This window comes from Salinicola rhizosphaerae (assembly GCF_014652715.1).
Taxonomy (GTDB): domain Bacteria; phylum Pseudomonadota; class Gammaproteobacteria; order Pseudomonadales; family Halomonadaceae; genus Salinicola; species Salinicola rhizosphaerae.
Genome location: NZ_BMZI01000001.1, coordinates 397,623 through 503,917, shown reverse-complemented (window position 1 = coordinate 503,917; position 106,295 = coordinate 397,623). Strand labels below are relative to the sequence as shown.

98 protein-coding genes, 1 tRNA gene and 2 pseudogenes are annotated in these 106,295 nt (G+C 62.1%); 66 read left to right on the top strand and 35 right to left on the bottom strand.

The window, feature by feature from the left end:
• The 15 genes and pseudogenes from IE125_RS02230 to IE125_RS02160 all read left to right on the top strand — a co-directional run.
• A pseudogene (locus IE125_RS02230) lies at nucleotides 1-309 on the top strand (sulfate adenylyltransferase subunit CysD); the annotation flags it as partial.
• A 127-nt stretch (nucleotides 310-436) separates the two neighbouring features.
• Nucleotides 437-781, top strand: a complete 345-nt coding sequence (locus tag IE125_RS02225; RefSeq protein ID WP_110717955.1) for a four helix bundle protein — start codon at nucleotides 437-439, stop codon at nucleotides 779-781.
• 78 nt (nucleotides 782-859) lie between these two features.
• A complete protein-coding gene (cysN, locus tag IE125_RS02220) occupies nucleotides 860-2,314 on the top strand; it encodes a sulfate adenylyltransferase subunit CysN (protein ID WP_189442944.1) in 1,455 nt (484 codons plus the stop codon).
• Between the two features lie 152 nt (nucleotides 2,315-2,466).
• On the top strand, nucleotides 2,467-3,198 hold the full coding sequence (locus tag IE125_RS02215) for a sulfotransferase family 2 domain-containing protein (protein WP_189442943.1): 732 nt from the start codon (nucleotides 2,467-2,469) through the stop codon (nucleotides 3,196-3,198).
• Nucleotides 3,199-3,388: 190 nt separating this feature from the next.
• Nucleotides 3,389-4,549 (top strand): hypothetical protein, encoded by a 1,161-nt coding sequence (locus tag IE125_RS02210; protein WP_189442942.1) that lies wholly within the window; start codon nucleotides 3,389-3,391, stop codon nucleotides 4,547-4,549.
• A 5-nt stretch (nucleotides 4,550-4,554) separates the two neighbouring features.
• Nucleotides 4,555-5,640, top strand: a complete 1,086-nt coding sequence (locus IE125_RS02205; RefSeq protein WP_189442941.1) for a glycosyltransferase family 4 protein — start codon at nucleotides 4,555-4,557, stop codon at nucleotides 5,638-5,640.
• Nucleotides 5,633-6,871: a capsular polysaccharide export protein, LipB/KpsS family gene (locus IE125_RS02200; protein WP_189442940.1), complete on the top strand. Its 1,239-nt coding sequence runs from the start codon at nucleotides 5,633-5,635 to the stop codon at nucleotides 6,869-6,871. The genes IE125_RS02205 and IE125_RS02200 overlap by 8 nt, the downstream gene beginning before the upstream one ends.
• Nucleotides 6,871-7,716, top strand: a complete 846-nt coding sequence (gene kdsA, locus IE125_RS02195) for a 3-deoxy-8-phosphooctulonate synthase (protein ID WP_189442939.1) — start codon at nucleotides 6,871-6,873, stop codon at nucleotides 7,714-7,716. Before IE125_RS02200 ends, kdsA begins: the two co-directional genes overlap by 1 nt.
• Nucleotides 7,716-8,285: a KdsC family phosphatase gene (locus IE125_RS02190; protein WP_189442938.1), complete on the top strand. Its 570-nt coding sequence runs from the start codon at nucleotides 7,716-7,718 to the stop codon at nucleotides 8,283-8,285. Before kdsA ends, IE125_RS02190 begins: the two co-directional genes overlap by 1 nt.
• A 266-nt stretch (nucleotides 8,286-8,551) precedes the next feature.
• Nucleotides 8,552-9,484, top strand: coding sequence for a KpsF/GutQ family sugar-phosphate isomerase (locus IE125_RS02185; protein ID WP_229808873.1), 933 nt, complete (start codon nucleotides 8,552-8,554; stop codon nucleotides 9,482-9,484).
• 37 nt (nucleotides 9,485-9,521) lie between these two features.
• Nucleotides 9,522-10,136 (top strand): adenylyl-sulfate kinase, encoded by a 615-nt coding sequence (cysC, locus tag IE125_RS02180; protein ID WP_229808872.1) that lies wholly within the window; start codon nucleotides 9,522-9,524, stop codon nucleotides 10,134-10,136.
• 63 nt (nucleotides 10,137-10,199) lie between these two features.
• A complete protein-coding gene (locus tag IE125_RS02175; RefSeq protein WP_189442937.1) occupies nucleotides 10,200-11,561 on the top strand; it encodes an undecaprenyl-phosphate glucose phosphotransferase in 1,362 nt (453 codons plus the stop codon).
• A gap of 56 nt (nucleotides 11,562-11,617) precedes the next feature.
• On the top strand, nucleotides 11,618-13,639 hold the full coding sequence (locus IE125_RS02170; RefSeq protein WP_189442936.1) for an acyltransferase family protein: 2,022 nt from the start codon (nucleotides 11,618-11,620) through the stop codon (nucleotides 13,637-13,639).
• A 161-nt stretch (nucleotides 13,640-13,800) separates the two neighbouring features.
• Nucleotides 13,801-14,868 (top strand): acyltransferase family protein, encoded by a 1,068-nt coding sequence (locus tag IE125_RS02165; RefSeq protein ID WP_268249085.1) that lies wholly within the window; start codon nucleotides 13,801-13,803, stop codon nucleotides 14,866-14,868.
• Nucleotides 14,865-15,140, top strand: coding sequence for a hypothetical protein (locus IE125_RS02160; RefSeq protein WP_189442934.1), 276 nt, complete (start codon nucleotides 14,865-14,867; stop codon nucleotides 15,138-15,140). The genes IE125_RS02165 and IE125_RS02160 overlap by 4 nt, the downstream gene beginning before the upstream one ends.
• A 217-nt stretch (nucleotides 15,141-15,357) precedes the next feature.
• Here IE125_RS02160 and IE125_RS02155 read toward each other — a convergent pair whose 3' ends face one another.
• The 3 genes from IE125_RS02155 to IE125_RS02145 form a co-directional block, all read right to left on the bottom strand.
• On the bottom strand, nucleotides 15,358-17,706 hold the full coding sequence (locus IE125_RS02155) for a hypothetical protein (protein WP_189442933.1): 2,349 nt from the start codon (nucleotides 17,704-17,706) through the stop codon (nucleotides 15,358-15,360).
• Nucleotides 17,707-17,893: 187 nt separating this feature from the next.
• On the bottom strand, nucleotides 17,894-18,622 hold the full coding sequence (locus IE125_RS02150) for an LrgB family protein (protein ID WP_189442932.1): 729 nt from the start codon (nucleotides 18,620-18,622) through the stop codon (nucleotides 17,894-17,896).
• Nucleotides 18,619-18,987 carry a CidA/LrgA family protein gene (locus IE125_RS02145; RefSeq protein ID WP_189442931.1) on the bottom strand — a complete coding sequence of 123 codons (369 nt, stop codon included), beginning with the start codon at nucleotides 18,985-18,987 and terminating at the stop codon, nucleotides 18,619-18,621. The genes IE125_RS02150 and IE125_RS02145 overlap by 4 nt, the downstream gene beginning before the upstream one ends.
• 415 nt (nucleotides 18,988-19,402) lie before the next feature.
• Here IE125_RS02145 and IE125_RS02140 point away from each other — a divergent pair.
• Nucleotides 19,403-19,479: transfer RNA gene (locus tag IE125_RS02140), tRNA-Pro, on the top strand.
• Nucleotides 19,480-19,621: 142 nt separating this feature from the next.
• Here IE125_RS02140 and IE125_RS02135 read toward each other — a convergent pair.
• Together IE125_RS02135 and IE125_RS02130 are read right to left on the bottom strand one after the other, a co-directional pair.
• Nucleotides 19,622-19,978, bottom strand: a complete 357-nt coding sequence (locus tag IE125_RS02135) for a hypothetical protein (RefSeq protein ID WP_189442930.1) — start codon at nucleotides 19,976-19,978, stop codon at nucleotides 19,622-19,624.
• Nucleotides 19,979-20,108: 130 nt separating this feature from the next.
• Complete coding sequence (locus tag IE125_RS02130; RefSeq protein ID WP_189442929.1) at nucleotides 20,109-21,563, bottom strand: SLC13 family permease; 1,455 nt, start codon at nucleotides 21,561-21,563, stop codon at nucleotides 20,109-20,111.
• A 170-nt stretch (nucleotides 21,564-21,733) separates the two neighbouring features.
• Between IE125_RS02130 and cysQ the strand changes: the two genes are divergently transcribed.
• The 12 genes from cysQ (at nucleotide 21,734) to IE125_RS02070 (ending at nucleotide 32,935) form a co-directional block, all read left to right on the top strand.
• Nucleotides 21,734-22,552 (top strand): 3'(2'),5'-bisphosphate nucleotidase CysQ, encoded by an 819-nt coding sequence (cysQ, locus tag IE125_RS02125; RefSeq protein WP_189442928.1) that lies wholly within the window; start codon nucleotides 21,734-21,736, stop codon nucleotides 22,550-22,552.
• 125 nt (nucleotides 22,553-22,677) lie between these two features.
• Entirely contained in the window at nucleotides 22,678-23,133 is a 456-nt protein-coding gene (locus IE125_RS02120; RefSeq protein WP_189442927.1) for a DUF2489 domain-containing protein, read from the top strand.
• 403 nt (nucleotides 23,134-23,536) lie between these two features.
• Nucleotides 23,537-24,424 carry an OmpA family protein gene (locus tag IE125_RS02115; RefSeq protein ID WP_189442926.1) on the top strand — a complete coding sequence of 296 codons (888 nt, stop codon included), beginning with the start codon at nucleotides 23,537-23,539 and terminating at the stop codon, nucleotides 24,422-24,424.
• A 362-nt stretch (nucleotides 24,425-24,786) separates the two neighbouring features.
• A complete protein-coding gene (thrS, locus tag IE125_RS02110) occupies nucleotides 24,787-26,697 on the top strand; it encodes a threonine--tRNA ligase (RefSeq protein WP_189442925.1) in 1,911 nt (636 codons plus the stop codon).
• Between the two features lie 34 nt (nucleotides 26,698-26,731).
• Nucleotides 26,732-27,271, top strand: coding sequence for a translation initiation factor IF-3 (infC, locus tag IE125_RS02105; RefSeq protein WP_189443186.1), 540 nt, complete (start codon nucleotides 26,732-26,734; stop codon nucleotides 27,269-27,271).
• 92 nt (nucleotides 27,272-27,363) lie between these two features.
• The gene (gene rpmI, locus IE125_RS02100; protein ID WP_189442924.1) at nucleotides 27,364-27,558 is read left to right on the top strand and encodes a 50S ribosomal protein L35; all 195 of its coding nucleotides are present in this window, start codon (nucleotides 27,364-27,366) and stop codon (nucleotides 27,556-27,558) included.
• A gap of 38 nt (nucleotides 27,559-27,596) precedes the next feature.
• Nucleotides 27,597-27,947 (top strand): 50S ribosomal protein L20, encoded by a 351-nt coding sequence (gene rplT / locus IE125_RS02095; RefSeq protein ID WP_189442923.1) that lies wholly within the window; start codon nucleotides 27,597-27,599, stop codon nucleotides 27,945-27,947.
• 141 nt (nucleotides 27,948-28,088) lie between these two features.
• Nucleotides 28,089-29,108 carry a phenylalanine--tRNA ligase subunit alpha gene (gene pheS, locus IE125_RS02090; RefSeq protein ID WP_189442922.1) on the top strand — a complete coding sequence of 340 codons (1,020 nt, stop codon included), beginning with the start codon at nucleotides 28,089-28,091 and terminating at the stop codon, nucleotides 29,106-29,108.
• Between the two features lie 28 nt (nucleotides 29,109-29,136).
• Nucleotides 29,137-31,518, top strand: a complete 2,382-nt coding sequence (gene pheT / locus IE125_RS02085; RefSeq protein ID WP_189442921.1) for a phenylalanine--tRNA ligase subunit beta — start codon at nucleotides 29,137-29,139, stop codon at nucleotides 31,516-31,518.
• A 102-nt stretch (nucleotides 31,519-31,620) separates the two neighbouring features.
• Complete coding sequence (gene ihfA, locus IE125_RS02080) at nucleotides 31,621-31,950, top strand: integration host factor subunit alpha (RefSeq protein WP_189442920.1); 330 nt, start codon at nucleotides 31,621-31,623, stop codon at nucleotides 31,948-31,950.
• 146 nt (nucleotides 31,951-32,096) lie between these two features.
• Nucleotides 32,097-32,558, top strand: coding sequence for a flavodoxin domain-containing protein (locus IE125_RS02075; RefSeq protein ID WP_189442919.1), 462 nt, complete (start codon nucleotides 32,097-32,099; stop codon nucleotides 32,556-32,558).
• Entirely contained in the window at nucleotides 32,555-32,935 is a 381-nt protein-coding gene (locus IE125_RS02070; RefSeq protein WP_189442918.1) for a hypothetical protein, read from the top strand. Before IE125_RS02075 ends, IE125_RS02070 begins: the two co-directional genes overlap by 4 nt.
• 139 nt (nucleotides 32,936-33,074) lie before the next feature.
• Here the strand turns inward: IE125_RS02070 and ppnN are convergent, their stop codons facing one another.
• Complete coding sequence (gene ppnN, locus IE125_RS02065; RefSeq protein WP_189442917.1) at nucleotides 33,075-34,439, bottom strand: nucleotide 5'-monophosphate nucleosidase PpnN; 1,365 nt, start codon at nucleotides 34,437-34,439, stop codon at nucleotides 33,075-33,077.
• Nucleotides 34,440-34,485: 46 nt separating this feature from the next.
• Nucleotides 34,486-34,767, bottom strand: a complete 282-nt coding sequence (locus IE125_RS02060; RefSeq protein WP_189442916.1) for a YfcL family protein — start codon at nucleotides 34,765-34,767, stop codon at nucleotides 34,486-34,488.
• A gap of 206 nt (nucleotides 34,768-34,973) precedes the next feature.
• Here IE125_RS02060 and IE125_RS02055 point away from each other — a divergent pair, with 206 nt between their 5' ends.
• Nucleotides 34,974-35,894 carry a LysR family transcriptional regulator gene (locus IE125_RS02055; protein WP_189442915.1) on the top strand — a complete coding sequence of 307 codons (921 nt, stop codon included), beginning with the start codon at nucleotides 34,974-34,976 and terminating at the stop codon, nucleotides 35,892-35,894.
• Nucleotides 35,895-36,095: 201 nt separating this feature from the next.
• On the opposite strand, the gene gcvP is transcribed toward IE125_RS02055, so the two are convergent.
• Both gcvP and gcvH read right to left on the bottom strand, forming a co-directional pair.
• Nucleotides 36,096-38,993, bottom strand: coding sequence for an aminomethyl-transferring glycine dehydrogenase (gcvP, locus tag IE125_RS02050; RefSeq protein WP_189442914.1), 2,898 nt, complete (start codon nucleotides 38,991-38,993; stop codon nucleotides 36,096-36,098).
• Between the two features lie 89 nt (nucleotides 38,994-39,082).
• Nucleotides 39,083-39,484 carry a glycine cleavage system protein GcvH gene (gene gcvH / locus IE125_RS02045; RefSeq protein WP_189442913.1) on the bottom strand — a complete coding sequence of 134 codons (402 nt, stop codon included), beginning with the start codon at nucleotides 39,482-39,484 and terminating at the stop codon, nucleotides 39,083-39,085.
• 364 nt (nucleotides 39,485-39,848) lie between these two features.
• Between gcvH and IE125_RS19185 the strand changes: the two are divergent.
• Together IE125_RS19185 and gcvT are read left to right on the top strand one after the other, a co-directional pair.
• Nucleotides 39,849-40,019 (top strand): annotated as a pseudogene (locus tag IE125_RS19185) (sodium:alanine symporter family protein); the annotation flags it as partial.
• Between the two features lie 33 nt (nucleotides 40,020-40,052).
• Nucleotides 40,053-41,165 carry a glycine cleavage system aminomethyltransferase GcvT gene (gene gcvT, locus IE125_RS02040; RefSeq protein ID WP_189442912.1) on the top strand — a complete coding sequence of 371 codons (1,113 nt, stop codon included), beginning with the start codon at nucleotides 40,053-40,055 and terminating at the stop codon, nucleotides 41,163-41,165.
• 146 nt (nucleotides 41,166-41,311) lie between these two features.
• Here the strand turns inward: gcvT and IE125_RS02035 are convergent, their stop codons facing one another.
• The 5 genes from IE125_RS02035 to yihG all read right to left on the bottom strand — a co-directional run bounded on the left by IE125_RS02035 (nucleotide 41,312) and on the right by yihG (nucleotide 45,527).
• On the bottom strand, nucleotides 41,312-41,974 hold the full coding sequence (locus IE125_RS02035; RefSeq protein ID WP_189442911.1) for an alpha-ketoglutarate-dependent dioxygenase AlkB family protein: 663 nt from the start codon (nucleotides 41,972-41,974) through the stop codon (nucleotides 41,312-41,314).
• 43 nt (nucleotides 41,975-42,017) lie between these two features.
• Nucleotides 42,018-42,509, bottom strand: coding sequence for a phosphatase PAP2 family protein (locus IE125_RS02030; RefSeq protein WP_308430109.1), 492 nt, complete (start codon nucleotides 42,507-42,509; stop codon nucleotides 42,018-42,020).
• Between the two features lie 25 nt (nucleotides 42,510-42,534).
• The gene (locus IE125_RS02025; RefSeq protein WP_189442909.1) at nucleotides 42,535-43,692 is read right to left on the bottom strand and encodes a glycosyltransferase family 4 protein; all 1,158 of its coding nucleotides are present in this window, start codon (nucleotides 43,690-43,692) and stop codon (nucleotides 42,535-42,537) included.
• Between the two features lie 132 nt (nucleotides 43,693-43,824).
• Nucleotides 43,825-44,697, bottom strand: a complete 873-nt coding sequence (locus IE125_RS02020; RefSeq protein WP_373297351.1) for a LysM peptidoglycan-binding domain-containing protein — start codon at nucleotides 44,695-44,697, stop codon at nucleotides 43,825-43,827.
• On the bottom strand, nucleotides 44,640-45,527 hold the full coding sequence (gene yihG, locus IE125_RS02015; RefSeq protein ID WP_189442907.1) for a 1-acylglycerol-3-phosphate O-acyltransferase, YihG family: 888 nt from the start codon (nucleotides 45,525-45,527) through the stop codon (nucleotides 44,640-44,642). The genes IE125_RS02020 and yihG overlap by 58 nt, the downstream gene beginning before the upstream one ends.
• Nucleotides 45,528-45,911: 384 nt before the next feature.
• Here yihG and IE125_RS02010 point away from each other — a divergent pair, with 384 nt between their 5' ends.
• A complete protein-coding gene (locus IE125_RS02010) occupies nucleotides 45,912-47,228 on the top strand; it encodes an MFS transporter (RefSeq protein ID WP_189442906.1) in 1,317 nt (438 codons plus the stop codon).
• Between the two features lie 177 nt (nucleotides 47,229-47,405).
• On the opposite strand, the gene IE125_RS02005 is transcribed toward IE125_RS02010, so the two are convergent.
• The 5 genes from IE125_RS02005 to IE125_RS01985 all read right to left on the bottom strand — a co-directional run bounded on the left by IE125_RS02005 (nucleotide 47,406) and on the right by IE125_RS01985 (nucleotide 51,080).
• Nucleotides 47,406-47,675 (bottom strand): GrxA family glutaredoxin, encoded by a 270-nt coding sequence (locus IE125_RS02005; protein WP_189442905.1) that lies wholly within the window; start codon nucleotides 47,673-47,675, stop codon nucleotides 47,406-47,408.
• A 180-nt stretch (nucleotides 47,676-47,855) separates the two neighbouring features.
• Nucleotides 47,856-48,725, bottom strand: coding sequence for an inositol monophosphatase family protein (locus IE125_RS02000; protein WP_189442904.1), 870 nt, complete (start codon nucleotides 48,723-48,725; stop codon nucleotides 47,856-47,858).
• A gap of 64 nt (nucleotides 48,726-48,789) precedes the next feature.
• A complete protein-coding gene (locus IE125_RS01995; RefSeq protein ID WP_373297350.1) occupies nucleotides 48,790-49,326 on the bottom strand; it encodes a response regulator transcription factor in 537 nt (178 codons plus the stop codon).
• 33 nt (nucleotides 49,327-49,359) lie between these two features.
• A complete protein-coding gene (locus IE125_RS01990; RefSeq protein WP_189442903.1) occupies nucleotides 49,360-50,631 on the bottom strand; it encodes an ATP-binding protein in 1,272 nt (423 codons plus the stop codon).
• 179 nt (nucleotides 50,632-50,810) lie between these two features.
• A complete protein-coding gene (locus IE125_RS01985; RefSeq protein WP_189442902.1) occupies nucleotides 50,811-51,080 on the bottom strand; it encodes a hypothetical protein in 270 nt (89 codons plus the stop codon).
• 285 nt (nucleotides 51,081-51,365) lie between these two features.
• Between IE125_RS01985 and IE125_RS01980 the strand changes: the two genes are divergently transcribed.
• The 3 genes from IE125_RS01980 (at nucleotide 51,366) to IE125_RS01970 (ending at nucleotide 54,539) form a co-directional block, all read left to right on the top strand.
• Nucleotides 51,366-52,955, top strand: coding sequence for a peptide chain release factor 3 (locus IE125_RS01980; protein ID WP_189442901.1), 1,590 nt, complete (start codon nucleotides 51,366-51,368; stop codon nucleotides 52,953-52,955).
• A gap of 274 nt (nucleotides 52,956-53,229) precedes the next feature.
• Nucleotides 53,230-53,715, top strand: coding sequence for a large conductance mechanosensitive channel protein MscL (mscL, locus tag IE125_RS01975; protein ID WP_189442900.1), 486 nt, complete (start codon nucleotides 53,230-53,232; stop codon nucleotides 53,713-53,715).
• 17 nt (nucleotides 53,716-53,732) lie between these two features.
• Nucleotides 53,733-54,539, top strand: a complete 807-nt coding sequence (locus tag IE125_RS01970) for a TatD family hydrolase (protein ID WP_189442899.1) — start codon at nucleotides 53,733-53,735, stop codon at nucleotides 54,537-54,539.
• Between the two features lie 44 nt (nucleotides 54,540-54,583).
• Here IE125_RS01970 and ygfZ read toward each other — a convergent pair whose 3' ends face one another.
• Nucleotides 54,584-55,624, bottom strand: coding sequence for a CAF17-like 4Fe-4S cluster assembly/insertion protein YgfZ (ygfZ, locus tag IE125_RS01965; RefSeq protein WP_189442898.1), 1,041 nt, complete (start codon nucleotides 55,622-55,624; stop codon nucleotides 54,584-54,586).
• Nucleotides 55,625-55,654: 30 nt separating this feature from the next.
• On the opposite strand from ygfZ, the gene IE125_RS19340 reads away from it, so the two are divergent.
• From IE125_RS19340 to IE125_RS01925, 8 genes are all read left to right on the top strand, one after another.
• A complete protein-coding gene (locus IE125_RS19340) occupies nucleotides 55,655-56,029 on the top strand; it encodes a hypothetical protein (protein WP_308430108.1) in 375 nt (124 codons plus the stop codon).
• Between the two features lie 187 nt (nucleotides 56,030-56,216).
• On the top strand, nucleotides 56,217-58,247 hold the full coding sequence (uvrB, locus tag IE125_RS01955) for an excinuclease ABC subunit UvrB (protein ID WP_189442897.1): 2,031 nt from the start codon (nucleotides 56,217-56,219) through the stop codon (nucleotides 58,245-58,247).
• A gap of 60 nt (nucleotides 58,248-58,307) precedes the next feature.
• The gene (gene nei / locus IE125_RS01950) at nucleotides 58,308-59,141 is read left to right on the top strand and encodes an endonuclease VIII (RefSeq protein ID WP_189442896.1); all 834 of its coding nucleotides are present in this window, start codon (nucleotides 58,308-58,310) and stop codon (nucleotides 59,139-59,141) included.
• Nucleotides 59,142-59,296: 155 nt separating this feature from the next.
• The gene (locus IE125_RS01945; RefSeq protein ID WP_189442895.1) at nucleotides 59,297-60,802 is read left to right on the top strand and encodes a fumarate hydratase; all 1,506 of its coding nucleotides are present in this window, start codon (nucleotides 59,297-59,299) and stop codon (nucleotides 60,800-60,802) included.
• A 216-nt stretch (nucleotides 60,803-61,018) separates the two neighbouring features.
• Nucleotides 61,019-62,440, top strand: coding sequence for a cardiolipin synthase (cls, locus tag IE125_RS01940; protein ID WP_189442894.1), 1,422 nt, complete (start codon nucleotides 61,019-61,021; stop codon nucleotides 62,438-62,440).
• 105 nt (nucleotides 62,441-62,545) lie between these two features.
• Complete coding sequence (locus IE125_RS01935) at nucleotides 62,546-63,463, top strand: LysR family transcriptional regulator (protein ID WP_189442893.1); 918 nt, start codon at nucleotides 62,546-62,548, stop codon at nucleotides 63,461-63,463.
• Between the two features lie 115 nt (nucleotides 63,464-63,578).
• Nucleotides 63,579-64,553, top strand: a complete 975-nt coding sequence (locus IE125_RS01930) for a YihY/virulence factor BrkB family protein (protein ID WP_189442892.1) — start codon at nucleotides 63,579-63,581, stop codon at nucleotides 64,551-64,553.
• Nucleotides 64,492-64,764, top strand: a complete 273-nt coding sequence (locus tag IE125_RS01925; RefSeq protein ID WP_189442891.1) for an acylphosphatase — start codon at nucleotides 64,492-64,494, stop codon at nucleotides 64,762-64,764. Before IE125_RS01930 ends, IE125_RS01925 begins: the two co-directional genes overlap by 62 nt.
• Before the next feature lie 60 nt (nucleotides 64,765-64,824).
• Here the strand turns inward: IE125_RS01925 and IE125_RS01920 are convergent, their stop codons facing one another.
• The 3 genes from IE125_RS01920 to IE125_RS01910 all read right to left on the bottom strand — a co-directional run bounded on the left by IE125_RS01920 (nucleotide 64,825) and on the right by IE125_RS01910 (nucleotide 67,796).
• Entirely contained in the window at nucleotides 64,825-65,781 is a 957-nt protein-coding gene (locus IE125_RS01920; RefSeq protein ID WP_189442890.1) for a nucleoside hydrolase, read from the bottom strand.
• Nucleotides 65,782-65,871: 90 nt separating this feature from the next.
• Complete coding sequence (locus IE125_RS01915) at nucleotides 65,872-66,792, bottom strand: ribokinase (RefSeq protein WP_189442889.1); 921 nt, start codon at nucleotides 66,790-66,792, stop codon at nucleotides 65,872-65,874.
• A 68-nt stretch (nucleotides 66,793-66,860) separates the two neighbouring features.
• The gene (locus IE125_RS01910; protein ID WP_189442888.1) at nucleotides 66,861-67,796 is read right to left on the bottom strand and encodes a D-2-hydroxyacid dehydrogenase; all 936 of its coding nucleotides are present in this window, start codon (nucleotides 67,794-67,796) and stop codon (nucleotides 66,861-66,863) included.
• Between the two features lie 361 nt (nucleotides 67,797-68,157).
• Between IE125_RS01910 and IE125_RS01905 the strand changes: the two genes are divergently transcribed.
• The 13 genes from IE125_RS01905 (at nucleotide 68,158) to IE125_RS01845 (ending at nucleotide 79,007) form a co-directional block, all read left to right on the top strand.
• Entirely contained in the window at nucleotides 68,158-68,439 is a 282-nt protein-coding gene (locus IE125_RS01905; protein WP_189442887.1) for an FmdB family zinc ribbon protein, read from the top strand.
• Between the two features lie 38 nt (nucleotides 68,440-68,477).
• Nucleotides 68,478-70,259: an aspartate--tRNA ligase gene (aspS, locus tag IE125_RS01900; protein ID WP_189442886.1), complete on the top strand. Its 1,782-nt coding sequence runs from the start codon at nucleotides 68,478-68,480 to the stop codon at nucleotides 70,257-70,259.
• 186 nt (nucleotides 70,260-70,445) lie between these two features.
• Entirely contained in the window at nucleotides 70,446-70,982 is a 537-nt protein-coding gene (gene ruvC / locus IE125_RS01895) for a crossover junction endodeoxyribonuclease RuvC (RefSeq protein ID WP_189442885.1), read from the top strand.
• Nucleotides 70,983-71,055: 73 nt separating this feature from the next.
• Nucleotides 71,056-71,661, top strand: coding sequence for a Holliday junction branch migration protein RuvA (gene ruvA / locus IE125_RS01890; protein ID WP_189442884.1), 606 nt, complete (start codon nucleotides 71,056-71,058; stop codon nucleotides 71,659-71,661).
• Between the two features lie 6 nt (nucleotides 71,662-71,667).
• Nucleotides 71,668-72,699 carry a Holliday junction branch migration DNA helicase RuvB gene (ruvB, locus tag IE125_RS01885; protein WP_189442883.1) on the top strand — a complete coding sequence of 344 codons (1,032 nt, stop codon included), beginning with the start codon at nucleotides 71,668-71,670 and terminating at the stop codon, nucleotides 72,697-72,699.
• Nucleotides 72,696-73,106 carry a tol-pal system-associated acyl-CoA thioesterase gene (gene ybgC / locus IE125_RS01880; protein ID WP_189442882.1) on the top strand — a complete coding sequence of 137 codons (411 nt, stop codon included), beginning with the start codon at nucleotides 72,696-72,698 and terminating at the stop codon, nucleotides 73,104-73,106. Before ruvB ends, ybgC begins: the two co-directional genes overlap by 4 nt.
• Nucleotides 73,107-73,131: 25 nt before the next feature.
• Nucleotides 73,132-73,809: a protein TolQ gene (gene tolQ, locus IE125_RS01875; protein WP_189442881.1), complete on the top strand. Its 678-nt coding sequence runs from the start codon at nucleotides 73,132-73,134 to the stop codon at nucleotides 73,807-73,809.
• A 12-nt stretch (nucleotides 73,810-73,821) separates the two neighbouring features.
• Entirely contained in the window at nucleotides 73,822-74,262 is a 441-nt protein-coding gene (gene tolR / locus IE125_RS01870; protein WP_189442880.1) for a protein TolR, read from the top strand.
• A 9-nt stretch (nucleotides 74,263-74,271) separates the two neighbouring features.
• Nucleotides 74,272-75,435, top strand: a complete 1,164-nt coding sequence (tolA, locus tag IE125_RS01865) for a cell envelope integrity protein TolA (protein ID WP_189442879.1) — start codon at nucleotides 74,272-74,274, stop codon at nucleotides 75,433-75,435.
• A complete protein-coding gene (gene tolB / locus IE125_RS01860) occupies nucleotides 75,435-76,751 on the top strand; it encodes a Tol-Pal system beta propeller repeat protein TolB (RefSeq protein ID WP_189442878.1) in 1,317 nt (438 codons plus the stop codon). The genes tolA and tolB overlap by 1 nt, the downstream gene beginning before the upstream one ends.
• Nucleotides 76,752-76,799: 48 nt before the next feature.
• Complete coding sequence (gene pal / locus IE125_RS01855) at nucleotides 76,800-77,312, top strand: peptidoglycan-associated lipoprotein Pal (RefSeq protein ID WP_189442877.1); 513 nt, start codon at nucleotides 76,800-76,802, stop codon at nucleotides 77,310-77,312.
• An 18-nt stretch (nucleotides 77,313-77,330) separates the two neighbouring features.
• Entirely contained in the window at nucleotides 77,331-78,185 is an 855-nt protein-coding gene (gene ybgF, locus IE125_RS01850) for a tol-pal system protein YbgF (protein ID WP_189442876.1), read from the top strand.
• 63 nt (nucleotides 78,186-78,248) lie between these two features.
• Entirely contained in the window at nucleotides 78,249-79,007 is a 759-nt protein-coding gene (locus IE125_RS01845; RefSeq protein WP_189443183.1) for a YciK family oxidoreductase, read from the top strand.
• Nucleotides 79,008-79,023: 16 nt separating this feature from the next.
• Here IE125_RS01845 and IE125_RS01840 read toward each other — a convergent pair whose 3' ends face one another.
• Both IE125_RS01840 and ubiG read right to left on the bottom strand, forming a co-directional pair.
• Nucleotides 79,024-79,704 carry an HAD family hydrolase gene (locus IE125_RS01840; RefSeq protein WP_189442875.1) on the bottom strand — a complete coding sequence of 227 codons (681 nt, stop codon included), beginning with the start codon at nucleotides 79,702-79,704 and terminating at the stop codon, nucleotides 79,024-79,026.
• Entirely contained in the window at nucleotides 79,701-80,465 is a 765-nt protein-coding gene (ubiG, locus tag IE125_RS01835; protein ID WP_189442874.1) for a bifunctional 2-polyprenyl-6-hydroxyphenol methylase/3-demethylubiquinol 3-O-methyltransferase UbiG, read from the bottom strand. The genes IE125_RS01840 and ubiG overlap by 4 nt, the downstream gene beginning before the upstream one ends.
• A 400-nt stretch (nucleotides 80,466-80,865) precedes the next feature.
• On the opposite strand from ubiG, the gene galU reads away from it, so the two are divergent.
• Entirely contained in the window at nucleotides 80,866-81,753 is an 888-nt protein-coding gene (gene galU / locus IE125_RS01830; protein WP_189442873.1) for a UTP--glucose-1-phosphate uridylyltransferase GalU, read from the top strand.
• Nucleotides 81,754-81,757: 4 nt separating this feature from the next.
• Nucleotides 81,758-83,047 carry a nucleotide sugar dehydrogenase gene (locus IE125_RS01825; RefSeq protein WP_189442872.1) on the top strand — a complete coding sequence of 430 codons (1,290 nt, stop codon included), beginning with the start codon at nucleotides 81,758-81,760 and terminating at the stop codon, nucleotides 83,045-83,047.
• 97 nt (nucleotides 83,048-83,144) lie between these two features.
• Here the strand turns inward: IE125_RS01825 and IE125_RS01820 are convergent, their stop codons facing one another.
• Complete coding sequence (locus IE125_RS01820; RefSeq protein ID WP_189442871.1) at nucleotides 83,145-83,786, bottom strand: Fe-Mn family superoxide dismutase; 642 nt, start codon at nucleotides 83,784-83,786, stop codon at nucleotides 83,145-83,147.
• A 338-nt stretch (nucleotides 83,787-84,124) separates the two neighbouring features.
• On the opposite strand from IE125_RS01820, the gene IE125_RS01815 reads away from it, so the two are divergent.
• Genes IE125_RS01815 through msrA form a run of 4 tightly spaced genes read left to right on the top strand, consistent with a single transcriptional unit; the run spans nucleotide 84,125 to nucleotide 91,839 of the window.
• A complete protein-coding gene (locus tag IE125_RS01815) occupies nucleotides 84,125-85,132 on the top strand; it encodes a coiled-coil domain-containing protein (protein ID WP_189442870.1) in 1,008 nt (335 codons plus the stop codon).
• 4 nt (nucleotides 85,133-85,136) lie between these two features.
• A complete protein-coding gene (tamA, locus tag IE125_RS01810) occupies nucleotides 85,137-86,990 on the top strand; it encodes an autotransporter assembly complex protein TamA (protein WP_189442869.1) in 1,854 nt (617 codons plus the stop codon).
• Complete coding sequence (tamB, locus tag IE125_RS01805) at nucleotides 86,954-91,144, top strand: autotransporter assembly complex protein TamB (RefSeq protein WP_229808870.1); 4,191 nt, start codon at nucleotides 86,954-86,956, stop codon at nucleotides 91,142-91,144. The genes tamA and tamB overlap by 37 nt, the downstream gene beginning before the upstream one ends.
• 56 nt (nucleotides 91,145-91,200) lie before the next feature.
• Nucleotides 91,201-91,839, top strand: coding sequence for a peptide-methionine (S)-S-oxide reductase MsrA (gene msrA / locus IE125_RS01800; protein WP_189442868.1), 639 nt, complete (start codon nucleotides 91,201-91,203; stop codon nucleotides 91,837-91,839).
• 9 nt (nucleotides 91,840-91,848) lie between these two features.
• Here the strand turns inward: msrA and IE125_RS01795 are convergent, their stop codons facing one another.
• The 9 genes from IE125_RS01795 to can all read right to left on the bottom strand — a co-directional run bounded on the left by IE125_RS01795 (nucleotide 91,849) and on the right by can (nucleotide 101,900).
• The gene (locus tag IE125_RS01795; RefSeq protein WP_189442867.1) at nucleotides 91,849-92,868 is read right to left on the bottom strand and encodes a hydrolase; all 1,020 of its coding nucleotides are present in this window, start codon (nucleotides 92,866-92,868) and stop codon (nucleotides 91,849-91,851) included.
• A gap of 8 nt (nucleotides 92,869-92,876) precedes the next feature.
• Nucleotides 92,877-94,229, bottom strand: a complete 1,353-nt coding sequence (pepQ, locus tag IE125_RS01790; protein WP_189442866.1) for a Xaa-Pro dipeptidase — start codon at nucleotides 94,227-94,229, stop codon at nucleotides 92,877-92,879.
• Nucleotides 94,216-95,136, bottom strand: a complete 921-nt coding sequence (locus IE125_RS01785) for a LysR family transcriptional regulator (protein ID WP_189442865.1) — start codon at nucleotides 95,134-95,136, stop codon at nucleotides 94,216-94,218. The genes pepQ and IE125_RS01785 overlap by 14 nt, the downstream gene beginning before the upstream one ends.
• Nucleotides 95,137-95,263: 127 nt before the next feature.
• Nucleotides 95,264-96,292, bottom strand: coding sequence for an oligopeptide/dipeptide ABC transporter ATP-binding protein (locus IE125_RS01780; RefSeq protein ID WP_189442864.1), 1,029 nt, complete (start codon nucleotides 96,290-96,292; stop codon nucleotides 95,264-95,266).
• Complete coding sequence (locus tag IE125_RS01775) at nucleotides 96,289-97,317, bottom strand: ABC transporter ATP-binding protein (RefSeq protein ID WP_189442863.1); 1,029 nt, start codon at nucleotides 97,315-97,317, stop codon at nucleotides 96,289-96,291. Before IE125_RS01775 ends, IE125_RS01780 begins: the two co-directional genes overlap by 4 nt.
• A gap of 4 nt (nucleotides 97,318-97,321) precedes the next feature.
• Nucleotides 97,322-98,296, bottom strand: coding sequence for an ABC transporter permease (locus tag IE125_RS01770; RefSeq protein ID WP_229808869.1), 975 nt, complete (start codon nucleotides 98,294-98,296; stop codon nucleotides 97,322-97,324).
• Nucleotides 98,293-99,339 (bottom strand): ABC transporter permease, encoded by a 1,047-nt coding sequence (locus tag IE125_RS01765; protein WP_189442862.1) that lies wholly within the window; start codon nucleotides 99,337-99,339, stop codon nucleotides 98,293-98,295. Before IE125_RS01765 ends, IE125_RS01770 begins: the two co-directional genes overlap by 4 nt.
• 75 nt (nucleotides 99,340-99,414) lie before the next feature.
• Nucleotides 99,415-101,001, bottom strand: coding sequence for an ABC transporter substrate-binding protein (locus IE125_RS01760; RefSeq protein ID WP_189442861.1), 1,587 nt, complete (start codon nucleotides 100,999-101,001; stop codon nucleotides 99,415-99,417).
• A 254-nt stretch (nucleotides 101,002-101,255) separates the two neighbouring features.
• Entirely contained in the window at nucleotides 101,256-101,900 is a 645-nt protein-coding gene (gene can, locus IE125_RS01755; RefSeq protein WP_189442860.1) for a carbonate dehydratase, read from the bottom strand.
• Nucleotides 101,901-102,161: 261 nt separating this feature from the next.
• On the opposite strand from can, the gene gorA reads away from it, so the two are divergent.
• The 4 genes from gorA to IE125_RS01735 form a co-directional block, all read left to right on the top strand.
• Nucleotides 102,162-103,523: a glutathione-disulfide reductase gene (gene gorA, locus IE125_RS01750; protein ID WP_189442859.1), complete on the top strand. Its 1,362-nt coding sequence runs from the start codon at nucleotides 102,162-102,164 to the stop codon at nucleotides 103,521-103,523.
• Nucleotides 103,524-103,780: 257 nt separating this feature from the next.
• A complete protein-coding gene (gene ectA / locus IE125_RS01745; RefSeq protein WP_189442858.1) occupies nucleotides 103,781-104,359 on the top strand; it encodes a diaminobutyrate acetyltransferase in 579 nt (192 codons plus the stop codon).
• A gap of 159 nt (nucleotides 104,360-104,518) precedes the next feature.
• On the top strand, nucleotides 104,519-105,784 hold the full coding sequence (gene ectB / locus IE125_RS01740) for a diaminobutyrate--2-oxoglutarate transaminase (RefSeq protein WP_189442857.1): 1,266 nt from the start codon (nucleotides 104,519-104,521) through the stop codon (nucleotides 105,782-105,784).
• Nucleotides 105,785-105,958: 174 nt separating this feature from the next.
• Nucleotides 105,959-106,295, top strand: a 337-nt coding sequence (locus IE125_RS01735) for an ectoine synthase (RefSeq protein ID WP_189442856.1), incomplete at its 3' end; no start/stop codon positions are given.

Genomic DNA, 106,295 nt, shown 5'->3' with positions numbered 1-106,295 from the left:
GAATCGATCCCCATCGTGCCGCTCTACTACTCCGCGCCGCGCCCGGTGGTCGAGCGCGACGGCATGCTGGTGATGGTCGACGACGAGCGTCTGCCGCTCGAACCCGGCGAAGTGCCCGAAGAGAAGTGGGTGCGCTTCCGCACGCTCGGCTGCTACCCGCTGACCGGCGCCGTGGAATCCAAAGCCGCCACGTTGCCCGAGATCATCCAGGAGATGCTGCTGACCCGCACCTCCGAGCGCTCCGGCCGCGCCATCGACAAGGATCAGGTGGGCTCGATGGAGAAGAAAAAGCGCGAAGGGTACTTCTAACGCGCCAGAGGCGCGTTAGAGAGCTGGAAGCCATAAGCTTTAAGCTGTAAGAAAGATCAAAAGCCAGAACCTTTTGATTTTGCAGGTAAAAGCGCTTTTTTATTGGCTTGCGGCTTGGAGTGAATTCATGAATTTTGAAAGATTGCAGGTTTGGAAACGCTCGGCACGCTTGTCAGCTGAGCTCTACAAGACCTTTTCCGCCCTGCGTGATTTTGGCTTTCGAGACCAGGTCACGCGTTCAGGACTTTCCATTCCTAGCAACATTGCCGAGGGTATGAGCCGGTATACGAGTAAGGACAAACGCCACTTCCTGGTCGTTGCCAGAGGCTCTTGTGCCGAGTTGCGTACTCAGGTCTATATCGGCATGGAAATCGGCTATATCGAACATCAGCAAGGCCAGCGGTGGTTGCAGGAAACCCGAGAGATATCTTCGATGCTCAACGGGTTGATAGTCACTCTGGATAACGAATGAATCGAGAGCTGGAAGCGATGGGCTGTGGGGTGACTTACAGCTTGCGGCTTACAGCTTACAGCTAGCGGGGTTTGCCCAATGTCTCACCAGTCCGGATTGATCGCGGAAAACATCGAAGCCTATTTGAAGGAGCACGAGAACAAGGATCTCTTGCGTTTCATCACCTGCGGCAGCGTCGATGACGGCAAGTCGACCCTGATCGGGCGGCTGCTGCACGACTCCAAGATGATCTATGAAGACCAGCTCGCCGCGATCACCCAGGCCTCGAAAACCAGCGGGACGACCGGCGACAAGGTCGATCTGGCGCTGCTGGTCGACGGCCTGCAATCGGAGCGGGAGCAGGGCATCACTATCGATGTCGCCTACCGTTTCTTCTCCACCGACAAGCGCAAGTTCATCATCGCCGACACCCCGGGCCACGAGCAGTACACCCGCAACATGGCGACCGGCGCCTCGACCGCGAGCCTGGCGATCATTCTGATCGATGCCCGCCACGGCGTGCAGACCCAGACCCGCCGCCACAGCTTCATCGCCGACCTGCTGGGTATCCAGCATCTGGTGATTGCGGTCAACAAGATGGACCTGGTCGACTACGCCGAGTCGCGCTTTGACGAGATCGTCGCCGAGTATCGCGCGTTCGCCGAGAAGCTCGACGCCACCGACATCCGCTTCGTGCCGATGTCCGCGCTCGAAGGCGACAACGTCGTCAACCGCAGCGAGCAGATGGACTGGTACCGGGTCGATGGACAGCCGGGGCCGGCGCTGCTCGAACTGCTCGAGACGGTCGAAGTGGCCCACGACGCCAATCTCTCCGACCTGCGCTTCCCCGTGCAGTACGTCAACCGGCCCAACCTCGATTTCCGCGGCTACTGCGGCACGCTCGAGGCCGGCATCCTGCGTCCCGGCCAGTCGGTCAAGGCGCTGCCTTCAGGCAAGCTCTCCACCGTCGAGCGCCTCGTCACCTACGACGGCGATCTCGAAGAAGCCTATCCCGGCCAGGCGATCACCGTGACGCTGACGGACGAGATCGACATCTCTCGCGGTGACTGGCTGGTCGCGGCGGATGCCGACGTCGCCCAGTCGAGCGCGCTGGAAGCCGACATCGTCTGGATGCACGACACCGCGCTCGAGCCCGGGCGTCTTTACGACTTCAAGATCGGCACCCAGGAGATCGCCGGCAAGATCGCCGCGATCGACTATCAGATCGACGTCAACACGCTCGAACATCAGGCATCGGAGAGTCTGCCGCTCAATGCCATCGGCCGCTGCCGGGTGGCGCTGACCGCGAGCGTGCCGCTGGATGACTACCGCAAGAGCCCGGGCACGGGCAGCTTCGTGGTGATCGACCGCCTGACGAACATCACCGTCGGGGCGGGGCTGGTGCGCGGGGCGCTCGCTGACGTCGGGGATGCCGGCGAGCACGAAGTCGACTGGCAGGCATTCGAGGTCGAGTTCAACGCGCTGATCCGCAAGCACTTCCCGCACTGGGAGGCGAAAGATCTGCGCGCGCTCATTCAACGCTCGCGCGACTGAAAGCAAGAAGTGAGATCGCAAGATCGGTGCCGTTCCCAGGCATCGATCCATCTCCTCGGAATGCTGAATGAAACTCGTTGGCCAGTCATTGGCCAACGGTTTCCCGTGCTTGTCTACGACAGAACTTGCCAACGTCCTTGAAGGGCACCTCCATGAGCCTACTGATCCAGACACGTTATTACTTGAAAAAGAGTCGTGTTGCGAAGTCTTTCATTCTAAAAGCCAATGACTGTCTGCCATTGGAATGGAAAGATAAACTGTATCGAAACATGGTGAATCCCTATTCCGAGCATGAAGAGAAAAATGGCGTCGTTTTCGTCCATGTTCCAAAAACGGCCGGTAATAGTATCTTTCAGGCACTCTTCGGCGTCTCGGCTCACGGTCATGACGAAGCTGCTACCTATCGGCGCTATGATGCGAACCGCTTCGATCGATACTACAAGTTCGGTTTCGTTCGTCATCCTCTCGATCGTCTGGTGTCCGCGTATGTCTACCTGAACAAGGGCGGCATCGGGCGATATGATCAGGCCTTCCGAGACAAGTACCTTGCCAAGACTTCCGACTTTGGCGAGTTCCTAAGAAAACTGGATACACAGCCGAAGTATCGTCGTCAGGTTCTCAGCTGGGTGCATTTTCGACCTCAAACCCGTTTTCTCTGCGATGCCAATGAAAGTGTGCTGGTCGACTATATCGGTCGTTACGAAAATATCGAAAGAGATTACGAACGGATCGCCGGTGATCTCAAACTCGCTGATGTCTCTCCGTTGCAGGTCGTCAACCGAACCGAGCGGCAGGGGTATCGGGACTACTATGATCCCGAGTTGATCGATATCGCCTGTCGCCTCTACGACCGGGACATGAAGGTATTCGGCTATACCGCTTGAGACCCGCCTCGAGGAAACGAGGTGATCGCGGCGTAAGACCGTATGCCGGAACGGCCGATCATTCGATAAATCGTGAGGCGGGTATCCACACTCTGCCGTGCGATTTTCGTTTTCACGTTCTCCATTGCGTTATCCAGGTTGAGACCCGGCGATGGAATCAATGACTGTTACCAGGGACTGGTCAAGTAGCATGCTGGTTATCAACGCCAAACGTCTGTTTGTGGCTTTAGTGGCAACATTTGCGGTCGCGCTGCCTAAATCCGGAGTCGCGATAGGCGGTATCCCGCTCAATACGATCTATCTGCTCATTGCTCTGTCTTTCCCGATCCTGTTGTTGAAGGCCATGTTGAGCCAGGGCAAGTTGGTCAGACAAGATCGTTACTCTATCTATGTCTGGATGCTGGTGCCGTTCTGGCTGCTTTTTTTGACGATCACGTTAATCAACGGGCCGGGCAGCGTCGGCGTCTATTTCGGCTACATCATGGCGCTGATCATGGTGCCGATCTTCTTTTATCTGTGGTCCAAGCGATTGGGGCCGCAGGAAATTCAGTATTTGCTGCGGTGTCTGAAAAACGCGATCCGTTTTGCCGTGGGGTTCGGGCTCTTTCTCTTCGTCTTCAAGATCGGTACCGGGCAGTATTTCTCGATTCCGATGTTGACCACGACCTTCGGCGCCGAACTGACACTCGAAGCGAAGATGAACGATCGTGGTGGGCTCTACAAACTTTTCTCGACCTATAACAACGGCAATATCTACGCGGTGTGCATGATCATGCTGCTGCCGGTCTACACGGTTATCGAGAAGCGCAGGTATTGGGTCATTCTGGCGATGCTGTCGATCATGCTGACCCTGTCCCGAACGGCGTGGGCCTTGCTGATGGTCTACTGCGTATTCGAGTACCTGATCTTCAATCGCGCGATTTCGGTCAAGCGCCTGATACTGATCTGCGCGGCGCTCTGCCTCGTCGTGCCGGGGATCATCGGCTTGCTCGGCATCATGGGCCAGGACGTCACCTTCCTGTTCGACAGCAATCTGGGAGGACGAGCCGCGTATCTCTCCTATTTCTTCGACGCGGGGCTGATCTCGACGTCACCGCTGACCTGGTCTTACGAAATTCCTTATGTGTCGTTTGCCGAATTCGTCGGGCTGATCTCGCTGATCCCGTTTCTGATGTTCTTCTCCAATGTCATCAGTGCGCGCAGTCTGTTCGACGTGTCCCGGCCGGTCAGTCGCAGTGCCAGCATCGGCTGCGTGATGTACTGGGTGGCGACGTTTTCCGACGCGGCTCTGGTGCTGGTGCCGACCTTCGTCATCTATTCCCTGTTGGTCATGCTCTCCTTTAGCGAGTGATCCCCATGAAAATCCTGCATGTCTGTGAAACGGTCACCGGTGGCATCGCGACCTATCTGAACAATGTCGTGGCGGAGCAGGCTCGGCGCGAGGAGGTCACCGGCGTGTCGGTACTGCTCCCCGAGGCGCAGCGCGAAGAGATCAATCTGGGGGAAACGGCGGGTTTCGGCGACAAGATCGAGCTGATCGGTTTCCAGGGCGGGGGACGGCTTCAGCGCTTGCGCCATCTGGCGACGCGTCTACCCGGCGCCATCGGAGAACAGCGCCCGGATGTCGTCCATGTCCATAGCACTTTCGCGGGATTTCTGTGCCGAGCGCTGCCGATCTCGCTGAAAGGTGCGCGGTTAATCTATCAGCCACATGGCGTGGCGTTCGATCCGCATCGTATCTCCGGATTGAAGCAGCAGGGCATCCAGTGGGTTGAGCGCGCGCTCTATCAGCGCACTGACGGCATCGTGGCCATCTCCGAGTACGAGCAGTCGCTGCTGGCTGATGCCGGCATGGGTGACAAGACGATGCTGATCAAGAACTGCGTGCGCGATACCGGAGAGGCGGTCGCGGCGACCGAGAAGGAAGATTTCTACCTGTTCATCGGTCGCTTCGACCGTCAGAAAGGTTTCGATCAGCTCTATGACTTCTGGGGCGAAGATCTGCCGACGCTGAAAATCGTCGGCGGCAACGTCGTCGATGCGGATAGCGAATTCGAACCGCGATCCAACATGGAGTTTCTCGGGTGGATGGACAACGCCACGCTGGACGGACTGATCGCCCGCGCGAAAGCGCTGATCGTCCCCAGCCGATGGGAGGGTTTCGGGCTGGTGGTACTGGAAGCCTACCGCAACGCCACGCCGGTGATCTGCTCGAACCGTGGTGCACTGCCGGAGCTGGTCGCTAACGGCGAGACCGGTTTCGTGTTCGATTTCGATGATTTTAGCGCCTCGCTAGGCGAGGCCGTGGCGGCCTTCGAGGCTAGCGATCAGCCAGCGATGCGCCAGCGCTGTCGCGACTGTTACGAGCGCGACTTCTCGCCCGCCAGCATGAACAGCGAACTTCTCAAACTCTACCAGGACAACGGACAGGTCTATGTATAGCCAGGTGCTCATCAATATCTCGAACCCGGAAGACTATCGCTTCTTCAAGCGAGTCTTCGCGGCGCCGAATGCCAAGGCCTGCCGTGTCGATTTCGTTGCCAACAACGCGATCATGTTCGTCTATTTGAAGCTGAAGGGCGAGACGGTGTTCATGCCACGTCGCGGGCAGGGCAGGAGCTGCCGTGAGGACAACTTCAGCATTCTCACCGGCCGGCTGACCTATGCGCAGGCTTGTCGTGTCTACTCGGGCTTTTTCGACTTCATCGAACGCGAGCAGCCAAAGCACGGCTGGGATCTCTATATTTTGCCAAGCGGTCGGCTGGCCTCGCAGTCGGCCCTGGCCGATTACGCTCGCGCCAATGGCATCGATCTGCTTTACACCGGCTATGGCAACATCGGCAACAAGACGTTTGCCGATCCACAGGGGACCGATATGCAGTCCTACCTCTACCAGCATGTCGAGGTGTTGGACGAGTTCTCGGTCGACCTGGAAGCGTTTCGTGCCTGGAAGCGTGACTACACGGCCGCTCGCATGAAAAAGCATGTCATCGGGCAGGCCCGCAAACTCGATTTAAAGACGGTATTTCAGAAATTCGTTCAGGTCATGAGCTGTCGCGTCGAAGCAATTCTCGGTTACGCCGGTGAAAACGCCTACGGCTTCGACGAGCTGAATAAGCTGAAGAAAGCCGACGACGTGGCGCTCGATGCCATGGACTGGGAAACTCCTTATCTCTTTTTCCCCATGCAGGTCAGCACGGACGCGCAGATCATCCTGAACTATCACAAGGAGAGCGTGATCGACGGACTCAAGGACGCCATCGCCATGGCCAGGGAGAAAGGGCTAAAGCTGGTGATCAAGCCACATCCGGCAGAAATCAATCAGGCGATACCCTCGATTCTGTCCAAGCTTCGCCAGGAGCACGGATTTCTGATCGTCAATGAAAATACCTTCCAGCTGCTGGATCGGGCGGTCGAGGCGGTCACGATCAACTCCACGGTCGGTCTCGAAGCCAAGCTGCTCGACAAGCCGGTGACGTTCCTCGGCAATACCTTCTATGCGCAGTTCAGCGAGCGACGACTGGCGGCCTACATTGGCCATTACCTGGTGGATGAAGACTATTTCCAGGATACTCCGTTCAGCGAGGCGAACTTCGCCAAGCTGATGGATCGCGCAAGATTGCACGTCACGGACCGCAGTGAAGTGGCCCGAAAGAAAAGCGAGGTAGCTTAATGAAATCCGTACCGATTGCCGGCTTGACGGTCGCGAACGATGCGCCCTTTACGCTGTTTGGTGGCATCAACGTTCTGGAAGATCTCGACAGTACGCTCAAAGCCTGCGAAGCGTATGTCGAGGTGACCCGCAAGCTTGGAATTCCCTATGTCTTCAAGGCCTCGTTCGACAAGGCCAATCGGTCGTCGATCCACTCCTTCCGAGGCGTCGGCCTGGAAGAAGGTGTGCGTATTTTCGAGACCGTCAAACGCGAATTCGAAGTGCCGGTCATTACCGATGTGCATGAAATCGAGCAGGCGGCGCCGGTCGCCGAGGTTGCCGATGTTCTTCAACTGCCGGCGTTTCTCGCGCGTCAAACCGATCTGGTCGTGGCCATGGCGAAGACCGGCAAGCCGATCAACGTCAAGAAACCGCAGTTCCTGAGCCCAGGTCAGGTCAAGAATATCGTCTCCAAGTGCGCCGAAGCCGGTAATGAGCAGGTCATCCTGTGCGAGCGCGGTAGCTGCTTCGGTTATGACAATCTGGTCGTCGATATGCTCGGCTTCCGCGAGATGATGGATGTCAGCGGCGATGCCCCGGTGATCTTCGATGTCACGCACAGCCTGCAACGGCGTGATCCAACGGCCGAGGCCTCCGGCGGTCGCCGTCGCCAGGTGCTCGAGCTCGCGCGCTCCGGGATGGCCGTCGGTCTTGCGGGACTGTTTCTGGAAGCGCATCCCGACCCGGATCGCGCGCGCTGCGACGGCCCGAGCGCCTTGCCGCTCGATAAGCTCGAGCCATTTCTCGCCCAGATCAAGGCGGTCGATGATCTGGTCAAGAGCCTGCCGCACGTCGAGATCGACTGATGAGCGGCGCGAGCTCAAATCACATTGATCCGCGCGCCGATATCGAGCTGGTGCTTTTCGATGTCGATGGTGTTCTGACTGACGGCACGCTGCTGATCGGCCCGGAAGGCGAGGCGCTCAAACCGTTCAACGTGCGCGACGGTGTCGCTTCGGGGCTCCTGCGCCAGCACGGTATCAAAAGTGGCGTGCTGTCGGCCAAGTCCAGCCAGCCGCTCAAGACGCGTGCCACACAGCTCGGCATGGAGGTCATCAAGATCGGCTTCAGCCAGAAGCTCGACGCGATCCGCGAGATCGCCGAAGAGCATGGGATCTCGCCGGCGCGCATCGCCTTCGTGGGCGACGACATCATCGACATTCCGGTGATGAAGATCATCGGTGCCAGCTATGCGCCCGCGGATGCCCACCCGCTGGTGCTGGCCACCGCCCGTCATGTGACCCAGGCGCGCGGCGGCCGAGGTGTAGCGCGCGAAGTCGCGGAAGACCTGCTCGCGGCCAAAGGGCTGTCGCTAGCCGATATGTACGCCCACATGCTTGGCGACGACGAGGCACTGCGCACCCTGGTGCAGTAGCCGATTGCGTTTGCGGTAAGGGCCGAGATGCCGATGGCGTCTCGACCCTCAAGCGCCACCCCGGCGCTTTGGGCAGCGGATCGAACCCGCTGCCACTGCCGTCATCTGCCTGGATGGCGGCGCTTCGATTTTTACGACTCCACGACATCGACCGTCTTCCGACTCGACGACTTCCGCTCGACAGCGGCGTTTCGCTGCGTCCGTCGTCGTCTCGAATACGGCGCTGCCTTCACTTCGATCTCGCAGGTCAGAGCCAGGAGAGAATCATGAACCTCGAATATCTCGAAAGCGCCAGACAGGTCTTCGTCAAGGAAGCGGAGTCGTTGCTGGATGTGTCCAGAAAGCTCGACAACGATCTCTGCGAAGCCGTCGACGCCATTCTGCAGACGCCGGGCAGGGTCATCATCTGCGGCATGGGCAAATCCGGCATCGTCGGCCGCAAGATTGCAGCGACGCTTGCCAGTACCGGCACGCCGAGTTTCTTCATGCACCCTGGCGAGGCCTATCACGGCGATCTCGGCATGGTGACCCAGCACGATGTCTTTCTGGCGATCTCCAACTCCGGCGAAACGGAGGAGGTGATCAAGCTGATTCCCTACCTCAAGGACAACGGCAACTATCTGGTCGGTATGACCGGCAATCGCGACTCGACGCTGGCGCGTGCCTCTCATAGCCATCTCGATATCGGCGTGGTGGAAGAGGCATGCCCCCTGCAGCTGGCGCCCACCTCTTCCACGACCGCTACGCTGGCCATGGGCGATGCGCTGGCCGTGACGCTGATGAAGGCGCGCGATTTTCAGCCGGAGAACTTTGCTCGCTTCCACCCCGGCGGTTCGCTCGGCCGGCGATTGTTGAGCCGTGTCGAGAACGAGATGCGCAGCGAAAACCTGCCGCTGGTCAAGGCCGAGGCGGAAGTGCTGGACGTGATCCAGGCGATGTCTCGCGGCCAGTTGGGCATGGCCGTCGTCCAGCACAACGATAGCTGGGGGGTGATCACCGACGGTGACCTGCGCCGCGCGATCGAGAAGTACGGCGAGTATGTCTTCTCGCGCAAGGCCTACGACTTCATGACGCCTCAGGCCTCGCGGATTTCGCCCAAGGCCCGCGTCGAAGACGCGCTGACGCTGATGGAGTCGAAGAAGATCAACGCGCTACTGGTGTTCGAAAAGGAGCAGCTGGTTGGCGTGTTCAAGAAATGACCCGCGAATCGACTATCACATGGACGAGAACACGCGCATGAGCGACAAGTCTGGCACGACCGCCAATACCGTTTGGCACGCCCACAAGATCTGTCGGCATCACCGGGAATTCCTTAATGGTCAGCGCGCCTGTCTGCTCTGGTTTACCGGCCTGTCCGGCTCCGGAAAATCGACCATTGCGGGGCTGGTCGAAGAGCGTCTGCACGAACAGCGCAAGCTGACCTATCTGCTCGACGGCGACAACGTGCGCAAGGGCATGAACGGCGACCTGGGTTTCACCGATGCCGATCGTATCGAAAACATTCGCCGAATTGGCGAGATGTCGAAGCTGTTCGTCGATGCCGGCGTGATCACGCTGTCGGCGTTCATTTCGCCTTTTCGTTCGGAACGCGCGGCGGTTCGAGACCTCATGCGAGAGGGCGATTTCATCGAGGTCTTCGTCGATGCGCCGCTCGACACCTGCGAAGGTCGCGACCCCAAGGGTCTCTATCAGCGCGCTCGCAGTGGCGAAATCAAGAATTTCACGGGTATCGACTCACCTTACGAAAGACCGGACGCCCCGGAGATCCATGTCGTCAACGACGGCAGTCTCTCGCCGCGCGAGGTGGCCGACCAGGTCGTCGGTTATCTCCGGCAGCGTCAGTTCATCTGAATAACGCAGGTTTCATCGCAAGACGTTTCAGGGATCACCCCTCGAGGTAACGGGAGAACGAATATGAAAAGTCTGAACCCTGTCAGAAGGATCGCGCCGTTGATCGACGTGCTCGCCATTCTGGCGGCGGGCATGCTGGCCAGCGAAATTCGCTTCCAGACGCCCCGGCTGGATAGCGTCAACGGACTGGTGCTGATCGTCATGGCGCTCTCCGTGGTGCTGATCAACCTCTGCGGCGGCGGCTACAGCAAGTGGCGGTCGACGCGATTGCGCAGCCGGATCTATCGCCTCCTGTGGGTCTGGGCGGCCGTCTTCGCCGCAGTCAGCATTCTGATGTATCTGCTCAAGCTATCCGAGCTGGTATCGCGTCAGTGGCTGGTATTCACCTTCATGCTGTCGTTCTGCCTGGTAGCGGCATCCCGTGCGCTGCTGATGATGCTGGCGATGGTTCATAACGGCAACGTGCGCAATCGCCGCAAGGTGTTTCTGGTCGGCCCGGAAGAGCATCTGCTGGAGGTCGCGCGCTCGCTGCGGCAGAACCAGGAGCAGGGCTACGCCATTGCCGGCGTCTGCCGAGGCCGGGTGCTGCGTGCGGAAAAAGCGCCGCGCAATCTCGCTCGGCGTGTGGAGCACTCCGGTGCCGACGAGGTGTGGATCTGCCTGCCGGTCTCCGAAGGCGAGCACGTTCGCTCGATCATGTACAACCTGCGTCACCTGCCGCTCGAAATTCGCTTCATCCCTCACTTCGCCGATATCCCGCTGCTCAATCACCGCGTCAGCCACATCGCCGGTAATCATGCCATCGATCTGAGCGTCAGCCCGATCTCCGGCAGCGCGCTGTGGGTCAAGCGCCTCGAGGACATCGTGATCGGCGGACTGATTCTGCTGCTGATCGCGCCGGTCTGCCTGGCGTGCGCCGTTGCGGTCAAGATTTCCTCACCGGGGCCGGTACTGTTCAAGCAGCTACGCACCGGGGCCAGCGGGCACGACGTACAGGTCTACAAATTCCGCTCGATGAAGGTTCATCAGGAGGCGGAAGGCCACGTGTCTCAGGCGACGCGTCGCGACCCGCGTATCACACGCGTCGGGGCCTTTCTACGTCGAACGTCGCTCGATGAGCTGCCGCAGTTCATCAACGTGCTGCAGGGGCGGATGTCGATCGTCGGCCCGCGTCCGCACGCGCTGGCGCACAACGAGTATTACAAGGATCTGGTCGAGTCCTACATGCAGCGCCATATGGTCAAGCCGGGGATTACCGGATGGGCGCAGGTGCGGGGTTTTCGCGGCGAGACCGACACGCTGGACAAGATGAAGGCGCGTGTGGAGCACGATCTCTGGTACATCAACAACTGGTCGCTGTTGCTCGATCTCAAGATCATTTTCTTCACCGTTTTCAAAGGCTTTACCGGCAATAACGCCTACTGAAGTCGTGTCTTTCCAGCGTTTCCATTCACTACCCAGCTTTTCAAAGGAGTTGAAGGTTGGCTCAGAAGCCTAGCTATCTGTACGAGATACAGGGGTTGCGTGCGGTCGCAGCACTGATGGTGGCCGTCTATCACATCTGGATTCAGAAGGTATCCGGCGGGGTGGATGTCTTCTTCGTGATTGCCGCGTTTTTCATTTTCGGGTCGTTTCTGCGCAAGGCACCGCCGAATCTCGGCGAACTGCTCGATTATTACAGCAAGACGCTACGGCGGGTGGTGCCGAGCGCCGCGCTGGTGATCATGACGACCATTGTCGTATCGCTGTTTCTGATGCCGGATTCGATGTGGCGCAATCAGATCAAGCACGCGCTGGCCTCGACCCTGTTTCTCGAGAACTGGGCCCTGGCGATGACGGCAACGGACTATCTCAGCAAGGGTTCGCCGCCGTCACCGTTCCAGCAACTCTGGGCGCTTGCCGTGCAGGTACAGTTCTACTTCCTGTTCCCGCTGATGATCTGGCTGACCGGCTTGATCGACCGCCGACTCGATCCGCAGCGCCGCCGTGTCTGTATCGGTGTGCTGGTCGGCATCGTGGTCGTCTCGCTCGCCTACAGTCTTTACATCACCGCGCGTAACCAGCCGTGGGCGTACTTCGACACCTTCGCGCGGGCCTGGGAGTTTGCGATCGGCGGTCTGCTGGCGTTTGCCGTGTCGCGGATATCGCTTTCGCAGACGGTCGCCAGAGTGCTCGGCTGGGTGTCGCTGATCGTGCTGCTGACCTTTGCACTCTTCCTCAATGTCTCGACCCTGTTTCCGGGGGCCGTCGCGCTGGTGCCGGTCCTGGCAGCGTGCGGGATCGTCATCGCGGCGAGAAATCGCTGTGACATGGCGATTCTCAACAATCGCTTCGTCGTCTGGTTCGGCGACATGTCGTTCTCTTTCTATCTCTGGCACTGGCCGCTGCTCTCTTTCTATCGCTACGCGACCGGGAGTTTCGATGTCAGCGCCCTGGCGGGTTCGGGAATCATTCTTGGCGCTGGCGTTCTCGCCTATCTGACGACCTGGTGCTTCGAGACGCCGGTACGCCGTTCGGCACTGCTGTCTCGGCACAATATCTATTCGCTGGCAGCGTGCGTGGCGCTGCTGGCACTACCGACGGTGGCGCTATCGGCCTGGTATCAGGATTATCAGGCGCGTCGGTCCGATGCGCATGAGGCACTGTCGCGCTTTCTCGACGAACGCGCCCCGGCGCCGGGTCAGGTCTATCCGCCGACGCTGATCGCGAGCATGGATCTTCCGATCTCCTCGAAAGATGGCTGTCATCAGACGACCACCAATCCGAATCTCGTCGAGTGCGAATATGGCGATACCCGCGCTGAGCGGATCGTGGTACTGGCGGGCGGCTCGCATGCGCAACAGTGGCTCGGGCCGCTCAAGGCGGCGGCCGAGAACGCGCATTTCCGATTGGTCACGCTGACAAAAGGCGCCTGCACGCTCTCGCTGGACGCGAACGCCGACTACATGAACTATCCGTCCTGTCATGAGTGGAACGAGCGGGTCGTCAAGCGAATCGGCGAGATCCGCCCGGACCTCGTGTTCACCAACGCGACGCGAGGGCAGGGCACGGACGAGACCGTGCCCACGGGTTATCTCGCTTCGTGGCGAGCGCTCGAGCGGGCCGGCGTCGACGTGCTGGCGGTGCGGGACAATCCCTGGTTCGGTTACGACGTGCCTGAATGCGTCGATCTGCATCCAGATTCCGCCAGCGCCTGCGCCAAACCCCGGAGCCAGCTGCTGGCCCGGCGCTCGCCGACTCAGGCCTATCATCTCGAGAACGTGCGATTTGCCGACTTGAGCGACCTGTTCTGCGATGACGACTACTGCCATCCCCGCCAGGGAAACGTGCTGGTCTACCGCGACGATCATCACCTCACCAACACTTTCGCACTGCTGCAGACGACGCGGATCGAACGGATCGTCGAGCAGGCGCTCGCTGACTTCGATCAGGTGCGTCTGAGCGCTACCAGTCTGCGCGTTGCACACAGGCTGGCACAGCTTGAGGTCACCGAGCGGAGCTGAGCCAGCTGCGGCCCGAGCGGGGGCAAGCGCGAGAGTGACATCGGCGTCAGTCCACCGATGAAATCCGATGAACGCTGAACGGCGAGGGGGCGTTCAGCCGTCATGAGTCCATCGTCCGCCGGCGGGCGATCTTGTTCCATTTCAACACACGGGGTGACTCCATGGGGGGTGGTGCGAAAGCCCGATACGGGTGGATCGATCTAATGCGGGGAACGGCAGTGATCCTGGTGATCATGATGCATTCCCAGTTCGCGATCTCCATTCGTTACGAGGGATTGTGGATGTGGATTTCGATCCTCTCCGAGTACCTGGCGCCGTTCAGGATGCCGGTCCTGATGTTTCTGTCCGGTTTGATGCTGGTTCGCTCGATGAACAAGGGCGGGAGACGGTTCTTCGTCGGTAAACTGAAGAATATCGTCCATCCCTATATCGTGTGGACGTTCGTGGCGCTTCTGCTCTATTACGCACGCTTCGTCCTGCTAGGGGAGCCAATGCCGGAGGAGCTGTTTCCGCTATTGATTCATCCCTACAACTATCTGTGGTTTCTCTACTGCCTGATCATCTACTACGTCGTCGCCTACTTTCTGTTCCGCCTGCGCGGCGCCTGGCCGCCGATCATTGCCGCGGCCTGCTACCTGCTCTACTACGCCGTGACTTCCCGTTATGCGCCGCAACTGTTGCTGATCCCCCACGAGGACAAACTGGTGGGTTTCGCGCCGGCGCTACCCGCGAAGATCGTCGCCTACGCGTTGTTCTTCATGCTAGGCGGATGGCTGGGGGAGAATCTGGATCGTTTTGTCTCGCGGCTGGCCGGGGTCCATCCGCTGATCGTGTGGGCGCTGGCGGGACTCTGCCTGCTCGGCTTCATGCTGCCGTTCACGCCGCTGTCACCAGTCTATATCTTGATCTCGCTGCTTTCGCTCATACCACTGATGCGTCTGGCCATGGTGGGCTGGCTGCAGCGCTGCACCGGCGCGCTGCAGTGGTGCGGACGTCAGTCGATTGTACTCTACGTGGGCCATATTCCGGTCCTGTTGGTGGCGATCAATGTCGTTTATCGGGCGCTGCCCGAAGCCGATGCCAATCTCGCCTTTCTAATCCTGTTCTGTATCGCTCTGTCGAGCTGCTGCGTGCTGGCGTGGCTGTCGCAACGCCTCTCGATCGTGCGGTTTCTGTTTGCCTGGAACGTCGACCGTGGCGCGACTGGTGCTCAAAGGGTGGCGGGATGACGCGCGGATTCGAAGAGATCGGGCCAGGGCCGGTCGAGACAGGGCCGGTCGAGACAGTCATGGGCGAGAAACCGCTCTCCCGTCGGCGTTTTCTGCTGGTAACACTCTGCGGTGGTGCGATGATGACGCTACCCGTGCGTGCCGCGGTCGCGATATCGACAGGTGGCGGCGAGACGACGCGCTCTGCCGGAGCGCTCGACGAGGAAGGAGGCTTCTCGCCGGACCTTCGCATTGTCGCGGCCGAGAACCTTATCGTGTTGCCGGTATCGTGAACGTCGCGACGGCCGAGACGACTGCCTGATTTCGGTTCAGGTTCTGCCCATCAGCGATTCAGCGCCCATCCTCGGATGGGCGCTTTGCGTTTCGTCACGGTGACCGTGTCTGGAGAGAACCTGCGCTGCGATGCGGCCCGCCTGGCAAGAGTCTCGCTGCCCGGTGATAGCCTGAGCGCTTGGCAACGGCCTGACCTGCGGTAGAACTTGTCGATCGTCAGCGGCTGGCTTTAATGCCAAAAGCCAGCGAGGCGAACTGACGGTCGCTCTCTTCGGCGATGTGCATTTTCTCGACGGGCGAGAAGTCCAGGTGGCGATTGTTGACGAGTTCGACCTGCAGCGGCGCGCCACCGGAAAGCTCGTTGACGTTGGCGTTGAGCAGACGTGAGCCAGCCGGGATGAGGTTGCCATGGAGCCTGAAGGCGTGAGCGGGGCTGCGTCCTGACTGTCTGGCATCGGCCAGTACCATGGCGGTATCCGCACCGGGGACGTCGATACGCAGATTCTCGATATCGTAGATGGCGGTGCCAGCGTACGCGCGAAGCTGCGCCAGCAGGGGAACGACGCCGGTCGGCTGCGTCACCGTCGAAACGATGGAACCGCCGCGCCAGCTTCCGTAAAGCTCGCGGTTGGTGCCGATGGCCACCAGCACATCGTCCTCGTTGGCGGGACGCGTAAACAGAAAATGGCAGTCGGTGATCGACTGGGACTGTGCATTGCTGTGCCCGCGCAGGTCCATCATCACGTTTTCGTGCCGGACGTCGCGGTAGGTCACGTCGGCCCAGGTATCGACGATGACGGCGCCGAATCCGTCGCCTTCGTAGACGAACGAGCCCGTCTCGAGCCGCACATCCTGATCGAAATCCGGATCCTCGAATCCCGCCAGGCGCCGAAACATCGTTTTACCGAGCCCGGGGCTGAATCGCTTGGTGCCGTAGCGCTGCCGCAGGCGAGCCGCGGTCCCGGTCTGTGTCGCGTGAAAGTTCCTGAAGACATTGCCTCGCGTGGCGTAGAACACCGACATGGCGAAGTTGCCGGCATCGACGCAGTAGATGCCGTCGAACAGGCAGTAGGTACAGCCCTCGAGATCGAAGGCGGTATCGCTGACCTCTCGGGCACTGCAGCCAAAGACTTTCACGTTGTGCGCATTGTTGAAGTAGATGGCGCCATTGGAGCGATTGCAGTGCACATCGCTGATATAGCCGTCGCGTAGACGTCGCATCCAGCGTAGCTCTCCGCCCTTGCCAGCCCTGGCGGAGCCGCCCCAGCCCGAGAGATTGCAGTAGGCCATCTGCACGTGCGTGATACTGAAGTCGCGAACGAAATTCAGCCGCACGGCCGATGCGAGACTCCCTTCGCCGCGCCTCACGCTGTAACGCGGCGCGCCGCCAGTCAACTCGCTGATGAACAGGTTTTGATTGAGGTCATCCGGCGTCTCCGGATTGAAGCCCGCCATGACGGCGTTGTCTGTCTCGGGGTCATCCTCATGCTCCAGTGAGTAGCGATCATTGAGTTCGAGCTCATGGAAGAACTTGATCCCACCGCAGCGGTGGTGATGGTTGCGCTGATAAAAGACGTCTCGGACACACACCATCGCCACGGCTGCGCTGGCGAAATCGCTGGCCTCGAACGTCAACCCGCTGATCTCGATGTCGCGGCTGAATGCGGCGTTCACGTCGCCTTCCGGTCTGCCGTTCTTCCACGCCTCGATGACATGGTCTTCCCTCAGCCAGAGCAGACCGTCGCGAAATGACGTGGCCGCGTAGTCGCTGATCAACCGGCTGTTGGCCTGTGGGCCATCGCCGATCAGCCGCGTTCCGGACCGCAGGGAAACGCGGTGGTCGCCGACGTACAGACCTTCTCCGTTAGGCAGATCCGGCAAATACTTCGTGCGGTAGGGGGTCTTGTCGAGCGTTTCCTGAAGCCTCGCCGACTCATCCGTGCCGCGTCCATCGCGGTAGTCGGCGCGAAAGCCGACCTTGAGCAGATTGACCTCGTGATTGGGATGCACGTAGGCCGCGCCGTCATCGCCCCAGAGCGTGAAGTGATGAAAATGCGGGTCCAACGGATTGTGAGCCGGTAGCCACGCCATCGTTCCGGCACGCTGCTGGTCATCGAGTGCGATGGTGCGCTGCAGCTCTACGTTCAACTCGAAAGGACGGTCCCGATAGAAACGTCGGCAGATCAGAAAGCTGCCATCGGGCACCTGATCGCCATCCCAACCTCTGAGCGTGTCGACCGAGTCGACGACGATCAGCCGCTGGTCTAGTGCTCGCGTCAGAGACTGGGTGCCTGACGCGGACGATACGGCGGCCTGGTCGAAAAACTGTGTATCCAGGCGCTGACGCGAATGGGCGCTGGCAACCTCCAGCCAGTAGTGGCCGTTGGGTGCCGCAAACTGGATCTGGCCCTGCGCACCGGCCTGAAAGGGGTTGGGCATCGGCTTGCCGGCGGCGTCCGCCAGATCGTCGGCCGGGGTCTCCTCGCCGTGACGAAAGACGCTGACGTCGGCATGCGGAATCACGCTGCCATCGCCGCTCTGCGCGAAGAACGTCTTGACTTCCATGTGGCCCACTCCTCGGATCGTGAAACGATGGTCCGATTATCGGGGCTAGTGCTGACCGACTCTTTAGCAACTTGTTGTTGTTTTGTAGGCAAATCGGCACGGCGCGTAAGACGAAAGTGGGATGCCGGTCCGAATTGGCGCGCCGAGGACGCAGCTCTATCCGAAACGCGCAGAGTGCCGGTGCCGCTCAGAGGCCAAGCAGGTGCACGATTGGCGGTAGCAGAAAGGCGGTGACGAGCCCCGAAAGCCCCATGGCAAGCCCCGAGAACGCCCCCGCGACGGCACCGATCGAGGAAAAGCAGTAGGCCGTCCCGAAGCCATGCGCGGAAAGCCCCATGCTGTAACCCTTGATGGTGGGATCGGTAATACGGGTCAGCCGGAAGATCCACGGGCCGAGGATGCAGCCGGTTACGCCGGTCAGCAGCACGAGGCCCGCCGTCAGCGAGGGGATGCCGCCGATCTTGTCGGCGATGCCCATCGCGATGGGGGATGTGACCGATTTGGGGGCCAGCGAGAGTACCGTCTGCGCATCGGCGCCGAGCATGAGCGATATCCCGGCGGCGGAAACGACAGCCGTCGTCACACCGACCAGCGTGCCGATGGTGATGGGCACCAGCATTCGGCGTACGCGTTCTCGATGATCGTAAAGCGGAATCGCCAGAGCGACGGTGGCAGGCCCCAAAAGGAAATGAAGAAACTGCGCGCCGGCAAAATAGGTGGCGTAGTCCGTGCCCGTTATCAGGAGGAAGCCGATCAGCAGGGCGATGGCGACGATTACGGGGTGCAGCAGCGGCGTGCCGCCGGCCAGACGATTGATCCGCGTGGCGATCACGAACGCGATCAACGTGGCAAAGAGGTGCAGCAGGGGGCTGGCGGCAAGATAGACCCAGACCTGGTCGAGACCGAACGCGCTCATGATTCGGACTCTTCTGCCGAGACGCGACGGCGTGCCAGGCGTTGCAGCGTCTGGCTCGTGACCAGCAGCGTGACCGCGGTCGATAGCACGAGCGTGATGGTCAGAATCCAGATTTCGCGGCCGATCAACCCAAAGTGCTCGATCAGGCCGACGCCGGCGGGCACGAAGAGCAGCGTCAAGTACTTCAACAGCCCTTCGCCCATGGTCCGCAGGCTGCTCGGGACACTGCCTCGAATCATGAGCCCGATCAGCAAGATCAACATGCCGAGGACGGGGCCGGGAACCGGTAGTGCCAGCCAGCGACTGATGACTTCACCCAGAAATTGACAGCCGAGCAGGATGCTCATGCCCACGATCAGTCCCATCTTGCTCCCCTGGTTGGCGGCGCTTTGAACCTGGTTGGTGGTGCCTTGAAAACGTCGACGGGCGCTTCTGATGGCTGGGCGCCTGAATGACGTCTGCTTTCAGACGACCGCGCAAGATGTCATCCAGGAACGCGAGCGCTACTTGCCGTGAGCGGCTGGAGACATCAGATGTACGTCGAATGGGACATTGTACGCGCGATCGCTCGAATTCGGGCGTCGATCTCGGATTGCGAGTCGAACGTCCTTAGGTCCATAGGAATGAAGCCTTCTGTCGCAGCGGGCGCCGGGCCGCTAACCGTATCGCAAGCATTTGATAAAAAAGCCCAATGAAGCGCTTTTCATTTTCAAGAACGCACGGTAGTATACGCTGCGTTTTGCGGGGTAGCGCTTCTTACGAAGGGTGACCGGCAGACAGCGGAGCGTGGCGCAGCTTGGTAGCGCGCTGCAATGGGGTTGCAGAGGTCGCAGGTTCGAATCCTGTCGCTCCGACCAAAGTTTGAAGAGAAACCGCCACTTACGGGTCATGCCGAGTGGCGGTTTTTCGTTGGTCCGATTTCTCGTTGGCCCGGTTTTTCGTTGGATCGGTATTCCGGAGCCAATTTCTCGAAGCTCGCCGGCGCGGGCGAGCGAGAAATCAGTTGGGATGCTGCTCCATGTAAGTCTGCACGGCATCCATGGTCGTGTGCAGGTCGTCGCAGAAGGCCTGCGAGGGCTCGAACGACTCGCCGCTGGCGAGCTTCTGCATCTCCTGGCTGTGGTCGGAAACCTGGCCTGATTCACGAAGCCCGCGCGCCATGCTCGCCATTTCCTGCTGTGTCTTCTGTGGGTTACTGCTCTGTGACAGATAGCTGTCGATCTGCTGGGTCTGCTGGGTCACGGCCTGCTTGAGTGCGTCGGCGGAACAGGTCGGCTCTGCGGCGCTGGCCATCGCGGAGGTAGCTGCGATGGCGCCGGCCACCGTGAAGAGAAGCGTTTTCTTGAAGTCGATCAATGCGTTGCCCCGGTGAGTGAGAGGGCGTCACTATGACAGCTTCCCGGTGCGGCCTCCAGGATATCGGTCGCCGCGGCGCGGCGACCGATATCCTGGATGAAGGCTCGAATGTCAGGCCTCAACGCCGGAATCAAAGCCAGAACAGTTCGATCAGGCCAAGACAGATCAGCGTGACCAGAACCGTGCCGACCACGTTGAGAAAGAAGCCTGCACGAATCATCGACTGGATTTTCATGTGACCGGTGGCGAAGACGATGGCATTCGGTGGCGTCGCGACCGGCATCATGAACGCACAGCTGGCGGCGATGGCGGCAGGAACCGTGATCAGCAGCGGGTCGACGTCCAGAGACATGGCCAGGGCACCGAGCAGCGGCAGGAACGCCGCGGCGGTCGCGGTATTCGACGTCAGCTCCGTAAGGAAAATGATGACCAGCACGATGGCGCCGATCAACAGCAGTAGTGGTAGCGCGCCGAACACGCTGAGCTGATTGGCGATCCAGTCGGCAAGCCCCGAACCGCTGATGGCGCCGGCGAGTGCGAGGCCACCACCGAAGAGCAGCAGGATTCCCCAAGGCAGATCGGAGGCATCTTCCCACTTCAGCAGGGGCCGATAGCGCTCGTTGCCACTGGGGATGAGAAACAGGGCGACACCGGCAAGCAGGGCCACTGAAGTATCCGATAACCATTCGATGCCCCAGTCGTTGAGCAGCGGGCGAGTCACCCAGGCCAGTGCCGCCAGCAGGAAGACGACGCCGACCCGCTTCTCGGCCGGGCTGATGGCGCCGAGCTTGTCGAGCTCCTGCCCGATGACGTCACCGCCGCTCTGATCGAGCTTGAGATCGAACCCGCCACGAGTCAGCCACCACCACGCCACGACCATCATGGCGATGCTCACCGGCAAACCGATGATCATCCACTGGGCGAAGCCCAGCTCGATATTCTGCTCGCTGGAGAGATAGCCGGCGAGAATGGCGTTGGGCGGTGTGCCGATCAGCGTGGCGATGCCGCCGATACTGGCGGCGTAGGCGATGGCGAGAAGTAGCGCCGTCGCATAGCGCTTGACCTCGTCACTGCCGGTATCGGCGAACAGCGACACGACCGACATGCCAATCGGTAGCATCATGATCGCGGTCGCGGTGTTGGAGACCCACATGCTGATAAAGCCGGTCGCCAGCATGAAGCCGGCGATCTGCTGTTTGGGTTTTTGTCCGACCACGTTCAGAATGCGCAGCGCGATCCGGCGGTGCAGGTTCCAGCGCTGCATGGCGATACCCAACAGAAAGCCGCCCAGGAAAAGAAAGATGGTGGGGTTGGCGTAGCTCGCTGCGGTGCCTTTGAGATCGGCGATACCCAGCGCGGGTGCCAGAGGAATGGGCAATAGTGAGGTCGCGGGGATGGGAATGGCTTCCGTGGCCCACCAGGTCGCCAGCAGCAGGGCGAGCCCAACGCAGTGCCATGCGGCCGGTTCCATGCCAGCGGGGGCGGGTAATATCTGGGTCAGCACAACCCAGACCGGGCCGAGTATCAGGCCTACTCGTGCCGCCGTTGGCGGTCGACTCGATGCCGTTTCCTGGCTGGCTGTCATGGTGCATTCCTTATGCGGGTCGTCGAGGGAGTCGTCTGCCGTCAGTCTACGCAAGACGAAGGTCTGACTTTAGCCAGCAGCGGTTAGTCTTTGGTCTAATATCGTTGCAGTCATTGCCTCCCTTTTCTTGCTCATCGATGACCTGTCGAGCCAAGGAGTGCCAAAAATACATGTCCTTTTCTCTGGATTCCCTCTGCGAGCCCTTGACGATATTGGCGCGTGATGCCGGCGACGAGATCGAGTCGATCAGTCGCCAGGCGTTGGAGACGCGACAGAAATCCGATGACAGCCCGGTAACTGCCGCGGATCTAGCGGCACATCGCTGCCTGGTGGAAGGCCTGCCGGGGATCGGAAAGGCGGAGTGGCCGGTGCTCTCCGAAGAGTCGGCATCCGTGCCTTGGGCAATTCGGTCCGGTTGGGAGACCTACTGGCTGGTCGATCCGCTGGATGGCACCAAGGAGTTTCTACGCGGCTCCGATCAATACACCGTCAATATCGCACTGATCCACCGCCATCGTGCTGTGGTTGGCGTGATCGGCAAGCCACGGACCGGCGAGATCTGGTACGGACAGTCAGGTCTCGGCAGCTGGTATCAGCGCGGCCCACAGACGCCCTGGCAGCGGCTTCAAGTTGCCGATCGTCGGCCACCGCGCCTGGTCGTGAGCCGCTTTCACCGTGGCGAGAAGACGCGGCAACTGATTGCCGCAATACCTGATGTCGAGGTCGAAGAGCTCGGTAGTTCGCTGAAATGCTGTCGCATCGCCGAGGGGCTGGCGGATCTCTATCCGCGTTTCGGTCCCACCTGTGAGTGGGACACGGCAGCCGCACAGGCGATCGTCGAGGGGGCGGGCGGTGCGCTGGTGCGCGGGGATGACTGGAAGCCGCTGGAGTACAACCGTGGCGAGAGTCTGCTGAACCCGCCGTTCGTCGCCTGTGCCTCGCTCGACGGCGCATGGCGGGCCGGCTGGGATGCGCTGGATTCCGCATAGGCCTGTCGGCCGACGAATGATAGGCTCGCGGGATTCCTTTGATCGCATCCGGCTGGGGGCAATGCCTCCCGACAAGCGTTTCCCTCGCCGTGTGTGGCCACTCCTCTCATGTCGAGATAGGTAACATGTCGCTCCTCTTTGCTGTGATTCTGGCGGTCGTGGCGGTAATCGCTATTGCCGTCCTGTCTGTCGTCGCCCTACGCCTGTGGAGAGAGGTGCGCCGCCGTGAAGGACTGCGCGCGGCGGAAATCGAACGGGCCAATCGAAACTGCATCGAAAGCCTCGAAGCCATTTCACAGGCGATGATCGCCCGCCAGGTCGACCTGGTAGAGGGGGCACTGCGTTGCAAGGTGCTGCTGGACATCATCGACCATCGTCTAGTCGAACGGGAGTCGTGGCGGGTTCTCCAGACAGTGAGCGCAGAAGCCGAGCCATTGCACACGCATCAGGCACGAAAGGCGCTTTCGTCGCGTGAGCGACACCGCGAGGATCGCCAGCGCGAGGCGATTGCCGAGCGCCACGAACGGGATCTGGTTCGTGCCGCGAGCGCCCTGCAAGTATTCTGCCGCGATTGGTCGTGAAATCGGCTGGATAATGAATCCTACCAGCCGTGACTTGTGCCTGGCTTTTGTCGGCCGCCGGCGGTGCCATGCGGGAAAGGTGAGGGGTATATCTTCCGTGGCGAATCGAAGGCAATCTTCACGACAAGCTTTGCCAATTCGCCAAATAATGCTAAAAGTGAACAGTGTTTCCCGACACGGGTTTGCATCCCGAGCTGGAATCGACAATGCTGTTACGGAGCTGCAAAGAAAAGGGACAATGGGAACATTGACCACTGCTCGAATCGACAAGAGAGACCGTCGCCGAGAGATTTCTTTGACGTGGAGAGAGATAACATCTTTCTCTCGACGAATTCGGCTTCTATACTCGAAGCCGCTGGGTAACGCCCGTTACGACTAGCGCTGTGTTAAGAAGGAGTCTTACATGAAAAAATCAACGACTGGCTTGCTACTGGGTTCCGCTCTGGTAGTCGGCCTCTCTGGCTGTGCCAGTTCCGGCATGGAATCCACTAGCAGCTCTTCCGACCAGGCTTGGTACCAGTCGCCGTTCGTCTGCGGCATTGCTGGCGGTCTGATCGGCGGTGGTCTCGGTTACGCGACCAGCGGCGATTCCGACGAAGACACCGGCGCAGCCGTTGGTGGTGTTGCTGGCGCGACTGCCGGTGCGCTGCTGTGTGCCGACTACTCTTCGGACGTCGTCGATAGCGATGGCGACGGTGTGCCGGACGATCGTGACCAGTGCCCGAACACGCCGGCTGGCGTTGCAGTCGACGCAGTAGGCTGCCCGCTGGACACCGACGGTGACGGCGTGCCGGACTACATGGATCAGTGCCCGGGTACTCCGGCCGGCGTTGAAGTCAACGCGCAAGGCTGCCCGCTGGACTCCGACGGTGACGGCGTGCCGGACTACCAGGACCAGTGCCCGAACACGCCGGCTGGTGCCGAAGTCAACTCTCTGGGCTGTGAAGAGAGCCTCGTGCTGCGCGACGTCAACTTCGAGTTCGACTCCGCCACGCTGACCTCGACTGCCGAGACGATTCTCGACGGTATCTCCCAGAAGCTGATGGCTAGCGACACCAACTCGCTGCGCATCCGTCTTGATGGCTACACCGACTCCGTCGGTCCGGACGCCTACAACATGGATCTGTCGCAGCGCCGTGCCGAATCCGTGAAGTCCTACCTCGTGAATAAGGGCTTCCCGGCAGCGAACATCCACGCTGAAGGGCATGGTGAGAACGACCCGGTTGCTTCCAACCAGACTTCCGAAGGTCGTGCTCAGAACCGTCGCGTTGAACTGGACGAGTGGAACTAAGATAGACTCCACCGTGAACAGTTTGTCGTGATAGCAAGGGCGCCTTCGGGCGCCCTTGCTGTTTCTACCTTTCTGCTATCTTCCTGCTTTCGTTTCTCCCCGGTTCGCTAGACCTGTCGACGAAGGGGTGCTTACGTCAGTTCCTCGCCAGGCAGCGCGGCTCAGTGGAAATGGCTCTCTGCGCCTGCTACGCTGCCCAGCCTGCGTTTCGCCGCGTTCCCGCTGGCAACGCAATCTCGTAGCCGTGACTCTCTCAGGCTGGTGCGCCCGTATGCGCGCTACTACCCGGCGTCGCGGACTCCGCTATTTCATCGTTCATGTGATCCTTGGTGTGGACCACCACTGAACGTAAGGATGCTTTCATGCCTAACGTAACGCTGCCGGATGGCAGCAAGAGATCTTTCGATAATCCCCTGACGATCATGGAACTGGCCGAGTCCATCGGGCCCGGTCTTGCCAAGGCGTGTATCGCCGGCAAGATTGACGGTGTCGAGGTAGACGCCGCGGACGTCATCGACCGAGACGCGGAAGTTGCGATTCTGACGGCGCGAGACGACGAAGGTGTCGACATCATTCGTCACTCCTGCGCTCACTTGCTGGGGCACGCCGTCAAACAGCTCTATCCCTCGGCAAAGATGGCTATCGGTCCGGTCATTACCGACGGGTTCTACTACGATATCGATTTCGGGGAATCCATCTCCTCGGAGGACCTCGACAAGATCGAGGCGCGGATGAAAGCGCTGATCGATCAGGATTACGATGTCGTTCGCGAGTACGTCCAGAAGGACAAGGCGCTCGCGACTTTCACGGGTCGAGACGAGCCTTACAAGCAGGAGATCGTGGAAGGCATCCCCGATGGTGAGGCGATTCGCCTTTATCATCATCAGGAATACGTCGACATGTGCCGCGGCCCTCATGTGCCCAATACGCGACACTTGAAAGCATTCAAGCTTACCAAGCTCGCTGGGGCATATTGGCGCGGTGATGCGACGAAGCCGATGCTGACCCGCATTTACGGCACTGCCTGGGGCGACAAGAAGGCGCTCAAGGCGTATCTTCTGCGCCTCGAAGAGGCAGAGAAGCGCGATCATCGCAAACTGGCACGGCGCTTCGACTTCTTCCATATGCAGGAAGAAGCGCCGGGCATGGTGTTCTGGCACCCACGCGGCTGGACGCTCTGGCAGATTCTCGAGCAGTACATGCGCGGCGTCTACAAGAGTGGCGGCTACCAGGAAATCAAGTGCCCCCAGGTCATGGACGTCTCGCTGTGGAAGAAGTCCGGCCATTGGGACAATTACGCCGAGAACATGTTCTTCACGGAGTCGGAAAAGCGCGAGTACGCGCTCAAGCCGATGAATTGTCCGGGACACGTCCAAGTCTTCAACTCCGGGCTTCGCAGCTATCGTGAATTGCCGATACGCTACGGTGAGTTCGGCGGCTGTCATCGCAACGAGCCCTCCGGCGCCTTGCATGGCATCATGCGCGTGCGCGCCTTCACGCAGGACGATGGCCACGTTTTCTGTACGGAAGAGCAGATCGAACCGGAGGTCACGGCGTTTCACCGCCAGGCGCTGAAGGTCTACACTGATTTCGGTTTCGACGAGATTGCCGTTAAGATCGCGCTTCGCCCCGAAAAACGTCTCGGCAGTGACGAGACCTGGGACAGGGCGGAGCAGGCGCTGCGTGCCGCACTCGGCAACTGTGACGTCGAGTGGCAGGAGCTGCCCGGTGAAGGGGCATTCTATGGCCCCAAGATCGAGTACCACATGAAAGACTGCCTGGGTCGCGAGTGGCAGGTCGGCACCATGCAGGTCGATTTCATGATGCCCAGCCGTCTCGGCGCGCAGTATGTTGCCGAAGATGGCTCGCGCCAGGTGCCCGTGATGCTCCACCGCGCGATTGTCGGCTCCATGGAGCGCTTCATCGGCATTCTGATCGAGCATTATGCGGGGGCGTTGCCGCTATGGCTCTCTCCCATCCAGGCCGTGGTCCTCAATATCACCGATTCGCAGCGCGATTATGCGGAAAATGTCGTAAAACGCTTGCGTGAAGCGGGTTTCCGCGTCGAGTCGGACTTGAGGAATGAGAAAATCGGCTTTAAAATCCGCGAGCATACGCTGCAGAAGATCCCTTATCTGCTGGTTGTGGGTGATAAGGAGGTCGAATCGGGTGCCGTTGCCGTGCGCACTCGATCCGGTGAGGATCTAGGGTCACTGTCTGTCGATACGCTGCTGACGCAGCTGTCACAAACCAGTCGGCCGGATTCCCAATGAGCAGCAACGTTAATCGCCAAACGGAGATCTAACGATCAAGCGTAATAATCAGCGCGGGCGCCCTCAGGAAAAACGCGCGCCCATCAATGACCGTATTCGCGCAGACGAAGTTCGTCTCATCGATGCAGAAGGCGAGCAGGTGGGGGTTGTCCCCATGAACGAGGCGCTGGAGCGCGCCGAGGAAGCCGGCATGGATCTCGTCCAGATTTCCAACGCCGATCCGATCGTCTGCAAGATCATGGATTACGGTAAGTTCCTCTTCGAGCAGAAGAAGCAGAAATCTGCTCAGAAGAAGAAGACCAAACAGATCCAGGTCAAGGAAGTGAAATTCCGGCCTGGCACGGACGAGGGCGACTATCAGGTCAAGCTGAAAAACCTGATTCGCTTTCTCGAAGGTGGCGACAAGGGTAAAGTCACGCTCCGCTTTCGCGGTCGCGAGATGGCGCACCAGGATATCGGCCGCAAGCTGATGGAACGGATCGCCGGCGATCTCGAGGAGCTGGCCGCTGTCGAGTCCTTCCCGAAAATGGAAGGCCGACAGATGATCATGATCCTTGCGCCCAAGAAGAAGTGATCCGCGGGCAAGTCGAACGGAAAACGGTGGACGCTGCGTCCGCCGTTTTCGGCCTCGGGTTTTCTTAAAAAAACGGAGTGGAGTGATTCCTCATGCCGAAAATCAAGAGCAACAGTGGCGCCGCCAAGCGCTTCAAGAAGACCGGTAATGGCTTCAAGCACAAGCAGTCTTTCCGTAGTCACATCCTGACCAAGAAGTCCACCAAGCGTAAGCGTCAGCTGCGTGGCATGAAGCAGGTTCACGCTGCCGACAAGCAGCTCGTCAACCGCATGCTGCCCAACCTGTAAGCCCCTTGGTTATCATTCTTTAACGTCAGGAGAGAACTATGTCTCGCGTCAAGCGTGGTGTCGTCGCCCGTCGCCGTCACAAGAAAGTCATGAAGCAGGCCAAGGGTTACTACGGAGCGCGTTCGCGCGTCTTCCGCGTTGCCAAGCAGGCCGTCATCAAAGCCGGTCAGTATGCCTATCGCGACCGTCGTCAGCGTAAGCGTCAGTTCCGCGCTCTGTGGATTACGCGTATCAACGCTGCCGCGCGCAACAACGGCATGTCCTACAGCCGTTTCGTCGCGGGTCTGAAAAAGGCCGGCATCGAGATCGACCGCAAAGTGCTGGCGGATCTGGCTGTTCACGAGAAGGGAGCATTTACGGCTCTCGTCGAGAAAGCCAAGGCTGCATAAGCGAGTCTGTCGTTTGTCGACCGAGTGTCGGCAGATGTCTTGACCGATCCAGGGGAAGAGCAGCCGCTCTTCCCCTGTTTTTTTATCGCCTGCCCGCGTTGGTCGCGGGAGGCACCACGAATGACAAGCGGAGCTCGACGGATGGATCATCTTCCCGCCCTGGTCAACGAGGCAAGAGCGGCTATCGCCGCGGCCGAGGATGCCCAGACCCTCGATCAGGTGCGTGTTCGCTTCCTGGGCAAGAAAGGCGAGATCACGGCATTGCTGAAAGGGCTCGGCCAGCTGGCGCCGGAAGAGCGACCGGCGGCGGGTGAGCGCATCAACGAAGCCAAGCAGGTACTGCTGACCGAGCTCGAAACACGCAAGCAGACGCTCGAGCAGGCCGGGCTGCAGGCGCAACTGGAGAGCGAGCGTGTCGATGTCACGCTCCCTGGGCGGGGCGAGATCAACGGAGGGCTTCATCCGGTGACGCGAACGCTCGAACGCATCGAGTCGCTGTTCCAGCGTATCGGTTTCGATGTGGCGGTGGGTCCGGAAATCGAGGACGACTTCCATAATTTCGAGGCGCTCAACATCCCCGCGCATCATCCGGCGCGCGGGATGGCGGACACCTTCTATTTCGACGCCCAGCGTCTGCTTCGAACGCACACCTCGCCAGTTCAGGTCCGTGCCATGCAGTCGCAGGAGCCGCCGATTCGCATCGTCTGTCCCGGGCGCGTCTACCGCAGCGACTCGGATCTGACCCACACGCCGATGTTTCATCAGGTCGAGGGGCTGCTGGTCGACGAGCATGTCAGTTTTGCCGATCTCAAGGGAACGATCGAAGACTTTCTGCAGGCCTTTTTCGAGCGTGATGACCTGAAAGTGCGCTTCCGTCCCTCGTATTTCCCGTTCACGGAACCCTCCGCCGAGGTCGATATCCAGTGTGTCATGTGTCAGGGCGAGGGGTGTCGCGTCTGTTCGCATAGCGGCTGGCTGGAAGTGCTGGGCTGCGGAATGGTGCATCCCGAGGTATTTCGCCACTCCGGCATCGACAGCGAACGCTACACCGGCTTCGCGTTCGGTATGGGCGCGGAGCGACTGGCGATGCTGCGCTACGGCGTCAACGATCTGCGCTTGTTCTTCGAAAACGACCTACGTTTCTTACGCCAGTTCAATTGAGCCCTTCGCCCGGTCAAGGAGTAGCGAGATGAAGTTTTCTGAAGCGTGGCTGCGCGAGTGGGTTTCCCCGGCACTGGAAACGCAGGCATTGGCCGATGCGATCACCATGGCGGGTCTGGAAGTCGACGCCATCGGCAGTGTTGCGGAGTCGTTCAGCGGTGTCGTGGTGGCCGAGGTCATCGCCAAGGCGCCACATCCCGACGCTGACAAGCTCAACGTCTGCCAGGTCGAAGACGGTAGCGGTGAGCCCGTGCAGGTCGTCTGCGGGGCCCCTAACGTGGACGTGGGTCAGAAGGTGCCGTTTGCGCGTGTCGGTGCCGTTCTGCCCGAGAATTTCAAGATCAAGAAGGCGAAGCTGCGTGGCGTCGAGTCTCGCGGCATGATCTGCTCTGCCTCGGAGCTGGGGCTCGAGGAAGGGCGCTCGGCGGGCATTTTCGTGTTGCCCGCCGACGCGCCGACGGGGCAGGATTTCCGCGACTGGATGGCACTGGACGACGCCACCATCGAAGTCGACTTGACACCCAATCGTGGCGACTGCCTGAGTATTCGCGGCATGGCTCGCGAGGTCGGCTGCGTGACGGGTAACAAGGTCATCGAGCCCTCGATTGCGCCCGTCGTGGCCCGCAACAACGCGCAGTTCCCGGTAACGGTGAGCGATGGCGAGGGCTGCCCGCGCTATCTGGGTCGCGTGATCAAGGACGTCGATATCAGCGCGCAGACGCCGCTGTGGATGCAGGAGCGCCTGCGCCGCAGCGGCATTCGCAGTATCGACCCGGCGGTCGATGTCACCAACTACGTCATGCTCGAGCTGGGTCAGCCGATGCATGCGTTCGATCTCGATGTGCTGGAGGGAGGCATCGAGGTGCGCCGAGCACACGCCGCCGAACGCTTGACACTGCTGGATGGCCAGGAGGTCGAGCTCGACGAGCGCACGCTGGTGATCGCCGATCGTCAGCGTGCACTTGCCATTGCCGGCGTCATGGGCGGCGAGGCCAGTGGCGTCAGTGCCAAGACACGTCATCTGTTCCTGGAGGCGGCCTTCTTCTCGCCGCTGACGGTCGCGGGCAAGGCACGCGAGTTCGGTCTCCATACCGACGCCTCTCACCGCTTCGAGCGTGGCGTCGATCCAGAGATCACCCGGAACGCGATGGAGCGGGCGACCGAGCTGTTGATGGCAATTGTCGGCGGTAGCCCGGGGCCGATCTCCGAGGCGCGCCAGCCGGAATGTCTACCCCAGCGCAAGGATGTCGTGCTGCGTCGCGAGCGGCTCAGCGCATGCCTCGGCGTGCGCCTTGCCGACGAGGACGTTCAGCGCATCTTCCGCTCGCTGGGCATGACCAGTTCGGCGCCTGGCGACAGCTGGCACGTCAAGGTGCCCAGCTGGCGTTTCGACGTGGCGATCGAGGAGGACCTGATCGAGGAGGTCGCTCGCATCCACGGCTACAACCTTCTGCCGGTCCGTCGCCCGGCGGCGCGCCTGGCTTTGAGCGCCGATCACGAGGCGACACAGCCGCTCAGTCGTCTGCGTCGTCATCTGGTGTCGCGCGGTTATCAGGAGGCGATCACTTACAGCTTCGTGTCGCCTGAGCTGCAGGCGCTGCTGCAGCCGCAGGCAGTTTCGCCGACGCTGGCCAATCCGATCTCGTCGGATATGTCGGTGATGCGTCACAGCCTGTTTCCGGGGTTGCTCAAGGCGCTGATGCACAATCTCAATCGTCAGCAGACTCGCGTTCGGCTGTTCGAGTCCGGGTTGGTCTTCCAGGGCGGGCTCGACGAGTTGGTGCAGACCTCGATGGTGGGAGGACTGATCTGCGGTCCACGCCAGATCGAGGGATGGTCGGCGATGCGGGATACGGTCGATTTCTTCGATCTGAAAGGCGATCTCGAGAGTCTCATGGCGCTGGGGGGGCAGAGCGACGCCTGGCGATTCGCGGCCGAGACGCATCCTTCGCTGCACCCGGGACGCTCGGCCCGCGTCTACCGTGAAGGCAAGCCCGTCGGCTGGCTGGGGGCGCTCCATCCGAGCGTGCGCGCCGAGCTCGGCCTCAAGCCGGAGGTCTATCTGTTCGAGGTCGAGCAGGCTGCGCTTGCCGAGGGCAGCGTGCCCAGCTTCAAGCCGCTGTCACGGTATCCGGAAGTTCGCCGTGACCTGGCCTTCGTGGTCGAGGACTCGGTTGCCGTTGCCGACCTCATGGAGCGGATTCGTGCGGAGGCCGGAGCGTGGTTGACCCAGTGGCAACTCTTCGATGTCTATCAGGGCAAGGGCGTGCCGGACGGACACAAGAGCATCGCCCTGGGCTTGACCTGGCAGCATCCTTCGCGCACTCTCAATGACGAAGAAATCAATCAGTTAATCGATGCAGTGATAGGGCGGGCACAATCGGATTACGGTGCCGTGCTGCGAGGTTGACCGGATTGACCGAGAGGATCGGTCGAGATGCCGGCGTCATTGATGTCGATAGGCATCCGGCCGATCGTCGATCTGTCATCCTGTGCGAGGGGAGCGACCAACATGGGTGCGCTGACGAAAGCTGAACTGGCGGAGCATCTTCACACGGAACTGGGATTCTCCAAGCGAGAAGCCAAGACCATGGTGGAGACGTTCTTCGAGGAGATCCGGGGCTGCCTGCGCGAGAACGAACAGGTGAAGCTATCCGGGTTCGGCAATTTCGATCTGAGAGACAAGCGTGAGCGCCCTGGCCGCAACCCGAAGACCGGCGAGGAGATTCCCATTTCGGCACGGCGAGTCGTGACGTTTCGGCCGGGGCAGAAGCTCAAGGCTCGGGTGGAGAACTTCGACGGTGAGCTTCAGGAAGGCGATCTTCACGACGACGATTTCTAGGTTTCTCTGCGTGGTGCCGTGCACCCATGACCGGGGTTCGCCTGGTTGATACGTTCCGCCCGTCGGCCACGCCGGCGGGCGGTTTCGTTTCGACACCATCGACGGTGTGCTAAGCTCGCGCGCACATGAACTGCTGACCGAGCGTTATGCCCACACTCAAGATTTTCGTCGGCACCGTCTATGGCGGCGCCCTGGACGTGGCCGAGCAGGTAGCACCGCTGTTCGAGCAGGCTGGCTACCGTGTCACGGTGCTGGAACAGCCGACCCTGACCGATCTCGTCGATGACATGCCGGACCTGGCGCTATTCTGTCTATCGACGACCGGAAGCGGCGACTTCCCGGGGGATCTCGTTCCCTTCGTTCGTGATCTGAAAGCCCGGACACCAAGCCTTGCCGCGCTTCGCTATGGTTTGATCGCCCTGGGTGACAGCTCCTACGGTGACACCTTCTGCGGTTCCGGCCGCGCGCTGGATGCCATTCTCGAGGATCTCGGCGCGCAGCGTCTTGGAGAGCGGCTCGAGGTCGACGCCATGGAGACCTTCATGGCCGATGATGCGGCGTTGCCCTGGGCCGAGGCCTGGATTGCCGATCAGAACTTGACGGTATGAGCGGGCCCCCATCGGCGCGAGCGCTGACGGCAACGCGTTTCAGCACTTTGGCCGGGCTGTGGCTCGTGATGCTGCTGTCGCTGCCGCGCTATTGGCTGATCCATGACGAGTCGCGGCTGACGCTGCTGGCGGTTCTGCTCGTCGCGGTGGCAGTCGCATTGGGTGGTTTCTGGCGCGTGATGGCAGGAGCCGAGCGAGCGCTATGCCCCAAGGCCCTTCGCGGTTTGATCATCTCTCTGGTGGCTGGGGTATTGGCCATGTTCGCCTGGCAATGGTCACGCGGCGCGCCACCGCCAGGGATCATCACACTGTCCCAGGGGGCGGCATTCGGTCTGCTGATCCATGTGGTGGCCAGACTCTGGAAGAGGCGGCGGTGATCCGGGCCTGACTTGACTGATCGGGCAGGGCGGACTGGCACCGTGAATCGAGACGACAGCGGCGAGCTCATGACTCGCCGCTGTCTTTACTTCATACCCTTGGGCTTCACTCCCTCTGGTTTCACTCCCGGCGGATAGGTCAGGCCAGGGTGTAGCATGGCACATAGTCGCTGCCCGGAAGTTTCATTCGACCTTGAGCCACGAAAGAGGTCAGCAGCGCATCCAGGCGCGCCATCAGTTCGGGTTCGGCGTTGAGCCGAAACGGTCCCTTGGCGGCAATCGCGCGAACGCCCGGCTCCTTGACGTTGCCGGCGACGATGCCGGAGAACGCGCGGCGCAGATTGGCGGCGAGTTCGTGGTTCGGCTGGTCATGGTGAAGCGCGAGCGCGGCCATGGCCTCGTGGGTAGGCTCGAACGGTTGCTGGAAGCCTCGCTCGATGTTGAGACGCCAGTTGAAGTAGAAAGCGTCGTTCTGCTCCCGGCGGAACGCTGCGACTTCGCCAATGCCGTCCCGCATCAGTCGCGCCACGCTGACCGGATCGTCGATCACGATGCGGTAGTGGCGGCGTACCGCTTCACCGAGCGTGTAGCAAAGAAACTCGTCGATGCGCTGGAAGTAGTCTCGAGCGCTCTCCGGGCCGGTGAAGATGACCGGGAACGGCACGTCGCAGTTGTCCGGATGCATCAGAATGCCGAGCAGATACAGGATCTCTTCGGCGGTACCGACGCCACCGGGGAAGACCACGATGCCATGACCGACACGAACGAACGCCTCGAGGCGCTTCTCGATGTCCGGCATGATCACCAGTTCGTTGACGATTGGATTGGGCGATTCGGCGGCGATGATCCCTGGCTCGGAAATGCCGAGGTAACGATTGCCGCGGCGGCGCTGCTTGGCGTGTGCCAGGTTGGCGCCCTTCATCGGCCCCTTCATGGCGCCCGGGCCGCACCCGGTACAGATGTCCAGTCCGCGCAGCCCCATGTGATAGCCGACGCCCTTGGTGTAGTCGTACTCTTCCCGGCTGATCGAGTGACCACCCCAGCACACGACCATGCTGGGCTCGTGCGCGGTCCGCAGCGCGCTGGCATTGCGCAGAATATGGAAGACGGCGTTGGTCGCGCCTTCGTTGGTGTCGAGATCGAACTTGGGATTGTTCTGGATTTCGTTGTAGACGTAGACGATATCCCGCAGCACGGCGGAGAGCTGCTCGCGCACCCCGCGAATCATGCGGCCGTCGACGAAGGCGCAGGCGGGTGCGTGAGTCAGCTTGAGCCGGATGCCGCGATCCTGTTGAAGGACCTCGATATCGAAGTCTCGGTACGTCTCCATTACCGCCAGGCCATCATCGGTCGGGGTGTCGCAGTTGAGAATCGCGAGTGCACAGCGGCGCACGAGATCGTGCAGACCGCTGACCGAAGTATCGCGCAGGCGATTCACCTCGGACTGCGAGAGGACTTCGAGACTCCCCTCGGGGGAGACGATGGTGGATAACGTCTCGGGCATTGACGGCTTCCTCATGCAGACGGATAAAAATCGAAGAGGGGGCAGGTCACGCGGCTGCGGTCGCTCGCCGCCATAGCGCGGCGATCTGTTCACGATCGCCCTCGCTCATGCTGTCCTGGGCGAAGGTGCCTTCGAGCCATTCCCAGTAGGTGGCGTCGAAGTCCTCGGCGTCGACCTCGGCGGGGTCGTAATCGGCCATCTCCTGCACGAGGCCGATCTGCGGGATCATGTAGCCGAGCGCGAAGAGCTCGTCTTCCTCGGCGTTCTGTTCCATCGTGAGAAGCGTTTCCTGGACCGCCTGGGCACGCTGGGCGAAAAGGTCTGTCATAACGCGTTTCAATCCTGGTGAAGAGCGCCGTCATCCTAACACGGGCCGGATACCCACCGCAGGCGGCGTAACGCCGTGCGCGCGGGAACATAAATTGTTATGATTCGAGATCCCTAAGGCCACAATGAGGCGTTATCGTGCAGCCCGTTCCCGGCGCTGGCGTGATCCGTCTTGATTGCCGTAAAGCGTGAGTGACCCGCGTTTCCATGTTCAACGCCCAGTATTTCAGAACCTACATGATGCTCGTCGAGACGGGCAGCTTCACGCAGACGGCGCGTAAGCTGGACATGACCCAGCCCGGCGTCAGTCAGCACGTGCGCAAGCTCGAGGAGTATCTCGGGCGCTCGCTGCTCAATCGTCACGGGCGACGTTTCTCGCTGACCGACGCGGGCCGGCGCGCCTACGACTACGCCGTCAAGCTTTTCGCCGAGCATGAGCACTTTCGACACTCCCTCGATGACGACTCCCCGGACAGCGGGGAGTGCCGGATCGCGTCGCCCGGCAGCGTCGGCTTGATGTTTTACCCCTTTCTGCTGGGCTACCAGCAGATGCATCCTGGCCTGACGGTCAACTACAGTTTTGCGTTCAACCAGGAGATTGCCCAGGACGTAGTCGCCGGGCGCTACGACGTCGGGATCGTCACCGACGTCAGCAAGCACCCGGATCTCAGCTACGAAGCGTGGCATCAGGAGCCGCTCGTTCTAGTCGTGCCCGCTGATTTTACCGGTACCACGTTCGGGGAGCTGGTCGCGCTCGGTTTCGTCAATTACACCGATGGCAATACCAATGCCAGTCTGGTGCTGAGAAGCAATTTCGGGAGTGAGTTCCGCAGCATGAGCCACTTCCCGAGACAGGGATTCACCAACGAAGTGGGGCAGGTGCTCGACGCCGTGGCGCGCGGACTGGGCTTCACCGTGGTCTCGCGTCCGGTGCTCGAGACATCGCCGTGGCAACGTCAGGTCAAGGAGTTGCCGCTGACCCAACCCGTTCACGAGACGCTTCACCTGGTCTCGCGAACCGACGTCGAGCTTCCCAAGCGTTACCGACAGTTGCTGGAGTCCTTTCGACAGCAGCGACTCAACGCCCTTTACGGCTACAGCGAACTGCCTTCGATGGATTCGGCCTGACGCCTCGCGCGCGTGGTCGGCGTTCGAAGCCGGCTAAGCGTTCGAAACTGGCGAGGTGTTCGAACAAGCGAGGTGCTCGAAACCCGAAAGAGGCTGGAGCCATGTTTCGTCCCTACCGTGAATGACAACGGCCGCTCCAGGAGCGGCCGTTGTCGTCTCGGCAGGGATGAACCCTTCAAGCGTCTCTGCAGGGATAAGCCTTCAAGCGTCTCGGTAGGCGTCGATCGGCGGGCAGCTGCAGATCAGGTTGCGGTCGCCGAAGACGTTATCCACCCGGTTGACCGCCGGCCACACCTTGGCGTCTCGCACGGCCTCCGAGGGGAAGGCGCCAAGCTCGCGTGAGTAGGGGCGGCTCCACTCGGCATCCATCAGGTCGGACATGGTATGCGGAGCCATTACCAAGGGGTTCGCTGTCTTGTCCCACTCACCGGATTCGACGCGGCCGATTTCCCGGCGAATGGCAATCATTGCCTCGCAGAATCGGTCCAGCTCATAGAGAGATTCGGACTCGGTGGGTTCGACCATCAAGGTGCCAGCGACCGGGAAGGACATTGTCGGCGCATGGAAGCCATAGTCCATCAGTCGCTTGGCGATATCCTCCTCGCTGATGCCGGAGGCCGCCTTGAGCGGGCGCATATCCAGGATGCACTCGTGCGCGACGGTGCCATTGGCCCCGCGATAGAGCACGTCGAAATGACCCTCGAGGCGTTTGGCGACGTAGTTCGCGTTCAGGATCGCAAGCTCGGTCGCCTCGCGCAGGCCGCGCGCGCCCATCATCTTGATGTAGGCCCAGGAGATCGGCAGGATCGAGGCGCTGCCGTAAGCGGCGGCCGAGACCGCGCCTGAGTCGGGCTCGATACCGTCCTGCGGTGTCATCACGTGATTGGGCAGATGGGGTGCCAGATGCGCCTTCACACCAATCGGGCCCATACCCGGGCCGCCGCCGCCGTGTGGGATGCAGAACGTCTTGTGCAGATTGAGGTGGGAGACATCGCCACCGTAGTCACCGGGGCGGCACAGGCCAACCTGCGCGTTCATGTTGGCGCCGTCGATATAGACCTGGCCGCCGTTGTCGTGAACGATCTGGCACGCCTGGCGAATATTGGCCTCGAAGACGCCGTGCGTCGACGGATAGGTCAACATGATGGCCGACAACGTATCGCGGTGCTGACTGGCCTTCGCCTGGAGGTCTGCAATATCGATATTGCCTTCGCGGTCGCACTCGACCACGACGACCTTCATCTGCGCCATCGCTGCCGAGGCCGGGTTGGTGCCGTGTGCAGAGCTCGGGATCAGGCAGATGTCGCGCTCGTCCTGACCCACGGCTGCCTGATAGCGACGAATGGCCACCAGGCCGGCGTATTCGCCCTGAGCACCGGAGTTCGGCTGCATGGAGATCGAGTCATAGCCCGTGATCTCGGTCAGGAAATCGCTGAGCTCGGTGATCATCTGGCGGTAGCCGGTCACCTGATCGTTCGGGGCAAACGGGTGAATGCTGGCGAACTCGGGCCAGGTGATCGGAATCATCTCGCTGGTCGCGTTGAGCTTCATGGTGCAGGAGCCCAGCGGAATCATGGCGTGTGTCAGCGAAAGGTCGCGGTTCTCCAGCCGCTTGAGATAGCGCAGCATTTCGGTCTCGCTGCGAAAGCGCTGGAAGTTGGGGTGCGTCAGGAATTCGCTGGCCCGACGGTAGGCGGTGGGAATACCGCTGCTGTCACCCGCCAGTGCCTCGCGGTCCAGTTCGCTGACCGAGAGGCCATGCTCTTCGCCGATCAGCACATCGAAGAGTTCGCCCAGATCCGCCGCCGTGGTCGTCTCGCTCAGACTGACGCCGACCTCGCCGTCGGCCGGGTAGCGTAGATTGATCTCGCGGGTCAGGGCGCGGCCCTGAATGCGATGGGTATCGACCCCGACTAGCGTCAGCGTATCGAACCAGGTGTCGTGTTTCAGCGCGATACCCTGTCGTGTCAGGCCGTCCGCCAGCAGGGTCGTCAGACGATGCACGCGCGCCGCGATCGTCCTGAGCCCTTCGGCGCCATGATAGACCGCGTAGAAGCCGGCGATATTGGCGAGCAGCGCCTGGGCGGTGCAGATGTTGGATGTCGCTTTCTCGCGGCGTATGTGCTGCTCCCGGGTTTGCATTGCCATGCGCAGGGCCGGCCGACCGCGACTGTCCTTGGAAACGCCGATGACGCGCCCCGGGAGCGAGCGCTTCAGAGCGTCGCTGGTCGCGAAATAGGCGGCGTGAGGGCCGCCATAACCCATCGGTACGCCGAAACGCTGAGAGTTGCCGAAGACGATATCGGCACCCATCGCACCGGGTTCCTTGAGCAGGACCAGGCCGAGAAGGTCGGCAGCGACACAAGTCATTACGCCGTTGCCCTTGGCGGTAGCGATGGCGGTTTCGAGCGGATGAATCTCGCCGCTGACGCCGGGATATTGCAGCAGAGCGCCGAAGACATCTGCCTCGGCAAGCGCTTCCAGCGGTCCGACGATCAGCTCGAAGCCCAGATAGGCGGCGCGCGTGCGCAGCACGTCGAGTGTCTGCGGCAGTACGTCGTCGGCCACGAAGAAGCGCTCGCTCTTGTGCTTCTTATTGGCGCGGCGACACAGCGCCATCGCTTCCGCCGCGGCGGTCGCCTCGTCGAGCAGAGAGGCGTTGGCGATGGGCATGCCGGTGAGATCCATGACCATCTGCTGGAAATTCAGCAGGCCTTCCAGACGTCCCTGCGCGATCTCGGGCTGGTAAGGCGTATAGGCGGTGTACCAGCCGGGGTTCTCGAGCACGTTGCGCTGGATGACCGCGGGAAGATGTGTCGGATGATAGCCTTGCCCGATGTAGCTCTTGAATACCTTGTTCTGACGGGCCAGCCCGCGCAGATAGTCGAGCGACTCGGATTCGCCCCGCGGGCCATCCAGGTTCAGCTCGCCTCGCAGACGAATATCATCGGGGATCGTCTTGTCGACGAGAGCGCCGATTGACGGTGCGTCGAGCGCCTCGAGCATCCTGGCGACATCCTGGCGGCTGGGGCCGTTGTGACGCTGCAGGAAGTCGTCGTGATTGGCGAGTTCAGTCAATGGACGCGTGTCGATAGACATAAGGTATCCAGCGGGGTTGGCAAAAAAGGGAGCGGGCCACCGAGCGCTTCGTGCCCGGCGGCCGAGTCGATCATTCGACGAGCGTCGTGTCAGTCGTCCGACGTTTCCGCGGCAACCAGCTCCTTGTAGGCGTCGGCCGACATCAGCGATTCCAGGTCACCCTGATCGGCAAGCTGGAGCTTCAGAATCCAGCCATCACCGTACGGCGAGTCGTTGACGGTTTCGGGACTGTCTTCCAGAGCCTCATTGACTTCGACGATCTCGCCCGCCAAAGGCGCATAGAGATCCGATGCCGCCTTGACGGATTCGATCACGCCGAACTCGTCGCCGGCGTCCAGCTCGCGTCCGGCTTCGGGCAGTTCCACGAAGACGACGTCGCCAAGCGCTTCCTGGGCGTGGTCGGTAATGCCGACGGTCACCGTACCGTCGCCATTATCCTGGACCCATTCATGGCTATCGGTGTAGAGCAGATTGCTGGGGATGTCGCTCATGCTGTTTCCTATACGAAACGGGTTTCTGTATGGGGATTTTGGTGCGCATTATGCACGAATGCGTCGCTGATTGGCATAGCTGACGCGAGTCAGGTTCGCGTAGCGTGCGTTCACCGCTTCTAGGTTGATCCGATATCTTGCGGGCGTCCAGTGTCCAGGCCAATCTCGTTGCGATTAAGGGCTCCGCGAGCGATGGGTAGCGGTACTCGGCAGTGGACATGGCCGTTCTGACGGCTTGGACGAGCATCACCGCCAATCACCGCGAGGGTCTTGGTGGCGAGGGACTGCGTATCTGGAAACGAGTTTCTTATCGGAAACTAGTTCCTATTGGAAACACGGTGACCGTGGGCTAAGGTGGCGTTCGCTGGACTTCATCGGGCGGGTAGCGGATACCTTCAATGCGATGATGACGACCCCCGACCTGATCACGCTGGCGCTGCTCTCGCCGGGAGTATTCAAACTGATGCGAGATCATTTGGCCGGCAGCGCGGTCTTGCCAGGTGAAGCGCTGGAAGGCGACGGCAGAGGCGCGTAATTTTCAAATCAACCATCGACCCGGAGACCCACCATGTCCGAGCTCTATCAGACCCCGCTGTTCGCGCTTCATCACTCTCTTGGCGGCAAGATGGTGCCTTTCGCTGGTTACAGCATGCCGGTGCAGTATCCACTCGGTGTCAAGAAAGAGCACGAACACACGCGGCAAGCCTGCGGACTTTTCGATGTCTCTCACATGGGCCAGGTGAGAGTGACCGGGCCCTCGCCAGCCGCCGCGATGGAGACCCTGGTAACGGCCGATGTCGTCGGCCTGCCGGAAGGGGGGCAACGCTATGCGCTTTTCACCAATAGCGAGGGCGGTATTCTCGACGATCTGATGATCGTCAACCACGGCGACTCGCTTTATGTCGTCGTCAATGCCGCTTGCAAGGATCAGGATGTCGCGCTGATGCGCACCGGGTTAGGGTTCGAGCATGAGGTCGAGATTCTCGATCGGGGGCTGCTCGCGCTGCAAGGGCCCCAGGCGAGTGAGGTCATGCGGCGGCTCTGCCCGGCAGCCTGCGAACTTCGGTTCATGCAGCATGCCCGTTTCGACGCGCTCGATGGGGAGATCTGGGTCAGCCGCAGTGGCTACACCGGCGAAGATGGTTTCGAGATATCCGTTCCCGCGGCGGACACCGAACGCCTGGCGCGCTGGTTTCTCGATCAGCCCGAGGTCGAGCCGATCGGTCTCGGTGCTCGCGACTCGTTGCGGTTGGAGGCGGGGCTTTGCCTGTATGGCCACGATCTCGACGAGACGACGACACCGGTCGAAGCCAGTCTCTCCTGGGCAGTGGGCAAATCACGCCGTCTCGGTGGCGAGCGAGAAGCGGGATTTCCGGGCGCCGACATTGTCCTGCATCAAATGCAGGCCAAGGACCATCGTCGTCGCCGGGTCGGGCTGATAAGCGAGGGGCGCGCACCGGTCCGCGAGGGCGCCAGACTGTTCGGCGCGGATGATCGCGAGATTGGCGTGGTGACCTCCGGCAGTTTCGGCCCCAGCCTCGGCGCGCCGATCGCCATGGCATACGTATCGGTCGAGCATGCCGAAAAGGGTACGACGCTCTACGCCGACGTTCGTGGCAAGAAACTACCGATGACGGTCAGTGCGATGCCGTTCGTCGAGGCGCGCTACTACCGCGGCTAACGAGGCTCATGACTCGGGCGAGACGGGCGTTAATTTATACCGTTATCTTGTGACCGCTCGCTGAAGTAAAAACACTTCTTTGACCGTTAATAGGGAAGTGGCGCCAGCAGCTGCCGAACTCGGGCGCCGTCCGGCGCTTCAGGCTGTCAGGCGGCGTCAGAGACGATACGGCGAAACGTCAGGCTAATCCGAGTCCCGGCGATCTTGCGCGGCGCCAGCGCGTGCTGCCAGCAGGATTGAGCGCCGGGGCCCATCAACAGCAGACTGCCATGCGGTAACCAGACGTTGAATGCCTGTCGTTGCCGGTCTCGAAACCTCAAGGGTCTTTCGCTGCCGAGCGACAGGGCGGCGACGATCGGAGCATGACCGAGCTCGACTTCGTCGTCGCTGTGCCAGCCCATCCGCTCTTCGCCGCCGCGATAACGATTCAGCAATACGCTGTTGAACCGGCTGAACGGCAGGTTGGCATGATCGAGCGCGTGAATGACCCGGTCGCGCAATGCCTCGACGCCGGGGTGCCATGGCGTGGCGTACATCGAGTGGCCTGAATAGCGGTAGGCCAGGCCGTCATCCCCCATCCAGCACTGAGCGCGAGGAATCTTGTGCTGACGACCGTAGATCTGGATCGTCGGCGAGTGCCAGTCGATCTCCTGATCGAGACGATGCAGGACGCTGTCCGCCTCGGCAGCGGTGAGGAAGTCGGGCTGCAGCGCCAACAGGGGCGCGGGGTGGATGACCTGCCACGGCGTAGCGCTTTCCGCCGGGATCGTAGCGCGCCTGGCCTTATCTGCCGGTCCTTGCTGACTCATTCGTTACGGCGTCCTCATGTCCAACGCTTTATCGTGGCCGCCATCAGATGAAAGCCGTCAGTGCCAGGCTTGTCCAGGCAAGCAGTGCACCGATCAGCGCCCCGACCACGACATCGCTCAAGTAGTGGAGTCCCAGAATCACTCGGGAGGCTGCTATCAGGCAAGCCAGCGGGAAGACGATGATCAACAGCACCGGAGTCATCGCTGCTGTCAGTAGCGTGAACATCACCGCGTGCAGGGTGTGCCCGCTAGGAAAGCTGTAACGATCGACGGGCGGCATGCTGCAGCGGATCGTCGAAAAGGTGATGTACGGGCGCTCGCGGCAGAGCCGCGTCTTGAGCAAGCGATAGAGTATCGCCGCGACGCTGGCGGTGAGCCCCCAGACGATGGCGATCAGCCAGCCGCGCGCGCCGTGAAACAGCGGCTGCAGCAGCGAAAGGCCAACCCAGGCTGGCCAGTCGCCGAGGCGGCTGACGCAGCGGAAGAGTCGTTGCGTAGGAAGATGATGAGCTGCCGAAGCGAGTCTGTGGCTCAACCGGCTTTCGAGCCGATCGAGGCGTTCAAACGTGAGACGTGGTGTGCGTGGCTGCATGGGATAGGCTCTGGACGCGGATCAGGTGGGCGAGGAACTGGTCTCCGATGCGATCCCAGCGCAGGCTGGCAGCGCGCGTACGCGCCTGACGCCCCAGACGAGCGATCTGCGCCGGATGACGGCAAAGATCGCTTGCCGTCTGCACGAACCCTTCGCTTTGGTCGAGTGCGACGAGGCGCCCATCGAGACCGTCAGTGATCAGCTCCTTGGCGGCGGCGTGCTCGAAAGCGACGACGGCCAGACCGCTGGCCATGGCTTCAGGCACCACATTGCCGAAGGTTTCCGACAGCGACGGAAAGATGAACAGGTCCGCGCTGGCGTAATGTCGCGCCAACGCTTCGCCGGTCAGAAAACCCGTAAAGACGGCGTCCGGCAGGCGCTGTTGCAGCCGTTTTCTTGCCGGTCCATCACCGACCATGACTTGAATCAGCGCCGGATTGGCGCGCTGCATGGCGGCCATGGTCTCTGCCAGCAGTTCGATGTTTTTCTCGGCGGCGAGGCGACCGGCATAGAGCGCCACCGGCTGATGCTCGCCAGCGCCCCAGCGGGCACGCAGCGCCTTGTCGCGGCGCGCTGGCGTGTAACGCTCGGCATCGACGCCTCGGGCCAGTACGGCCACGTTGTCGTACCCTTGGGCTGCCAGCGCATCGCGTTGGGTGGCGGTGGGCACGAGCGTGGCGTCACACCGATTATGGAAAAGGCGCAGACCCGCGCGCGCCATCGGAATGCTCCAGGCGAGGTGATAGTTGTGCGCGTACTGATCGAAGTTGGTGTGAAATCCACTGACGACGGGGAGGGCCATCTGCCGCGCGGCGTTGAGTGCCGACCAGCCCAGCGGGCCTTCCGTGGCGATATAGATGGCGTCGGGACGCTCGCGTTCCCACAGTGACCGCAGCCGGCGGCGACAGGGGACGCCGACATGAACATCGGCGTAGATGGGAAGCGCAAGGCTGCGAACATGAACATCGCGCTCGACCAGCGTTTCTCGCTCGCCGCCGCGTGGTCGGGGCCTGATCAACTGCAGTGTCACGCCCTTGGCGACAAGATGACTGGCAAGGTGGTGCAGGGTATGGGCGACGCCGTTGACCTCCGGTGCCCAGGTTTCGCTGACCAGTGCTATCCGCATCGTTGTACTCCCATCCGCATCGCCCGATCTTGCCAACGGGTCCGTCGGTCGATGCTTGTGATCCTGGCGCCGAGAGTGAACCGGAGCCGTGACGCGAAAATGTCGTTTCCATGACGGATCGATGACACGGCATTAGCGTAGCACGCGGGCGGGATCGACAGGCTTGCCTCCATGACGAAGGTCGAACAGCAGATGATACCGGTTGGTATTGTCGGCATGACTGATCTGACAGACTGGCGCCCCTTCTGCGACGCTGTCTCCCTCGGAGACCAGCAATTGGCCGCAAAATGCGTAAACGCTCTGCATGTTGTCGGCGTGGTGAATGATCACCACGTGACCGAGCTGGCGCATGCCATTGGCAAAGCGGACGGTGCCGGCCGACGCTGCCTTGGCCGTCGCCGGTGACTGGGTGGCGAGCAGCATCGGTTGCAGCGTGCCGTTGGCGTCCTTGCCGAAGCGCCGAGCCACGCTGTAATTGTCGAGCGGCCAGCGCCAGTGACTGGCCGAGCTAGGCAGCGGGCCGGGGTCGGGTAGCTCGCGACTCGCTGCAGGCGCCGAACTGGAGGCGGTCCGGCTGCCGCTGCCGCCGCTGCCCATCGGTACCTGGATCAGCTGGCCGATCGCCAGATCGGAGGGGTCGAGGCCGGCATTGGCGGAGACGACGCCTGTCGGGCTGGTCCCGAAGTAGCGCGCAATGGAGTAGAGCGTGTCGCCGCGGCGAATCTGATAGCGGTAGGGGCCGCCGCCGGGCGCGCGCTCTTGTGTGGTCGGCAGCAGCAGGCGCTGACCGACGGCAAGCCGGCGAGAGTCTACGCCCGGGTTGAAACGCTGCAGCCTGAGTAGCGGAATATCCGCCTGACTGGCGATCTCGCCCAAGGTGTCACCGCGCTGGACCGTAATCCAGCCGTCGCTCGACCGGCCACTGATGCCGCTACTGGCGCAGCCAGTCAGGAAAAGTGCGAATCCCAGCAATAAGAGGAGAGCGAGGCGTCTTTTGCCTGCCATAGTCCATTCAACCATGTATAGAAACGTTCCTTGTATTGAGCCTCGTCATGGCGGCCCTCCAGCATCCATTCAGGGATATCGAACGGTCTGGCGATGACGGCGATATCCGACTCCTTGCCGCAGAGGAAATGCCAGAAGCTCGGCTTTTCCTGACGATAGTGGAGCGTGATGTCGAGGATGCCGTCCAGACCCGGACCGAGCAAACCGATGACCTGCGCGATGCCCCCGGCCTTGGGCCGTAGCAGATGACGATAGGGGCTCTGCTGTTGTTGCCGCTTGGCTTCGCTGAAGCGGGTGCCCTCGACGAAGTTGTAGATCGTCATCGGCATCTCTCGGGCGTGCGCGCACATCCGCTCGGTAGCGCGGCGGTCCTTTGCTGCCAGGGCGGGATTGCGCGCAAGCTGTTCGCGTCGATAGCGGCGCATGAACGGGAACTCCAGCGCCCACCAGGCAAGCCCGACGATGGGCACGAAGATCAGCTCGCGTTTGAGAAAGAACTTCGGCATGGCCAGACGGCCGGTCAGCACGTAGAGCATGACCAGGATGTCTGTCCAGCTCTGATGGTTGGCCAGTACCAGCCACCACTGGCGTGGAGAGAGCGACGGTGGCAGGTCGCTGCGAACCTGTGGACGAATCCAGTGACGGATCCAGAGATTATTGGTGCGGATCCACGCCAGCGCGACGGCGTGCAGCCCGGCGAGAACCCGGAGGCGCCAGCGACGAGTCGGCGTCAATAGCTTGATGACGGTGAGGGCGATCAACGGGACGCCCCAGAATAGGGTATTGGCAACCAGCAGCAGGACGCTGACCGCCCCTTTGAGGGCTGACATGCCATTCTCCATCAATGACTTGAGTCGATGTTACTGGATTGTGCGCAAGGTGCACAGCGCGAGGGCGATCGGAAGGATTGTCAATACCGAGGTACCGACCTGCCGCGACGCATGACGGCCTCGTAAGGCATGAGAAAAGTCGTTGTCGAAAAACTGACCAATCTAAAGCCGGTAGCGGAAATGTCGGCCACGACTGCTGACCATCACCGGAAATGCACAGCGTTATCCACAGAAGATGTGAATAATTGATGTCCGTGCGGTCTCCCCGATTTTTTGCCGTTTTTCAGAAATAGTCTCCGTGACTTGTTAGACTGCGCGCGCTTTTGGCCCGTATCTGACGCGGCCTACCTGCTTATCCACTCTTTGGCGCTCCGGAGGACCTGTTTGCGTTCACTGCCCGCTACCTTGCCGATTCTTTTTCTGTGTGAGATCAGTTTTCTCCTCGGCCACGGGCTGATCATGACGCTGCTTGGCGTGCGCATGTCGCTCGAGGCGTTTCCGTCGCAGATGGCCGGTCTGCTGATGTCGAGTTTCTCGCTGGGATTCGTGGCAGGTAGTTACTGGCTGGAGAAGCGTATCCGCAGCGTGGGGCATATTCGTGTCTTCTCTGCCTGCGCGGCGCTGCTGGCGGTCACGGCAATCCTGCACGGTCTTTGGGTCGACCCCTGGGCCTGGCTCGTCTGGCGACTCTTCGGCGGTGCCGCCACCGCCGGGCTGCTGATGGTGATGGAGTCTTGGGTGTCCGGGGAGTCGACCAACGAGAACCGTGGGCGTGTGCTCGGCTGGTATCTGATCATTTCGACGCTGTCGCTGGCGGGCGGGCAGTGGATGCTGAACATGGCCGATCCGGGTACTTTCGTGCTGTTCTCGATCGCCGGCATCCTGTTCGCGCTCTCGCTGGTGCCGCTGTCGATACATCGTATCCATGGGCCGCAGCGCAGCAGCCATGACGTGTCGGCCAAGGTTTCGCTGAAGACGCTGTTCTCGCGCGCGCCGGTCGGGCTGGTCGGTGCTTTCGTGGCCGGGCTGATGGTCCAGGCATTCTTCGCCATGACGCCATACTACGGGCAGGAGATCGGCCTGAGCACCGCGCAGACCGCCCAGTTCATGTCGATCACCACCCTCGTCGCGCTCATCGCGCAGTGGACGCTGGGCCGGGTCTCGGATCGTTTCGACCGCCGCAAGGTGATCCTGTGCATGGCGGTCGTGATGACGATCTCGGGCGCCTTGATCGTTGTCGCGGCGCGCTCGAGCTACTGGATGCTGGTGTTCGTCGCAAGCTTCCACACCGCCATGCTGCACACGCTTTACTCGCTCAGCCTTGCGCATACACACGACTGGCTCGAGCCGGAAGAGACCATCCAGGCGAACGCCAAGATTCTGATGTGCTACGGGGTCGGGTCGGTCGTCGGGCCTTTCAGCGCCTCTCTGTTGATGGAGCAGCTGGGGCCGGACGGTCTATGGCTTTTTCTCGGCGGCGCGGCACTGGCGCTGGCGCTATTCATTGCCTATCGACTCACGCGCCAGGCACCGGTCAAGGCGCCGGAAGAGCAGGAGCCTTATATCCCCCTGGTGCCGATGGTCGAATCCACCTATTACATCAACGAGCTCGATCCGCACCATGGGCCGGTACAGTTCGAACTGAATCTGGAGACGGATTACGACTGGGAGGCTGAAGATGCCAGCGGTGCCGTCAGTTAGGTCTCGACCCTCGGCATCATCAACAGCGCGGCCATGACGACGGAAGATCGATCACCGAGGACTGATGACCAGGGTTCGACACCCCCGGATTCGAGGAACCCGGACTGGGTGAATGCAAGAAATGGTCATCCATGAAAAAGCCGGCGATCGCCGGCTTTTTCCATCCATCGAAAGAGATCAGGCACTCTCGGGCATCAGTGCCTGATCGCGCACGTACTGATCAAACTCGGTAAAGCCGCCGATGTGAGTCTGGTCGACGAAGATCTGCGGTACGGTCTCGACCGGCTTGCCAATGGTTTTTTCCATGTCGGCCTTGGTAATGCCTTCTTCATGGATATCGATATAGCGGAAGTCGAAATCGTCTCGCGCCTCCTTGAGTTTCTCCGAGAGCTCCTTGGCGCGGACGCAGAACGGGCAGCCAGGGCGGCCGAAAATGACGGTCAGCATCGATGAATCTCCTTCGGGAAGCGAATGGGTTGAACGGTACGGTGGATAATCAGGTTGGGGTTATTCTTTCGTATTAAACCCCGGGCCGACCAATAGAGTCTCTCTACGCCGGCCATTGCACTCTGCTATAGCGCGAGCCGCCGTCGATGCCGGCAGCGCGTCTGCGTCGTGCGAGGCTGGTCAGTCGAGCTCCAGGCGTTTGCCGGCATCGGCAGCTCGAACGACATCGCCGAGCGCCTGATGGATAGCCGGCGCGGCGACCAGGAGATTCTCGCCATACAGCTCTTCGGGAATTCCGTCGGGGCAGGCATACAGATGGCCAGTGCGGGCGCCGGCTTCGCGGGCAATCAGCAGGCCGGCAGCGAAATCCCATGGCGAGACGCTTTCGTAATAGGCATCCAGGCGGCCGCAGCCGACGTGACAGAGATCCAGCGCGGCAGAGCCGTTGCGGCGGATGTCACGGCAGTGATGGACGACGTGATTGAGACGTCGGATCAGCGGTGCGCGCTTGTCGCGGGCGTAGGGAAAGCCAGTCGCGACCAGGCTGCGTTCGAGGCTGTCGGCAGTGCTGCAGGTGATCGACTGGCCGTTGAGCTCGGCACCTTCACCGCGAACGGCCGTGAATAATTCGTCGAGGAACGGCGCGTAGACGATGCCGATCTGCACTTCGCCCTCGATGGCCCAAGCGATGGATACGGCAACGTGCGCATGGCCGTAGGCGAAGTTGACCGTGCCATCGATGGGGTCGACGATCCAGAGCGGCCCCTTCTCCGTGAGCTGGCTGCGGTCTGGCGCCAGCTCTTCGGTCAGCTTCGCTTCGCCCGGAAAGTGGTGATCGATCGCGGCTGCGATATGGCGGTCGACCGCCACATCCACTTCGGTCACGAGCTCGTCGCCACCTTTGTATTGGTGCGAGAAGTCCTGCGCCTCTCGCGCCTGGCGGATCATGTCGCCTGCCTCGCGGGCGATCTGGATCATCTGTTCGAGTCGCTGTCGGCGCTCCACATCGAACTCCTTTGGCGGAATCTGTCGGTTTGACACCGGTGTCATGGCGGGTGCCGTTGAAGGGTATGGGGCTTGCGTGAGTCAGACGGCCCGCTCGCGGCGAGGAACCTCAGCGTCGGACGGGGCGTTTCTGAAGCTTGCGCTGCAGCGTGCGCCGATGCATTCCCAGCGCACGGGCAGTGGCCGAGATGTTGCCGTCATGCTCCTGCAGCACTTTCTGAATGTGCTCCCAGGTGACGCGATTGACCGACGGCGGATTGTCGGCGATCTCGACATCGACATCACCGCTGTCACGCTCGAGAGAACTGAGAATCTCGTCGGCATCGGCGGGTTTGCACAGATAGTTGACGGCACCGAGCTTGATGGCTTCGACGGCAGTGGCGATGCTCGAATAACCGGTGAGCACGACCACGCGACAATCCGGCACGATGTCGAGCAGCGCCGGCAGCGCCTTGAGGCCTGAATCGGACTCGAGCTTGAGATCGAGCGTGGCGAGATCCGGCGGCGTCTCTCGAGCGATGGCCAGTGCGTCCTCCTGGGTGTGCGCGACCAGCACTTCATAGCCGCGACGGCGCATGGCTCGCTCCATGACGAAACAGAATTGCTCGTCGTCGTCGACGATCAGTAAACGCTCCTGGTCACTCATCAGCGAATCCTCAGTACAGTAGATGGGGCGTCCTCAGACGCTTTCGCCTGCCGGGACGCGCGGCAGTTTGACTTCCGTCAGGGTGCCGCCTTCCTCGTGATTGTAAAGGCTCACGCCGCCACCGAAACGATTGACCGTGGCATGGGTCAGGAAGAGGCCGATTCCCATGCCTTTGCTCTTGGTCGAAATAAAGGTGTCGCCGAGCTGATCGGCAATCGACATCGGTATGCCGGGGCCGTGATCCTGAATGTCGATGACGATCTCCTCGGCGTCCCAGTCGAGACGCGTGACGATCGACTCCGGGCTGGCATCGGCGGCGTTGTTGAGCAGATTGATCATGGCCTGCTCAAGAGTGGTATCGACGGCGATCCAGGGTTGGCCGCGTTTGTCCTGGATCTCCAGGCGGTGCTGCACATCGGGGCGCAGCACCAGCCAGCGCTGGATCAGCGATTCCAGCCAGGGAATCGCGCGCAGCGTCTCCGGTTTCTCGAGTCGGCGACGGTCAGCGCTGGCGACCAGTGCCTGCAGGCGCTGTTTGCAGGTATCGACCTGCTGGCGCAGCAGATCGATATCTTCCTGGAGCGCTGGCTGATCCTGGGCTTCGTTGCGCATCTCCTTGAGCAGCACCGCCATCGTCGACAGCGGCGTGCCGAGCTCGTGGGCGGTGCCGGCCGCCTGGGTGGCCACGGCGAGAATCTGCTCGTTGCGAAGCGCCGCCTCCCGCGTGCGGGAAAGGGTCATGTCACGGCGGCGCAGCGTCTGCGCCATCTTGAAGATGAAATAGGTCAGCAAGCCACCGGAGAGGATAAAATTCAGCCACATGCCGAGCGTATGAAGCTGGACGCCCTGAATGATAGTGCTGTTGGTGAGCTGCGGTACCGGCTCGTAGAAGATCATCATGAAGGTGTAGCTGGCCGTGGCAGCAAAGGCGATGATCCACGCGTAGGACCAGGGCAGGGTAGATGCGGCGATCGCCAGGGGAACCAGCAGATAGGTGATGAACGGGTTGGTCGAGCCGCCCGTGTAGTAGAAGAGCAGGCTGAGCCCGGCAATGTCGATCAGCCAGTGCAGCAGATATTCCGTATCCGTGACCGCGCGGGGGCGGCCGAGACGCCACCAGGTAGCGATGTTGAAAAGCCCCATCGCGACAATGATGGAAATGACCGGCAGCACGTGAAGCTGGAACTGCAGCACCTCGATACCGAAGATGATCGCGGCGAGAAAGCCGGTCCAGGTGATACCGCGCACGATCGTCAGGCGAACCAGATTGCGGTTCGGCGTCGAGAGTGGAAGCGGTTGCAGCATGATCTCTCCGGTGCGGCAGGAATAGCGCTATGGTAGCGCAGCCAACGTTGCCGCGTGAGAGGATTGTCGATCTCGAGTGTGGTCGTGACAGCGCCCAATTGTCGCAGGGCGCGATTATCCCAAGGCCAAGGTATCCCAGGCTCGTTTATCGCGAGAGCGGGAGCGTGCCGCGTTTGCGCTCAGTGCTTCGTCGCTGGCCCCGCCAGTTTCCGACAATGGAGATCATAAGCGACGCCGCCATCGCTCAGTGCGAGCGTCTGGACGGCATCGCCGAGGGTATTGCGCTCCGACAGCCCCAGGATGGTTGCCGGACCGCTCTGTTCTCCGGTTTGCCGGGCATCGACCCGCTCGATGGAGTCTCCCGCCTTGAGCGGGCGCTCGTCACAGTCGAAGCCGAGAACGTCGGCCTCGCCGGTATCCGGCAAATCGCTCGGGGTCACTGTCATCATGTCTAATCCTGGTCTCGTGAATGTGCATTCTTGACGCGCCGTGCGACCAAGTGTCGTGAGGAACGCCTGTCGCGACACACTGACACTGGATGACCGTGGACATCAACGCGAGCTGAGGGTCGAAAGAGGCGCTGTTTGGCGCTTCGTGGTGCCGGACTCGATAGGCGTTGCCTGCCGACTGCTACACCTCGGTGAATGCAGCGCGTACAATCGCCGCCATTGCCGCGTCTCGCGGTTCACGCTCGCCTTCGCGAGCTGACAACCCATCAAGTAGTGAATCCGTCGATGTCAGAGACTCAGATCGCCCAGGAGGCGGCGCTGCGCCGCACGTTCGCCATCATCAGCCACCCGGATGCCGGCAAGACCACCATTACCGAGAAGATGCTGCTGTTCGGCAACGCCATCCAGCTCGCCGGCTCGGTCAAGAGCAAGCGCGCCGAGCGCCACGCGACTTCGGACTGGATGAAGATGGAGCAGGAGCGCGGCATCTCCGTGACGACCTCGGTGATGCAGTTCCCCTATAACGATCGTATCGTCAACCTGCTCGATACGCCCGGCCACGAAGATTTTTCCGAGGATACCTATCGCACGCTGACGGCGGTGGACTCCGCGCTGATGGTCATCGACGGCGCCAAGGGCGTCGAGGACCGGACGGTCAAGCTGATGGAGGTCTGCCGCCTTCGCACGACCCCGATTCTCACGTTCATCAACAAGATGGACCGCGAGACTCGCGACCCGATCGAGGTCATGGACGAGATCGAGACGGTGCTGAACATCCAGTGTGCGCCGATGACCTGGCCGATCGGCATGGGGCGTGCGTTCAAGGGGGTCTATCACCTCTACAACGACGTCATTCACCTCTACAAGCAGGGGCAAGGGAACCGGATTCCGGACGACAAGCGCATCGAGGGGCTCGACAGTCCCGAAGTCGATGCGCTACTGGGCGAGAGCGCCGCAGAAGAGCTGCGCATGGAGATCGAGCTCGTTCGTGGTGCCTCCCATGAATTCGATCTCGAGGCCTATCGGCGCGGCGAGCTGACGCCGGTCTACTTCGGCACCGCCATGGGGAACTTCGGCGTGCGGGAGATGCTCGACGGCTTCGTGGAATTCGCCCCCGCCCCCCAGCCCCGGGAGACCGATGCGCGGGAGGTGATCGCCGATGATGGCCGTTTCACCGGCTTCGTTTTCAAGATCCAGGCCAACATGGACCCGAAGCATCGCGACCGCGTGGCATTCCTGCGCATCTGTTCCGGCAAGTACGAGCGCAACATGAAGATGCGCCACGTGCGAATCGGCAAGGACGTCAAGATTGCCGACGCGCTGACGTTCATGGCCTCGGACCGTGCTCACGTTGAGGAAGCCTGGCCGGGCGACATCATCGGTCTGCACAATCACGGAACCATCCAGATCGGCGATACCTTCAGCGCCGGTGAGGAGATGCGTTTCGTCGGTATTCCGCACTTCGCGCCCGAGCTTTTCCGCCGTGTGCGACTGCGGGATCCGCTGAAGATGAAGGCGCTGCAGAAGGGGCTTCAGCAGCTGTCGGAAGAGGGCGCGACCCAGGTGTTCATGCCGCTGGACAACAACGATCTGATCGTTGGCGCAGTGGGCACGCTGCAGTTCGATGTCGTCGCCCATCGCCTCAAGGAGGAGTACAAGGTCGACTGTATCTACGAGGCGGTCAACGTCAACACGGCACGCTGGATCTATTGCCAGGACGCCAAGAAGCTCGACGAGTTCAAGCGCAAGGCGAGCACCAACCTGGCGCTGGATGGTGGCGACTACCTGACCTACCTGGCGCCGACACGGGTCAATCTGCAGATGACTCAGGAACGATGGCCGGAGATCGAGTTCCGCGCTACCCGTGAACACTGAGGCCATCGGGTTTGATCAGGGTGGCTCGCCGGCGACGCGAGCTGGCGGTAGGGGGCGTTTTCCAGCTTGCCGGTTTCGGCCGCTTGCACCATGCTCACTCAGGATGGATTGGAGCCGGCCATGCTCAGGCTCGATCCATCATCAGCGTCTCATCAAACCGAATGTTGCAACGGAAACACGATCCGGTCCCGGTCCGTGAACCCCCGTCGAGCTGAACAAGTCGAACTGAAAAGGTCGATCCGAGCTGATCGATGTAAAAAAGGAGAAACCGCCAATGGCTTCTAAATTTCTGAAGGAGTTCCGCGAATTTGCCGTCAAGGGCAACGTGGTCGATATGGCGGTCGGTATCATCATCGGCGGTGCCTTCACGCTGATCGTGCAGAGTCTGGTCAAGAACATCATGAACCCGATCCTCGGCCTGCTGATCGGCGGAGTCGATTTTTCCAACTTCTTCGTCGTGCTGAAGGAGGGCGGGGAGCCCGGGCCCTACGCTTCGCTGACGGCGGCGCAGCAGGCCGGTGCGGTCACGCTGGACTACGGGCTGTTCCTGAACGCGGTGATCAGCTTCATCATCGTTGCCTTTGTCGTATTCCTGTTGGTTCGCAGCATCAACCGCATGAAGCGCGAGGAAGCCGTCGCGCCCAAGGCACCCACCGACAAGGCGTGCCCTCACTGCTTCATGACCATTCCCATCAAGGCGACCAAGTGTGGCCACTGCACGGCGGATCTCCCGCCAGGGGAAGAGCCGGCATCCGCTTGAACGGATAGCGTTGCTATATGTCCGCGTCCACTGCCTCGGGAGGGGCTCCGGCGCTGTTCGATGCCCACTGCCATCTGGATTTCGACGTCTTCGACGCCGACCGGGACGCGGTCTTCGCTCGGGCGCGCGCCGCCGGTGTCTCGCGTTTCATGGTGCCGGGCACGACGCGCGCCCGCTGGGCCGGCGTCAAGGCCCTTGCGGGGCGCGCCGATGTCGTCGTGTCGCTCGGCCTGCATCCTTATTTCATCGACGCTCACGGTGACGACGATATCCAGGCGCTGGAGCACGAACTCCAGACGGTGCCCGGTCTCGTCGGCATCGGTGAGTGCGGCATCGATGCTCGCTTCGAGCAGACGCTGACACGCCAGTGGGCGCTGTTCGAAGCCCAGTTGCAGCTAGCCAGACGGGCCCGTCTGCCGGTGGTCATCCACTGCGTCCATGCCGATGACCAGGTCGCCAAACGCCTGCGGCAGCTCGACCTGCCGGCTCGCGGATTGATCCATGCCTTCGGCGGAAGCGAGCAGCAGGCCAGGCGCTTCGTCGATCTCGGCTACACGCTAGGCCTGGGGGGCGCGCTCACATACTCCCGTGCGCAGCGGCTGCACCGAGTGGTCCGGTCATTGCCAGACGAAGCGTTCGTACTGGAGACCGACAGCCCCGATATGCCGCTGTCCGGCTATCAAGGCCAGCGCAATGAGCCCGCGCGGCTGATCGAAACGCTGGACCATGTTGCCCATCTGCGTCGACAGGCGCCCGGCCGCGTGGCCGAGCTCGCCCGGCGTAATGCGCAGCGGCTGTTTGGCTTGGGCAGCCACTGCGGCTGACCCAGTCTCGGACGCTGACGACGTTGCAGCCGCGGATAATGTTTTCAGGCGCTGATCGCGCTCTCCGGGTCGAGCCGTTCCAGCGGGTAGGGCAGTGGCTTGAGCTCGAGGCGCCGGCCGTCGACGGATAGCGCCGCATCCTCCTCGAGCGCGGTATTGACTATGACCAGCACGTCGCAGGAGGCGCCGCCAGCGGCAGGCTGTGCGCGGAACAGCTCACCGACACGCTTGCCTTCGTCGGTGAGCACCTCGCTTCCTTGAGCCGGCAACTTGGCGTCGGCGAGGCTCGCGATCTGAAGCCGACGTTTGACCTGACCGCGAAAATGGGCACGAGCGACCACTTCCTGTCCGGTGTAACACCCCTTGCGAAAACTGATGCCGCCCAGTGCTTCCCAATTGATCATCTGCGGCAACAGGCTGTCGCTGTGTTCGGCGTTGAGCCAGGCAACCCCGGCATCAATATCGGCCCGCTGCCAGAGCCCATCATCAGCGGGGCGAGCGATTGCCGTGAGTCGGCCCCACTGCTCGATCGCCGTATTCTGAGGCAAGGCCAGAAGCCAGCGCGGACTCGGCGAAGGCAGACGCAGGGCAATCGATTCATCCTGCTGGGCCATGTGCCAGGCCTTGGTCGGAAGTACCGGGAGCGCCTCCGGCAGCGTGCCCTCGATCGAACCGATCAGGCCGATCAACGCAAGATCGTCACGGCGCTTGAGCTCGATCTTGTAGAACGGTGCATACTTGCCGAGCTGCTGGATCAGCGGATCGGCCAGGGTGGCGTCGAGAATCAGCCGGTAGGCGGTGGGGCCCGTTTTCAGGATCTCCGCGTTGGCCAGCATCCGGCCCTTCGGTGAACAGAAGGCTGTCAGCGGTGCAAATTGCCCATTCGCATGGTCGATGTTGGCGCTCATCTGCCCTTGCAGGAAACGGGCTGCGTCGGGGCCTTCGCAGGCGATTATCGCCAGATGCGTCAACGGCACCAGACGGGCGTCGCCCTGGTCAGTATCGGCTTCCTCGGAGAAATGCCAGCGATCGCCGTCGTCGAGTCGGCCCCCGTGTGCCTTGAGGTGCGCCATCCAGTCATTCATTCGTTCTCTCCACGGGTAGGGAATGTCGCCTTGCGCCGACTCAAGATGGTGGCGGCGCTCGGCTATTGCAACGTCATGCGCCTGGCCGAGCGTGCTATCCTGATTGGCTGCCCGGTCGCGCTGCTCGGTGCGTCCGGTGGGCAGCCACCGGCCCGAGGCGGTCGGGCGAGACATTTTCGACAGAATTCACCGTTGCACGAGGAAACCATGGCGCAGATCAGTCTGACATTGAAAGGCGTGACGACGCCCGAAGACCTCAACCGTCTGACCAGCGCGTTGATGATGGTCGATGGGGTGGACAGTGTCGACATCGGGCGTGAATGGGCAGAAGTCGAAGGGCGCGTCGATCGGGTCACGCTCATTCGTGCCGTCGCAGCAGTAGATGCGCGGTTCTCGGCTGAATGAGTCGCGACGGCTATCCAGTCGCCGCAGTCGTCGAAGTACGGCGCGGGGTTGTAGACCCTTTCCTTTCTATTCGCGCTTTTTCACCACTCGCACTTTTTTCACCACGCCTCATTCAATCTGCCTTTGCCGACACCATTTCGTCTTCACGGCCCTTGAAGGTCGATCATTCGGACCCTAACTAGTAGCCATGAATAAACCTTTCCAGATCAAGTCGAATTACCGGCCCGCCGGAGACCAGCCGACCGCCATCGCCGGTCTGGTCAAGGGGTTGGGTGCCGGCCTTTCGCACCAGACGCTGCTGGGGGTGACGGGGTCGGGCAAGACCTTCACCATGGCCAATGTGGTCGAGACGCTGCAGCGTCCGACGATCGTCCTCGCGCCCAACAAGACGCTGGCCGCGCAACTCTACGGGGAGTTCAAGAGCTTCTTCCCCGATAACGCGGTCGAGTACTTCGTCTCCTACTACGACTACTATCAGCCGGAAGCCTATGTGCCGTCCTCGGACACCTTCATCGAGAAGGATGCGTCGATCAACGATCACATCGAGCAGATGCGGCTGTCCGCTACCAAGGCGCTGCTCGAGCGCCGCGATGCGCTGATAGTGGTGTCGGTCTCTGCGATCTATGGTCTCGGTGATCCCGAGCAGTACATGAAGATGCGGCTGCACTTCAACCGCGGTGAACAGATCGACCAACGCAGCTTTCTGCGACGCCTGGCAGAACTTCAGTACACGCGTAACGACGCCGACTTCCGGCGCGGTACCTATCGCGTGCGCGGCGACGTCATCGACATCTTCCCGGCAGACGCGGAGGACGAGGGCGTCAGGGTCGAGCTGTTCGATGACGAGATCGACTCCATCCGGCTATTCGATCCGCTGACCGGCGAAGTGCGGGGCCAGGTGCCGCGGATGACGATCTATCCCAAGACGCACTATGTGACGCCGCGCGACACCATTCTGGGCGCCATCGACGCGATCAAGGCGGAGCTTGCCGAGCGGCTCGAGTATCTGCGCAAGCACGAGCATCTCGTCGAGGCGCAGCGGCTCGAGCAGCGAACGCTCTACGATATCGAGATGATGCTGGAACTCGGCTACTGCAACGGCATCGAGAACTACTCGCGATACCTCTCCGGACGCGCGCCGGGACAGGCACCGCCGACGTTTTTCGATTATCTGCCCGACGATGCGCTGCTGTTCATCGATGAATCCCACGTCAGCGTTCCCCAGGTTGGCGGCATGTATCGTGGCGACCGCTCGCGCAAGGAGACGCTGGTCGAGTACGGCTTCCGCCTGCCTTCCGCGCTGGATAACCGCCCGATGACCTTCGAGGAGTGGGAGGGCATCGTGCCCCAGACGGTGTTCGTCTCCGCCACGCCTGGGCCCTACGAACAGGAGCATGCCGGCCAGGTGGTCGAGCAGGTCGTGCGGCCGACGGGTCTGGTCGACCCGGAAATCGAAGTGCGGCCGGCATCGACCCAGGTCGACGATCTGCTCTCCGAAATTCGGCTGCGGCTGGAGGTCGGCGAGCGCGTGCTCGTGACGACACTGACCAAACGCATGGCCGAGGATCTGACGGAATATCTCGACGAGCATGATGTTCGCGTGCGCTACCTGCATTCGGATATCGATACGGTCGAGCGCGTCGAGATCATTCGCGACTTGCGACTAGGCAAGTTCGATGTCCTTGTCGGGATCAACCTGCTCCGAGAGGGGCTGGATATCCCCGAAGTCTCGCTGGTCGCGATTCTCGATGCCGACAAGGAAGGCTTTCTGCGTGCCGAGCGCTCGTTGATCCAGACCATCGGTCGTGCGGCGCGCAACGCACACGGCAAGGCGATTCTCTATGGCGATCGCGTGACGGATTCGATGCGCAAGGCCATGGACGAAACCGAGCGGCGACGTGCCAAGCAGGTCGAACACAACGAACGTCACGGCATCACGCCCAAGACCGTGACGAAATCGGTCGCCGACATCATGGAAGGGGCGCAGGCGCCTGGACGGAAGGGCGGTCGCAAGCGGACGGAGCAGCTGGTTGCCGAAGCGCCAGGCAATTACTCTCGCGAAGCGCTCGCGGAGATGAATGCGGCTCAGTTGACCAAGGAGATCGGCAAACTGGAGGACCGCATGCACGAAGCCGCGCAAAATCTGGAATTCGAACAGGCCGCTCAGCTCCGCGACCAGCTGCAGACGCTGAAGGCAAGGCTTTTGGAACTCGGCTAGTCGTCAGATACGCCGCCTACTCGAGACTCGAGCCAACGGAATGGCTCGCAAGGAAGACTCATGCCCGAAGGACCGGAAATCCGGCGCGTTGCCGATAGGCTCGGCAAGATGCTCGTCGATGCGTCGATCGAACGTATCTGGTTCGCGTTCGACGCGTTGAAGCCCAACGCCACATCGCTCGCCCGTAGCGGAATTACCGCGGTCGATAGCTGGGGCAAGGCGCTCCTCATCAGCTTTGCCGACGATCAGGTTCTCTACTCGCACAACCAGCTTTACGGGGTCTGGAAGGTGCATCGCAAGACGCAGACGCCAGCCACCCGGCGAACGCTACGCGTGCGGATCGAGACCGACACTCACATGGCCAGCCTCTACAGCGCCTCCGATATTTCGCTGTGGACGCGTACCACCATCGACCAGCAGCCGTTCCTGGCCAGGTTGGGCCCTGATCTACTGACCCATGACGTGACAGCACCGGCCATCGTCGAACGGCTCTCGATGAAGGGCTTTGCCCGGCGTGGGCTGGGCAGTCTTCTGCTGGACCAGCGCTTCTATGCGGGTATCGGCAACTATCTCCGCTCCGAAATCCTGTTCTATGCTGGCCTGCCCCCCGAGGCGAGGAGCTGTGATCTGAGCGACGCGCAGCGTCAGCGCCTTGCGCATACCATTCTTGGAACCATTCGGCAGGCATACCGTGAGGCGGGCGTCACTAACCGTCCCGAGTGGCGAGAGCGGGTCAAAAGGACGGGAGCTGGAAGAGCGCGCTGGCGGCATGCGGTCTTCAACCGCGAGGGAGAGGGTTGCCACGCCTGCGGCACGCCTGTCGTCAAGCAGATGGTCGGCTCGCGACGGCTCTACCGTTGCCCCCATTGCCAGCCGGCCATTCAGAAAGCGTAGTTTCATTTCAACTGGGTTTATACCGTTATCTTGTATCCTTGGAAATTGTAAACAACCTGCGGAATTCGATCGAGAAAGGTATGATGAAAGGCACTTCATATGCCCCGTGGACGAAGAATCTGCGGGCATCACCGTGACCAGCCAGGAGTGCCGACATGACCGTGATCCGTCAGGAGGATCTGATTCAGAGCGTTGCCGACGCGCTGCAATATATCTCCTACTACCACCCGAAAGACTTCATCGATGCCATGCATGAGGCCTATCAGCGGGAGGAAAACTCGGCGGCCAAGGACGCCATCGCACAGATCCTCATCAACTCCCGTATGTGCGCGACCGGTCACCGCCCCATCTGCCAGGACACTGGCATCGTCACGGTCTTCGTTCACGTCGGCATGAACGTCCGTTGGGACGCCGAGATGAGTCTCGACGACATGGTCAATGAAGGGGTTCGCCGCGCCTACACGCTGCCGGACAACGTGCTGCGGGCGTCGGTGCTGGCCGATCCTGACGGTCAACGTAAGAACACTGGCGACAACACGCCGGCGGTCATTCACCACAAGCTGGTTCCCGGTGACAGCGTCGAGATTCATGTCGCCGCCAAAGGGGGCGGTAGCGAAGCCAAATCCAAGTTCGCGATGCTCAACCCATCCGACAGCGTTGTCGACTGGGTGCTCGAGCAGCTGCCCAAGATGGGCGCCGGCTGGTGTCCCCCCGGCATGCTGGGTATCGGGATCGGTGGCACCGCCGAAAAGGCGATGGAGCTGGCAAAAGAGGCGCTTCTCGATCCGATCGATATCCAGGCCCTGCAGGCTCGCGGTGCCAGCAACCGCGCGGAAGAGCTTCGACTCGAGCTCTTCGACAAGGTCAACCGAAGCGGCATCGGTGCGCAAGGTCTCGGCGGCCTCACGACCGTCCTCGATATCAAGGTCAAGGATTACCCGACCCACGCTGCCAACAAGCCGGTGGCGATCATCCCCAACTGCGCGGCAACGCGTCATGTTCACTTCACGCTGGATGGCAGCGGTGCCGCCACGCTTCCGGCGCCGAAGATCGATGACTGGCCGGAGATCACCTGGGAAGTGGGTGAGGGCGTGCGACGCGCCAACCTCGACACCATCACGCCGGAAGAGATTCGCGAATGGCAGCCGGGCGACACCGTGCTACTCTCGGGCAAGCTGCTGACCGGCCGCGACGCAGCCCACAAACGCATGATCGACATGCTGTCGAAGGGCGAGACGCTGCCCGTGGATCTCAAGAATCGTTTCATCTACTACGTGGGCCCCGTTGATCCGGTCGGCGACGAAGTTGTCGGGCCGGCCGGCCCGACAACGGCCACGCGGATGGACAAGTTCACGCGGACCTTGCTCGAGGAGACCGGCCTGCTCGGCATGGTCGGCAAGGCAGAGCGAGGGCCGACGGCAATCGATGCCATCCGCGACAACCAGGCCGTCTATCTGATGGCCGTCGGCGGTGCTGCGTACCTCGTGGCGCAGGCGATCAAGCAGTCTCGCGTCCTGGCATTCGAGGATCTCGGCATGGAAGCGATCTACGAATTCGAGATCGAAGACATGCCGGTGACCGTCGCCGTCGATCATTGCGGCACCTCGGTACATCAGACCGGGCCAGCGAAATGGAAGGAGATCATAGCCGAGCGCGTGTGATTGTCGCTGCGGTGCGCCTTGACGGGTGTCGAACCGACACCGGCTGGACACCGACATCGCTGACCGAGGTGAATCTGCCGCCGGCCTGATCACAGGAGAGAGCCCCAGGGTGAACAGCCACAGTGGGGCTCTCTCTTTTTTTCGGTATGATGTTGGTTAGCTTGGCGATTTCGGCAGGGAGAGAAAGATGGCGCAGGGCAGCGCAAGGAGATGTGCATGGCGTGGCTGATCGGCATTCTGCTGTTCGTCTCTCACGTGCTGGGCATCATCACCGCCGTGATCGCGCTGATGTCCAGTCGAACCTCTCAGGGTGCCGTCGCCTGGATCGTCACGCTGGTCAGCTTCCCTTACATCGCCGTTCCCATCTTCTGGACGCTGGGGCGGCCGCGCTTCTACGGCTACGTGTCGGCGCGCGGCGAGCGCGATACCGTACTGCGCCAGGTGCTGCAGCGCTACCGTGGTCAGATGGAATCCTATATCTCTCGCCCGGAGGCCGTCAGCGGGCGTATTCGTGCCGTCGAGCAGTTGGCGATGATGCCGATGACTCGCGGCAATCGCGTCGATCTCCTGATCGACGGTGACGCAACCTTCGATAGTCTGTTTTCCGGTATCCGCCAGGCCGAGGAGTACATCCTCGTGCAGTTCTTCATCGTGCGCGCCGACGAGATCGGTATGGCGATGAAGCGCCTGCTGATCGACCAGGCGGAGCATGGTGTCAGCGTCTATTTCCTGTTCGACGAAATCGGCAGTCGCGGTCTGCCCGGCGGCTATCTTCGTGATCTCGAGGAGGCGGGCGTGCGGGTCTCGGCGTTCAATTCGTCCCGCGGCTGGCGCCATCGATTCCAGATCAACTTTCGCAATCACCGCAAGATCGTCGTCGTCGATGGCAAACTGGGCTGGACTGGCGGTCTCAACGTGGCCGATGAATATCTCGGCAGGGTCGCTCGCTACGGCCACTGGCGCGATACACATCTGGCGCTGCGCGGTCCCAGCGTGCTGGCGCTGCAGGAGGCGTTCTGGGAAGACTGGTACTGGGCCACGGGAGATATTCTCGCGCTGGGTTGGCGTCCGCATCACCAGGAAAGCGACGACCAACACGTCGCCATCGTGCCCTCCGGGCCCGCGGATGGTCGCGAGACGGCCAGTCTGCTGGTGCAACATGCGATTCACGGCGCCCGCAACCGGCTCTGGGTGACCAGCCCTTACTTCGTGCCGGATCACGGCGTGCAGGATGCGTTGATTCTCGCCGCGTTGCGCGGCGTCGACGTGCGGGTGCTGATGCCGGAACGGCCCGACCATCTGCTGGTGTTCCTGTCCGCGTTCGCGTTTCTGCCGGAAATGATCCAGAACGGCGTGAAGATCTATCGCTATCAGCCGGGATTTCTGCATCAGAAGACCTTGCTGGTCGACGACCACACGGCCATGGTCGGCACGGTCAATCTGGACAACCGCTCGTTTCGCCTCAACTTCGAGGTCACTGCCTTCGTGCCCGACAAGCGCTTTGCCGCCAATGTTCACGCCATGCTGGAGCAGGACTTCATCAACAGCCGCGAGGTGACCGAGCGCGAGCTGGCCGAGCGGCCGATGTGGCGCAAGATGCTGTCTCGAGCGACCTACCTGCTGTCGCCGGTGCAGTAGACTGCCAACGCTCGCCTATTGGCGCTACGGTAACCGGCCGATAACATGGCGAGCGTACAAGAATCGACGCATCGAACACTGCCAACAAGAATCCGAGGGGACCCCTTGAATCTCGAAACCAAGTGGCTGGAAGACTTTGTCGCGCTGGCCAATACGCGCAGCTTCTCGGCGTCGGCGCGCCAGCGCCATGTGACACAACCCGCCTTCAGTCGGCGCATTCGCTCGCTCGAGCAGGCGGTCGGCGCGACGCTGGTCGACAGATCGACCACGCCGGTCAGCCTCACGCCGGAAGGTCAGCTCTTTCTGGTCACGGCGAGAAACATGGTGGAGCAGCTCAACGATAGTCTGGCGCATCTGCGCGGACTGGCAATGGATAACGAGGCGCTGGACATCGTGGCCGCCCACTCGCTGGCACTGGCCTTCTATCCCCAGTGGATCTCGCGGTTGCAAAAGGGCGTGGGCGAGCTGCCGACGCGACTGGTGGCGATGAACGTCGGCGATGCGATCCACGTGCTGCGTGAGGGCAACTGCGATCTGATGCTTGCCTACCATGATCCTTATGCCACGATGCAGCTGGATGCCGAGATATTCCCGTCATTCTCGATCGGTCAGGTGAAGATGATCCCGGTCAGCGTGCCTGACGGCGACGGCGCACCGAAATTTTCTCTCGATGGAGAGGGTTCGATTCCCTTTCTCGCCTACACCCAAGGGGCGTTTCTCGGGCGTAGCGTGCGGATGCTGCTGAAGAATGATCCGGCGCGCATGCGTTTGAAGACGGTCTACGAGACAGCCATGGCCGAAGGGCTCAAGGGCATGGCGCTCCAGGGGGTAGGACTGGCGTGGATCCCGGACTTCTGTGTGCGCGAGGAACTGGCGCGTGGCAAGCTGGTGCGCGCCGCTGGTGAGGATTGGGATGTTCCGCTCGAGATTCGCCTCTATCGTTGCTCGCTCGTCCACAAGCCCGGTGTCGAGAAACTCTGGCGACGCATGATGAAGCTGCCGAGCGACTTCCTCCGCGCGTGACGCATGCGCGTGTCTCATGTGCCGGACCCAGGTCGGCGCCGCTCGTGCCCATGTCGTCTAGACTGACTGGCAGTCTACTCGTCGTCCACGCGACTACCGCTAGAAGGAAGCCTTTGTGATCGTCTCCTCCTGCAAGTACTGGTTTGCCGTCATCCGCGATGCCGTTCGGCTCTGGCTCGATCGCAACGCGTTCAGCTACGCGGGGTCGCTGGCGTTCTACACCCTGTTCTCGCTGGCACCGACGGTCATCATCGCGGTTACCGTCGTCGGCTTCTGGCTGGGCGAGGACGCTGCCCGTGGCGAAATCGTGACCCGCCTGCAGGACACGCTCGGGCCGTCGGCCGCGAGTGCGATCGAAAGCGCGGTGGCTCAGTCGACGGTACAGGCTTCCGGTATCCTGCCCACGCTGCTTGGCTTTGTCACGCTGCTGGTCGGCGCGACGACGGTGTTCGGTCAAATGCAGTTCTCGCTCAATACGATCTGGGGCGTGGCACCGAACCCGGATCGCAACAGTCTCTGGCTCTTTGCCAAGAAGCGCCTGCTGTCGCTTGCCGTAGTGCTGGCAATCGGTTTCGTGCTGTTGGTGTCGTTGGTTCTTGGCGTCATCGTCCAGGCGACATTCAGCTACGCCGGGGACTGGGTGCCGGGCAGTGTGATCCTGCTCCAGGTGGCGCAGTTCGTGCTTTCTATCGTCGTGGTGACGCTGTTCTTTGCGGCTATCTTCAAGGTGCTGCCGGATGTGGTGCTCTCTTATCGGGACGTGCTGCTTGGCGCACTGGTAACGGCGATCCTGTTCATGCTGGGGCGCAACGCCATTGCTGCCTACCTCGCTCATACGGCCACGGCCTCCACCTATGGTGCAGCCGGTTCGGTGGTGCTGGTGCTGCTCTGGGTCTACTACTCATCACTGATTCTACTGTTTGGTGCGGCGTTCACCCGAACCTACGTCGTCGCCAGGGGGCGCGCCGTCGTGCCGCGTAATACAGCGGTACTGGTTCGTCATGAAGTCATCACTAAGGAGAAACCCCATGAGCCATCGCACCATCAAGGCGCTGGTGAGCGGGAGAGTACAGGGCGTCAGCTACCGTGAGCACGTTCGCCAGCAGGCGCAGCGCTGGGGCATTACCGGCCACGCGATCAATCTCGCCGATGGCCGGGTGGAAGTCATTGCGAGCGGTGAATCGACCGCCATCGCCGAATTGATCGACGCCCTGTGGCAGGGGTCGCCGGCAGCCAACGTCATCGGCGTGGAGGTCGAGGACGCGACGTTCGCCGCGCCGGCTGACTTCACGACCGGTTGAGCGTATTTCTCACCGAGGGCTGCCGGTCGTGCGAAAGGTGGGCTCCGTTCGAACTGGTTTTCAGCGTGCCGGATTGGCGGTCAAGGTATCGACGATCCAGGCGATCACGGCAGGACCATCGGCGTTCAGGCAGACGTCCGCCAGTGTCCCCTGTGACCAGCGCCCGTCGACGAACTGACGCGAGTGTGGCGCCATCAGCGTCTGTCCCTCTGCCAGCCCATCCGTGACCACGCTGAGCGTGCCGCGCTCGACCTCGAACAGATCCGGTCGCAGCAACCACACTAGCGCGCAGCTGTCGTGCGGGCAGCAGCCATCGATCCCGAGGGCCTTCTGGTAGAAAGCCCGATAGAAAGCGTAGCTCTCGGCCAGTACGCGCCCCAGATCACCCTGCGCGCGGGCGATTTTCTCCATGCTTGCCGGGTCCAGCACGCAGCGGTGCGTGGCGTCGAGTCCGACCAGCGTCAATGGCCAGCTCGCCTGCAGCACTCTGGCTGCCGCGTGCGGATCATTGAACATGTTGGCTTCGGCGACAGGGGTAACGTTACCGCCTTCGCGGATCGAGCCGCCCATCACGACCACGCGTTTGACCTTGTCGACCAGGGTCGGGTCGAGCTGCAGCGCCGCAGCCAGGTTGCCCAGCGGGCCGACGGCGACCAGTACCACTTCACCGGGACGGGCGTTGACCTGCTCGACGATGAACTGGGGCGCGCTCTGGGCAACCGCCCGGGTGGAGATATCCGGAAGCGCGATATTGCCCAGGCCGTTGTCCCCGTGAATGTGCCCGGGGGGCGGATTTTTTTTCTTGACCAGCGGTTCGGCCGCCCCCTGGGCGACGGGAATCCGCTGACCGGCCAACTCGGCCAGCAGCAGGGCATTGTGTGTGGCGACCTCGATCGTCACGTTGCCGAAAGTGGTGGTCAGCCCGAGTAGCTCGATGTCGGGATGCGCCAGTGCGATGGCGATGGCCTGAGCGTCGTCGACGCCGGGATCGGTATCGAAAATGATCGGTGTGGACATGGCGTGCCTGTCGGATCGATGAAGAGAAGATGGTGTGATGGCCGTAGCCTGCGTGGCCGGACGGCGGCGGTCAATCGCGCAACACGACGACTAGGGCCGCGTTATCTGAAGTTCGGGCAAACGCACCAGCGCCGCCTCGACATCTTTTGCCACGGGAATACTGGGCGCCGCGCCGGCCGTCTGGACGCAGAGCGCGGAAGCGGTGCTGGCCAGGCGCAGGGCACGTTCGTTGTCGTCGCCTCGCTGACGCGCGGCCATGAAATAGCCAATGAACGTATCACCCGCGGCGGTGGTGTCGATGGCGTCGACGCGATGTGCCGGTAGCGACAGGCGATGGTCGCCGCGCTGGTATCGAACCCCGTCGGCGCCGAGGGTCAGCACCAGTTCCGCATCGGGATAGCGCTCGGCGAGGATGTCGAGGAGCGCATCGGCGTCACATTTCGGGTCACATTCGGCGAGTGCTGCCGCTTCACCGCGGTTGAGAAACAGCAGATTGCACAGCGATAGCGGCAACGAAGCCACCTTGGCATCGAGCGGGGCCGGGTTGAAGGCGATCGAGAGCCCGCGTGCCGCGGCAAGGCAAATGACCGACTCGGTGGCATTGCACTCGTTCTGCATCAGCAGCCAGCCTGACGGTTCGGCCGACTCGGTCAGTGCCTCGAGCTTGGCTTCGGTAAATCCATGATTGGCGCCCGGGTAGAGAATGATGGCGTTCTCGGCGGCGTCATCGACCTGAATCAACGCGTGACCGCTGGCATCCTCGATCAACTCGATCGCGTCGATATTCACGCCGGCCTGTTCGAGCGGCGCCAGCGCCCATCGGTCTGCGCGGCCAAGTCGCCCCCAGTGAGTCACGCTGCCGCCGGCGCGAGCCAACGCCAGTGACTGGTTCGCGCCCTTGCCGCCGAGCACCTGCTGAAAGCTTTCGCTGGCCAGCGTCTCGCCGGGTTTGACCAGATGGGGAACGCGATAGACATAGTCGATATTGATCGAGCCGAAGTTGTAGACCATCCCTTTTAAAACCCTGTCGTTACAGATCATCTCTTCGTGAATCGTGGCGCGCGGTGCCGGAGCAAGCCTTACCCTCGTAACCAGTTGCGTAGGTTGTCGGCGGTCAACTCGACCACGCGTTGGCGCGCTTCCGGCGTGATCCATGCGTTATGCGGCGTGACGATGAGATTGAGCGGTTCGGCGAGCGCATCGATCAGCGCATGGCCCTCGCGCGGCGGTTCCACCGGCAAGGTGTCGACGGCGAGCCCGCCCAGTCGGCCACCGCGCAGCGCTTCGAGCGCCGCCATCTCGTCGACGATACCGCCGCGGGCGCAGTTGATCAGCAGCGCGTCCGCTTTCATGCTCGCCAGCGCCGCGGTGCCGATCAGACCCTTCGTCTGCTCGGTCAACGGGCAGTGCAGGCTGATGACGTCTGCTGCCGGCAGCAGCGTCGTCAAGGCGGGACGGGCGTCGTTGGCTTCATTGCCGGGGCGGGCCGCGAAAGTCACCCGCATGCTGAACGCTTCGCCAAGTTTCGCGACCGCGGTTCCGAGCACGCCACTACCGACGATGACCAGGTGCTTGCCCGCGAGCTGCAGCGTGCGGTGATCGAGCAGACAGAAGATGTCGCTACGCGCCCAGGCGCCGCGCTCGACCGCCTCCTGATAGAGCGGAAGGCGGGCGGCCAGCGCCAGCATCAGCATCAAGGTGTGCTGAGCGACACTGGCGGTGCCGTAGGCCTCGACGTTGCGTACGACAATCCCACGGCGCTCGGCGGCAGCCATGTCGATGTTGTTGGTACCGGTCGCCAGCACGCAGATCAGTTCCAGGTCGGGTAGGCCCGCCAGCGTTTCAGCGTCGATCACCATCTTGTTGGTCAGGGCAACGGTAGCGCCAGCCAGTCTTTCCTGGACCTGGTCGGGTGAGGTCAGAGAGTGGACATCGAACGCGTCGACGAGGCGTCGAATCGGCGTCAGATCGATCTCGTCGCCTAGCGAGGCGGCGTCCAGCAGCACGGCTTTCATGTGCGTTTCCTTATCATGAGGCTTTCCTGTCATCGGCGGCGCTTCGCCTGTGCGCGGAGATAACTGGCTTCCGCCGATGGTGCCATGTCATGGAACCGACTGCGCATCGTCTATGAATGCCATGGCTGGCTCTCCCCCTCAGGCGAACGACGACAGCGGCTTTCTCAGCCGGTAATATTGCCTGCGACCGGCTGCTGCGCGCTATACTATGCGGCTTTCTGACGAGGCTTTCGAGGCCGGTCGAGAGGCGCCATCCTGACATGACGATGGCAAGAGATTGCGAGGCGCCGGTAACGTGCCTCGCGTGATCATCAGGGCGGAGGGCCACGAAGCGTGGCGCCCCGGCGAGAGTGATAGAACGATGCCCATCTACGAATATGAGTGCAAGGCCTGCGGCCATCGCCTGGAAAAACTTCAGAAAATCAGCGCGGCGCCGTTGACTGATTGCCCGGCCTGCGAGCAGCCATCCCTGTCGCGTCTGGTCTCGGCTGCCGGCTTCCGGCTCGCCGGCGGCGGCTGGTACGAAACCGATTTCAAATCGGGCAGCAAGAAGAATCTCGTCGGCGACAGCGCGAAGCCTTCGGGGGGCAGCGACAGCGGTGGCGGCGCCACTCAAGCCAGCGAGAGCAAGACCTCCGCCTGAGCGTCTCGCCACAGTATTCACCATTATTAGGATCCAGCATGCGCAGTCATTATTGCGGCCAATTGAACGAGTCTCTGATCGATCACGAAGTCACGCTTTGCGGGTGGGTGCATCGCCGCCGCGATCACGGCGGGGTCATTTTCCTGGATATGCGCGATCGTGAAGGCGTCGCTCAGGTGGTCGTGGATCCCGATACCGCGGAAGCGTTCGCCAACGCCGACCGCGCCCGCAGCGAGTACGTCCTGCGCATTGCCGGTCGTATTCGTCTGCGCCCCGGGGGCACGCAGAACCCGAACATGCCGACCGGCATGATCGAGGTACTGGCCAAGGACGTGACGGTGCTCAATACCGCCGCGACCCCGCCGTTCCAGCTCGACGAACATGGCAAGGTCGGTGAGGAAGTCCGCCTCAAGCACCGCTATATCGACCTGCGTCGCCCGGAGATGATCGACAGGCTGCGCCTGCGCTCGCGCATTACTCACGGTGTTCGCGCCTACCTCGAGAACGAGGGCTTCCTCGACATCGAGACGCCGATCCTGACGCGCGCCACGCCGGAAGGGGCGCGCGATTATCTGGTGCCGAGCCGTACGCACAACGGCCACTTCTTCGCGCTGCCGCAGTCTCCGCAGCTGTTCAAGCAGCTGCTGATGGTGTCGGGCTTCGATCGCTACTATCAGATCGCCAAGTGCTTTCGTGACGAAGACCTGCGCGCCGACCGCCAGCCGGAGTTCACGCAGATCGACATCGAGGCGTCGTTCATCGATGAGCAGGACATCATGGGCATCACCGAGCGCATGATTCGTGAGCTTTTCAATGGCGTGCTCGATGTCGAGTTGCCGGAATTCCCGCGCATGCCCTATAGCGAGGCGATGCAGCGCTACGGCTCCGACAAGCCGGATCTGCGGATACCGCTCGAGCTCGTGGACGTCGACGACCTGATGGCCACGGTGGACTTCAAGGTCTTCTCCGGCCCGGCGCAGGCCGAAGACGGTCGCGTCGCGGCGCTCAAGGTCAGCGGCGGGGCGAAGCTCTCGCGCAAGGAGATCGATGACTACACCAAGTTCGTCGGTATCTACGGCGCCAAGGGATTGGCGTGGATTAAGGTCAACGAGCGGGCGAAAGGGCTCGAGGGGCTGCAGTCACCGATCGTCAAGTTCATGGAAGGGATCGTCGAGGAGCTGCTCGACCGGGTCGACGCCAAAGATGGCGACATCATTTTCTTCGGTGCCGACAAGGCGCGGATCGTCAACGAAGCGATCGGCGCGCTGCGCGTGAAGCTGGGCGAGGACCTCGATCTCTACACCCGTGAGTGGGCGCCGCTGTGGGTTGTCGATTTTCCGATGTTCGAGGCCGACGACAACGGTCGCCTCTCCGCACTGCACCACCCGTTCACGGCACCGTCCTGTTCACCTGACGAACTCAAGGCAGCCCCGGCCACGGCGCTCTCTCGTGCCTACGACATGGTGCTCAACGGCACGGAACTGGGCGGTGGGTCGATCCGTATTCATGACCAGGCCATGCAGCGGGCCGTGTTCGAAGTGCTGGGTATCGGCAAGGCGGAAGCAGAAGAGAAGTTCGGCTTCCTGCTGGATGCCCTGCAGTATGGCGCGCCGCCGCACGGCGGGCTGGCCTTCGGTCTCGATCGCCTGGTCATGCTGATGACCGGCTCGCGCACCATCCGCGACGTCATCGCATTCCCGAAAACCCAGAGTGCCGCCGATCTGATGACCGACGCGCCCGGCGAGGTGAGTAACGAGCAGCTTCGGGAGCTGCACATCCGGTTGCGGCAAAAGGCGCAGCCGGAGAGCGGCGGCGAGTAATCGTCTCGCTCAAGCTGAAGACCGGCGCCCAAGTGGCGCCGGTCCTGTTTCGGGGCACCGTCGGGCGGCGTTCGATGTGCCGTGCGAAGATTCGGGGCTGTAGACGGACTGCAGGTTGCGCACTGGCTCGTCGTGTCGTGGCGCGGTTTGCCAGAGCCACCAGGTCATCAACAGGAAGCGGCGAACGTGATTCTACTCGGCATTGATCCAGGCTCGCGAGTGACCGGCTACGGGGTGGTCGACGTCAGCGCCAAGCCGCGCTACGTCGCGAGCGGCTGCATTCGCATCGAGGGCGAGGATCTGGCTCAGAAGCTCGCCCGCGTCTACGCCGGCGTGAGCGAGCTGATCGGGCAGTATCGACCCGGCGAATTCGCGATCGAGCGCGTGTTCATGGCCAAGAACGCGGATTCCGCTCTCAAGCTCGGCCAGGCCAGAGGCACGGCCATCGTCTGCGCGGCCAATCATGGCATCGGCGTTCACGAGTATGCGGCGCGCCAGGTCAAACAGGCGATCACCGGCAACGGCGGGGCGGACAAGTCGCGAGTCCAGCACATGGTCATGGCGATACTGTCTCTCGATGCGCTGCCGCCGGAAGATGCCGCCGACGCGCTGGCCATCGCGCTGACTCACGGCTACGCTCGCCAAGGGCTTCTGAGTGTCTCCAGTCAGCGACGCGGTCGCGGGTCGCGAGGCGGGCGGTGGCGCGACTTTCGGCCCGATTGAACACTGTTCGACAGCTAGTCAGTCGCAGCGGCGATGCGTATAGTGGACGCCGAAACGGCAAGGGCAATGACGCATGATTGGACGCCTGCACGGCACCCTGTTGGAGAAGCTCCCCCCCTGGATCGTGGTCGACGTCAATGGCGTCGGATACGAGCTCGAGACATCGATGACGACGCTGGTCTCGTTACCGGCGGCGGGTGAGACTGTCCGGCTCTACACGCATCTCAGCGTGCGAGAGGATGCCCATCTGCTCTACGGGTTCGCGCGCGACGAGGAGCGTCAGCTGTTTCGTGCGTTGATCAAGGTCAACGGCGTCGGCCCCAAGCTGGCTCTGGCGATCTTGTCGGGGATGGAGCGGGACGCTTTCGTCAAGTGTGTGATGGAGGGCGACAGCAAGGCGCTGACCGGCCTGCCGGGCGTCGGCAAGAAGACGGCCGAGCGACTGATCGTCGAGATGCGCGACCGTTTTCCGCACTGGCAGAACGAGCATCCGCTGCTTGACGGCGAGGCTAACGCGCCGAAGTCGCCGGCCGCTAACCCGCACGCCGATGCCGAAGCGGCGCTCGTGGCTCTCGGTTACAAGCCGACCGAGGCATCGCGCATGCTGTCCGGGCTCGATGACGGGCTGCCCACCGAAGCGCTGATCAAGGCAGCGCTGTCACGCCAGCTGGCCGGATAACTTGCCATGATCGAACCCGACCGACTGATTGCGGCGCAGCCGCAGCAGGGCGAGCAGCAAGTCGACCACGCCATTCGCCCGCGGCGTCTGGCCGACTACATCGGTCAGCCGCGTGTTCGCGAGCAGCTCGATATCTTCATCGCGGCCGCGCGGCAGCGCGGCGACAGCCTTGATCATACGTTGGTCTTCGGCCCGCCAGGGCTCGGCAAGACGACGCTGGCCAATATCATCGCCGCCGAAATGGCGGTGGACATCAAGTCCACCTCCGGCCCCGTGCTCGAGCGCGCCGGCGATCTCGCCGCGATGCTGACCAACCTCCAGCCCGGCGATGTCCTGTTCATCGACGAAATCCATCGCCTGTCACCAGCCGTCGAGGAGGTGCTCTACCCGGCGATGGAAGATTTTCAGCTCGACATCATGATTGGGGAAGGGCCCGCTGCTCGCTCGATCAAGCTGGATCTGCCCAAGTTCACGCTGGTCGGCGCGACGACGCGTGCTGGTCTTCTCACCTCGCCGCTGCGCGATCGCTTCGGCATCGTCCAGCGGCTGGAGTTCTACGCGATCGACGAACTGACCGAGATCGTCTCGCGCTCGGCGGCACTGCTCGGTGTACCCGCCGATATCGAGGGCGCGCGCGAAATCGCGCGACGGGCACGTGGCACGCCACGTATCGCCAACCGACTGCTGCGGCGAGTCCGTGATTTCGCGGAAGTGAAAGGTGATGGCGCCGTCACCGCGGCCATCGCTGACCAGGCGTTGAACATGCTCAACGTCGACAGTCACGGACTCGATCACATGGATCGGCGGTTGCTGCTGGCCATGATCGAGAAGTTCGACGGCGGGCCGGTAGGGGTAGATAGTCTGGCCGCCGCGATCAGTGAAGAGCGCGACACGATCGAAGACGTGATCGAACCCTACCTGATCCAGCAGGGCTTCATGATGCGAACGACCCGCGGCCGCGTGGTGACCCGCTCGGCCTACGCCCACTTCGGCATCGCACCGCGCGATCACGCGCCGGATGGCGAGGCATCGAGATGAATGAATTCGTGCTCCCGGTCAAGGTCTACATCGAAGATACCGACGCCGGCGGTATTGTGTACTACGTTAACTATTTGAAATTCATGGAGCGTGCGCGCAGCGAGTGGTTGAACGAACGAGGGTTCGGCCAGCGTGAGCTGCTCGAGAGCGGGGTGCAGCTGGTGGTGCACTCGCTCCACTGCCGCTATGCGCGCCCGGCACGTCTCGATGATCATCTCCATGTCTCCGCCAGTGTGGCGACCCTCAAAGCCTGCTCCATGCAATTCGAGCAGTCGGTGTGCCTGGGTGGGGATACATTATGCGAAGCGCGTGTCGATATTGCCTGTGTCGACGCGCAACGACAGAAACCGATCCGTTGGCCCGAGGCGCTTCGCGCCGTGCTGACATCAGACATCTCCAGCCAGTGATTCGAGGATTTACGTGAACGACTCCATGTCCATCCCCCATCTGATTCTGAATGCCAGTCTGGTGGTCCAGCTGGTAATGCTTTTGTTGTTGGCAGCGTCGATCGCTTCCTGGGTTGTCATCTTTCAGCGTAGCTTCGCGCTGGCACGCGCCCGCAAGGCGCAGAAATCCTTTGACGAGCGTTTCTGGTCCGGCATCGACCTCAACGAGCTGTATCAGGACGTACCGGAACAGTATGAAGCCCTGGGTGCCGAGCATGTCTTTCGCTCCGGTTTCCGTGAATTCAATCGACTGATGCCGAAGACCCGCAGCAGCGAAGCGGTTCTCGATGGCGTGCAGCGCTCCCAGCGCGTTGCGCTGTCGAGAGAGGAGGATCGACTCAACTCGCATCTGACGCTACTGGCAACGGTTGCCTCGGCGAGCCCGTATATCGGTCTTTTCGGCACGGTCTGGGGCATCATGGGGTCCTTCCAGAGCCTGTCGCTGGCGCAGCAGGCGACTCTCAACACCGTCGCACCCTGGATCGCGGAAGCGCTGGTGGCAACAGCCATGGGGCTTTTTGCCGCCATCCCGGCGGTCATCTTCTACAACCGCCTTTCCGCCATCGCCAGCCGTCTGCTCGGTGAGTACGAAGATTTCGCCGAGGAATTTCATTCGATCCTGCACCGCAATTTGCAGGGTCGCGGCAGCAACCCCACGGCCTGACGGGAGCTGAACATGGGTGGACCGTACAGTCGGCATCATCGCCGCAAGCCGATGGGCGAGATCAACGTGGTGCCGTTCATCGACGTCATGCTGGTCTTGCTGGTCATCTTCATGATCACAGCCCCCATGCTGACCCAGGGGGTGCAGGTCGATCTGCCGCAGGTGACGTCCGAACCGATCGATACCGACGAGCAGGAGCCGATCATCGTCTCCGTCGATAGCCAAGGTGAGTATTTCATATCGCTCGGCGAGCAGGACAAGCCGGTCACGCTGCAGACCGTCGGTGACCAGGTCGTCGCGATTCTCGAGCGCAAGCCCAATACGCCGGTCATGGTCAGAGGTGACAAGAACGCCTCCTATGGTCAGGTCGTAACGCTGATGAGCACGCTGCAGATGGCAGGGGTGGCTAACGTCGGATTGATTTCCGAGCCGCCTCAGAGCGACAACGGGTAAGGGACCAGCATGGCGAAGCGAACACGCCGCGTCGGCTATGGCCTGCCTGTCGTCCTGGCGATCGGCGTTCATGTGGGTGTGCTGCTACTGACGATGCTGCGGCTACCGGACAGCGACCCGACGCCCAGCTCCTCGTCCGTCGTCCAGGCGACGCTGGTCAGTGACGTGACGGCGACGGACCAGGCGCAGTACGCGCAGGAGGCGCGTGCGCGGGCGGCGCAACGTCAGGCAGAGGAGCAGGCTCAGGCGCAAGCTCAGCAGGCGGCCGAGCAACAGGCACAGCAGGAGCAGGAGCAACAGCGCCAGGCGGCTGAACAACAGCGCCAGGCCGAGGCCGAGCAGGCCCAGGCAGCTGCCGAGCGTCGTCAGCAGGCGGCACAACAGGCGGCGCAGGCGAAAGCCGAGGCCGAGCGTGAACAGGCTCAGGCGGAGCAGAAACGTCAGCAGGCCGAAGCCGAGAAGCAGCGCCAGGCAGCGGAGGCGAAGAAACAGGCCGAAGCCGAGAAACAGGCCGAAGCCGAGAAACAGCGCCAAGCCGAGGAAGCGAAGAAACAGGCCGAGGCCGAGAAAGAGCGCCAGGAAGAAGAGGCCAGAAAGAAAGCCGAGGCCGAAAAGCAGCGCAAGGCCGAGGAAGCGAAGAAGCAGGCCGAGGCCGAGAAAAAGCGCCAGGAAGAAGAGGCGAGAAAGAAAGCCGAAGCCGAAAAGCAGCGCAAGGCCGAGGAAGCGAAGAAACAGGCCGAGGCCGAGAAAAAGCGCCAGCAGGAAGCGGCAGAGAAGAAACGTCAGGCCGAGGCCGCCGCCAAGGCAGCGGCAGCGGACGCCTTGAATGACTCGATCGAAAGCGAGCAGGAGCGTATTGCCAATGCGCAGCAGTCCAATCAGGCCTCGAACAACTTCATCAACCTGGTGAAGCGTGCGGTGGAAGACCGCTGGCATCTGCCCGCGAACGCCGGCGGCGGGCTGGTCGCCCAGATTCGTGTCAGGCTCGGACCCTCCGGCGAGCTGCTGGCCGCGACAGTGACACGTAGCAGCGGCAATGCCAGCTTCGACCGCTCGGCAACGCAGGCTGTCGAGGCGGCGGCACCGTTCCGCGAGCTGCAGCAGCTGGATGCCGGACTGCAGCGGCGATTCCGTGATTTCAATCTCAAGTTCACCCCTGGGGATATACAGTGATGAAACGATGGCTCTCTCAAGGACGGAAGACGCTGGCCACGATCTGCTGGGTCGCGCTGATGTGTGCCGCGACAACCGCGCAGGCCCAGAACCTGACGATCGAGATCAATCGCAGCAGCGATCAGGCGACACCGATTGCGATCGTGCCGTTCGAATTCAGCGGTCAGGGCGGTCTGCCACAGGATGTGGCGCAGATCGTCAGCGATGATCTCGAGCACAGTGGTCAGTTCGCGCCACTGAGCCGTAGCGCGCTGATTTCGTTGCCGAGCAGCAGTCAGGACGTCTACTACGACGACTGGCGCAAGGTCGATGCGCGCTACCTGGTCGTCGGCAAGATCCAGCCTCAAGGTAACCAGTACCAGATTCAGTACGAACTGATGGACGTACTCGGTGGCAAGCGCATGCTGGGCGAGACGGTCACATCCTCCGCCAACAATCTGCGTGCCAGCGCGCATTACATCAGCGACCAGATCTTCGAGGCGATTACCGGCATCCGTGGCGCTTTCTCGACCCGCATCGCCTACATCTCGGCCAGCGGCAGCGGTGACAACGCGCGCTATGCGCTCTATGTCGCCGACGCCGACGGTCATAACAGCCAGCAGATTCTTTCTTCCGACGATCCGCTGCTGTCGCCGGCCTGGTCGCCCGATGGCAACAAGCTCGCTTATGTCTCCTTCGAGTCGGGCAATTCGGCAATCTACGTGCAGAACGCGTCAACCGGCGAGCGTGTGCGTCTGACCTCGTTCCGTGGCATCAACGGGGCCCCGGCCTGGTCACCCGACGGGCGCAAGCTGGCCATGTCGCTATCCAAGGATGGGCAGCCGGAAATCTATGTCATGGATCTGGCCAGCCGTCAGCTCACCCGGTTGACCAACAATCGCGCCATCGAGACCGAGCCGGATTGGTCGCCCGACGGACAATCGCTGGTCTTTACCTCGGATCGTAGCGGTGCACCGCAGCTCTATCGCATGCCGGCCGGCGGCGGTAACGCCGAGCGGTTGACGTTTACCAACAATTACAACTCCGACGGGCGTTTCTCGCCCGACGGCAAGTCGATCTTCATGGTGACGCGTGACGACACCGGGTATCACATTGCCAAGCAGGATCTGGACACAGGGCGAGTTACGGTCTTGACTGATACCCGATGGGATGAATCACCTAGTGTCGCGCCGAACGGCACCATGGTAATCTTCGCTACCCAACAAGGGTCGCAAGGGGTGCTGGGGGCAGTCTCTTCAGATGGACGCGCGTCCTTCCGACTGCCTTCTGCGCAAGGTGACGTGCGGGAACCCGCATGGTCGCCGTTTTTGAACTAAACGACGTAAGTCGATTGTGTCATTCGACATCCGAGCAAGGAGATGACAATGCAATTCAAGACCCACGCCAAGACGCTGGCAGTCGCAATGTCGCTGGCAGTCATGGCCGGCTGTTCCAGCAGCGGTGGCACCCAGGAAGGGAACATGGATGGCACCTCCGGTAACATGTCCGGTCAGGGCATGACTTCCGGCCAGAACATGAGCGGCTCACAGATGAACGCTGGCGATCAGATGCCGAGCGTCAACACCATCTACTTCGCGTTCGACAGCGAAGAGATCCGCCCCGAGTTCGAATCCGTGCTGAACGGTCACGCTCAGTACCTGATGGCAAACCCGAACGTCAACGTCACGCTGGAAGGCTACGCTGACGAGCGCGGTACCCGCGAATACAACCTGGGCCTCGGCGAGCGCCGCGCACAGGCGGTCGAGCAGTACCTGACCGTTCAGGGCGTGTCTCCGTCGCAGATCCAGATCGTCAGCTACGGTGAAGAGCGTCCTGCCGTCCAGGGCCACACCGAAGAAGCTTACGCCAAGAACCGTCGCGTCGTGTTCTCCTACTAAGCACCGACGGAGCAAAGCATGAAACACGGTCTGAAAAGACTGTGCGGCGCGGGAGCCCTGGTGCTCCCGCTGTCCGTATGGGCTCAGCAACCGGTCGTCGACGACCTCACTGGCCAATCCAGCGGCTTCTATAACCAGACGGAAGCGCGGGAGAGCAGTGGCGGCACCTTGACGATCCTCAATCAGTTGCAGGACAACCGTCAGCAGATCCAGCAGTTGCGTGGGCAGGTCGAGGAGCTTCGCTATCAGCTCGAACAGCTCAAGCAGCAGACCCAGAATCAATATCTGGATCTCGATGATCGAATTTCCGGAGGCGGCTCGACAAGCGATACCGGTGCCGACTCTGCCATGACCGGCGGCTCGGCCGCGACCGACAGCGGATCGACGGTCGACAGCGCAGCGGCCAGTGATGTCACCAATGGCGGCCAGGCGGCAGCGGCGGCTGCACCGTCATCGGAGACCGGCACGAGTGCGCCTGCGGCCTCCGGCGGCAGCGGAGAGGGGCGCGACGCTTATCAGGCGGCGTTCCAGAAGGTGCAGTCGCGTCAATTCGACGCCGCCATCAGCGCCTTCCAGCAGTTCATCAGCGATTACCCGCAATCGAGCCTGGTTTCCAACGCACATTATTGGCTGGGCGAGCTTTACTCGGCGCAGTCTCAGCTCGATTCGGCAGCGGATGCTTTCGATACGGTGATCAACGACTATCCGCAAAGCAACAAGGTGCCGGATGCGCTCTACAAGCTCGGACTGCTCAAGGCGCGACAGGGCGACACCAGCGGCAGTCGCGAACTTCTGCAACGCGTTCGCAGCGACTACCCCGACAGTAATGCAGCCCAGATGGCGGGTGATTTCCTGAATCAGACGGGCGGTTGACGACGACTTCGCCGGTAGCGCATCCCACCCAGGCAAGGCGTCACCCCCTCGGGAGACAAGATGATGAAATGCCATATCGACTATCAGGCGCCGTCAACGCTACTCGAGGGGCGGGTGATACTCGTGACCGGGGCAAGTGCTGGCATCGGTCGCGCTGCGGCATTGGCTTTTGCCGCCCACGGCGCGACCGTGGTGCTGCTGGGGCGAAGCGTCAGTCGTCTCAAGGTCGTGTATGACGCCATCGAATCGTCAGGGGCTCCGCAGCCGGCCATCTTCCCACTCAATCTGGAAAGCGCGACGTCGCTGGATTACCAGGCCGTCGCCGACAAGCTCTCTTCGGAGTTCGGTCGTCTTGACGGGGTGCTGCACAACGCAAGCATTCTGGGTGAACGGCTCAGCGTGGAAGACGCGAATCTGGAAACCTGGGCGCAAGTGATGCAGGTCAATTTCACCGCGACGCTTGGCTTGACCCAGGCGCTACTGCCGCTGCTCGCGTCGGCGGAACGGGCGTCGGTCGTTTTTACGTCATCCAGCGTCGGTCGCAAGGGCCGCGCCAACTGGGGCGCCTACTCGACTTCGAAGTTCGCCACCGAGGGTCTGATGCAGATTCTGGCCGATGAGCGTCGTGACGGCCCAGTGCGGTTCAACTCACTCAATCCCGGTGCTACCCGCACCGCGATGCGACAGGCCGCCTATCCCGAGGAAGATCCTCAATCGGTCAGAGCGCCCGAGGAAATCCTGCCGACCTACCTGTGGCTGATGGGAGACGACAGTCTTCACGCCAACGGTGAGATGTTCGACGCGCAGCCGCCGCGAGGCTGATGCCCAGAGCCGGCTGTCAGGCCTCTGGCCATCGTTCATCGATAGCCGCAATCAGGGCCGCCGGCGTCTCGAACCAGGCATCGGCGGGCCAGTCTTCGCTAGCGTCATCGGCATCGATATACCCATAACGCACCGCGACGGCTGTCATTCCGGCACGCCGTGCAGCTTCCATGTCGCGGCGATGATCGCCGATATACCAGCAGGCCGAAGGTGATGTGCCCAGCTGGTGCGCCGCGGCCCAAAGCGGTTGCGGCTCCGGCTTCTTGACCGGCAGGTCGTCGGCGCAGTAGAGCGCTCCCGGCTGCAGACCCAGCGCGTCGATCAGCGGTTCGGCATACCGCCGCGGCTTGTTGGTGACGATTCCCCAGGGCCGCTGCGCCCGCTGCCAGCGCGTCAGCAACGCTTCCAGCCCTTCAAAGACCTGGCTGCGATCGGCGACCACCTCGGCATAGCGTTCCAGCAGGAAATCGCGTGCGCGGGCATGGTTGGCGTCCGTTACCGTCAGGTTCAGCGCCAGCGTCACCAGCGCACTGCCGCCGTTGGAGACCTGTTCGCGGATCGTGTCGAACGCAAGCCTGGGCAGCCCATGATGTTCGCGAAGTCGATTGGTCGCTTCGGCCAGATCCGGGGCCGTATCGACCAGAGTGCCGTCCAGGTCGAACAACAGGGCAGCGGGACGTGTAAGCACTGGTGTCATGCGTCGTCGGCATCGTCATCGCTGGGTCCGGTCCATTCGGGGCGGACGTGGACCATGTAATTGACCGAGACATCATGACGCGAGAGTCGATAGTGTCGGGTCACCGGGTTGTAGGTGAGGCCGGTCTGATGCTTGAGGCGAAGCCCGCACGCCCGACACCAGGCCGACAACTCTGAAGGGCGGATGAACTTGCGGTAATCGTGCGTGCCTTTCGGCAGCAGTCCGAGAACATACTCGGCGCCGAGTATAGCGAATGCATAGGACTTGGGATTGCGGTTGATCGTCGAGAAAAATAGATGCCCACCGGGTTTCACCAGCTTGGCGCAGGCACGAATCACCGAGCCGGGATCCGGGACGTGCTCGAGCATTTCCAGGCAGGTCACGACATCGAAGCTGGCAGGGGATTGGTCGGCCATCGCCTCGACGCTGATGCACTGATAGTCAACGTCGACTCCGCTTTCGAGCTGGTGCAGCCGGGCGACCGATAGCGGCGCTTCGCCCAGATCGATGCCGGTGACGTCGGCCCCGCGCTGTGCCATCGCCTCGCTGAGAATGCCGCCGCCACAGCCCACGTCCAGGACGCGCTTGCCGGCTAGGGGAACCTGCGCGTCGATGAATCCCAGGCGCAGCGGATTGATGTCGTGCAGCGGCTTGAAGTCGCCCTCGCGATCCCACCACCGGCTGGCGAGAGCATCGAACTTGGCGATCTCGGCGTGATCGACATTGTCGCGAAACGTGTCTTGGTGAGGAGAACTCGTCATGAAACTATCCTTCCCGGGATGAGTGATGCATCTTCCGGTGTCGGGAATCGGGGGCATCATCCGTCGCAGACCCGATGACAACCTTGGACACTCGACTAATCTAATATGGATATGATTCTACTACGGATATGGCCGTCGGCGAGGCCGGATCGACATCGATTCCGAGATGTCCCACGATCGGCACCCGTCGGCGCGTCGCGGCATGGTGAATGCACCGGGCACGTCGCCGAGGCGACAGGTGTCGATCGTTGATCGTTCACGTCGGCAGCCAAAAGATGACGCAAACTGTCGCGATACTGCGACTGTGCTTTCGTGTTTGACGCCGTTAAGCTAGTCAAAGGATGCGACGACCGTCGTCGTCAGTCGCTGATTTCATACCCAGGAAGGGAAGGACCAAAAGATGATTCGCAAGGCTGTACTCCCCGTTGCCGGATTCGGCACCCGCTGCTTGCCCGCTTCGAAGGCGATCCCGAAAGAGATGATCACCATCGTCGACAAGCCGGTGATCCAGTATGTGGTCACGGAGGCGGTGAAGGCCGGGATCAAGGAGATCGTCCTGGTCACGCACTCTTCCAAGAGCGCCATCGAAAATCACTTCGACAAACATTTCGAACTCGAGAATCAGCTCGAAGCCAAGGGCAAGGACGAGCTGCTCGACGAGCTGCGCAACATCATTCCCGATGACGTCAACATCATCAGCGTACGTCAGCCGGAAGCCCTCGGTCTCGGTCACGCCATTCTCTGCGCGCGTCCCGTCGTCGGCAACGATCCCTTCGCGGTCATGCTGCCGGATGTGCTGATCGACGACGAGGGGCTGGCCAGCAACGACCTGGCCGGCATGATCGAGGCCTACGACAAGTCCGGAAAATCCCAGATCATGGTCGAGACCGTGCCGCAGGAGTTGACCTACAAATACGGTATCGTGGCGCTCGAGGGCGATGAACCGGCTCCGGGCGCCAGCGCACCCCTGACCGGCATGGTCGAGAAGCCGAAGGTGGAGGAAGCTCCCTCGACGCTGGCCGTCATCGGTCGCTACCTGCTGCCTGGCGAGATCTTCCCGATTCTGGCCGAAACCAAGCCCGGTGCCGGTAACGAGATTCAACTCACCGACGCGATCGAGACGCTGCGCCGACAGAACGGTGCCGAGGCGTATCGCATGGAAGGCCAGACCTATGACTGCGGCAGCCAGCTCGGCTACCTCGAGGCCACGCTGGCGCTCGGCAAGAAGCATCCGACGCTCGGCAAGGGCTTTACCCAACTGATCAAGCAATACGCGTCCGAGGGCTGAAGCCATGCGCGTGGTCGTACACGGTAGCGAACTGGCAGCGGCCACCGCCGCTGCCGCCTTGTGCTCGGTCGGACACCAGGTGACCTGGCTGCCTCATGCGGATTCGCCCTGGCAGCGCCTGGCCGATGCCGACTGGCTGGCGAGCGAGCCCGGACTCAAGGCACAGATCGCCGAAGGTCAGGCGTCCGGGCAGTTGACGCTGGTCGATGAAGTTGCAGACGATGTCGACGCCGATATTCATTGGCTGGCCCTGTCGCCAGAGCAACGCGAGGCTGCCGAGCAGTATGTCGAGCGTGGGCCCGGCCGGCAGTCCACGCCGCTGGTGATCGTCAACAATTCCACGTTCCCCGTCGGTCAGACCGAGAAACTCGAAGCGCTGCTGGGCCACGCTGGCCAGGTTGCCGTGGCGCTCCCGGACCGCATCGAAGAAGGGCGCGCCTGGGAGACCTTCACGCGTCCGGCGCACTGGCTGCTCGGCAGTGAGGACGAATGGGCGACGCAGCAGATTCGCGAGCTGCTGCGCGCGTTCAACCGTCGTCACGAAGTTTTCCAGCTCATGCCTCGGCGCGCTGCCGAGCTGACCAAGCTGGCGATCAATGGCATGCTGGCGACGCGCATCAGCTTCATGAACGAGCTCGCTGGCCTTGCCGATTCGCTGGGCGTGGACGTCGAGTTCGTGCGTCAAGGGATGGGCGCCGACACCCGGATCGGGTTCGAGTATCTTTACCCTGGCTGCGGTTTCGGCGGGCCGAGCTTTTCGCGGGATCTGATGCGGCTGGCCGATGTCCAGCATGCGACCGGTCGTGAATCCCACCTGCTCGAGCACGTGCTGGATATCAACGAAGGCAAGAAGGAGACGCTGTTTCGCAAGCTCTGGAATCATTTCCACGGAGAGCTGGAAGGTCGCACCGTGGGTATATGGGGCGCTGCCTTCAAGCCGGGTACGGCACGTATCGACCACGCGCCGGTGCTGACACTGCTTGAGGCTCTCTGGGCCCAGGGAGTGAAGACGCGCGTTCACGACCCGGCGGCACTGCATGCGCTGAGCGAACTCTATCCCGATCACCCGCAGTTGCAGCCGTGTACGGAAGATTTCTACGCCGCCTGCGAAGGCGCGGATGCGCTGCTGATGGTCACGGAATGGAAGTGCTACTGGAATCCGGACTGGCGACGTCTGCTGCAGGCGATGAAAACCCCGCTGATTCTCGACGGACGTAATATCTACGACCCGGCTTACGTGGCCTCGCGTGGTTTCGTCTACCGGGGCATCGGCCGACGCGCCGACCCTGCGTGAGCACGGCTCGCCGGCCGTGCCGGCGAGTCTTCATCGCGATTTTCCCTGTGCTTGCGCGCTGTCTCGAGCCTTGACCGCATTCGATTTCTCACTGCGGTCATGCCGACGTGGGGGCGATTTCCAGATTGAGCGCGGCGATTTCCCAGTTGAGATGCGGCCACAGCGCATCGAAATATCGCCCGCGGTCTTCACCGAAGTCGACGCTGTAAGCCTCGGCGGATAGCGACAGTGCCAGCAGCGGCACGATGTCGCGGGGCGCGCTGCCAGTCTCGCTCTCGACGAGCACCAGTCTTTGTGCTCCTTCTCTTGCCACGCTTTGCCTTTCTACTCTTGCGCTTCCCAGTCTCTCGACGCCTAGCCATGACCAGCCGCCGGTGCCATTCGTCACGCGGGCGCGCCAGCGGGCCTGCAGGTTGGCAAGATCGCCGAAATCACGGATCACCCGCGTCATCAACTCACGCGGTACCGGCACCCCATGCGGCGTCAGCCCGTGCCAGAAGAAGACGAGATTCCACGCCTCGCCGGCATGTCGCGCCACGGCCGGGGAGCCGAGCGATCCGGCCAGCGTCGCCAGCGAGCCCGGCTCGTCGACGGCAATGCTCCGGTTCAGCGCTTCCAGATGGCCGCGATGATAATGGCTGAAGAGCAGATCGATCTGCGCGCGAGATATCTCTGGCTCCAGCGAATGGCGCTCGAACGGGAGAGCAGGGAGCTCAAAGCGGGGGTGGAAGTTCGTCATAGAACGAGACGGATGCCAAGCAGGGTGGGAGTCGAAACACAATGATTCATATCGGCGTGCATCCTATCTTGAAAGCGTGACGTAACGCCATGATGAGAGCCGGTTATCACGCCTGAAGCCCGCTGCCAAGCCTAGGCTTCGTCTCGGGTTTCACGTAACGTGATACGAGCTCGTCGTCCGGCGAAGGCATCTGGCGCTGCATCGGACGGCAATCCGTGACACTGTCTCTTCCGGCATGCATCGTGGCCCGAGCGCAGGGACGACATGCCAGGGCACTGAGCATCATCACGACGTCATCTCTCAGGCCAGCACGACCCCGGTAAGGTAAAAAGACGGCAATGCCACCACAATCCGATGATCCCCGTGTCTCTCCCGCTATCGTTCCCGATCGTGGCGACAAGACCTCGGCTCGCGCCGCTTCCGGCCGTTCCCGCCATGTACCAAAGACGCCGGCGCGAAGACCCCCGCGGGTCTGGCCGCTCTGGCTGCTGATTCTACTATTGATCGCAGCGCTGGCCGGCGGCGCCTGGCAGTACTGGCAGATTCAGCAGGCGCGCGATGCGGAGATTGCCCGTCTCAATCAGCGGCTCGACGCGACTGGCTCGACGCTCGATGCTTCCGGCGAGAGTCTGCGTGCGGAGTTCGATCGTCTTCGCCAACAGCTCGACGCGACGCGCGCCGCCGTCGGCAGTCTCGAGACTCGAGTGGCCGACACGCAGCAGGCCGATCAGGTCGATCAGCAGCTAACCTCACTTCAGTCGAGCGACCAAGACCTGAAAGCGCTGATCGGGACACTGCAGTCATCGTTTACCTCGCTCGAGAGTACCGGGCAGGATCAGCGCGCGGCCCTGTCCACGCGTCTCGAGACGCTCGAGCAGGGCCAGACGTCCCAGTCGCAGCAGCTGGACGCCGTCCAGAGCGCGCTCAGCGACGAGCAAGAACAGCGTCAACGGCTCGCCAGCACCGTCGACGACCTCGAACAGACGCAGCAGTCACTGAGCCAGCAGGTAGCCCAATCCGACGGAGAGGAGACAGGCGCTGCCATCGATGGCCTGCAGTCGTCGATCGCCGCGCTCGAGAAACGCGTCGACAGTCAGCCGTCCAGCGACAGCATCGCGGCGCTCGAGAGCTCTGTCACGGAACTTCGCCAGGGGCAGACCGCTCTCAATGCCAGTCTCGAAGCATTGCAGTCCCGCGTCGGTAATCTGCCGAGCGGGGCCAGCGACAGCGACATTCGGGAATTGAGCGAGCGGATCGGTTCGCTGGAGGCGAGCCGCTCTCAATTGACGCGGCGCGTGACTTCCCTGATCACCGATGTATCCAACCTGCAGCGTCGCGGAGGCTGAAACCATGGCCGGAATCAAGGTCCTACGGAAGGGACTTCTCGGGTTGACGGCAGCGGCCTCTCTGCCGGTCGCCGGGCATGCCTGGGCGCTCGACGTGACGGTGAAGGGCATGTCCGGCGCCGCGGCGGACAACGTCGTCAATATTCTTGCCGATCTGGAAGCTGACAGTCAGTCGACGCGCACACGACTCGATGCCGTGGTCAAGGAGCGAGCGCAGCAGGCGCTGCAGGCCTACGGGTACTACAATGCCACGCTTACCACGAGCTATCCCGCCAAGGACAACGAGCAGGTCATCATCACGATCCAGCCTGGCGAGCGCACCAAGATCACCCAGCTCGATGTCTCCCTGGAAGGAGACGCCGCTAAGGATGACGCGTTCGAGAAAGTCATGGCGGCAGACCCCCTCAAGGTTGGCGATCCGCTACTTCACTCCCGCTATGACGGGTTCAAGAGCCAGCTCTCGACGTTGGCACTGGAGCGTGGCTACTTCAACTCGCGCTTCCGTCAGCAGCGCATCGAGGTGCGGCCCTGGGAAAACAGTGCCCGCATCTTTCTCGACATGGATAGCGGGACCCGCTATCGCTTCGGCCACGTGCACTTCAACGGCAGCCAGATCGAGCGGCAGCGCCTCGAGAACATGGTCCCGTTCGAGACAGGAGATCCCTATCTCGCCGGCGATCTCGCCACCTTGAATCAGAATCTGGGGCAGACCGACTGGTTCCGCGGTGTGGCCGTCCGCCCGCGTGTCAACGACGACGCCTCGCCAGCGGCAACCAGTCAGTGGTATGCCGACGCCACCGGCCGAGAGACGACGGCCGACGTCACGGAAGTTCTCGGCGGCCCCGGCCTGCAGGTCGCACGGCAGCTCACCGACAGTCAGCCGACGATCGTGCCGGTCGATGTCGAGCTGACGCCAGCGGACCGTCACCAGTTCGAAGTCGGCATCGGCTACGCCACCGACGTGGGGCCACGAACCCAGTTCTCCTGGACCATGCCGTGGCTCAACCGTTACGGGCACAGCCTGACCAATTCTCTCTATCTGTCAGCGCCGGAGCAGCGTTTTTCGGGCGAATACACCATACCGCTAGCCAATCCGCTCAGAGACAGCTATCGGGTTCGCTACGGCCTGGAAAACGTCGACAACGAAGATACGCAGAGCTTTCAGAGCTCTGTCCAGCTGGCGCGCCACTGGGAGTTTTCCAACGGCTGGGTGCAGGATCTCTACTGGCAGACCACCTACGAGGACTTCACCCAGGCCGACCAGGACGACGCGGTACTGCTGCTCTATCCCGGCATCAGCTGGAGCCGCACGCGCACGCGCAACCCGATATTTCCGACCTGGGGTGACAAGCAGCAGTTGACCCTGGAGTGGTCGGAACCGGCCTGGGGCTCCGATGCCCGCTTCGTGCGCACCACGTTCAGCTCGCAGTGGATCCGCATGCTGGGCAGCGAAAATCGCTTCGTCGGTCGCATCGGTGGCGGTGCCATGGCCACCAATACCTTCGACAAGATTCCGCCGTCGTTGCGCTTTTTCGCCGGCGGCGATCAAAGCATTCGCGGTTACTCCTACGAGAGTCTTTCGCCGGAAAACGACGACGGCGAGCTTCTCGGCGGCCAGCACATGCTCACTAGCAGCATCGAGTATCAGCGCCACGTCACCGGCAACTTCTGGGGTGCCACCTTCGTCGATACCGGCAACGCCTTCGACGAGTGGTGGCCCGACGCGCTCAAGACGGGCGCCGGCGTCGGCGTGCGCTGGATCTCTCCGGTCGGCCCCATTCGTTTCGATATCGCTCACCCGTTTGACGACGAGGAGGACTCTTGGCGTCTCCATTTCTCCATCGGACCGGAGTTCTGATTCGGCTACTGCTGTTCCTGCTGCTGTGGTTGATCGGGCTACTGCTGACGCTTACCGGACTGCTGCTCTCGCCGTGGGGCAGTCACTGGGCGTTCGATCAGGCGCAGTCACGAGGCTGGGTTCAGGCCGAGAGATTCGAGGGTGCACCACTCGACGAGCTGACGATCGACGGTCTGCAGCTCGCCGCCGGTACGCTCAGCGTCTCCGTGGATCACTTTCATCTCGCCTGGGCGGATGACTGCCTGCTCAAGGGGCGTGTCTGTCTCGAGGATCTCACCGTTAGCGGGGCGCGTATTCGGCTGGCGCAAGGCGAACCGGCGACAGAGCCGGAAGCGCCGGCGGAGCCGGGTGGGGCGATGCCGGTCATCTCGGTTCCACTGCCCATCGAGATTCGTCAGGTCAAGCTCGATGATGTCGGTCTCGAACTGGCCAACGGCACTCGGGTGCACTGGGCGCACTTTCAAACCGGTGCCACGCTGGATGGTCATCGCCTCACGCTGTCACCCACGACGCTGGAACAGACGCGAGTGACGCTCGCCAAGAGCGATGATTCCTCGCTGGCCGGCACTGCGCTGACGGATGCAACGCTCGGGGAAGGCGTCGTCAGCCCCGACGCCATCGAGGCCGCCGAAGCGCTCACCGGCGCCGATAGGGCCGAGCGGTCATCGGCGGACGCGCTCGCGGCTACAGCGGGGCCTGCGACACCGACGGCCGTACCCCACCCGAGCTATCCGCTGATGCTGACGCCACTGACGCTGGCAGCGACGGCCAACGTCGCAGCGGCGAACGACGATCAGGCTCAGGCGATGGTCGAGAAGATCGAAACGGCGCTGCGCGAGGCGAGAGCGCAGATTCCCGATCTGCAGCTGCCACTGGAGGTGGTGATTCCCGAGGTGACCGTCAGCGATGTCACGCTCGTGGGCGCCGGACCTGACGCACAGACCGTGAACCGAGTCGAACTGTCGCTGCAGGCGGTGGACCGCCAGATCGAGATTCAGCATTTGCTGGTCGACGCCCCGGATGGTCATGTGGAAGCGCAGGCGAGCGCCACGCTCGAGGGCGATCTTCCGCTTTCCCTGACCGTGGAAGGCCGCGTGATGCGTGCCCCGATCTACGGTCAGCGTTTCAATCTACGGGTCGAAGGTACGCTGGCCGATCTCCAGCTCGGCTTTCAGACCGACGGCAACGCCACGGCCAGCTTCAATGCCAACCTGCACGCTTTCGATGACGGCGTGCCGTTTCAGGCACACCTGACGACCGGCAAGGTCCAGTGGCCGTTCGCCGAACGTCCCTTTGCGCCTTTCGGCGCGCTCGATGATGGCATCGACGAGAAAGCCATCGTCGCATCGCGCCAGCTACGCCAGGTCGAGACGCCAGCGCCGTCGACGCAGTATCGCCTGGATCATCTGACGCTGGATGTCGAGGGCTCTCTCGAACACTACGATGCCAAGGTCGATCTGGCGGGTCAGGCGGCAGATCTGCCGCCCGTCACGCTGGCCGTCGATGGCAGTGGCGATCTCGCGCACTTTCGCTGGCAGCCGCTCAAGCTTGCCGCAGAGGGGGGCAGCCTCAATAGCCAGGGGCTGGTCCGATGGACGCCTGCGCTGTCGGCAAGCGTCAACCTGGACTTTCAGCAGTTGCCGATCGGCGCCTTTACGCAGGCGGTCAGCGGCACGCTCAACGGCCGGGCGCGCGCGGCGTTTGCCATGCGCGACGACGGCGGCTGGCAGCTGGCCTTGCCGCAGCTGGCCATCGATGGTCGACTGCAGCAGCGTGCGCTCGATCTGAACGCGCAGCTCGAGGGCAATAGCGACATGCAGTGGAACATTCGCTCCCTCGACCTGCGCCAAGGGCAGAATCGCGTGACGGCCAGCGGGCAGGTGGGGGATCGACTGAACGTCGATGCTCGAATCGACGCGCCGGCGCTCGGCACCCTCCTGCCGCAGCTCTCCGGCAGTCTGAACGGTACGATTCAGGGCCGTGGCACCCTGACACGACCGCAGATCGACGCCGATCTGCGCGGTAGTCAGGTCGCCTATGCCGAGAACCGAATCAACGCGCTCTCGCTCGATGCCAAGGTCAGCGGTATCGATGATCCGCAGTTCGACGTCGACCTGACTGCCGGCGGCCTTGAGGCCGGCGGACAGCAGATCGATGCCGTGGATCTCGGGCTGACAGGCAAGCTCTCGCAGCACCAGCTGTCGCTCGATGTCAGCGGCGGCGAGGGGCTACCGCTTTCCGCGCTGAGACTGCGGCTTCGTGGCGGACTCGACAGCACCTACCAGCGCTATCAAGGCGCGCTGTCGCAGCTCTCGGTCGGTACCGACTATGGCGACATCGCGCTACGGGATTCACTGGCCTTCAGCGCCAATCTGGCCACCTCGAGCGCGACCGTGCAGCCTTTCTGCCTCGACCGGCAGCAGGGTGGCGCGCTGTGTCTGACCGAGCGAATGACGGCTTCGGCCGCACAGGGACGTGCAGCGCTGTCGATCGATGATATCCCCATGGCCCTGCTCAACGACTTCATGCCGGAGGGATGGCAGGTCGACGGGCAGACCAACGGCAACGTGGTGGCGAGCTGGTCACGTGGTGGACAGGCCTGGACCGCCAATGCCGATCTCGACAGCCAAGTGGCGGTCAGCGGCGTGGATGCCCGTGGCGCACCCTGGCAGGTCCCCGCCGCGACGCTCTCGCTGTCGCTTGACGCCAACCAGCAGCGCGCCAGCAGTCAGCTCGACCTGCAGCTGCAGGACGCCGGTCGCGTTCGCCTTCAGGCCACGGTCGACGACCCTGCCGGCGCAGGTGCCCTGCAGGGGAGACTGCAGCTCGATGACCTGCGCTTTGCGCCATACCGACCGCTGGTTGCCGGCATCAACCAGCTGGAGGGGGCGATCAACGGAGACGTCTCGCTGGGTGGCAACATCGCCGCGCCAGCACTCAATGGCAATATCCGCGTTGGCGGCGTGAAGGTGCGTGGCGATATCTCGCCGGTGGCGGTGACGGATGGTCAGCTAGATCTGGCCCTGCAAGGCCAATCGTCGATGCTCGACGGCTACGTGCAGAGCGACGACGGCCGGATCAACCTCAGTGGTGATGCCAATTGGCGCGACCCTGCGCAGTGGCGGGCCAACGTCAATATCGACGGCACCGACTCGCCGCTGCTGGTCGCGATGCCGGCCTACGGTCGGCTGAGGGTCGCGCCCGATCTGCAGATACACGCGATGCCGCAGCGGCTTCAGGTGCGCGGTGACGTCAGCGTGCCCTGGGCACGGCTCGAGATCGGCCAGATTCCGTCCTCGGCCCAGGCGCCCAGCAGCGATACGGTGATCATCACCGAAGAGGAGGATCGCCAGCAGCAGGCCGCCGCCGCGGCAAGCGCCAACGAGGAGGGGGCCGACACGGCTCAGGCGCTGGCCGACGCTGGCATGCAACTCGACGTGCGGGTCAATCTGCACCTGGGGCCGGACATGCAGCTCAAGGCCTATGGTCTGGAGGCAGGCCTCAAGGGCGAGCTTCAGGTGCGTCAGGGCACGGGGCCGGTCCAGCTCTACGGCGACGTCAACCTGGTCGACGGTACCTACACCTCGTTCGGACAGGATCTGATCATTCGCCAGGGCCAGGTGCTGTTCAGCGGCCCGGCCTCGCAGCCGAGTCTGCAGTTCGAGGCGATTCGTAACCCCGACACCACCGAGGACGACGTCGTCGCCGGGCTGCGCGTCACCGGCTCGGCATCGGCGCCGCGACTGACGATCTTCTCCGAGCCTGCGATGACCGAAAGTCGCGCGCTCTCCTATATCCTGCGCGGCCGTGCACCGGAGGACTCCGGCGGCGGCGACGACGCTCTGACCTCGGCGCTGATCGGCCTGTCGCTTTCGCAGACCGGCAGTGCGGTCGGCCAGGTCGGCGAGGCGTTCGGGGTTCAGGATCTCAGTCTCGATGCGTCGGGCTCCGGCGACGACAGTCAGGTCGTGGTCAGCGGCTACGTCTTCGATGACTTGAAGGTGAGCTACGGCGTCGGCATATTCTCTCCCATCGCGGAGCTCACGCTGCGCTATCGCCTGATCCAGAATCTCTACCTGCAGGCGGTCTCCGGGGCTTCGCAAGCGCTGGATCTCATCTACACCTTCAGTCTGGGTCGCACCAGCGGGCCTTGAGGCAGGGCAGGCCGACGCCGGGCGTTGGCCTGCCCCCTCGACATAGGAGAATCGACATGTTCAGAAGACGTCCCGATGCGCTACCGAACCGTGACACCGCACTGCCGGGTCGCGAGACGCCGATCAACATCAGCGGTGAACACCTGATCAACGGCGCGTCGATGAAACCACCATTTCCGGCCGGCACAGAGCAGATCGTGCTGGGTCTCGGCTGTTTCTGGGGCGCGGAACGCCTGTTCTGGGAGCTGGAGGGCGTAACCGTGACGGCCGTGGGCTATGCCGGCGGCATCACCCCGAACCCGACCTACGAAGAGACCTGCTCCGGGATGACCGGTCACAGCGAAGTAGTGCTGGTGGTATATGACCCGGCGACGATCTCGCTGGAGCGGCTGCTCACGACGTTCTGGGAAGAGCACGATCCGACCCAGGGGATGCGCCAGGGTAACGATCAGGGCACCCAGTATCGCTCAGCGATCTATACCACGAACGCGGCGCAGACCGAGGTGGTCATGCGCAGTCGGGATGCCTATCAGCAAGCGCTGGATGCGCGGGGCAAAGGTCAGATCACCACCGAGATTCGGCCGCTGGAAGCGTTCTATTACGCGGAAGAGTATCACCAGCAGTATCTCGCCAAGAATCCCAACGGCTACTGTGGGTTGAAGGGAACCGGGGTAACCTGTCCCATCGGCGCCTGACGGCAGAGGTCACGAGACCGGCTGGTGCGATCGATTTGCCGACGCCGGCTGCCACTCACGCAGTTGGGCGTCCACGCGCCGTGCGAGCCAGGAGCGCCATCGCCCCCGATGGCGCTCGATATAACCGACGTGGCCGCCGTGCCGAGACAGCTCGAGTCGTACTTCCGGCGACGGGGCGGGAAGACGCGCGAAAAGATCGGCAGGCATGAAAGGGTCGTCCTTGGCGTGGAGGATCAGCGTGGGCAGTTCGATTTCGCCCAGCAGTGGCCCCGCCGACGCGCGGCGATAGTAATCTGACGCCGAGCGGAATCCATGCAGCGGGGCAGTCACCTCGTTGTCATAGGCCCAGAAACTGTTCAACGCGGCGACCTGCCGCGGCGTGATTTTCAGCGGCAGCGTCATCTGCCGTTGCCGCTCGGCGATCTTGCGCTTCAGCGAATGCAGCAGGTAGCGCTGATAGAGTCGCGCCGCGCCGCGGTTCAGGGTATCGGCACATGCCGCGAGATCCAGTGGTGCGTTGATGGCGATGGCGCCAGCCAGCGGCAAGCCGTCGCCTCCCTGTTCGGCGACCAGCTTGACTAGCATGTTGGCGCCGAGAGAGACCCCGGCGGCAACCATCAGCGCTTCCGGGTAGCGGCGCCTTAACTGTCCGATCACCCAGTAGGCGTCGGCGGTATCGCCCGAGTGATACGCCCGCGGCAGCCGGTTGGGTGCCTGCCCGCATCCGCGGAAGTGCATCAGCACGGCTCGCCAGCCCAGGCTGCTTGCGGTATGCAGCAGATCGCGGGCATAGGGCGAGTCGAACGAGCCCTCCAGACCGTGAAACAGCACGAATAGCGGCGCCGCCGGAGAGGCAGGTGCTGGCTCGGCCCATGCCAACTCGACGAAATCGCCATCCGGCAAGTCGACGATCTCCGTTTGCCGCGCCAATGGGCGCCGAGGCAACAAGCGTGGCAGCAGTGTCTGCAGATGCTCATTGGCCAGGCCGGGTGGCGCCCGAAAATCGGCCGAGAATATCTGGCTCGTCATGGCGTTCTTTAGCGTTCCGGCAGGGGCGCCCCCTGCGTGAGATTATCGTGGCCCGCCGCCGTGATGATGACGTTGTCCTCGATCCGGATCCCGCCATGACTCTCGAGCCTGTCGACCGCGTTCCAGTCGACGGTGTGCCTCGCCGCGCCTTCCCGGAAGGGTGCCAGCAGCATCGGAATGATGTAGAGACCGGGCTCGATGGTCACCACCATGCCGGCATCCAGCGTCCGCGTGAAACGCAGCGCCGGGTCCCGAATCGGCGCGGGTAGCGCATCACCCTTGGCGTTGCGTTGACGGCCACCGACATCATGAACCTGAAGGCCAAGCCCGTGACCCAGCCCGTGCGGGCAGAACGCCCGTGTCAGGCCATTGGCGACGGCAGCCTCCGCGCTGGACGTGACCATTTTCGTCTCTACCAGAAGCTCGGCCAGTTCGCGGTGCATCTCGTCGTGCATGGCCACGTAGTCGATGCCGGGTTTCAGCGCCGCGATCAGACGCTGCTGGTAGTCGGTCACACCCTGTATGAGGCGGGAGAACAGTGGATCGGCGCCGCGCGAGGCCCACGTTCGCGTGATATCCGCACAGTAGCCGCGATAACGGTGGCCGGCATCGACCAGCAGAGAGCGCGGCGCCGTCGGTGGTTCGGGATCATAGTGCTGGTAGTGGAGCGTACCGGCGTGGCGATCGATACCGACGATGTTCTGGTAGGGCACCTGGAGCTCACGCTGTCGACTCGCTGCCAGATAGGCGAGCTGAATATCGAGCTCGCTTGCACCTTCCGTAAATGCCAGCCGCGCGGCCTCGTGCCCCGCCAGGGCGTGCCGGTTGGCCAGATGGAGACATTCGCGCTCGTAGTCGTCCTTGCGCACGCGCAGCTCATCCAGCGCGGTGATCAGCGCGGGCGGATTGCGGACCGCGCCGGCGGGCAAGGTGGCATCGCCGACATTGCCGATGACGGCCAGACGACTGCCGTCCGGTAGCGGGAGCCGAGGCGTCGTCACGTCGCGCAGCGGTTCGAGGGCCATCGCCTCCGCCAGCACGCCATTCGGTGCCGGTGTCGGCAGATGCCAGAAGTCCGCTGGCGCATGGTAATACCAGCATGGGGCCCGGCCGGGCTGGATCAGTAGCCAGTCATGCTGGTGGTTAGCAGCGCCGGTCCAGTGCATGAAGTGACCGTAGGCGGCGAAGGAGGCCTCCTGATCGTCACCGTAATGGTGGCTCGCGTGGCCGCTGTAGATGAGCACGGCATCGAAGCCGAGCGTCGCGAGAATGTCGGCATAGCGCTGCTGGAGGCGCTCCAGGTGGGCGCGCTGGCGCTGGCCGAGCGCATCAGTGCCAGTGAGTGCGTCAGTGGCTGTCATCGAGTTGCTCCTGTAGTTGCGCCAGCACCGCCGGCAAACCGGGGTGGCGGCTGTCCTGACGGAAGTAGAGCCGCAGCGACAGTGGCACGTCCCAGCGGCGGTCACCGGCGCGGGTCAGGTCGCCGCGCTCCAGCAGAGGGCTGACCGTCCGCCAGGGCAGCCAGCCTAGCCCGTATCCCTGCTGGACCAGTTCGCGAATATTGGATGTCTGGACGTTTTCATTGAGCGTGGTCAGATGCACTTCCTGACGGGAGCGGCTCCAGTGCGCCTGCATGGCGGCCGCGATGAGGCCGCTGGGGTGGTAAGCAATATGCGGCAGCGGGGCCCGCTTCTCGCCAGGCAGACTGAAACGCGGTCGTCCATCGGCTTCGGGCAGACTGACCGGCACCAGCCGCTCCTCGCCGATCTCGAGGTAGCGCAGGCCGCTCAGGTCCAGGTCGAGCGCAGTTCGCCCCTCCGGCCAGTAGCAGAGTGCCAGATCGACTTCGCCGCGCTCCAGCGCCTGGAAGTAGTCGCCGATCAGCCAGCTGGTGGCGCGCAGGTAAGGTTCGACCTGTTGCATCAGGCCGTGCTGGCTCAGCCAGCCGGCCACGAAATGGGTCACCAGGCTCTGTGGCGCCGCGAGCTTGATGCGCTGGGCGGCATCATGCGCGAGATTCTGAAGGCGCTCTCGCGTCAGCTTGACCCGCTCGGTGATCTGCTTGCACAGCAGCAGAAATTCATCCCCGGCGGGGGTCAGCGAGAGCGGCAACGTCTGCCGATCGATCAGGGTCGCGCCCATCGACTCCTCGAGCAGCTTGATGCGGCGGGAGAAGGTCGGTTGGGTCACGTTCTGCAGATCGGCGGCACGGGAGAAGTGCCGGGTCTCTGCCAGAACGATGAAGTCTTCGAGCCAACGTAGTTCCATGTCGCTCTCTATCGCTGCTCTAGGTGGTGGAACACGTTGGCGTCACTCGTCGGGGGCGGCGCCAGGCGGTAGGGGGCGCTCGCCCGGCATCCAGGGGTAGCGTATTCGATACGGGCCTTGTCCTTCATCAGATGCGAGCCTCCTCGACGGCATGACAGGCGATCCGTCGCCCATCGGTCAGCGTATGGGCGACCGGGGTTTCCCGCTCACAGCGCGTCATGGCGTACGGGCAGCGATCGCGAAAGACGCAGCCGTGGCGTACTGCGCTATCCGCCATGGGCTCGCCGCGCAGGCCGTGGCGCGCCGCATGCGCGTCATCGAAGCGGGGGCGGGATTCGAGTAGCGCCTGAGTATAGGGATGGCGTGGCGTCGCGAAGAGGGTATCGGCGTCTGCGACTTCGCAGAGCGTGCCCCGGTACATCACGGCGACCCGCGTGGCAAAATGCTCGACCACGGCCAGATCGTGCGTGATGAACAGATAGGTGAGACGGCGTTCGACCTGCGTTGCCAGCAGGAGATTGAGCACCTGCGCCTGGACCGAGAGATCGAGTGCCGAAACGGGCTCGTCGGCGACGATGAATTCCGGGTCGACGCTGAGCGCTCGGGCGATGGCGACACGCTGGCGCTGCCCCCCGGAAAGTTCGTGCGCATAGCGTTCGCCCCAATCCGGATTCAGTCCGACGTCCTGCATCAGCGACCGGGCTCGCGCTGTCACGTCCGACCGGGACCACGTCGGGAAGTGTACGTGCAGTGGCTCCTCCAGCGTCTGGCGTAGCGTCAAACGCGGGTTGAGTGAGGCGTGCGGATCCTGAAAGATCATCTGCATGCGACGCCGATAGGGGAGCCGCCGCCTCGCCGATAGCTGATCGATGCGCTCACCGTCATAGCGAATTTCGCCCTCACGCACCGCCAGCAGCCCCATGATCGCTCTGGCCAGCGTGGACTTGCCGCTGCCCGATTCGCCGACGACGCAGAGCGCGTCGCCGCGCTGCAGTGTCAACGTCACGTCATCGAGCGCCTGCAGGCGACGGCCGCGTCGGCACAGCCGGCGCCGATCCGGCAGCATGAAGCGGTGATGCAGGTGGCGCACATCGAGCAGCGGCGTCACCTGATCGGCCGAGCGCCCGAAGCCTGCCAGCGCGTCTTCTCGGCTCATGTCGTCTCCTCGTCGAACGGCATCGAATCCTGCGTCGTGGCGATCAATTCGCGGACGACGTGGCAGGCGACCTGCGTGTCGGCGACGTCGGTGAAATCCGGCGGCGTATCGATACACACCTGCCGTGGTTGTCCGAGGGCGTCAAGACGATAGGGACAGCGGGGATGAAAGGCACAGCCGGTCGGGACGGCCGACAGCGACGGCATGGCACCCGGAAGCTGTTGCAGTGGCTGCCGCGGCGGCGTCATCTCGGGTAGCGCGTTGATCAGCGCCTGGGTGTAAGGATGCTGCGGATCGTTGAGCAGCTGGCGCGTCGGCCCCTGTTCGACGATCGCCCCGGCGTACATGATCATCAGCCGATGGGTCAGCTGATTGACCACGCCGAGATCGTGAGAGATCAGGATCAAGCTGATACTGCGCTGTTGGCAGAGCGTCAGCAGCAGGTTGACGATGTCGGCCTGGATGGTGACGTCGAGCGACGTCGTCGGCTCGTCGGCGACGATGATATCCGGGTCGAGCAGCAAGGCGATGGCGATGACCACTCGCTGACAAAGGCCGCCGGAGAGTTCGTGAGGGTACTGCGCCAGACGACTTTCCGGATCATCGATGCGTACCTGTTCGAGCGTGCGCAGCACCATGGCACGGGCGCTGCGGCCACCGAGACGTCGGTGTGCACGAACGGTCTCGATCATCTGCGCGCCGATGGTGAGCACGGGATTCAGCGTGGCACGCGGGTCCTGGAAGATCATCGCAATGCGTCGTCCGCGCAGGTGACGCCAGCGATGCTCCGGCAGGCCGATCAATTCGCGGCCCTCGAAGCGAATGCTGCCGCCGATGATACGCCCCGGCGCCGCCAGTAGATTGACCAGGCTGAACCCCAGTACCGACTTGCCGGCGCCGGATTCACCAACGATGCCAAGGCGTTCGCCGCGCTCGAGCGTGAAGCTGAGATCTCGCACCGCCTGGATCTCGCCGTGGCGGAGCGGGAAGCGCACGTCCAGATTGTCGACTTCGAGCAAGGCCATCGCGCTATCTCCTTCTCCGCTGCCGCGAGCCCGCGGCGTTCGACGCGATGGCATCGTAGAAACGGGGGTTCAGGGTATCGCGCAGCCAGTCCCCCAGCAGGTTCATCGACACGATCAGTCCCACCAGGTAAAGCCCCGGCAGGAGCGTGATCCACCAGGCGCCGGACTGGAGATAATCGAACCCGGCCTTGATCAGCGAGCCGAGCGAGGGCTCGGTTTCCGGCATGCCAAGCCCGAGAAACGACAGCGCCGCTTCCGCCATGATGGCGTTTCCGATCTGCAGCGTCGAAATCACCAGCGACGAGGACAGGGCGTTGGGCAGGATATGTCGCAAGACGATTCGCGGTCCCGAAAAGCCGAGAACGCGCGCGGCCTCGACGTACTCCTTGCGCTTCTCGCCGAGCACGCTGGCTCGAACCGTGCGCGCGTACTGCGGCCATTCGCTCAGACCGATGATGAAGATCAGCACGATGACGCCGTAGTTGCCGTAGAACGCGCCACCGAAGGCGGCCTTGACCAACGCACTGACGAGGATCGCCATCATCAGAGTCGAAAATGAGAGCTGGATGTCGGCAAGACGCATCAGCAGGGCGTCGACTCGTCCGCCGCGATAACCGGCGAGCAGGCCGAGCGAGATGCCGACGAAAGCCTGCAGCAGTACCGCCCCGAAGCCGATCGCCAATGAGACCCGCGCGCCGTAGACGATGATCGACAGTAGGTCCCGCCCCTGGACATCGGTGCCCAGGGGGTGAGCGGAGACGCTCCCGGCAACCCAGAAAGGCGGCAGTTCGGAATCGAGTAGATTGATCTGTGCGAGATCATAGGGGTTGCTGGGTGCAAGCCAAGGCGCGAGCAGCGCGGCGCCAACGAGCACGACCACGAGCAGCAGGGCGCACTGGGCCACCCGATCGCGCCGCAGCCGATACCAGAGCCGGGAGTTGCGAACCTGCTGACGCCAGGTCCTCGCTGAAAGCATCATCGGGGCTCCATCTGCAGTGCGATCCGGGGATTCAGCAGTCGGTAGGTCAGATCGATCAGGGTATTGATCACCACGAAAAAGAACCCGGCGACCATGAGGCAGGTGGTGATCAGCGGCATGTCGGCGCGCTCGACGGCATCCAGAAACATCAAGCCCAGCCCCGGCCATTGAAACACCGTCTCCGTCAGCAGGGTGTAGGCGAGCAGCGATCCGAACTGCATGCCACCTAACGTGATCACCGGCAGCAGGGCATTCTTGAGGGCATGGACGGTATAGATCCGTGCCGGCGTCAATCCTTTGGCGCGTGCAAAACGCACGTAGTCCGAGGCGAGAATCTCGACCATCTCTGCGCGGATCAGGCGCACGAAGAGCGGCAGCATGACCGAGGCGAGCGACAGGGCGGGCAAGGCGATATAGCTCAATCCTTTCCAGGAAGCGAAATTGGTGTACCAGACGCCTATGACGTGCTCGGGATTGCCGCGGCCGTAGGCCGGCATGCCTCCGCGGGTCGAGAGTAGATCGTTGAGCCAGTGTCCCCATGGCGTGGCATCCGGAAACAGCGTGACCGACACGCCAATGGAGAAGAATTGAATCAATCCGATCGCCGTGAGAAAGACCGGTATCGAGATTCCCAGCACGGAGACGCCCATGAAGAACCGCGACAGCGCTGCCGTCGGGCGAATGGCGGCGTAGATGCCGATGGGGAATGACAGCAGCAGCGTCAGCACCGCGCTGGCGAAGATCAGCTCCGCCGTTGCCGGCAGATAGCGCGCGAGGATCGAAAGCGTCGGCTGGTGGAAGAATGTCGAATCACCGAAATCCAGCTGCAGTGCACTGCACGCGAAATGCAGATACTGGCGCCATAGCGGATCATTCAGGCCCATGGCCTCGCGCAGCGCCGCGCGCTCGGCATCGCTCGCGCTTGCCCCCAGCAGCTGCTGTATCGGATCACCGAGCGCACCTTGCAGCAGAAAGCCGACGACGCTGATGGCCACGACGACCATCAGTGCCTGGATGAAGCGCTTGAGCAGGAACGTCAGCATGAGGGCGTCAACGCTCCCTTGGGTTTTCGGACGCCATCAACCCCTGAAGGCACACGATGGCGCGAGTGAATGCTGTCAATCACGGGGCTCGACCACCACATCTCCCAGATAGGGCATATTCATCACATTGAGAACTGGCTCGATATCGACTCGGTCCGCCGCCGCCCAGGCCAGATTCTGCCAATAGAGCGGGATGAATGGCGCATCGTCGTAGACCATGGCCTCGGCGCGCTTGAGCATGCCGGCACGGCGTTCGGGATCGGTTTCGCCATTGGCCAGCTCCACCAGGGAGTCGACCTCCGGGTTGCAGTATTCGCTGGCGTTGTAGAACCCCACGCCCGTTCTCGAGTCGGGGCAGAAGGTCAGATACTCGAAGAAGTTCGCCGAGTCGTTGGTATCGGAATACCAGCCGATCATCATGATATCCGCCGCACGAGCGTCGAACTGCTCCCAGTACTGGCTGTTGGGCAGCGTCTGAAAATCGACCTTGATGTTGATCTTGGCCAGCATCGCGGAAACGGCCAGGGCCACCTGCGCCATCTGCGCGTCATTGACATAACGGTTGTTGGGCGCCATCAGCGTTACCTCGAAGCCCTGGCTGTAGCCCGCATCGGCCATCAGCTGGCGCGCCTTTTCCAGGTCATGGCGGGGCACGAGATCCGGATTGTGGCCGGCATAACCCTCTGGCGACATCTGCGCCGCGGGCGTCACGAATCCCTTGAGCAGGCGCGTGGCGATCGCGTCCTGGTCGACGGCATAGGCCATCGCGCGGCGCACGCGGGGGTCGCGAAACGCCGGCACGCGCTGCTGATTGAGCTGGAGCATCGTGATCCGGGTGCCAGGCATCGTCAGCAGTTTTACCCCCTCGGCGCGGCGGACACGCTCCAGCGCGTTGGCAGGTACCGGGGAGATGAAGTCGACGTCACCTGACAGCAGCGCGGCCACTCGCGTCGCATTCTCGCCGATCGGCGTCAGCGTCAGATGATCGACATTGCCGGGAGAATCGTGGTCCCAGTAGTCAGGGAAGCGTTCAAGATCGATCCGGGTGCCCGGATGAATCTGCTCGACCGTGAATGGCCCGGTGCCGGAGAGATGGCGCGAGGCGAAGGAATTGCCGTTCTTGACGATGGCCGCCTTGTCGCGGCCGTCCTCGGTCTCGCCACTGTAAAATCGACTGTCCATCGGAAAGATGTAGGTCGCCAGGTTGAGCAGCAGCGGATAGGGATGGCGAGTGTGAAGATCGACGGTGTAGTCGTCGATGACGTCGACGCGCGTGATCGGGTCGAAGATCGCCTTGAAATCCGGGCTCCGCTTGAGACGCTTGACCGTCCAGGCGACATCCTGCGCCGTGAACGGATTTCCGCTGTGGAAGACCACGCCGTGACGCAGATGGAAGCGCATGGTCGTCGCATCGGGGCGCTCCCACGATGTCGCCAGCCGCGGCTCGAACGTCAGGTGGCGGTTCCAGCGCACCAGCGGATCGAACGTCAGGTGGGCGAGCTGAAGCACGCCGATCGACAGCTGTTCGTGAATATCGAGCGAGATCGGCAGCGTATTGTAGGCAACGCGAAGCGTGACCTCGTCGTTGGCCGCAGCCGGGCGCAGTGCGAGCAGTATCAGAGTGCCCAGCAGCAGGGCGAATCGGCAGCGAAAAGACCGCATCGGCGATACCATTGTTATTGTCTGACCCGTTGTGTTCCAACCTGTCGTCGTCAGGCCTGTCATCGTCCATTCGAATGCCCGAGAACTGCCCAAGAGAGGCAGCAAGGGGGGCGCGCGACGGTACGCGTTTCACGCAGGCGGAAACCGCTACCCGCCCACGATACGCACCGGCGCGGCAGACACCAATCGAAGTTTTGCAGCGCGCCATGCGGACGGCGAATGTCGCCGTCGCTTGCCTGGCGCGAGGACGGCGCTCAGCTCGCGGCGGGAAGTGTCGGTTGAATACGGATGGTGCCGGTTTCGTCCGGCCGTGAGACGGTGCAGCCGAGATCGTTGACGCGGCCGTCCTTGAGTCCGTAGACCCAACCGTGAACCGACAACGGCTGCTCTCGCTGCCAGGCGCGCTGGATGATCTTGGTGCGGCAGAGGTTGGCGACCTGCAGCCGCACGTTGTGCTCGCAGAGCCGATCGACCTGCTCATCCAGCGGCAGCGACTCGAGCTGCGGCTTGTGCAACTGATAAAGCTCGCTGACGCTGTGCAGCCAGTAATCGACGATACCGTGTTCGCCGCCGGTGATGGTGGCCTTGACGCCACCGCAGCCGTAGTGACCGACGACCATGATGTGCTTGACCTTGAGGACGTCCACGGCGAACTGGACGACCGAGAGCGCGTTCATGTCGTTGTGGTAGATCAGGTTGGCCACATTGCGGTGCACGAACACCTCGCCCGGCGGCAGATCGACGATCTGATTGGCGGGCACGCGGCTGTCCGAGCAGCCAATCCACAGATAATCCGGATTCTGCTGCTGCGACAGCCGTGCGAAGAACTCGGGATCGCGCTGGACAACGCCGTCGGCCCACTGCCGGTTCTGTTCGAGGAGAGTATCGATATTGCTCATGGCGGCACCCGTTAAGCGAAATTTGGCGAGGGCTGACCTCGCGTGGTAGCACGGGATTTTAAGCCATTCCGCCGTCATTGCGTAGGTTGCGTCGCGGGCGCACCGGAAGGTGGCGGATGGCTCGACACCTTTTCACGCGAGTTTTCTTTATCGCATCGCGAGCCTTGCGAGCTTTTCTGTATCACACCGATAGCCTTGGACTTTTCCGGCGGCGCGCACTGACTGCTATCATTCCGGCATCATTTTACAAGGAGTATTGATGTGGCGAGTTTTGATTACGATCTGTTCGTGATTGGTGCCGGGTCCGGCGGCGTTCGCGCAGCGCGTACGGCAGCGGCGACGGGCGCACGGGTTGCAGTAGCCGAAGACCGTTATCTGGGTGGTACCTGCGTCAATGTTGGCTGCGTGCCCAAGAAACTCTACTCCTACGCTGCGCACTTCCACGACGCCTTCGAGGACAGCGCTGGGTTTGGCTGGACTCTGGGCCAGGCGCCGACCTTCGACTGGGCGACGCTGCGTGACAACAAGATCGACGAGATCAAGCGCCTCAACGGCATCTACAATCGCCTGCTCGATAACGCTGGCGTCACCTTGATCAACGGACGGGCCAAGGTTGTCGACGCCAACGCCGTCGAAGTCAACGGCGAGCGCATCACAGCCGACAAGATTCTCGTGGCAGTAGGCGGCTGGCCCTGGACGCCGGAATTCGAGGGCAATGAGCACACGGTCAACTCCAACCAGGTCTTCGACCTGGAAAACTTCCCCAAGCGTTTCCTCGTGTTGGGCGGCGGCTATATCGCGGTCGAATTCGCGAGCATCTTCAACGGCCTGGGCGCGGACACGCATCTGGTGTACCGCGGGGAGTTGTTCCTGCGCGGGTTCGATAACGAGGTGCGTGCTTTCACCCGCGACGAGATGGCCAAGAAGGGCGTCAATCTGCACTTCGAAGCCAACATCGAGCGTATTCGCAAGGTGGACGGCGGCCTCGAGGTCACCCTGACCAATGGCGAAACGCTGGAGGTCGATGCGGTGCTGTCGGCCACTGGACGCCGCCCCCATCTCGAGGGCCTGGGGCTGGAGCCGCTCGGGGTCGAACTCAACACGGACGGCACCCTCAAGGTCAATGAGCGCTACGAGTCATCCGTGCCATCGATTCTGGCCCTCGGCGACGTTACGGGCGGCCCCGAACTGACGCCGGTAGCGCTGGCCGAAGCCATGCATCTGGTCCAGCACCACTACGGTGACAAGACTCCGGGGCCGCTGGACTACGACGACATTGCCACGGCCGTGTTCTGTCATCCGAACATCGGTACCGTAGGTCTGTCGGAAGAGGAGGCGCGGGAGCGCCATGCGTCGGTGCGTATCTACAGCGCCGATTTTCGGCCAATGAAGCATACGCTGTCCGGTAGTGACGAGCGCTGCCTGATGAAGCTCGTCGTTGATGACGAAACTGACCGCGTCGTTGGCGCCCACATGGTGGGAGAAGAAGCCGGCGAGATCATCCAGGGCCTGGCCATCGCGGTCCGCGCCAGGCTGACCAAGAGCGACTTCGACGCCACCGTGGGTATTCACCCCACAGCGGCCGAGGAATTCGTCACCATGCGCAGCGTGACGCGCAACTGATCCTCGCGCTATTCGGACGACAGCCGCCGGCAGGGCGGCTGTCTCTTTTCCGCCCCCTGCCTGAACGTCATGTCGGCGCCCGCCAAATTTTGTCCGTTAGACTCGCCAAGTCGTCTAGACTCGAAAAAGCATGCGGATTCGCCTATCTTTCATATAATCTTTGATTATTGAAATGCCATCGACAAATAACCGTTTGTTTGATGCGGTAGCGAGTGCCTGCTATCCTAGAGACCAAATTCGCCATAGCGATGACGATGATGACCAATCCCAATCCGGCATTTACCCCCTCCGCTGACCTGGCGCGTCCGACCGTTGCCGACGCGGTCGTGGGCAAGCCAGAGATGCCACTGTTCATCCGCAAACCGACGACAGAAGACGGCTGGGGTATCTATGAGCTGGTCAAGGCGTGTCCGCCACTCGACGTCAACTCCGGCTACGCCTATCTGCTGCTGGCGACGCAATTCCGTGACAGCTGCGCCGTGGCAACCACCGAAGACGGAGAGATCGTCGGTTTCGTCTCGGGGTACGTCAAAGCCGCGGCGCCTGACATCTACTTCCTTTGGCAGGTTGCGGTCGGAGAGAAGGCCCGGGGAACCGGCCTGGCTCGACGGCTGGTCGAAGCGGTGCTGACCCGCGAAGAGCTGGCAGCCGTCAATCATCTGGAGACGACGATCACTCCCGATAATCAGGCTTCCTGGGGACTTTTCAAACGTCTTGCCGACCGTTGGCAGGCCCCGCTGATCAGCCGGGAATATTTCTCGACTGACCAGCTTGGCGGAGAACATGACCCCGAAAATCTCGTTCGGATCGGTCCCTTCGACCCTCAGCGCATTTGACGTGCCATCGTCGAAATCGGATCCAGAAAACGGAATTTGAAAAGCCGGATATGTGCCTCCAGTAATAGTTGATATCCGGCGCGATGTGTCATCCAGCGATCGTGATTGCAGGATCGCGGAAAGTTTAGAAATCCAGTCACTCACAACCAGGGAGGTTGTATGCAGACCCAGATTCTAGAGCGTCTCGAGTCCGAAGTTCGTACCTATTCTCGTTCTTTCCCGACGGTGTTCACCAAGGCCAAGGGTGCCCGTCTGACCGACGAGACCGGCCGCGAGTACATCGATTTTCTGGCCGGTGCCGGCACTCTCAATTACGGCCACAATCACCCGAAACTGCAGGAAGCACTGGTCGACTACATCACGTCGGACGGTATCGTTCACGGACTGGACATGTGGAGCGCCGCCAAGCGCGACTACCTGCAAACGCTTGAAGACGTCATCTTCAAACCGCGCGGTCTCGACTACAAGGTACATCTGCCGGGCCCCACGGGAACCAACGCGGTCGAGGCGGCCATCCGTCTGGCACGCGTTGCCAAGGGTCGCCACAATATCGTGACGTTCACCAACGGCTTCCATGGCGTCACCATGGGGGCGCTGGCGACGACCGGCAACCGCAAGTTCCGCGAAGCGACGGGCGGCATTCCGACCCAGGGCGCGAGCTTCTTGCCGTTCGACGGCTATATGGGAGAGGGCACTGACACCCTCGACTATTTCGAGAAACTGCTGGGTGACAAGTCCGGCGGCCTCGACGTGCCGGCCGGCGTCATCGTTGAGACGGTCCAGGGTGAAGGCGGCATCAATCCGGCTGGCCTCGACTGGCTCAAGCGTCTCGAAACCATCTGCCGCGCCCATGACATCCTGCTGATCGTCGATGATATCCAGGCAGGCTGCGGACGTACCGGCAAATTCTTCAGCTTCGAGCACGCCGGCATCGTCCCGGACATCGTGACCAACTCCAAGTCACTGTCGGCGTATGGTCTGCCGTTTGCTCACGTGCTGATGCGTCCTGAGCTCGATAAATGGAAGCCTGGTCAGTACAACGGTACGTTCCGTGGATTCAACATGGCGTTCGTGACCGCCGCCGCGGCGCTGAAGCACTTCTGGAGCGACGACAAGCTCGAGCGTGATGTCCAGCGCAAAGGACGTATCGTCGAAGAGCGTTTCGCCAAGATCGCGGCTTGGCTGACTGAGAAGGGGCATCCGGCCAGCGAGCGTGGCCGTGGGCTGATGCGCGGCATCGACGTCGGTAGTGGAGACATCGCCGACAAGATCACGGCCAAGGCATTCGAGAACGGGTTGATTATCGAAACTGCGGGCCAGGATGGCCAAGTCGTCAAATGCCTGTGCCCGCTTGTGATCAGCGATGAAGATCTGCTGGAAGGTCTTGATATTCTTGAGCGTAGCACCCACGAAGCTTTCGCTTGATCGGCGACTCGTCAGGCATGCGGTAACATCGAGCGACCTGTCAGGGTCGCTCTTTTAACGGCTTACCTGCCAAGCACTAATTCCATCCCCTCAAGCATCATGTCTGGAATCAAGCAGGCACGATCGGCTGGAGGAGTGTCACCCGCTGTAATCGATGATAAGGAGTTGAATTCGATGATCGTACGCAATCTTCAGGAGTGCATGAAAACCGAGCGTTTCGTCGAGGCCGAGAACGGTAACTGGGATAGCACCCGTCTGATGCTGGCCGAAGACAACTGCGGTTTTTCCTTCAATATCACGCGTATTCATCCGGGTACGGAAACCCACATTCACTACAAGAATCACATCGAAGCGGTATTCTGCTACGAAGGTGAAGGTGAAGTGGAAACCATTGCCGATGGCAAGATTCATACGATCAAGGCCGGCGACATGTATCTGCTGGACCAGCATGATGAGCACTGGCTGCGAGGCAAGGAGAAGGGCATGACGGTGGCCTGCGTCTTCAGCCCGG

Bases quoted from the DNA above. Each gene is read 5' to 3' on its own strand.
- IE125_RS02225 (WP_110717955.1), top strand. From the start codon at position 437: ATGAATTTTGAAAGATTGCAGGTTTGGAAACGCTCGGCACGCTTGTCA.
- cysN (WP_189442944.1), top strand. From the start codon at position 860: ATGTCTCACCAGTCCGGATTGATCGCGGAAAACATCGAAGCCTATTTG.
- IE125_RS02215 (WP_189442943.1), top strand. From the start codon at position 2,467: ATGAGCCTACTGATCCAGACACGTTATTACTTGAAAAAGAGTCGTGTT.
- IE125_RS02210 (WP_189442942.1), top strand. From the start codon at position 3,389: ATGCTGGTTATCAACGCCAAACGTCTGTTTGTGGCTTTAGTGGCAACA.
- IE125_RS02205 (WP_189442941.1), top strand. From the start codon at position 4,555: ATGAAAATCCTGCATGTCTGTGAAACGGTCACCGGTGGCATCGCGACC.
- IE125_RS02200 (WP_189442940.1), top strand. From the start codon at position 5,633: ATGTATAGCCAGGTGCTCATCAATATCTCGAACCCGGAAGACTATCGC.
- kdsA (WP_189442939.1), top strand. From the start codon at position 6,871: ATGAAATCCGTACCGATTGCCGGCTTGACGGTCGCGAACGATGCGCCC.
- IE125_RS02190 (WP_189442938.1), top strand. From the start codon at position 7,716: ATGAGCGGCGCGAGCTCAAATCACATTGATCCGCGCGCCGATATCGAG.
- IE125_RS02185 (WP_229808873.1), top strand. From the start codon at position 8,552: ATGAACCTCGAATATCTCGAAAGCGCCAGACAGGTCTTCGTCAAGGAA.
- cysC (WP_229808872.1), top strand. From the start codon at position 9,522: ATGAGCGACAAGTCTGGCACGACCGCCAATACCGTTTGGCACGCCCAC.
- IE125_RS02175 (WP_189442937.1), top strand. From the start codon at position 10,200: ATGAAAAGTCTGAACCCTGTCAGAAGGATCGCGCCGTTGATCGACGTG.
- IE125_RS02165 (WP_268249085.1), top strand. From the start codon at position 13,801: ATGGGGGGTGGTGCGAAAGCCCGATACGGGTGGATCGATCTAATGCGG.
- IE125_RS02160 (WP_189442934.1), top strand. From the start codon at position 14,865: ATGACGCGCGGATTCGAAGAGATCGGGCCAGGGCCGGTCGAGACAGGG.
- IE125_RS02155 (WP_189442933.1), bottom strand. From the start codon at position 17,706: ATGGAAGTCAAGACGTTCTTCGCGCAGAGCGGCGATGGCAGCGTGATT.
- IE125_RS02150 (WP_189442932.1), bottom strand. From the start codon at position 18,622: ATGAGCGCGTTCGGTCTCGACCAGGTCTGGGTCTATCTTGCCGCCAGC.
- IE125_RS02145 (WP_189442931.1), bottom strand. From the start codon at position 18,987: ATGGGACTGATCGTGGGCATGAGCATCCTGCTCGGCTGTCAATTTCTG.
- IE125_RS02130 (WP_189442929.1), bottom strand. From the start codon at position 21,563: ATGACAGCCAGCCAGGAAACGGCATCGAGTCGACCGCCAACGGCGGCA.
- cysQ (WP_189442928.1), top strand. From the start codon at position 21,734: ATGTCCTTTTCTCTGGATTCCCTCTGCGAGCCCTTGACGATATTGGCG.
- IE125_RS02120 (WP_189442927.1), top strand. From the start codon at position 22,678: ATGTCGCTCCTCTTTGCTGTGATTCTGGCGGTCGTGGCGGTAATCGCT.
- IE125_RS02115 (WP_189442926.1), top strand. From the start codon at position 23,537: ATGAAAAAATCAACGACTGGCTTGCTACTGGGTTCCGCTCTGGTAGTC.
- thrS (WP_189442925.1), top strand. From the start codon at position 24,787: ATGCCTAACGTAACGCTGCCGGATGGCAGCAAGAGATCTTTCGATAAT.
- rpmI (WP_189442924.1), top strand. From the start codon at position 27,364: ATGCCGAAAATCAAGAGCAACAGTGGCGCCGCCAAGCGCTTCAAGAAG.
- rplT (WP_189442923.1), top strand. From the start codon at position 27,597: ATGTCTCGCGTCAAGCGTGGTGTCGTCGCCCGTCGCCGTCACAAGAAA.
- pheS (WP_189442922.1), top strand. From the start codon at position 28,089: ATGGATCATCTTCCCGCCCTGGTCAACGAGGCAAGAGCGGCTATCGCC.
- pheT (WP_189442921.1), top strand. From the start codon at position 29,137: ATGAAGTTTTCTGAAGCGTGGCTGCGCGAGTGGGTTTCCCCGGCACTG.
- ihfA (WP_189442920.1), top strand. From the start codon at position 31,621: ATGGGTGCGCTGACGAAAGCTGAACTGGCGGAGCATCTTCACACGGAA.
- IE125_RS02075 (WP_189442919.1), top strand. From the start codon at position 32,097: ATGCCCACACTCAAGATTTTCGTCGGCACCGTCTATGGCGGCGCCCTG.
- IE125_RS02070 (WP_189442918.1), top strand. From the start codon at position 32,555: ATGAGCGGGCCCCCATCGGCGCGAGCGCTGACGGCAACGCGTTTCAGC.
- ppnN (WP_189442917.1), bottom strand. From the start codon at position 34,439: ATGCCCGAGACGTTATCCACCATCGTCTCCCCCGAGGGGAGTCTCGAA.
- IE125_RS02060 (WP_189442916.1), bottom strand. From the start codon at position 34,767: ATGACAGACCTTTTCGCCCAGCGTGCCCAGGCGGTCCAGGAAACGCTT.
- IE125_RS02055 (WP_189442915.1), top strand. From the start codon at position 34,974: ATGTTCAACGCCCAGTATTTCAGAACCTACATGATGCTCGTCGAGACG.
- gcvP (WP_189442914.1), bottom strand. From the start codon at position 38,993: ATGTCTATCGACACGCGTCCATTGACTGAACTCGCCAATCACGACGAC.
- gcvH (WP_189442913.1), bottom strand. From the start codon at position 39,484: ATGAGCGACATCCCCAGCAATCTGCTCTACACCGATAGCCATGAATGG.
- gcvT (WP_189442912.1), top strand. From the start codon at position 40,053: ATGTCCGAGCTCTATCAGACCCCGCTGTTCGCGCTTCATCACTCTCTT.
- IE125_RS02035 (WP_189442911.1), bottom strand. From the start codon at position 41,974: ATGAGTCAGCAAGGACCGGCAGATAAGGCCAGGCGCGCTACGATCCCG.
- IE125_RS02025 (WP_189442909.1), bottom strand. From the start codon at position 43,692: ATGCGGATAGCACTGGTCAGCGAAACCTGGGCACCGGAGGTCAACGGC.
- IE125_RS02020 (WP_373297351.1), bottom strand. From the start codon at position 44,697: ATGGCAGGCAAAAGACGCCTCGCTCTCCTCTTATTGCTGGGATTCGCA.
- yihG (WP_189442907.1), bottom strand. From the start codon at position 45,527: ATGTCAGCCCTCAAAGGGGCGGTCAGCGTCCTGCTGCTGGTTGCCAAT.
- IE125_RS02005 (WP_189442905.1), bottom strand. From the start codon at position 47,675: ATGCTGACCGTCATTTTCGGCCGCCCTGGCTGCCCGTTCTGCGTCCGC.
- IE125_RS02000 (WP_189442904.1), bottom strand. From the start codon at position 48,725: ATGACACCGGTGTCAAACCGACAGATTCCGCCAAAGGAGTTCGATGTG.
- IE125_RS01995 (WP_373297350.1), bottom strand. From the start codon at position 49,326: ATGAGTGACCAGGAGCGTTTACTGATCGTCGACGACGACGAGCAATTC.
- IE125_RS01990 (WP_189442903.1), bottom strand. From the start codon at position 50,631: ATGCTGCAACCGCTTCCACTCTCGACGCCGAACCGCAATCTGGTTCGC.
- IE125_RS01985 (WP_189442902.1), bottom strand. From the start codon at position 51,080: ATGATGACAGTGACCCCGAGCGATTTGCCGGATACCGGCGAGGCCGAC.
- IE125_RS01980 (WP_189442901.1), top strand. From the start codon at position 51,366: ATGTCAGAGACTCAGATCGCCCAGGAGGCGGCGCTGCGCCGCACGTTC.
- mscL (WP_189442900.1), top strand. From the start codon at position 53,230: ATGGCTTCTAAATTTCTGAAGGAGTTCCGCGAATTTGCCGTCAAGGGC.
- IE125_RS01970 (WP_189442899.1), top strand. From the start codon at position 53,733: ATGTCCGCGTCCACTGCCTCGGGAGGGGCTCCGGCGCTGTTCGATGCC.
- ygfZ (WP_189442898.1), bottom strand. From the start codon at position 55,624: ATGAATGACTGGATGGCGCACCTCAAGGCACACGGGGGCCGACTCGAC.
- uvrB (WP_189442897.1), top strand. From the start codon at position 56,217: ATGAATAAACCTTTCCAGATCAAGTCGAATTACCGGCCCGCCGGAGAC.
- nei (WP_189442896.1), top strand. From the start codon at position 58,308: ATGCCCGAAGGACCGGAAATCCGGCGCGTTGCCGATAGGCTCGGCAAG.
- IE125_RS01945 (WP_189442895.1), top strand. From the start codon at position 59,297: ATGACCGTGATCCGTCAGGAGGATCTGATTCAGAGCGTTGCCGACGCG.
- cls (WP_189442894.1), top strand. From the start codon at position 61,019: ATGGCGTGGCTGATCGGCATTCTGCTGTTCGTCTCTCACGTGCTGGGC.
- IE125_RS01925 (WP_189442891.1), top strand. From the start codon at position 64,492: ATGAGCCATCGCACCATCAAGGCGCTGGTGAGCGGGAGAGTACAGGGC.
- IE125_RS01920 (WP_189442890.1), bottom strand. From the start codon at position 65,781: ATGTCCACACCGATCATTTTCGATACCGATCCCGGCGTCGACGACGCT.
- IE125_RS01915 (WP_189442889.1), bottom strand. From the start codon at position 66,792: ATGGTCTACAACTTCGGCTCGATCAATATCGACTATGTCTATCGCGTT.
- IE125_RS01910 (WP_189442888.1), bottom strand. From the start codon at position 67,796: ATGAAAGCCGTGCTGCTGGACGCCGCCTCGCTAGGCGACGAGATCGAT.
- IE125_RS01905 (WP_189442887.1), top strand. From the start codon at position 68,158: ATGCCCATCTACGAATATGAGTGCAAGGCCTGCGGCCATCGCCTGGAA.
- aspS (WP_189442886.1), top strand. From the start codon at position 68,478: ATGCGCAGTCATTATTGCGGCCAATTGAACGAGTCTCTGATCGATCAC.
- ruvA (WP_189442884.1), top strand. From the start codon at position 71,056: ATGATTGGACGCCTGCACGGCACCCTGTTGGAGAAGCTCCCCCCCTGG.
- ruvB (WP_189442883.1), top strand. From the start codon at position 71,668: ATGATCGAACCCGACCGACTGATTGCGGCGCAGCCGCAGCAGGGCGAG.
- ybgC (WP_189442882.1), top strand. From the start codon at position 72,696: ATGAATGAATTCGTGCTCCCGGTCAAGGTCTACATCGAAGATACCGAC.
- tolQ (WP_189442881.1), top strand. From the start codon at position 73,132: ATGTCCATCCCCCATCTGATTCTGAATGCCAGTCTGGTGGTCCAGCTG.
- tolR (WP_189442880.1), top strand. From the start codon at position 73,822: ATGGGTGGACCGTACAGTCGGCATCATCGCCGCAAGCCGATGGGCGAG.
- tolA (WP_189442879.1), top strand. From the start codon at position 74,272: ATGGCGAAGCGAACACGCCGCGTCGGCTATGGCCTGCCTGTCGTCCTG.
- tolB (WP_189442878.1), top strand. From the start codon at position 75,435: ATGAAACGATGGCTCTCTCAAGGACGGAAGACGCTGGCCACGATCTGC.
- pal (WP_189442877.1), top strand. From the start codon at position 76,800: ATGCAATTCAAGACCCACGCCAAGACGCTGGCAGTCGCAATGTCGCTG.
- ybgF (WP_189442876.1), top strand. From the start codon at position 77,331: ATGAAACACGGTCTGAAAAGACTGTGCGGCGCGGGAGCCCTGGTGCTC.
- IE125_RS01845 (WP_189443183.1), top strand. From the start codon at position 78,249: ATGAAATGCCATATCGACTATCAGGCGCCGTCAACGCTACTCGAGGGG.
- IE125_RS01840 (WP_189442875.1), bottom strand. From the start codon at position 79,704: ATGACACCAGTGCTTACACGTCCCGCTGCCCTGTTGTTCGACCTGGAC.
- ubiG (WP_189442874.1), bottom strand. From the start codon at position 80,465: ATGACGAGTTCTCCTCACCAAGACACGTTTCGCGACAATGTCGATCAC.
- galU (WP_189442873.1), top strand. From the start codon at position 80,866: ATGATTCGCAAGGCTGTACTCCCCGTTGCCGGATTCGGCACCCGCTGC.
- IE125_RS01825 (WP_189442872.1), top strand. From the start codon at position 81,758: ATGCGCGTGGTCGTACACGGTAGCGAACTGGCAGCGGCCACCGCCGCT.
- IE125_RS01820 (WP_189442871.1), bottom strand. From the start codon at position 83,786: ATGACGAACTTCCACCCCCGCTTTGAGCTCCCTGCTCTCCCGTTCGAG.
- IE125_RS01815 (WP_189442870.1), top strand. From the start codon at position 84,125: ATGCCACCACAATCCGATGATCCCCGTGTCTCTCCCGCTATCGTTCCC.
- tamA (WP_189442869.1), top strand. From the start codon at position 85,137: ATGGCCGGAATCAAGGTCCTACGGAAGGGACTTCTCGGGTTGACGGCA.
- msrA (WP_189442868.1), top strand. From the start codon at position 91,201: ATGTTCAGAAGACGTCCCGATGCGCTACCGAACCGTGACACCGCACTG.
- IE125_RS01795 (WP_189442867.1), bottom strand. From the start codon at position 92,868: ATGACGAGCCAGATATTCTCGGCCGATTTTCGGGCGCCACCCGGCCTG.
- pepQ (WP_189442866.1), bottom strand. From the start codon at position 94,229: ATGACAGCCACTGACGCACTCACTGGCACTGATGCGCTCGGCCAGCGC.
- IE125_RS01785 (WP_189442865.1), bottom strand. From the start codon at position 95,136: ATGGAACTACGTTGGCTCGAAGACTTCATCGTTCTGGCAGAGACCCGG.
- IE125_RS01780 (WP_189442864.1), bottom strand. From the start codon at position 96,292: ATGAGCCGAGAAGACGCGCTGGCAGGCTTCGGGCGCTCGGCCGATCAG.
- IE125_RS01775 (WP_189442863.1), bottom strand. From the start codon at position 97,317: ATGGCCTTGCTCGAAGTCGACAATCTGGACGTGCGCTTCCCGCTCCGC.
- IE125_RS01770 (WP_229808869.1), bottom strand. From the start codon at position 98,296: ATGATGCTTTCAGCGAGGACCTGGCGTCAGCAGGTTCGCAACTCCCGG.
- IE125_RS01765 (WP_189442862.1), bottom strand. From the start codon at position 99,339: ATGCTGACGTTCCTGCTCAAGCGCTTCATCCAGGCACTGATGGTCGTC.
- IE125_RS01760 (WP_189442861.1), bottom strand. From the start codon at position 101,001: ATGCGGTCTTTTCGCTGCCGATTCGCCCTGCTGCTGGGCACTCTGATA.
- can (WP_189442860.1), bottom strand. From the start codon at position 101,900: ATGAGCAATATCGATACTCTCCTCGAACAGAACCGGCAGTGGGCCGAC.
- ectA (WP_189442858.1), top strand. From the start codon at position 103,781: ATGACCAATCCCAATCCGGCATTTACCCCCTCCGCTGACCTGGCGCGT.
- ectB (WP_189442857.1), top strand. From the start codon at position 104,519: ATGCAGACCCAGATTCTAGAGCGTCTCGAGTCCGAAGTTCGTACCTAT.